General features: G+C 69.1%; 102 protein-coding genes and 3 pseudogenes (2 of these 105 cut by a window edge). 55 read left to right on the forward strand and 50 right to left on the reverse strand.

What is annotated here, in order from left to right; translation table 11 throughout:
- Together I4U41_RS10840 and I4U41_RS10845 are read left to right on the forward strand one after the other, a co-directional pair.
- Nucleotides 1-871, forward strand: the 3' portion of a protein-coding gene (locus I4U41_RS10840; protein ID WP_206861126.1) for a glycosyltransferase family 4 protein. It extends 302 nt beyond the left edge of the window; only the last 871 of its 1,173 coding nucleotides appear in the window; the start codon falls outside the window, past its left edge; its stop codon occupies nt 869-871.
- Nucleotides 868-1,416, forward strand: coding sequence for a phosphatase PAP2 family protein (locus I4U41_RS10845; RefSeq protein ID WP_206861127.1), 549 nt, complete (start codon nt 868-870; stop codon nt 1,414-1,416). The genes I4U41_RS10840 and I4U41_RS10845 overlap by 4 nt, the downstream gene beginning before the upstream one ends.
- A 111-nt stretch (nt 1,417-1,527) precedes the next feature.
- Here the strand turns inward: I4U41_RS10845 and I4U41_RS10850 are convergent, their stop codons facing one another.
- The 5 genes from I4U41_RS10850 to creB all read right to left on the reverse strand — a co-directional run bounded on the left by I4U41_RS10850 (nt 1,528) and on the right by creB (nt 6,862).
- Nucleotides 1,528-2,415 carry a carbon-nitrogen hydrolase family protein gene (locus I4U41_RS10850; protein WP_206861626.1) on the reverse strand — a complete coding sequence of 296 codons (888 nt, stop codon included), beginning with the start codon at nt 2,413-2,415 and terminating at the stop codon, nt 1,528-1,530.
- Between the two features lie 26 nt (nt 2,416-2,441).
- Complete coding sequence (locus I4U41_RS10855) at nt 2,442-3,071, reverse strand: GNAT family N-acetyltransferase (protein ID WP_206861128.1); 630 nt, start codon at nt 3,069-3,071, stop codon at nt 2,442-2,444.
- Between the two features lie 96 nt (nt 3,072-3,167).
- Nucleotides 3,168-4,490, reverse strand: a complete 1,323-nt coding sequence (creD, locus tag I4U41_RS10860; protein WP_206861129.1) for a cell envelope integrity protein CreD — start codon at nt 4,488-4,490, stop codon at nt 3,168-3,170.
- A 279-nt stretch (nt 4,491-4,769) separates the two neighbouring features.
- On the reverse strand, nt 4,770-6,197 hold the full coding sequence (creC, locus tag I4U41_RS10865) for a two-component system sensor histidine kinase CreC (protein WP_206861130.1): 1,428 nt from the start codon (nt 6,195-6,197) through the stop codon (nt 4,770-4,772).
- On the reverse strand, nt 6,194-6,862 hold the full coding sequence (gene creB / locus I4U41_RS10870; RefSeq protein ID WP_206861131.1) for a two-component system response regulator CreB: 669 nt from the start codon (nt 6,860-6,862) through the stop codon (nt 6,194-6,196). The genes creC and creB overlap by 4 nt, the downstream gene beginning before the upstream one ends.
- 90 nt (nt 6,863-6,952) lie before the next feature.
- Here creB and I4U41_RS10875 point away from each other — a divergent pair, with 90 nt between their 5' ends.
- On the forward strand, nt 6,953-7,813 hold the full coding sequence (locus I4U41_RS10875; RefSeq protein ID WP_206861132.1) for a 23S rRNA (adenine(2030)-N(6))-methyltransferase RlmJ: 861 nt from the start codon (nt 6,953-6,955) through the stop codon (nt 7,811-7,813).
- A 161-nt stretch (nt 7,814-7,974) separates the two neighbouring features.
- Here the strand turns inward: I4U41_RS10875 and I4U41_RS10880 are convergent, their stop codons facing one another.
- Together I4U41_RS10880 and I4U41_RS10885 are read right to left on the reverse strand one after the other, a co-directional pair.
- A complete protein-coding gene (locus I4U41_RS10880; RefSeq protein WP_206861133.1) occupies nt 7,975-8,886 on the reverse strand; it encodes a cation diffusion facilitator family transporter in 912 nt (303 codons plus the stop codon).
- A gap of 179 nt (nt 8,887-9,065) precedes the next feature.
- Nucleotides 9,066-9,410 (reverse strand): MmcQ/YjbR family DNA-binding protein, encoded by a 345-nt coding sequence (locus I4U41_RS10885; protein WP_206861134.1) that lies wholly within the window; start codon nt 9,408-9,410, stop codon nt 9,066-9,068.
- A gap of 54 nt (nt 9,411-9,464) precedes the next feature.
- Between I4U41_RS10885 and I4U41_RS10890 the strand changes: the two genes are divergently transcribed.
- The 4 genes from I4U41_RS10890 to I4U41_RS10905 all read left to right on the forward strand — a co-directional run bounded on the left by I4U41_RS10890 (nt 9,465) and on the right by I4U41_RS10905 (nt 15,508).
- Complete coding sequence (locus I4U41_RS10890) at nt 9,465-10,031, forward strand: GNAT family N-acetyltransferase (protein ID WP_206861135.1); 567 nt, start codon at nt 9,465-9,467, stop codon at nt 10,029-10,031.
- Nucleotides 10,032-10,147: 116 nt separating this feature from the next.
- Nucleotides 10,148-11,197: a class I SAM-dependent methyltransferase gene (locus tag I4U41_RS10895; RefSeq protein WP_206861136.1), complete on the forward strand. Its 1,050-nt coding sequence runs from the start codon at nt 10,148-10,150 to the stop codon at nt 11,195-11,197.
- A gap of 271 nt (nt 11,198-11,468) precedes the next feature.
- Complete coding sequence (gene mfd / locus I4U41_RS10900) at nt 11,469-14,939, forward strand: transcription-repair coupling factor (RefSeq protein WP_206861137.1); 3,471 nt, start codon at nt 11,469-11,471, stop codon at nt 14,937-14,939.
- 20 nt (nt 14,940-14,959) lie between these two features.
- A complete protein-coding gene (locus I4U41_RS10905; RefSeq protein WP_206861138.1) occupies nt 14,960-15,508 on the forward strand; it encodes a phosphoglycerate mutase family protein in 549 nt (182 codons plus the stop codon).
- Between the two features lie 271 nt (nt 15,509-15,779).
- On the opposite strand, the gene I4U41_RS10910 is transcribed toward I4U41_RS10905, so the two are convergent.
- Nucleotides 15,780-17,351, reverse strand: a complete 1,572-nt coding sequence (locus I4U41_RS10910; RefSeq protein WP_206861139.1) for a phospholipase D family protein — start codon at nt 17,349-17,351, stop codon at nt 15,780-15,782.
- A 134-nt stretch (nt 17,352-17,485) separates the two neighbouring features.
- On the opposite strand from I4U41_RS10910, the gene I4U41_RS10915 reads away from it, so the two are divergent.
- The 4 genes from I4U41_RS10915 to aqpZ all read left to right on the forward strand — a co-directional run bounded on the left by I4U41_RS10915 (nt 17,486) and on the right by aqpZ (nt 20,532).
- The gene (locus I4U41_RS10915) at nt 17,486-17,872 is read left to right on the forward strand and encodes a hypothetical protein (protein WP_206861140.1); all 387 of its coding nucleotides are present in this window, start codon (nt 17,486-17,488) and stop codon (nt 17,870-17,872) included.
- 84 nt (nt 17,873-17,956) lie between these two features.
- Nucleotides 17,957-18,817, forward strand: coding sequence for a pirin family protein (locus I4U41_RS10920; protein WP_206861141.1), 861 nt, complete (start codon nt 17,957-17,959; stop codon nt 18,815-18,817).
- Nucleotides 18,818-19,121: 304 nt separating this feature from the next.
- The gene (locus I4U41_RS10925; RefSeq protein ID WP_206861142.1) at nt 19,122-19,562 is read left to right on the forward strand and encodes a hypothetical protein; all 441 of its coding nucleotides are present in this window, start codon (nt 19,122-19,124) and stop codon (nt 19,560-19,562) included.
- A 232-nt stretch (nt 19,563-19,794) separates the two neighbouring features.
- Nucleotides 19,795-20,532 carry an aquaporin Z gene (gene aqpZ / locus I4U41_RS10930; protein WP_206861143.1) on the forward strand — a complete coding sequence of 246 codons (738 nt, stop codon included), beginning with the start codon at nt 19,795-19,797 and terminating at the stop codon, nt 20,530-20,532.
- A 177-nt stretch (nt 20,533-20,709) separates the two neighbouring features.
- Here the strand turns inward: aqpZ and I4U41_RS10935 are convergent, their stop codons facing one another.
- From I4U41_RS10935 to I4U41_RS10960, 6 genes are all read right to left on the reverse strand, one after another.
- The gene (locus tag I4U41_RS10935; protein WP_206861144.1) at nt 20,710-21,030 is read right to left on the reverse strand and encodes a DUF3861 domain-containing protein; all 321 of its coding nucleotides are present in this window, start codon (nt 21,028-21,030) and stop codon (nt 20,710-20,712) included.
- 42 nt (nt 21,031-21,072) lie between these two features.
- Complete coding sequence (locus tag I4U41_RS10940) at nt 21,073-21,924, reverse strand: pirin family protein (RefSeq protein WP_206861145.1); 852 nt, start codon at nt 21,922-21,924, stop codon at nt 21,073-21,075.
- Nucleotides 21,925-22,359: 435 nt separating this feature from the next.
- Nucleotides 22,360-23,907, reverse strand: a complete 1,548-nt coding sequence (locus I4U41_RS18485) for a YadA-like family protein (protein ID WP_206861146.1) — start codon at nt 23,905-23,907, stop codon at nt 22,360-22,362.
- A 332-nt stretch (nt 23,908-24,239) separates the two neighbouring features.
- Nucleotides 24,240-26,411 carry a bifunctional 23S rRNA (guanine(2069)-N(7))-methyltransferase RlmK/23S rRNA (guanine(2445)-N(2))-methyltransferase RlmL gene (rlmKL, locus tag I4U41_RS10950; protein WP_206861147.1) on the reverse strand — a complete coding sequence of 724 codons (2,172 nt, stop codon included), beginning with the start codon at nt 26,409-26,411 and terminating at the stop codon, nt 24,240-24,242.
- 11 nt (nt 26,412-26,422) lie between these two features.
- The gene (locus I4U41_RS10955; protein WP_206861148.1) at nt 26,423-26,953 is read right to left on the reverse strand and encodes a hypothetical protein; all 531 of its coding nucleotides are present in this window, start codon (nt 26,951-26,953) and stop codon (nt 26,423-26,425) included.
- Complete coding sequence (locus tag I4U41_RS10960; protein WP_206861149.1) at nt 26,950-27,465, reverse strand: MOSC domain-containing protein; 516 nt, start codon at nt 27,463-27,465, stop codon at nt 26,950-26,952. Before I4U41_RS10960 ends, I4U41_RS10955 begins: the two co-directional genes overlap by 4 nt.
- Before the next feature lie 111 nt (nt 27,466-27,576).
- On the opposite strand from I4U41_RS10960, the gene I4U41_RS10965 reads away from it, so the two are divergent.
- The 3 genes from I4U41_RS10965 (at nt 27,577) to I4U41_RS10975 (ending at nt 30,370) form a co-directional block, all read left to right on the forward strand.
- The gene (locus tag I4U41_RS10965) at nt 27,577-28,149 is read left to right on the forward strand and encodes an N-acetylmuramoyl-L-alanine amidase (RefSeq protein WP_206861150.1); all 573 of its coding nucleotides are present in this window, start codon (nt 27,577-27,579) and stop codon (nt 28,147-28,149) included.
- Between the two features lie 341 nt (nt 28,150-28,490).
- A complete protein-coding gene (gene tesB, locus I4U41_RS10970; RefSeq protein ID WP_206861151.1) occupies nt 28,491-29,402 on the forward strand; it encodes an acyl-CoA thioesterase II in 912 nt (303 codons plus the stop codon).
- Nucleotides 29,403-29,518: 116 nt separating this feature from the next.
- Complete coding sequence (locus I4U41_RS10975) at nt 29,519-30,370, forward strand: hypothetical protein (RefSeq protein WP_206861152.1); 852 nt, start codon at nt 29,519-29,521, stop codon at nt 30,368-30,370.
- 101 nt (nt 30,371-30,471) lie between these two features.
- Here I4U41_RS10975 and I4U41_RS10980 read toward each other — a convergent pair whose 3' ends face one another.
- A complete protein-coding gene (locus I4U41_RS10980; protein WP_206861153.1) occupies nt 30,472-31,095 on the reverse strand; it encodes an EF-hand domain-containing protein in 624 nt (207 codons plus the stop codon).
- 138 nt (nt 31,096-31,233) lie between these two features.
- On the opposite strand from I4U41_RS10980, the gene I4U41_RS10985 reads away from it, so the two are divergent.
- Together I4U41_RS10985 and I4U41_RS10990 are read left to right on the forward strand one after the other, a co-directional pair.
- Nucleotides 31,234-31,968, forward strand: a complete 735-nt coding sequence (locus I4U41_RS10985) for an arginyltransferase (RefSeq protein WP_242525122.1) — start codon at nt 31,234-31,236, stop codon at nt 31,966-31,968.
- Between the two features lie 79 nt (nt 31,969-32,047).
- Nucleotides 32,048-33,289 (forward strand): endonuclease/exonuclease/phosphatase family protein, encoded by a 1,242-nt coding sequence (locus I4U41_RS10990; protein WP_206861155.1) that lies wholly within the window; start codon nt 32,048-32,050, stop codon nt 33,287-33,289.
- 236 nt (nt 33,290-33,525) lie between these two features.
- Here I4U41_RS10990 and I4U41_RS10995 read toward each other — a convergent pair whose 3' ends face one another.
- Together I4U41_RS10995 and purT are read right to left on the reverse strand one after the other, a co-directional pair.
- Complete coding sequence (locus I4U41_RS10995) at nt 33,526-33,963, reverse strand: hypothetical protein (RefSeq protein ID WP_206861156.1); 438 nt, start codon at nt 33,961-33,963, stop codon at nt 33,526-33,528.
- Between the two features lie 7 nt (nt 33,964-33,970).
- The gene (gene purT, locus I4U41_RS11000; protein WP_206861157.1) at nt 33,971-35,170 is read right to left on the reverse strand and encodes a formate-dependent phosphoribosylglycinamide formyltransferase; all 1,200 of its coding nucleotides are present in this window, start codon (nt 35,168-35,170) and stop codon (nt 33,971-33,973) included.
- 141 nt (nt 35,171-35,311) lie between these two features.
- Between purT and I4U41_RS11005 the strand changes: the two genes are divergently transcribed.
- From I4U41_RS11005 to I4U41_RS11030, 6 genes are all read left to right on the forward strand, one after another.
- Entirely contained in the window at nt 35,312-36,241 is a 930-nt protein-coding gene (locus I4U41_RS11005; protein ID WP_206861158.1) for an SdiA-regulated/phytase-like domain-containing protein, read from the forward strand.
- A 225-nt stretch (nt 36,242-36,466) separates the two neighbouring features.
- On the forward strand, nt 36,467-37,342 hold the full coding sequence (locus I4U41_RS11010) for an SPFH domain-containing protein (protein ID WP_206861159.1): 876 nt from the start codon (nt 36,467-36,469) through the stop codon (nt 37,340-37,342).
- Nucleotides 37,343-37,349: 7 nt separating this feature from the next.
- The gene (locus tag I4U41_RS11015; protein ID WP_206861160.1) at nt 37,350-37,637 is read left to right on the forward strand and encodes a hypothetical protein; all 288 of its coding nucleotides are present in this window, start codon (nt 37,350-37,352) and stop codon (nt 37,635-37,637) included.
- A 10-nt stretch (nt 37,638-37,647) separates the two neighbouring features.
- Nucleotides 37,648-37,836 (forward strand): Arc family DNA binding domain-containing protein, encoded by a 189-nt coding sequence (locus I4U41_RS11020; protein ID WP_206861161.1) that lies wholly within the window; start codon nt 37,648-37,650, stop codon nt 37,834-37,836.
- Nucleotides 37,833-38,009 carry a DUF4177 domain-containing protein gene (locus tag I4U41_RS11025; protein WP_320415179.1) on the forward strand — a complete coding sequence of 59 codons (177 nt, stop codon included), beginning with the start codon at nt 37,833-37,835 and terminating at the stop codon, nt 38,007-38,009. The genes I4U41_RS11020 and I4U41_RS11025 overlap by 4 nt, the downstream gene beginning before the upstream one ends.
- A 45-nt stretch (nt 38,010-38,054) precedes the next feature.
- Nucleotides 38,055-38,864, forward strand: coding sequence for a M15 family metallopeptidase (locus I4U41_RS11030; RefSeq protein WP_206861162.1), 810 nt, complete (start codon nt 38,055-38,057; stop codon nt 38,862-38,864).
- 33 nt (nt 38,865-38,897) lie between these two features.
- On the opposite strand, the gene I4U41_RS11035 is transcribed toward I4U41_RS11030, so the two are convergent.
- The 6 genes from I4U41_RS11035 to I4U41_RS11060 all read right to left on the reverse strand — a co-directional run bounded on the left by I4U41_RS11035 (nt 38,898) and on the right by I4U41_RS11060 (nt 43,942).
- A complete protein-coding gene (locus I4U41_RS11035; protein ID WP_206861163.1) occupies nt 38,898-39,293 on the reverse strand; it encodes a hypothetical protein in 396 nt (131 codons plus the stop codon).
- Between the two features lie 92 nt (nt 39,294-39,385).
- Nucleotides 39,386-40,060: a DNA glycosylase family protein gene (locus I4U41_RS11040; protein WP_206861164.1), complete on the reverse strand. Its 675-nt coding sequence runs from the start codon at nt 40,058-40,060 to the stop codon at nt 39,386-39,388.
- A 1-nt stretch (nt 40,061) separates the two neighbouring features.
- The gene (locus I4U41_RS11045; protein WP_206861165.1) at nt 40,062-40,439 is read right to left on the reverse strand and encodes a DUF423 domain-containing protein; all 378 of its coding nucleotides are present in this window, start codon (nt 40,437-40,439) and stop codon (nt 40,062-40,064) included.
- A 285-nt stretch (nt 40,440-40,724) separates the two neighbouring features.
- A complete protein-coding gene (locus tag I4U41_RS11050) occupies nt 40,725-41,801 on the reverse strand; it encodes a polyketide cyclase (RefSeq protein ID WP_206861166.1) in 1,077 nt (358 codons plus the stop codon).
- 309 nt (nt 41,802-42,110) lie between these two features.
- Nucleotides 42,111-42,752, reverse strand: coding sequence for a response regulator (locus tag I4U41_RS11055; protein WP_206861167.1), 642 nt, complete (start codon nt 42,750-42,752; stop codon nt 42,111-42,113).
- Nucleotides 42,749-43,942 (reverse strand): sensor histidine kinase, encoded by a 1,194-nt coding sequence (locus tag I4U41_RS11060; protein WP_206861168.1) that lies wholly within the window; start codon nt 43,940-43,942, stop codon nt 42,749-42,751. The genes I4U41_RS11055 and I4U41_RS11060 overlap by 4 nt, the downstream gene beginning before the upstream one ends.
- A 186-nt stretch (nt 43,943-44,128) precedes the next feature.
- On the opposite strand from I4U41_RS11060, the gene I4U41_RS11065 reads away from it, so the two are divergent.
- From I4U41_RS11065 to I4U41_RS11100, 8 genes are all read left to right on the forward strand, one after another.
- On the forward strand, nt 44,129-44,728 hold the full coding sequence (locus I4U41_RS11065; RefSeq protein ID WP_206861169.1) for a GNAT family N-acetyltransferase: 600 nt from the start codon (nt 44,129-44,131) through the stop codon (nt 44,726-44,728).
- Between the two features lie 8 nt (nt 44,729-44,736).
- Entirely contained in the window at nt 44,737-45,516 is a 780-nt protein-coding gene (gene minC, locus I4U41_RS11070) for a septum site-determining protein MinC (RefSeq protein ID WP_206861628.1), read from the forward strand.
- 25 nt (nt 45,517-45,541) lie between these two features.
- Complete coding sequence (gene minD, locus I4U41_RS11075; RefSeq protein WP_206861170.1) at nt 45,542-46,351, forward strand: septum site-determining protein MinD; 810 nt, start codon at nt 45,542-45,544, stop codon at nt 46,349-46,351.
- Nucleotides 46,352-46,354: 3 nt separating this feature from the next.
- Entirely contained in the window at nt 46,355-46,621 is a 267-nt protein-coding gene (gene minE / locus I4U41_RS11080) for a cell division topological specificity factor MinE (RefSeq protein ID WP_206861171.1), read from the forward strand.
- A gap of 105 nt (nt 46,622-46,726) precedes the next feature.
- A complete protein-coding gene (locus I4U41_RS11085) occupies nt 46,727-47,221 on the forward strand; it encodes a hypothetical protein (RefSeq protein ID WP_206861172.1) in 495 nt (164 codons plus the stop codon).
- Between the two features lie 205 nt (nt 47,222-47,426).
- Complete coding sequence (locus tag I4U41_RS11090) at nt 47,427-49,442, forward strand: M2 family metallopeptidase (protein WP_206861173.1); 2,016 nt, start codon at nt 47,427-47,429, stop codon at nt 49,440-49,442.
- Between the two features lie 298 nt (nt 49,443-49,740).
- Complete coding sequence (locus tag I4U41_RS11095) at nt 49,741-50,835, forward strand: aromatic ring-hydroxylating oxygenase subunit alpha (RefSeq protein WP_206861174.1); 1,095 nt, start codon at nt 49,741-49,743, stop codon at nt 50,833-50,835.
- A gap of 159 nt (nt 50,836-50,994) precedes the next feature.
- Complete coding sequence (locus tag I4U41_RS11100; RefSeq protein WP_206861175.1) at nt 50,995-52,278, forward strand: amino acid permease; 1,284 nt, start codon at nt 50,995-50,997, stop codon at nt 52,276-52,278.
- On the opposite strand, the gene I4U41_RS11105 is transcribed toward I4U41_RS11100, so the two are convergent.
- The 4 genes and pseudogenes from I4U41_RS11105 to I4U41_RS11115 form a co-directional block, all read right to left on the reverse strand.
- Nucleotides 52,279-53,532 carry a multidrug effflux MFS transporter gene (locus I4U41_RS11105; protein ID WP_206861176.1) on the reverse strand — a complete coding sequence of 418 codons (1,254 nt, stop codon included), beginning with the start codon at nt 53,530-53,532 and terminating at the stop codon, nt 52,279-52,281.
- A 61-nt stretch (nt 53,533-53,593) separates the two neighbouring features.
- The gene (locus tag I4U41_RS11110; RefSeq protein WP_206861177.1) at nt 53,594-54,013 is read right to left on the reverse strand and encodes a VOC family protein; all 420 of its coding nucleotides are present in this window, start codon (nt 54,011-54,013) and stop codon (nt 53,594-53,596) included.
- 115 nt (nt 54,014-54,128) lie between these two features.
- Nucleotides 54,129-54,329: pseudogene (locus I4U41_RS18655) on the reverse strand (hypothetical protein); the annotation flags it as partial.
- Nucleotides 54,330-54,382: 53 nt separating this feature from the next.
- On the reverse strand, nt 54,383-55,507 hold the full coding sequence (locus tag I4U41_RS11115; RefSeq protein WP_206861629.1) for a YadA family autotransporter adhesin: 1,125 nt from the start codon (nt 55,505-55,507) through the stop codon (nt 54,383-54,385).
- Between I4U41_RS11115 and I4U41_RS11120 the strand changes: the two genes are divergently transcribed.
- Both I4U41_RS11120 and I4U41_RS11125 read left to right on the forward strand, forming a co-directional pair.
- A complete protein-coding gene (locus tag I4U41_RS11120) occupies nt 55,506-55,832 on the forward strand; it encodes a hypothetical protein (RefSeq protein WP_206861670.1) in 327 nt (108 codons plus the stop codon). The two genes, I4U41_RS11115 and I4U41_RS11120, sit on opposite strands and share 2 nt — an antisense overlap.
- A gap of 19 nt (nt 55,833-55,851) precedes the next feature.
- Complete coding sequence (locus I4U41_RS11125; protein WP_206861671.1) at nt 55,852-56,043, forward strand: hypothetical protein; 192 nt, start codon at nt 55,852-55,854, stop codon at nt 56,041-56,043.
- Here I4U41_RS11125 and I4U41_RS18660 read toward each other — a convergent pair.
- The 6 genes and pseudogenes from I4U41_RS18660 to I4U41_RS11150 all read right to left on the reverse strand — a co-directional run.
- Nucleotides 56,016-56,156: pseudogene (locus tag I4U41_RS18660) on the reverse strand (hypothetical protein); the annotation flags it as partial. The gene I4U41_RS11125 and the pseudogene I4U41_RS18660 sit on opposite strands and share 28 nt — an antisense overlap.
- A gap of 454 nt (nt 56,157-56,610) precedes the next feature.
- Nucleotides 56,611-59,064, reverse strand: a complete 2,454-nt coding sequence (locus I4U41_RS11130; protein WP_206861178.1) for a two-partner secretion domain-containing protein — start codon at nt 59,062-59,064, stop codon at nt 56,611-56,613.
- 288 nt (nt 59,065-59,352) lie between these two features.
- Complete coding sequence (locus I4U41_RS11135; RefSeq protein ID WP_206861179.1) at nt 59,353-59,886, reverse strand: hypothetical protein; 534 nt, start codon at nt 59,884-59,886, stop codon at nt 59,353-59,355.
- An 82-nt stretch (nt 59,887-59,968) separates the two neighbouring features.
- Nucleotides 59,969-60,946: a hypothetical protein gene (locus I4U41_RS11140; RefSeq protein ID WP_206861180.1), complete on the reverse strand. Its 978-nt coding sequence runs from the start codon at nt 60,944-60,946 to the stop codon at nt 59,969-59,971.
- A 30-nt stretch (nt 60,947-60,976) separates the two neighbouring features.
- The gene (locus tag I4U41_RS11145) at nt 60,977-61,255 is read right to left on the reverse strand and encodes a DUF4242 domain-containing protein (protein ID WP_206861181.1); all 279 of its coding nucleotides are present in this window, start codon (nt 61,253-61,255) and stop codon (nt 60,977-60,979) included.
- Between the two features lie 65 nt (nt 61,256-61,320).
- Nucleotides 61,321-62,106, reverse strand: coding sequence for a methyltransferase domain-containing protein (locus I4U41_RS11150; protein ID WP_206861182.1), 786 nt, complete (start codon nt 62,104-62,106; stop codon nt 61,321-61,323).
- Nucleotides 62,107-62,285: 179 nt separating this feature from the next.
- Between I4U41_RS11150 and I4U41_RS11155 the strand changes: the two genes are divergently transcribed.
- The 3 genes from I4U41_RS11155 (at nt 62,286) to I4U41_RS11165 (ending at nt 66,170) form a co-directional block, all read left to right on the forward strand.
- Nucleotides 62,286-62,996: a response regulator gene (locus I4U41_RS11155; RefSeq protein ID WP_206861183.1), complete on the forward strand. Its 711-nt coding sequence runs from the start codon at nt 62,286-62,288 to the stop codon at nt 62,994-62,996.
- 169 nt (nt 62,997-63,165) lie between these two features.
- On the forward strand, nt 63,166-65,655 hold the full coding sequence (locus I4U41_RS11160; protein ID WP_206861184.1) for a PAS domain S-box protein: 2,490 nt from the start codon (nt 63,166-63,168) through the stop codon (nt 65,653-65,655).
- A 155-nt stretch (nt 65,656-65,810) separates the two neighbouring features.
- On the forward strand, nt 65,811-66,170 hold the full coding sequence (locus I4U41_RS11165; RefSeq protein WP_206861185.1) for a response regulator: 360 nt from the start codon (nt 65,811-65,813) through the stop codon (nt 66,168-66,170).
- 591 nt (nt 66,171-66,761) lie between these two features.
- On the opposite strand, the gene I4U41_RS11170 is transcribed toward I4U41_RS11165, so the two are convergent.
- On the reverse strand, nt 66,762-69,407 hold the full coding sequence (locus I4U41_RS11170) for a M1 family metallopeptidase (RefSeq protein ID WP_206861186.1): 2,646 nt from the start codon (nt 69,405-69,407) through the stop codon (nt 66,762-66,764).
- Nucleotides 69,408-69,823: 416 nt separating this feature from the next.
- Between I4U41_RS11170 and I4U41_RS11175 the strand changes: the two genes are divergently transcribed.
- Complete coding sequence (locus tag I4U41_RS11175; protein ID WP_206861630.1) at nt 69,824-70,261, forward strand: EF-hand domain-containing protein; 438 nt, start codon at nt 69,824-69,826, stop codon at nt 70,259-70,261.
- Nucleotides 70,262-70,332: 71 nt separating this feature from the next.
- On the opposite strand, the gene I4U41_RS11180 is transcribed toward I4U41_RS11175, so the two are convergent.
- Nucleotides 70,333-72,048, reverse strand: a complete 1,716-nt coding sequence (locus I4U41_RS11180; protein WP_206861187.1) for a sensor domain-containing diguanylate cyclase — start codon at nt 72,046-72,048, stop codon at nt 70,333-70,335.
- A gap of 281 nt (nt 72,049-72,329) precedes the next feature.
- On the opposite strand from I4U41_RS11180, the gene I4U41_RS11185 reads away from it, so the two are divergent.
- Nucleotides 72,330-72,965, forward strand: a complete 636-nt coding sequence (locus tag I4U41_RS11185; protein ID WP_206861188.1) for a 2'-5' RNA ligase family protein — start codon at nt 72,330-72,332, stop codon at nt 72,963-72,965.
- A 360-nt stretch (nt 72,966-73,325) separates the two neighbouring features.
- Here I4U41_RS11185 and I4U41_RS11190 read toward each other — a convergent pair whose 3' ends face one another.
- Nucleotides 73,326-74,282: an MBL fold metallo-hydrolase gene (locus tag I4U41_RS11190; RefSeq protein WP_206861189.1), complete on the reverse strand. Its 957-nt coding sequence runs from the start codon at nt 74,280-74,282 to the stop codon at nt 73,326-73,328.
- A gap of 341 nt (nt 74,283-74,623) precedes the next feature.
- Here I4U41_RS11190 and I4U41_RS11195 point away from each other — a divergent pair, with 341 nt between their 5' ends.
- A complete protein-coding gene (locus I4U41_RS11195) occupies nt 74,624-77,047 on the forward strand; it encodes a DEAD/DEAH box helicase (RefSeq protein WP_206861190.1) in 2,424 nt (807 codons plus the stop codon).
- Nucleotides 77,044-77,895 (forward strand): ribonuclease H-like domain-containing protein, encoded by an 852-nt coding sequence (locus I4U41_RS11200; protein ID WP_206861191.1) that lies wholly within the window; start codon nt 77,044-77,046, stop codon nt 77,893-77,895. Before I4U41_RS11195 ends, I4U41_RS11200 begins: the two co-directional genes overlap by 4 nt.
- A 240-nt stretch (nt 77,896-78,135) precedes the next feature.
- Here the strand turns inward: I4U41_RS11200 and I4U41_RS11205 are convergent, their stop codons facing one another.
- The gene (locus I4U41_RS11205; RefSeq protein WP_206861192.1) at nt 78,136-79,011 is read right to left on the reverse strand and encodes an alpha/beta hydrolase family protein; all 876 of its coding nucleotides are present in this window, start codon (nt 79,009-79,011) and stop codon (nt 78,136-78,138) included.
- 186 nt (nt 79,012-79,197) lie between these two features.
- Between I4U41_RS11205 and I4U41_RS11210 the strand changes: the two genes are divergently transcribed.
- Together I4U41_RS11210 and I4U41_RS11215 are read left to right on the forward strand one after the other, a co-directional pair.
- Complete coding sequence (locus tag I4U41_RS11210; protein WP_206861193.1) at nt 79,198-80,256, forward strand: glycosyltransferase family 4 protein; 1,059 nt, start codon at nt 79,198-79,200, stop codon at nt 80,254-80,256.
- Nucleotides 80,257-80,282: 26 nt separating this feature from the next.
- Nucleotides 80,283-82,400, forward strand: a complete 2,118-nt coding sequence (locus tag I4U41_RS11215) for an amylo-alpha-1,6-glucosidase (protein ID WP_206861194.1) — start codon at nt 80,283-80,285, stop codon at nt 82,398-82,400.
- Between the two features lie 254 nt (nt 82,401-82,654).
- Here the strand turns inward: I4U41_RS11215 and I4U41_RS11220 are convergent, their stop codons facing one another.
- The gene (locus I4U41_RS11220) at nt 82,655-84,178 is read right to left on the reverse strand and encodes a response regulator (protein WP_242525123.1); all 1,524 of its coding nucleotides are present in this window, start codon (nt 84,176-84,178) and stop codon (nt 82,655-82,657) included.
- A gap of 329 nt (nt 84,179-84,507) precedes the next feature.
- On the opposite strand from I4U41_RS11220, the gene I4U41_RS11225 reads away from it, so the two are divergent.
- The 4 genes from I4U41_RS11225 (at nt 84,508) to I4U41_RS11240 (ending at nt 89,497) form a co-directional block, all read left to right on the forward strand.
- Nucleotides 84,508-84,687, forward strand: a complete 180-nt coding sequence (locus I4U41_RS11225) for a hypothetical protein (protein WP_206861195.1) — start codon at nt 84,508-84,510, stop codon at nt 84,685-84,687.
- 116 nt (nt 84,688-84,803) lie between these two features.
- Nucleotides 84,804-85,988 (forward strand): two-component system sensor histidine kinase NtrB, encoded by a 1,185-nt coding sequence (locus tag I4U41_RS11230; RefSeq protein WP_206861196.1) that lies wholly within the window; start codon nt 84,804-84,806, stop codon nt 85,986-85,988.
- Nucleotides 85,981-86,367, forward strand: coding sequence for a response regulator (locus I4U41_RS11235; protein ID WP_206861197.1), 387 nt, complete (start codon nt 85,981-85,983; stop codon nt 86,365-86,367). The genes I4U41_RS11230 and I4U41_RS11235 overlap by 8 nt, the downstream gene beginning before the upstream one ends.
- Before the next feature lie 124 nt (nt 86,368-86,491).
- On the forward strand, nt 86,492-89,497 hold the full coding sequence (locus I4U41_RS11240; protein WP_206861198.1) for a bifunctional diguanylate cyclase/phosphodiesterase: 3,006 nt from the start codon (nt 86,492-86,494) through the stop codon (nt 89,495-89,497).
- A gap of 143 nt (nt 89,498-89,640) precedes the next feature.
- On the opposite strand, the gene I4U41_RS11245 is transcribed toward I4U41_RS11240, so the two are convergent.
- The 5 genes from I4U41_RS11245 to I4U41_RS11265 all read right to left on the reverse strand — a co-directional run bounded on the left by I4U41_RS11245 (nt 89,641) and on the right by I4U41_RS11265 (nt 97,516).
- Nucleotides 89,641-90,768 carry an efflux RND transporter periplasmic adaptor subunit gene (locus I4U41_RS11245; RefSeq protein WP_206861199.1) on the reverse strand — a complete coding sequence of 376 codons (1,128 nt, stop codon included), beginning with the start codon at nt 90,766-90,768 and terminating at the stop codon, nt 89,641-89,643.
- 59 nt (nt 90,769-90,827) lie between these two features.
- Nucleotides 90,828-93,950, reverse strand: coding sequence for an efflux RND transporter permease subunit (locus I4U41_RS11250; protein ID WP_206861200.1), 3,123 nt, complete (start codon nt 93,948-93,950; stop codon nt 90,828-90,830).
- Nucleotides 93,951-94,353: 403 nt separating this feature from the next.
- Nucleotides 94,354-95,262: a LytR/AlgR family response regulator transcription factor gene (locus I4U41_RS11255; protein ID WP_206861201.1), complete on the reverse strand. Its 909-nt coding sequence runs from the start codon at nt 95,260-95,262 to the stop codon at nt 94,354-94,356.
- 2 nt (nt 95,263-95,264) lie between these two features.
- Nucleotides 95,265-96,350 carry a sensor histidine kinase gene (locus tag I4U41_RS11260; RefSeq protein ID WP_206861202.1) on the reverse strand — a complete coding sequence of 362 codons (1,086 nt, stop codon included), beginning with the start codon at nt 96,348-96,350 and terminating at the stop codon, nt 95,265-95,267.
- A 188-nt stretch (nt 96,351-96,538) separates the two neighbouring features.
- Nucleotides 96,539-97,516: a YihY/virulence factor BrkB family protein gene (locus tag I4U41_RS11265; RefSeq protein WP_425492541.1), complete on the reverse strand. Its 978-nt coding sequence runs from the start codon at nt 97,514-97,516 to the stop codon at nt 96,539-96,541.
- Nucleotides 97,517-97,718: 202 nt separating this feature from the next.
- Between I4U41_RS11265 and I4U41_RS11270 the strand changes: the two genes are divergently transcribed.
- Nucleotides 97,719-98,324, forward strand: a complete 606-nt coding sequence (locus tag I4U41_RS11270; RefSeq protein ID WP_206861203.1) for a DNA-3-methyladenine glycosylase — start codon at nt 97,719-97,721, stop codon at nt 98,322-98,324.
- Between the two features lie 75 nt (nt 98,325-98,399).
- On the opposite strand, the gene I4U41_RS11275 is transcribed toward I4U41_RS11270, so the two are convergent.
- From I4U41_RS11275 to I4U41_RS11285, 3 genes are all read right to left on the reverse strand, one after another.
- On the reverse strand, nt 98,400-98,609 hold the full coding sequence (locus I4U41_RS11275; protein WP_206861204.1) for a DUF6289 family protein: 210 nt from the start codon (nt 98,607-98,609) through the stop codon (nt 98,400-98,402).
- A 120-nt stretch (nt 98,610-98,729) separates the two neighbouring features.
- Entirely contained in the window at nt 98,730-99,668 is a 939-nt protein-coding gene (locus I4U41_RS11280) for a sensor domain-containing protein (protein ID WP_206861205.1), read from the reverse strand.
- Complete coding sequence (locus I4U41_RS11285) at nt 99,665-100,030, reverse strand: PadR family transcriptional regulator (RefSeq protein ID WP_206861206.1); 366 nt, start codon at nt 100,028-100,030, stop codon at nt 99,665-99,667. The genes I4U41_RS11280 and I4U41_RS11285 overlap by 4 nt, the downstream gene beginning before the upstream one ends.
- A 150-nt stretch (nt 100,031-100,180) precedes the next feature.
- Here I4U41_RS11285 and I4U41_RS11290 point away from each other — a divergent pair, with 150 nt between their 5' ends.
- Nucleotides 100,181-100,699, forward strand: coding sequence for a hypothetical protein (locus tag I4U41_RS11290; RefSeq protein ID WP_206861207.1), 519 nt, complete (start codon nt 100,181-100,183; stop codon nt 100,697-100,699).
- 174 nt (nt 100,700-100,873) lie between these two features.
- Nucleotides 100,874-101,833, forward strand: a pseudogene (locus I4U41_RS11295) (peptidylprolyl isomerase); the annotation flags it as partial.
- A gap of 568 nt (nt 101,834-102,401) precedes the next feature.
- On the opposite strand, the gene speG reads toward I4U41_RS11295, so the two are convergent.
- A complete protein-coding gene (gene speG, locus I4U41_RS11300; protein ID WP_242525124.1) occupies nt 102,402-102,986 on the reverse strand; it encodes a spermidine N1-acetyltransferase in 585 nt (194 codons plus the stop codon).
- A gap of 113 nt (nt 102,987-103,099) precedes the next feature.
- Here speG and I4U41_RS11305 point away from each other — a divergent pair, with 113 nt between their 5' ends.
- Nucleotides 103,100-103,393, forward strand: coding sequence for a hypothetical protein (locus tag I4U41_RS11305; protein ID WP_206861209.1), 294 nt, complete (start codon nt 103,100-103,102; stop codon nt 103,391-103,393).
- Nucleotides 103,394-103,444: 51 nt separating this feature from the next.
- Here I4U41_RS11305 and I4U41_RS11310 read toward each other — a convergent pair whose 3' ends face one another.
- Nucleotides 103,445-103,903 (reverse strand): hypothetical protein, encoded by a 459-nt coding sequence (locus I4U41_RS11310; RefSeq protein ID WP_206861210.1) that lies wholly within the window; start codon nt 103,901-103,903, stop codon nt 103,445-103,447.
- Nucleotides 103,904-104,007: 104 nt separating this feature from the next.
- Entirely contained in the window at nt 104,008-104,910 is a 903-nt protein-coding gene (locus I4U41_RS11315) for a DUF2785 domain-containing protein (protein ID WP_206861211.1), read from the reverse strand.
- Nucleotides 104,911-105,078: 168 nt separating this feature from the next.
- Between I4U41_RS11315 and I4U41_RS11320 the strand changes: the two genes are divergently transcribed.
- The 4 genes from I4U41_RS11320 (at nt 105,079) to I4U41_RS11335 (ending at nt 110,290) form a co-directional block, all read left to right on the forward strand.
- Nucleotides 105,079-107,325 (forward strand): FdhF/YdeP family oxidoreductase, encoded by a 2,247-nt coding sequence (locus I4U41_RS11320; protein WP_206861212.1) that lies wholly within the window; start codon nt 105,079-105,081, stop codon nt 107,323-107,325.
- Nucleotides 107,322-107,555: a hypothetical protein gene (locus I4U41_RS11325; RefSeq protein ID WP_206861213.1), complete on the forward strand. Its 234-nt coding sequence runs from the start codon at nt 107,322-107,324 to the stop codon at nt 107,553-107,555. Before I4U41_RS11320 ends, I4U41_RS11325 begins: the two co-directional genes overlap by 4 nt.
- Complete coding sequence (fdhD, locus tag I4U41_RS11330; RefSeq protein ID WP_206861214.1) at nt 107,552-108,349, forward strand: formate dehydrogenase accessory sulfurtransferase FdhD; 798 nt, start codon at nt 107,552-107,554, stop codon at nt 108,347-108,349. The genes I4U41_RS11325 and fdhD overlap by 4 nt, the downstream gene beginning before the upstream one ends.
- A gap of 132 nt (nt 108,350-108,481) precedes the next feature.
- On the forward strand, nt 108,482-110,290 hold the full coding sequence (locus I4U41_RS11335; RefSeq protein WP_206861634.1) for a DUF885 domain-containing protein: 1,809 nt from the start codon (nt 108,482-108,484) through the stop codon (nt 110,288-110,290).
- A gap of 320 nt (nt 110,291-110,610) precedes the next feature.
- Here I4U41_RS11335 and I4U41_RS11340 read toward each other — a convergent pair whose 3' ends face one another.
- Nucleotides 110,611-110,961 (reverse strand): GFA family protein, encoded by a 351-nt coding sequence (locus I4U41_RS11340; protein ID WP_206861215.1) that lies wholly within the window; start codon nt 110,959-110,961, stop codon nt 110,611-110,613.
- A 124-nt stretch (nt 110,962-111,085) separates the two neighbouring features.
- On the opposite strand from I4U41_RS11340, the gene I4U41_RS11345 reads away from it, so the two are divergent.
- Nucleotides 111,086-111,901, forward strand: a complete 816-nt coding sequence (locus I4U41_RS11345) for a DUF72 domain-containing protein (protein WP_206861216.1) — start codon at nt 111,086-111,088, stop codon at nt 111,899-111,901.
- Nucleotides 111,902-112,085: 184 nt separating this feature from the next.
- Nucleotides 112,086-112,596 carry the 5' portion of an aldo/keto reductase gene (locus tag I4U41_RS11350; RefSeq protein WP_206861217.1) on the forward strand. It continues 452 nt past the right edge of the window, so only the first 511 of its 963 coding nucleotides appear in the window; it begins with the start codon at nt 112,086-112,088; its stop codon lies beyond the right edge, outside the window.

A 112,596-nucleotide genomic window follows, 5' to 3' on the forward strand; every position in this document is an offset into this window, starting at 1 on the left:
GCGCGCGGCCCGACGGCTGGGCATTCCCGCGGCGAGCGGCTTCCACACCCGTTTCGACGAATACATGCGCGACTACGGCCTGCCCTTCCTCACCGGGACCGCGCTGGCGTGGATGCGACGCTTCCACAACCATGCCGATGCCACGCTGGTGCCCACGCGCGAGCTGGCGGATTTCCTGCAGTCGCGGCGATTCGCGAATGTCGTGCGCCTGCCGCGCGCGGTCGACACCGCGCTGTTCGATCCGGCGCGCCGCGACGACGCGTTGCGCGCGCAATGGGGCGTCGGACCGAAGACGCTGGTGGCGATCTACGTCGGCCGCATCGCTGCCGAGAAAAACCTCGATCTCGCGGTGCGCGCGTTCCGGCAGATCCGGCATGTGCGTCCGGACGCGCGCTTCGTCTGGGTCGGCGATGGTCCGGCGCGCGCGAAACTCGAGCACGACAACCCCGACTTCATCTTCTGCGGCGTGCAGCGCGGGGAGGCGCTGGCGCGTCACTTCGCCAGCGGCGACCTGTTCGTCTTCCCGAGCCTGAGCGAAACCTTCGGCAACGTGACCCTGGAAGCGCTCGCCAGCGGCGTGCCGACCGTCGCGTTCGATTACGGCGCCGCGCGCGAATACCTTCGCGACGGCGTGCACGGCGCGGCGATCGCGCCGAACGAGGAAGGGGGATTCATCACGCAATGCGTGCGCATCGCCGCGGACGACACGATCCGCGAATCGATGCGCGATGCCTCTCGGCAGGCAGTGAGCCTGCTGCGCCCGGAACAGGTGAGCGCCGACTTCGACGCGCTGCTCCAGCTACTGTCCGAAGCGCGCCGCAGCGGTGCGACCGACACGATGACCACGACGGCCGAACGGGAGGCGTCATGAACCGTCAGTCCCTGCAGAAGCGTTTCGCTGCCGGCGATTCCGGCTGGTGCCTGCGCGCGAACCGCTGGGGCGAACGCGGCCGTTCGCGTTCGTACTTCGCGGCGGTGAGCCGCCTGGGCGACGGCGTGTTCTGGTACGTGCTGATGGGCGTGCTGATCGTCGTGGACGGCCTGGACGGTCTGGCGGCGTCGGCGCACCTGGCGGCCACGGGCGTGATCGCGCTGACGCTCTACAAGCTGCTCAAGCGCTGGACCCGCCGGCCGCGCCCGTTCGCGTCCGACCGCCGCATCCACGCGTGGGTCGCGCCGCTGGACGAGTTCTCCTTCCCTTCGGGTCACACGCTGCATGCGGTGGCCTTCAGCCTCGTCGGCATGGCGCATTACCCGGTGCTGGCGTGGGTGCTGGTGCCGTTCACCGCGAGCGTGGCGGCCTCGCGCGTGGTGCTCGGCCTGCATTACCCCAGCGACGTGCTGGCCGCGACGGCGATCGGCACGACGCTGGCGGGCTTCTCGCTGTGGCTGGTGCCGGGCGTTTCGCTGTTCTGATGCGCGGGCGTTCGTAGCCCGGGTGAGCGAAGCGCACCCGGGTTGGAGAGGCGACCGTGCCCCGGGTGCGCTTCGCTTACCCGGGCTGCAAAAGCTACCAAGAGCGAGCCCCTAAGCCGCCGCGCGCACCACCTTCGCCCGCGCCACGCTCGGGAAATACTGCGCCGCCCAGTCGCGATCGTTGGACACCTGCGCGTGCGCGCGACTGGCTTCCAGCGCGCCGAAATCCAGCGTCGCCACCGCCCAATGCTGTTCGCCGCGCGTCTGCACGACCATCCCGTCGTGCGGCAGGCCCACGTCCATCGGTGCGATCAGCGCCGCCTCGCCCGTGTTGACGTCCAGCGCCGGATTCCACGGCGCCTCGCCGGCGGTCACCGACTGCGCGACGAAACACCGGTTCTCCAGCGCCCGCGCCAGGCAGCCCACGCGCACGCGCGTCGCGCCCGCGTCGGTGTCCGTGCAACTGGGCACGATCAGCAACCGCGCGCCCGCCTCGCATTGCGCGCGCACCGGCAGCGGGAATTCGCTGTCGTAGCAGACCGCGATGGCGCCGCGCACGCCGTCGGTCTCGAACACCTTCAGCTCGTCGCCCGATTCGATCACGCCCGTATGCTTCTCGAAGCCGGTCAGGCGCAGCTTGTCCTGCCACACGTGCGCGCCGTCGGGCGCGAAGGCGTAACTGCGGTTGCGATACCGCCCGCGCCCGGTGTCGAGCAGGAAGGTGCCCGCGACCACGTGCATCGCACGCTCACGTGCCAGGCGCGAGAACAGCTCGACGAACGCGCCGTGATACCGCTGCGTCGCCGCGAGCGAGGCGTGCAGGTCGGCGCGGATCGCATCGTCGAAGGTCGCCGCAAGCTCCAGCGACAGATATTCGGGCAGCACCGCGATGCGCGCGCCGAGCGCCTGCGCCTCGTCCAGCCACTGCGCCTGCTTGCGCGCGAAGGCGTCGAAATCCGCCGGCGCGTCGATCGTGTACTTCGCCACCGCCACCTTCAGCGCGGCCGGGCGTTCGTGCGATTGGGTCATCGGGTGCGCTCCAGGGGTCGCAGCCAGAACGTGAGGGTGTGGTCGATCTCGTCGCGCTGCCCGACTTCGCGCCACGGCAGGTGCGCACGCAGCTCCGGGCGCGGGCGATAGCCGCGTTTTTGCCAGAAGGCCTCGTTGCCGCGATGGAAGGCCGGCCTGCGCGGATGCGTCGCTTCGCGGTCCACCGAACAGAACGCCGTCCAGCCGTACTCGCCGTAGCTGCGCGCGTGCGCCTCGCGCTCGTCGAAGAAACGGTGGCCGATGCCGCGCCCGCGATACTGCGGCAGCAGCACCGATTCGCCGCAATAGAACACGTCCGTCGGCGGGATCGAAATGTTCGCGAAGGCCGCGGTGAAGGCCTCAGATTCGTCCGCCAGCGGAAGCCCGGTGGAGGCGCCGACGACGAGATCGCCGTCGAACGCGAGCACCGCCACGCTGCGCGGCGAGCGCAGGTAGGTGTGCAGGTACTCCGCTTCGTAGTCCTCGTCGCCGTCGTAGAGGTACGGCCAGTCGCGGAACACCGCGATGCGCAGCGCGGCCAGGTGGCCCAGCCATGGCTCGATCGCCAGGCCGTTGTAGCAGCGGACCTGCAGCGGGCGCTGCGTTTCGACAGGTTTTGCGTCCATGACGTACATGTTAGGCGACCCCGGTGGTTGGGCGAAGGACGGAAGCAGGCGCGACGAAAGCGACCGCGGAGCTGCCCGCTCCACGGTCGCGTTCACTCATGCCTGACGCACCGCCGGGCGCGCACCGGCCAGCTGGTACCAGTCGACCTTGCGCGTCACCACCATCACCGTCGCCAGCACGAGGAACAGCAGGCCGGCGCCGAGCACGAGCGCGTTGTCCTCCGACACCAGCAATCCGTACAGCGCGGCGTACAGCGTGGCGAGCATCGCGGCGAAGCCCATGCCGCGCGCGGTGCTGCGCAGCACGGCGCTCAGGTAGAAGCCGAGCAGCCCGATGCAGGCCACGCTGGCGACGAGGTAGGCGATCGGGAAGCGGATGTGTTCGCTCAGGCTCACCAGCAGCAGGAAGAAGATCGCCAGCGCGAGGCCCACCAGGCCGTACTGGATCGGGTGGATCGGCAGCTGCTTGATGAGTTCGAACAGGAAGAACCCGACGAAGGTGAGCACGACGAACAGCAATCCGTACTTCGTCGCGCGATCGGCCTGGGTGTAGATGTCGACCGGGTCGATCAGCGACACGCTCACGCCTTCCTCCCGCGCGAGTTCGCCCAGCGCCGCGCCACCCAGGAACCGGCCCTGCGCGTTGCTGGCGACGGACGCGATGTCCCAGTCGGCGCGGAAGCCGGACGCGTCGGTCTCCTGGCGCGGCGAGGTGCCGGCGAAGCTCGGATGCGGCCACTTGGAATCCAGCGCGAAGCGGTTCTTGCGTCCCAGCGGCACCAGCGAGAGCGTTTCGGTACCGCCCAGCACCAGGTCCAGTTCGGTGGACAGCGCGAGCGTCTCGCCCGGTCGCGGCACGTCGAGCCGCGCGTGCAGGCCGGAACCGTCGCGCGCGCCCTGCCCTTCCAGCAGCGGCACGTCGCGGCCGTCCACGCGTAGCACCGGCGTCGAACGCAGGCCGCGCACGTCGGCGATGCCGTAGCTCAGCCACGGCCGGCCGATGCGGCGCGCGGCCGGATCGCCGTCGCTGGGGATCACCGCGTTGAAGCTCGCCGTCGCCTTGCCCTTCCACTCGTACACGCGCACCTCGTGCAGCCCCCGCTTGCGCGTGTCCGGCGCGAGCGTCCCGCGCACGTCGAGCGCGGTCGGGAAGAAGATCCACTGCGAGGTCTTGGCGCGGCGCACCTTGCGGATGACGTTGAAGCGGTCGGGCTCCTCGACTTCGACCTCTTCGGTATACGGCACCACCAGCACCGGCCCGGCGAACGACTGCGCCCCGGCGTAACTGCGCGCGATGTCGGACACCGCCTGCGCGCGGTACATCTGCCGGTCCTGGATGACACCGCGGATCATCAGCAGGGGAATGAGGATCGCGAGGGTCATCGCGACGACGAAACCGATCTTCAGGAACAACCGCATGGTCCAGCTCCGTGGAATGTGACGCAGGGAGCTTGGGCGCGATGCGTGGGGCAACGATGGCGGGACGGTGAAGCGGGGGTGAAGTCCTGCGTGGCCGGGGTTTGAGCCCCTCTCCCACCCGGGAGAGGGATTGGGGTGAGAGTCGGGACATGCGGTCACGCCGCAAGGCTCTTGCAGTCCTTGTAGCCCGGGTAAGCGAAGCGCACCCGGGGCGCGGTCGCCTCTCCAACCGGGTGCGCTTCGCTTACCCGGGCTACAAAAGCCACAAGGCTGTTGGCTTCAACCCCGCACCACCAGCACCGCCACCGCCCCACCCCCGTCGCGATTGACCAGCGACGCCTCGCCTCCATGCAGCGCGGCCACTTCCGCCACGAAGGGCAACCCGAGCCCGCTGCTGCGGCTTCCATTCCCCGGTCGCGGCAACGAATAGAACCGCTCGAACACGCGGCCCAGCGCGTACTCCGGAACGCCCGGCCCGCGATCGCGCACTTCCACGCGCTGGCGGCCGTCCTGCGCGTGCAGCACGACTTCGATCGCCTCGCCGGGCGGCGAGAAATCCATCGCGTTCCCGATCAGGTTGACCACCGCCTGCCGCAACAGGAAGCGATCGCCGTGCACCGGCGGCAATCCCGGCGCCAGATCAAGCGACAGGCGCAATCCCGCCTGCGACAGGCGCGTATCGCACTGCGCCGCCGCATCGGCGACGACCTCCGCGAGCGACAACGCTTCGGGATGCTCGAGCCGGCGCCGATGCTCCACCGCCGCCAGCGCCAGCATCTTGTCGATCATCTGCGCCAGCCGCTCGCTCTGCGCGCGGATCGTCGCGGCGAAACGCGTGCGATCGGCCTCGTCCAGCGGACCTTCCAGCAGCTCCGCGCTGCCGCGGATCGCCGCCAGCGGGCTCTTCATCTCGTGCGTGAGCGTGTGCACGTACTGCTCGACGTACTGCTTGCCTTCCAGCTGCGTGCGCATGGTTTCGAGCGCGTGGCCGAGCTCGCCGAACTCGCCGGTCGTGCGCGGCAATGGCGCGCGTTCGCCCGCGGTCACCGCGTTCGCATAGCGACGCAGCGCGCCGAGCTGGCGCGACAGCCACCACGCCGCGAGCAACCCGGTCGCCAGCGACACGCCCAGCAGCAGCGCGCCCCAGCGCCACACGGCGCGCTGGCTGCGTTCGATGAACGGCGCGATGGCGCGGTTCGGCTTGGCAACGGTCAGCACGCCGGCGATGCGTCCGCCCGCGTCGCGGATCGGCGCCGCCACGTGCATGACGGTCGAATTCGGATCGGCGTATTCGCTGCGCGTGGAGCGCGCACCGTAACGGCCGCGCAGCGTCAGGTACACGTCGTTCCAGCGCGAATAGTCGCGCCCGACGTCGCGCCCGGCGCTGTCGAACACGACGATGCCGCGCGCGTCGGTGACGTAGATGCGATATTGCGAGGTGCGCTTCCCGAAGCCCCAGATCTGCGCGCCGTAATCGCGCCCGGCCATCGCGCGCACGCGCCGGGCGAAGGCGCCGTCGTCGATGCGGCCGGCGAGAAAGTCGTCGGTGGCCAGTTCGGCGAGCACGTTCGCCGTATCGACCAGCGTGTCCTCCATCGCCTGGCGCACGCCGGGCTTCACCTGCGCGACGAACACCTGCGCCAGCAGGAATCCGGTGATCGCGACGATCAGGAAATAGCCCAGGAAGATGCGCAGCCCGATCTTCATGCGCCACCGTCCAGCGAATAGCCCAGGCCGCGATGCGTGCGGATCGGATCGGCGTCGGGCGCGACCTCGCGCAGCTTCGCGCGCAGGGTCTTGATGTGCGTGTCCACGGTGCGGTCGCCGCTCTCCAGCGCATCGCCCCACACGCGGTCCATCAACTGCGCACGCGACAGCACCGCGCCCGGGCGTTGCAGCAGCGCGGCGAGCAGGCCGTATTCGTAGCGCGTGAGGTCGAGCGTGCGGCCCCGGTAGCGGATGCGATGACCGTCCGCGTCGTGCACGAAGCCGCCATCCTCACGCGCCGCTGGCGCATGCAACCGGCGCAGCACGACGCGCACGCGCGCGACCAGCTCGCGCGGCGAGAACGGCTTGGTCACGTAGTCGTCCGCGCCGATTTCCAGGCCGAGGATGCGGTCGGCCTCGGCGTCCTGCGCGGTGAGGAAGATCACGGGCAGGTCGCGCTCGCGGCGCAATTCGCGGCACAGCGCGAAGCCGCCGATGTCCGGCAGCCCCACGTCGAGCACCGCCAGGTCGAACGCCTGCCCGCGCGCCGCGGCCAGCGCCTCGCCGCCGGTCAGGCAGTGCACCGCCTCGAAGCCGTCCGCGCGCAACGCGTGCAGCACGACCTGGGCGATGGCGGGTTCGTCTTCCACCAGGAGGATGCGCATGGGCCGGGATTGGGGATTCGGTATCGGGGATTCGTAAAATCGAAGGCAAGAGCATACTGGCTCTTTTCGAATCCCGAATCCCGATCCCCGATGAACTACCGCCACGCCTTCCATGCCGGCAACCACGCCGACGTGCTCAAGCACATCGCCGTGCTCGCGCTGTGCGACGCCCTGACCGCCAAGCCCGCGGCGGCGTTCGCACTGGACACGCACGCCGGGCGCGGGCTTTACGCGCTGGACAGCAATTCGGCCCAGCGCACCGGCGAGGCCGAGGGTGGAATCGGGCGGCTGGTGGCCGAGGCGCCGAAGCACCCGGCCATCGCGCGCTACCTCGCCGCGGTGCGCGCGTGCCGTCACGAGCACGGGCCGACGGCCTACCCCGGTTCCCCCTGGCTGCTCACGCACGCGCTGCGCGAGCAGGACCGTATCGCCGCCTGCGAACTCCATCCGGAGGAAGCGGGACAGCTTCGGCATGTGTTCGAGCGCGACCCGCGCGTCGCCGTGCACGAACGCGACGGCTACGCGGCGATGAAGGCGCTGCTGCCGCCGCGCATCGGTGCCACGCGCTACAACCGTGGGCTGGTGCTGATCGATCCGCCGTTCGAGGCGCAGCTGGAGGAGTTCGACACCGCACTGGCCGCGCTGCGCGACGCGCTGACGCGCTGGCCGCAGGGCATCTACGCGCTGTGGTATCCGATCAAGCTGCGGCGCTCGCTGCAGCCGTTCTACCGCCGTGCGGCGACGCTGCCGGCGAAGTCCTCGTTCGTCGCCGAACTGCTGGTGCGCGCCGACGACTCCCCGCTGCGCATGAACGGCAGCGGGCTGTTGATCCTCAACCCGCCGTGGCAGCTCGACCAGACGCTCGCCGGCGTGCTGCCGCTGCTGGCGAAGGTGCTGGGCGAAGGGGCGCACGCGGAAAGCCGGCTGGAGTGGCTGGTGCGCGCGGCGTAGGTTGCGTTCATGTCGGTTTTGTAACCCGGGTAAGCGAAGCGCACCCGGGTTGGAGAGGCGACCGCGTCCCCGGGCGCGCTTCGCTTACCCGGGGGACGAAGAACTCCGTCATGCGGCGAATGCCTGGGGGCGACGACTCCAATCGCCCCCGCCTCGAACCCTCAAACCGCCTTGCAATCCGGTTCGAAGAAACTCCAGCGCACTTCCGGGAAACTCTGCTTCAGCGCGCGCTCGATCACGTTGATCTGGTCCACCAGCGTCTCCACGTCGCGCCGCTCGTGCAGTTGCGCCTGCACCGACACCAGCACCTCGTTGCCCAGCTGCAGCGTGATCAGGCTGATCACGCGCTGCACTTCCGGGCGCGCCTCCAGGAATTCGCGCATCTGCTTCTGCCGCGCCGGATCCACGCTCTGGCCGATCAGCATCGCCTTCACTTCGATCGCGACGAACACCGCCACCACGATCAGCAGCGCGCCGATGGCGATGGTGCCCACCGCATCCCACAGCGGATTGCCGGTGACCACCGCCATGACCACCGCGATCAGCGCGAACACCAGGCCCAGCAGCGCGGCGAGGTCCTCGCCGAAGATGACGACCAGCTCGGCCTGGCGGCTTTCGCGGAACCACTGCCACAGGTTGCGGTCGCCGCGCGCCTTGTTGACCTCCTGCAGGCATGCGCGCATCGATACCGATTCGGCCGCGATGGCGAACACCAGCACGCCGACCGCCCACCACCAGTCCTGCAACTGCTCGGGATGCTGGAGTTTGTGGATGCCTTCGTACAGCGAGAACATGCCGCCGACGGTGAACAGCATCACCGCCACCAGGAACGACCAGAAGTAGATCGCCTTGCCGTATCCCAGCGGATATTCCGGCGACGGCGGTGCCTTGGCCTGGCGCATGCCCAGCAGCAACAGCAACTGGTTGCCGCAGTCGGCCAGCGAGTGCACGGTCTCGGCCAGCATCGCGCTGGAGCCGGTGAAGAACGCGGCCAGGCCCTTGGCCACCGCGATCGCGAAATTGGCACCGAGCGCGAACAAGATCGCGCGGGTCGAATCACCACCACCAGCCATGCGTCGTCCTTAAAGAGTTGGGTGAGACCAGGGCTGAACCAGCCAGCCTTGCCGCGCCGGGAGTGGCGCCGTGGTATTTGCGAAAGCGGCGCGAGTCTAGCATCGCCCCATGTAGCGCCGATGCGGGCGTCGCGTGTGGGTTGCGTCAAACCGGCACGCGCGGGCGGCTTCCGGTGGCGTCAATCGGCGAGTTCTCGCTGCGTCTTCTTCGGCAGTTTCGCGCGGACCAGCTCGTAGCTGCGGCGCAGCAGCGCCTGCAGTTCCTTCGCCGGCACGCGCCCGGGATCGGCCACCATCACCCAGTGCGCACGCGCCAGGTACGGGGCCGGTTCGAAGCCGGGGCGGCCGGTCAGTTCCAGGAAGCGCTCGTCCTCGACCTTGAAGCTCAGGCTGCCGGTGCCGTGCACGCGGGTGACGCAGAACATCTTCCCGGCGACCGAGAACACCAGGTCCTCGCCCCACTTGATCGAGGACTCCACGCCCGGCCAGCCGCCCACCCATTCCCGCAACTTCGCGCCGTCCATCGCCTGCCCGCCCCGTGAAGAATGTGAATACGGGCAGTGTGCCAATATCCGCCCATGGCCGCGCGCGAACGACTCCCGCCCTGGCACGAACGGATGCGTCTTCCCAACGGACGCGAAGTATTGATTCGTCCGATCCGCCCCGAAGACGCAGAACCGATCCGCGCCAGCTTTTCCCTGCTCCAGCCGGAGGAGGTGCGACAGCGCTTTTCTTCCGACATCCAGCGCGACGCGTTGTCGGAGATGACGCCCGAAGCCGCCGAGCGGATGACCCGCATCAACCCCAAGAACGAATTCGCGCTGGTCGCGGCCGAGCCGCTGCCGCCGGGCGAGGCGCTGGTCGGCGCGGTCGCGCGCATCGCGGTGGACGACAACGGCCGCGACGCCGAATTCGCCATCCTGGTCAGCCACTACGTCGCCAACATGGGCCTGGGCCGGTACCTGATGACCCGGCTGGTGAAATGGGCGCGCGGCAAGAAGCTGGACTGCGTCTACGGCGACGTGTTCGAGCACAACCAGGCGATGCTGTCGCTGGCCGAGTCGCTGGGTTTCGAGCGCAGCAACCGGCAGGACGCCACCGGGCTGGTGCGCGTGCGGCTCGATCTGAAGCCCAGGGCCGCCTGAGCGACCCCGGGTGGCCGGCCGCGTAGGGCCGCCGCGTTGGAACGGGATGACAGGGGGCCTCGCGGCAGGCACAGCCGCGCGCGTCCACGAACGGACAGCTTCCGGACATCCCCGCCATGAACATCAACGAAGAGCGCCTCAACCAGTTCCTCGGCCATGCCGTGGGCGACCTCGGCGCGGCGATCAGCGCCACCCTCATGCTGGTGGGCGACCAGCTCGGCTTGTACCGCGCGCTCGCCGACGAGCCGATGGGCGCGGCCGACCTGGCCCGCCGTACCGGCACCAACGAGCGCTACATCCGCGAATGGCTGGGCAACCAGGCCGCCGGCGGCTACGTCGAGTACGACCGCGCCAGCGACACCTACTCGCTCAGCGCCGAACAGGCGCTGTGCCTGGCCGATCCCGGCGGGCCGGTCGACCTGCCCGGCGCGTATTCGATCGTCGAGGCGACCTTCCACGCGCTGGAAAAGACCAAGGACAACTTCCGCACCGGCCAGGGCATGGAATGGGGCGAGCACCATCCCTGCCTGTTCCATGGCACCGAACGCTTCTTCCGCGCCGGCTACAACGCGCACCTGGTGACCGAGTGGCTGCCCGCGCTGGAGGGCGTGGTCGACAAGCTGCGCGCGGGCGCCAAGGCCGCCGACGTCGGCTGCGGCCACGGCGCGAGCACCTCGCTGATGGCGCGTGCGTTTCCGCAATCGACGTTCTACGGCTTCGACTACCACGGCCCGTCGATCGACGTCGCCCGCGAGCGCGCGCGGCAGGCCGGCGTGGAGAACGCGCGGTTCGAAGCGGCCGACGCGACCGGCTACATGGAGAAGGACTTCGACCTGATCTGCTTCTTCGATTGCCTGCACGACATGGCCGACCCCGTCGGCGCGGCGCGGCACGCGTTGCAGGCGCTCAAGCCCGATGGCACGTGCATGCTGGTCGAACCCTTCGCCGGCGACAGCGTGGCGGAGAACCTCAATCCGGTCGGTCGCGTGTATTACGGTGCGTCCTCGCAGATCTGCGTGCCGGTGTCGCTCGCGCGCAACGGCCCGGCCCTCGGTGCGCAGGCCGGCGAGGCGCGGCTGCGGCAGGTGATGCTGGACGCGGGCTTCACGCGGTTCCGGCGGGCGACGCAGACGCCGTTCAACCTGGTGTTCGAGGCCAGGCCTTGAGGGAAGAGGAACGGGAAACGAGTGGCTACGCCTGCTCGTTTCCCGTTCCCGATCACTCGTTTTTCCAGTAGCGAGGGGGCACGCGCGCCGCGGGCGGAATGTCAGCGGCGCGCTTCTACTTCGCGCCTGCTCGCGGGAGCTGGGCCACAACCGCCTCCAGCGGCGCGGCCTTCATCGGGGGATTCCGTAAAATGCGGGCTCTTTGCGCTGGGAGCGACGGCTTCCGGCGCTGCCCTTGTTTTCACCGCCCCACGCGCCCCACATCCTTCCGATGCCGAAGTCCGCACTCCCGACGCCCCCCCTGCCCCGCGCCGGCCAGCAGCGCGCCTGGTGGCGCGCCCCGGCCTCGCCGTCCGCGCTGGCCTTCCACATCGCCGCCGCCGCTGCCGCGCACGACGCCCCGCTGCTGGTGGTCGCGCGCGACAACCACGGCGCGCACCAGCTCGAATCCGACCTGCACACGCTGCTCGGCGCGCAGCAGTCGGACCTGCCGGTGATCGGTTTCCCCGACTGGGAAACCCTGCCCTACGACGTCTTCAGCCCGCATCCGGACATCGTCAGCCAGCGACTGGCCGCGCTGCACCGCCTGCCCACGCTCAAGCGCGGCATCGTGATCGTGCCCGTGCAGACGCTGCTGCAGCGCCTGGCACCGCTCAAGCACGTGGTCGGCGGCAGTTTCGACGTGAAGACCGGCCAGCGGCTGGACCTCGACGCGGAAAAACGCCGTCTGGAATCCGCCGGCTACCGCCACGTGCCGCAGGTGCTCGATCCGGGCGATTTCGCCGTGCGCGGCGGGTTGCTCGATGTGTATCCGATGGGCGCCGACCAGCCGTTCCGAGTCGAGCTGCTGGACGACGAGATCGAGACGATCCGCGCGTTCGATCCAGAATCGCAGCGTTCCCTGGAGAAAATCGACGCGGTGCACCTGCTGCCCGGCCGCGAAGTGCCGCTGAGCGATGTCGCGCTCAAGCGCGCGCTCGATGCGTTGCGCGACCGGTTCGACCTCGATACGCGCCGTAGTGCGCTCTACCAGGACCTGAAGGCCGGCCTGGCGCCTCCGGGCATCGAGTACTACCTGCCGCTGTTCTTCGATACAACGTCAACGCTGTTCGATTACCTCGACGCGAACACGCTCCCGGTGATCGCCGATGGCGCGATGGAGGCGGCCGGCCAGTTCTGGACGCACACCGGCGAGCGCTACGAACAGCGTCGTCACGATCTGGAACGCCCGCTGCTCCCGCCCGACGCGCTGTACCTGCCGCCGGACACGCTGCGCGAGCGCCTCAACGCCGGCGCACGCGTGGAGGTCTGCGGCGAAGGCCATGCGCAGCGCGAACGCGCGAGCGCGCTCGGCGACCAGCCCGCACCGGCATTGCCCGTCGCCGCGCGCGATCACGCGCCGGCCGATGCGCTCAAATCGTTCCTGTCGAGCTATCCCGGCCGCGTGCTGATCGCGGCGGATTCGCCGGGCCGGCGCGAGGCGCTGCTGGAAATACTGCAGTCGGGCGCATTGAAGCCGGACGTCGTCGCCGATTTCGCGGCATTCCAGCGTGAGGACGGCGCCAAGTTCGCCATCGCCGTCGCGCCGCTCGAGGACGGCTTCGCGATCACCGATCCCGCCTTCGTCGTCCTCACCGAACGCCAGCTGTTCCCCGAACGCGCGAGCCAGCCGCGTCGCCGACGTCGCGTCGGCCGCGAGCCGGAAGCGATCATCAAGGACCTGGGTGAACTCACCGAAGGCGCGCCGATCGTCCACGAAGACCACGGCGTCGGCCGTTATCGCGGCCTGGTGACGCTGGAAGCCGGCGGCATGCCGGCCGAATACCTGGAAATCGAATACGCGAAGGGCGACCGGTTGTACGTGCCGGTCGCGCAGCTCCACCTGATCAACCGCTATTCCGGCGCGTCGGAAGAAACCGCGCCGCTGCATTCGCTCGGCGGCGAGCAGTGGACGAAGGCCAAGCGCAAGGCTGCCGAAAAGGTGCGCGACGTCGCCGCCGAACTGCTGGAAATCCAGGCCAAGCGGCAGGCGCGCGCGGGACTGGCGATCGACGTGGACCGCGCGGTGTACGAGCCGTTCGCGGCGGCGTTCCCGTTCGAGGAAACGCCCGACCAGCACGCGGCCATCGAAGCGGTGCTGCGCGATCTTTCATCGAGCCAGCCGATGGACCGCGTGGTCTGCGGCGACGTCGGTTTCGGCAAGACCGAGGTCGCCGTGCGCGCCGCGTTCGCCACCGCCATGGGCGGCAAGCAGGTCGCGGTGCTGGTGCCGACGACGCTGCTGGCCGAACAGCACTACCGTAATTTCCGCGACCGTTTCGCCGATTGGCCGATCAGGGTCGAAGTGCTGTCGCGCTTCAAGACCAAGAAGGAGATCGAGACGGAACTGGCCAAGGTCGCCGAAGGCACCATCGACGTGATCGTCGGCACGCATCGCCTGCTGCAGAAGGACGTGCGCTTCAAGGATCTGGGCGCGGTGATCGTCGACGAGGAACAGCGTTTCGGCGTGCGCCAGAAGGAAGCGCTGAAGGCGCTGCGCGCGAACGTGCACCTGCTCACGCTGACGGCCACGCCGATTCCGCGCACGCTCAACATGGCGATGGCGGGCCTGCGCGATCTGTCGATCATCGCGACTCCGCCGGCGCATCGCCTCGCCGTGCAGACCTTCGTCGTGCCGTGGGACGACATGCAGCTGCGCGAGGCGTTCCAGCGCGAGCTGTCGCGCGGCGGCCAGGTGTATTTCCTGCACAACGACGTGGAGAGCATCGGGCGCATGCAGCGCCAGCTGGTCGAACTGGTGCCCGAGGCGCGCATTGGCGTCGCGCACGGCCAGATGCCGGAGCGCGAGCTGGAGCGCGTGATGCTCGACTTCCACAAGCAGCGCTACAACGTGCTGCTGTCGACGACGATCATCGAGTCGGGCATCGACATTCCCAACGCGAACACCATCATCATCCACCGCGCCGACCGCTTCGGCCTGGCGCAGCTGCACCAGCTGCGCGGGCGCGTCGGTCGTTCGCATCACCGCGCCTACGCCTATCTCGTCGTGCCCGATCGCAAGGCAATGACCGAGGACGCGCGCAAGCGCCTCGATGCGATCGCGGCGATGGACGAACTCGGCGCAGGCTTCACCCTGGCCACGCACGACCTGGAAATCCGCGGCGCGGGCGAACTGCTCGGCGAGGAACAGAGCGGCCAGATGGCGGAAGTCGGTTTCAGCCTGTACACCGAACTGCTGGAGCGCGCGGTGCGTTCGATCCGCCAGGGCAAGCTGCCGGACGTGGACGCGGTGGAAGCGCGCGGCGCGGAAGTGGAGCTGCGCGTGCCGGCGCTCATCCCCGACGATTACCTGCCCGACGTGCACACGCGCCTGACGCTCTACAAGCGCATCAGCGGCGCGCGCGATGCGGACGAACTGCGCGAGTTGCAGGTGGAGATGATCGACCGCTTCGGCCTGTTGCCGGACGCGGCGAAGTTCATGTTCGCGGTCGCCGACCTGAAGCTGCGCGCAACCGGACTGGGCATCCGCAAGCTCGACCTGGGCGAGGCCGGTGGTCGCGTGCATTTCGTCGAGAAGCCCAACGTCGATCCGATGGCGATCATCCGCCTGATCCAGGGCCAGCCGAAGCTCTACAAGATGGAAGGGCCGGACAAGCTGCGCATGACGCTCGACCTGCCGGACGGTTCGTCGCGCGTGCTCGCGGCCAAGGGCATCCTGACGGCACTTCAGCCGGCCGCGTGAGGTCGGCTATGGTGGGCGGCATGAAGATGCCGCTCACCGCCCTGGTTCTTTCCTCGTGCCTGTCGCTGCTGTCCGGCTGTGCGTCCGCGCCGGATGCGAGCGCGCATCGCGATGGGCCCGCGACGCCCAACGATGCGTCGATGACGTTCGTGATCGTGCGCCACGCGGAGAAGGTCGCGGACGGTTCGAAGGATCCGCCGCTGACCGAAGCGGGACGCGCACGCGCGCAGGCCCTGGCGCAGCGGTTGTCATCGGTGCCGGTGATCGCGGTGTACACCACGCCGCTGCAGCGCACCCGCCAGACCGCGACGCCGACCGCGCAGGAACATGGACTGCCCCTGATCACCTACGACGCGAAGCTGCCGGCCGCCGATTTCGCCACGCGGTTGCGGCAACGGCACGCGGGACAGACGGTGCTGGTCGTGGGTCATAGCAACACCGTGCCGGATATCGCGTCGGCGCTGTGTTCGTGCGAAGTCGCGCCGATGAGCGAGGCGGAGTACGACCGGCTCATGACGGTGCGGGTCGATGGGTCGGGGCGTGCTTCGTTTGAAGTTGGGCGGCAGTAGCCTTGCGGCGGCGATAGGCCGGGCGGCGGTGCCGCTCCCTTCCCCCTTTCGGGAGAAGGCGCCCGCAGGGCGGATGAGGGGCAACGGAGCAACCAGGCGGGGCCGGCCCCTTCCCTCCGCGCCGACCCAAACCGCGCCGCACTGACGCTTTTACTCACTGCTCACTCCTCTCCCCTCGCTCTACCGTCACCCCTCACCCCACCCCCTCGCCGGGAGGGAGAGGGGCTCAAGCGCTGGCGCCATGCGGCCGTGTTTCAGCGAAGCGCCCACCTCACAGCTGCGACTCCACCGGCAACCACCGCACCACCGCCGCCATCGCGCGGCGCTTCCAGTCGGCGTCCGGCTCGCGCGTCCACATGCGCGGGGGATCGGCGCCCGCGTCTTCCCAGCGCAGTTCGCCGTTTTCCAGCCACAGCCGGTAACTGTTCTCGTGGCCGACCTTCCATTCGTACAGGCGCAGCAGATCGCGTGTGAGCTGCGTGTCGGTGAACAGGATGCCCATCTCGGTGTTGAGATTGATCGAGCGCGGATCGAAGTTCACCGAACCGACGAACCCCACGTCGCCGTCGGACATGAACGCCTTGGTGTGCAGGCTCGCCTCGCTCGACGAGGAACCGAGCAGCCCGCTGCCGCCTCCGCTCGGCGACCCACGCGCCTTCAGTTCGTACAGTTCGATGCCGCCCCGCAGCAGCGGCACGCGATACGGCGCATAACCGCCATGCACCGCCGCGACGTCCGTGGCGGCCAGCGAATTGGTCAGGATGCCGATGCGCACGCCTCGATCGCGCATGCGCAGCAGCGACGCCACGCCGTCGTCGCCCGGCACGAAGTACGGCGAACTGATGAACATCTCGCGTCGGGTGTCGACGAACGCCGGCGTGATCGCATCGATCAGCCAGTCGCCGCGACGCGGTGCACCTTCGGCCTTCTGCGGCGGATCGGACACCACGTGCGCGTCCGGCGTCCAGCGCAGCCCGCGGCTGCCGCGCAGCAGCGCCTGCACGCTGGGCGAACGGCGCAGCTGTTCGACGTAGGGTCTGGCGTCTTCCGAGCGGTATTCCAGCGCACCCACGCGCCGCAGACGCGGCAGCGAGAGCTCGTCCGCGTCGACCAGCTGGTCCAGCGGAATCGCCGCCGGGCTGTTCCAGTACGCGTCGAAGATGCGCGCGGTTTCGCGCACCGGTTCGCCGATAACGGCGAGATCGGCGTCGAGGAAGTTCGACGCCTCCGCCGCGCCGAAATACTCGTCGCCGATGTTGCGTCCGCCGACCACCGCGATGCGGCCGTCGGCGATCCACGCCTTGTTGTGCATGCGCCGGTTGAGGCTGAACACCCGCAGCAGCAGTTCCACGCCGCGCAGGAAATACGATTGCCGCGCGCGCGAGGGATTGAACAGGCGCACCTCGATGTTCGGATGACGCGCCAGCGCGGCGAGCACGGAATCTTTCGCGTGCGAGTTCAGGTCGTCCAGCAGCAAGCGCACGCGCACGCCGCGATCGGCCGCGCGCACCACCTCGTGCACGATCAGGCTGCCGGTGAGGTCGGGCTTCCAGATGTAGTACTGCAGGTCGAGGCTGCGCCCGGCCTCGCGTGCGGTCAGCGCGCGCACGGTGAAGGCGTCGAGGTTGTCGGCGATCAGCGACAGCCCGGCCTGGCCGGGATGCGCCTGCTCCATCGGTGCGATGGAGCGGTCCAGCGGCGTCTCCACCACGGCGGCGGGAATCGCCTGCGACGGCGCGCCGCGCGCACGCTGGGCGAAACGCCCGTAGCTGTAGACCGACAGCAGCGACGCCGTCGCCAGCAGCAGCACGGCCAGGCCAATCCACCGCAGCTTCCGGGTCATGTGGATCCCGCGTTGTGCATTGCATCGATTCTAGCGACGGGCGCCGCAACGACTCATTCACGCCCGGCGATCACCGCATCGATGCACGCAGCGGCTAGACTCGCGCCGGTCCCGTCGCCGACGAATCCGATTCGATGCCGTTCCGCCCCGCGCCCGTCCTGTCCGTCCCGCTCCTTTCGGTGCTGATCCTCGCCGGCTGCGCCAGCGCGCCGAAGGTGGCGCTGCCAGTCGAAGCGCGCCTGCATCCGGGCCAGCGCATGTCGCTGCCCGAGGGCGCGCGGCTGGTCTACGTCGAAACCGCCAACGATTCGCGCTGCCCGCCGGAGGTTACGTGCGTCCACGCCGGCGATGCCGACGTGCGGCTGCGCTTCCACAAGCCCGGCGCGATGCTCGACGTGGTGCTCAAGGCGTCCGAACAGGGCACGCCGCGCCCGATCGGCGCCTGGCACGTCACGCTGCTGGGTCTGGGCCCCGGACCGCGCCCGCCGGCGACACTGCGCGTGGACGGCGCCGACCGCTGAGCCGAACGGACCGTGCCACGGCCGGACGTGCCGTCGCCCGGCGGATGTGACACGCTCGGTGGACGCCCTTTCCGGAGCCCGGCCATGACCCTCCTCGTTTCCCCGCGCGTGCACGACCTCGGCGGTTTCCAGGTGCGCCGCGCCGTGCCGAGTCTCCAGGCGCGCTCGGTCGGCCCGTTCGTGTTCGTCGACCACATGGGGCCGGCGGTGTTCGAGATCGGCCGCGGCATCGACGTGCGCCCGCATCCGCACATCGGCCTGGCGACGGTGACCTTCCTGTGGTCGGGCACGATCACGCATCGCGACACGCTCGGCAGCCTGCAGGACATCAACCCGGGCGACGTGAACTGGATGACCGCCGGCCGCGGCATCGCGCATTCCGAGCGCACGCCGACGACGCTGCGCGAGCACGAGCATCCGCTGCACGGCATGCAGACCTGGGTCGCGCTGCCGCGCAGCGCCGAGGAAGCCGAACCGGGCTTCTTCCACCATCCCGCCGCGAGCCTGCCGCAGCAGCAGCGCGACGGCAGCTGGCTGCGCGTGGTCGCCGGCCGCGGCTACGGCGAGGAATCGCCGGTGCGCGTGTACGCCGACACGCTGTACGTCGCGATCGACCTCGACGCCGACGCGGAGCTCGCGATCGACGACAGCCATCCGCAACGAGCGCTCTACATTCTGGAAGGCGACGCGCAGTTGGATGGCGCGGACATTCCGGCGATGCACCTGGTGGTGCTGGATCCCGGCACCCGCCCGAAGCTCCGCGCGCGCACGCCGGTGAAGGCGATGCTGCTGGGTGGCGAACCGCTCGACGGCCCGCGACACCTGTGGTGGAACTTCGTGTCCAGTTCGAAGGAGCGCATCGAACAGGCGAAGCAGGACTGGCTGGAAGGACGCTTCGGCCGCGTGCCGGGGGACGACGAGTTCATTCCGTTGCCGGAGCGGTGAGCGTCCGGGCTTCGCAAGCCGTTGCTCGCTCGCGGCACGATCGATTGGTTTCGCGCGAAACCACCATGCGTGCATCGATGCGTTGGATGAGGCCCCCAACCGTCCCCGACGCCGACCCATAAGCCGGACGCACCGCCTATTAAGTCTGGTTATTTGTCAAGTGCCGCTTTCTGGACTATGTTCGACCCGGTTCGGCCGAACCGGTCACGGTTCGACGATCGCCTGCAGCCCGGGGGTGATGGGCTGTTTCGTTGCTAGGGGTTACGACCACAGGGGGTTAGTCGTGAATACGACGGCATGGCGTATGTCGGCCCTGCTCGTGCTCGCCGGGTTCGGCATGGCGAACGCGCACGCGCAGGATTCTCAGGACGGGGGCAACTGCCCGCAGCTGCCCACGGGCTCGGAGCTGACGTGGGAGTACAAGGCCACCGGCGGTTCCGACTTCTGCCGCGCACTGCGCGCGGACGGTTCGGAAGCGTTCGGCCTGTACATCTCGCGCAAGGCGAATTTCGAGCCCAAGCGCGGCAACCGCGCCGAGGAAGGCGTGATCGATGGGCAGAACGTCTACTGGTACAAGGGCGAGCTGGCGACGAAGCCGGACGTGGAAGTCCGCGAGACACTGGTCGAACTGCCGGACGGACGCGTCGCCCACATCTGGCTCCAGGCGCAGGCGCCGCAACTCGCGCCGATGCTCGGCCAGGTGCAGTCGATCCGCTTCCCCGCCACGCGCCTGAGCAGCAACTGATCCCGCACGCGGCACGTCCGAATCCGCCCGCAAGTCCGGGCGGATCGCCGTGGCACGCCCATCCCGCGCTTTGATCCCGATCGGCCGCCGGCCGGCCTTTGATCGGCTTGCGCGTGCAATCAGCTTCTTTCGCAGTTACCGTCGCTCCTGCCGCACCTAAGATCCGTGCCCGTTTTGCCTGCGGAAGTCGCCGGGCAAACGGTATCCCTCAATCCCTGGGCAGGAGAACAACATGATCAGGAAGCTTGCGGCCGAGTTCATCGGCACGTTCTGGTTGGTCCTCGGCGGCTGCGGCAGTGCGGTGCTGGCGGCCAACTTCGGCGGCGACGGCAATCCACTCGGCATCGGTCTGCTCGGCGTCTCGCTGGCGTTCGGCCTGACGGTGCTCACCGGCGCGTACGCGCTGGGCCACATTTCCGGCGGCCACTTCAATCCGGCGGTGAGCTTCGGCCTGTGGGCCGGCGGCCGTTTCCCGGCGCGCGAGCTGGTGCCGTACATCGTCGCGCAGGTGCTCGGCGGCATCTTCGCCGGCTTCATCCTGTCCATGATCGCCCACGGCGCGCCGGGCTTCGCGATCGATCCCAATGCGGCGGGCGCGTTCGCCAGCAACGGCTACGGCGCGCATTCGCCGGGTGGGTACGGGGTCAACGCGGCGTTCCTGACGGAAATCGTGATGACCGCGATGTTCCTGATCGTGATCCTCGGCGCCACGCACGCACGCGCACCGGTCGGCTTCGCGCCGATCGCGATCGGCCTGGCGCTCACCCTGATCCACCTCATCAGCATCCCGGTGACGAACACCTCGGTGAACCCGGCGCGTTCCACCGGCGTGGGCCTGTTCGCGGGCCAGGTGGCGATGTCGCAGCTGTGGCTGTTCTGGGTCGCGCCGATCGCCGGCGGCCTGCTCGGTGGCGTGATCTACCGCTGGCTCGGCCAGTACGGCCCGGATGTGACGGGCACGCCGCGCTGATCGTCGCGTTCGCCGCAACGAGAAAAGGCCACGCAATGCGTGGCCTTTTCATTGGTCGTTCCACTGTCCGGCGTTTGTAGCCCGGGTAAGGCCGCAGGCCGCACCCGGGTTCACCGTCCACGTCACGCGTTCCCGGGTGCGCTTCGCTTACCCGGGCTACAAACGCGAAGGCCGATGTCAGGGCTCCGGATTCGAACGCGCCGCGTTCTCCGCCTTCAACTGCCTGATGAAATCGCCGATCGGCCGCTTCAACTGCTGCAGCAGCGCGTCGTCGCGATTGCGCAGCACCGCTTCGCCCAGCAGCTTCAGGCCGATGGCGAACGCCGCCGCCTCGTCGTCGCTGCCGAAACGGCCGCTGGCGCGCTGCAGCTCGACGATGCGGAACAGGTCGTCGTGGTTGCCGTCCTCGAACGTCAGCGTGCCGCGCAGCGGCTGGTCCTCGCGCGGCGTGGCGAGGTGCTCGACGGTGATGCGGTAACGGTGTTCGCGTACTGCCATCGGTCATGTACTCCCAACTGCGTGCTATTGAACGGGCTCTGCCTAGAAGCGGCCTTCCTGGAAATCGACGAAGGCCTGCATGATCTGCTCCTTCGTGTTCATCACGAACGGACCGTAACGCGCGACCGGTTCGCGCAGCGGACGCCCGGCGACGAGGATCGCGCGAAGTCCGCCCTCGCCCGCACGAAAGCGCACCGTGCGCCCACCGACGAGCACGGCGATCTCCTGCGACACGATCGCCCGCGTCGCATCGCCCTCGCCGATGGAACCGGCGCCTTCGAAGGCATACGCGAAGGCGTTGTGGCCTTCGGGCAGGTCGACGTCCCACTCCACGCCGGGTGCGAGTTCGATGTCGAGGTACACCGGATCGGTCGCCGGCTGGCGGATCGGCCCGGCCACGTCGCCGACGCGCCCGGCGATCACCTTCACGCGCACGCCGTCGGCTGGCTGCAGCTGCGGGATGCGGTCGGGCGCGAATTCCTGGTACTGCGGCTGGCTCATCTTCTCCGCCGCGGGCAGGTTCACCCACAGCTGGAAACCGCGCATGCGGCCTTCCTGCTGTTCGGGCATTTCCGAATGCACCAGGCCACGGCCGGCGGTCATCCACTGCACGCTGCCGGGCACGAGCACGCCTTCGTTGCCGTGGTTGTCCTTGTGGCGCATGCGGCCGTCGAGCATGTAGGTGACGGTCTCGAAGCCGCGATGCGGATGGTCCGGGAAGCCGGCGAGGTAATCCTCGGGCTGGTCGGTGCCGAACTCGTCCAGCATCAGGAACGGATCGAGCATCTCCAACTGCGGCGTGCCGATCACGCGCGTCAGGCGCACGCCGGCGCCGTCGGAGGCGGGCATGCCGCGCAGGGTGCGGCCGATGTGGGCGAAGTCGGGGCTATTCATGGGGAACCTCCGGTAACTGCTCACCACAATGTCGTGCCGCAGGCGCCCCGCGGCCAGTGCCGTGGGTGGAACGGTCCATGTTCCAAGCGCCGTGCCCGACAGGCGGAGCTCGGAGCTCGGGGCCCGAGGTTTCTTGCTCAACACGCCGAGCCCGGAGCTCGGGCCGCGAGGCTTTTTGCTCGACGCGCCGAGCCAAGAGCTCGGGACGTGGAGCTTTTTGCTCGAAACGCCGAGCTCGCAGCTCGGGACGCGGAGCTTTTTGCCCGGCACGCCGAGCCCGGAGCTCGGAACGCGGAGCTTTTTGATCGAAGCGCCGAACTCGGAGCTCGGGACGCGAGGCTTTTTGCTCGACGCGCCGAGCTCGCTGCTTCGCAGCTTCACCCTCCCCAACCCTCCCCTGCGCGCAGGGGAAGGAGAAGGAAGCGACGTCATCCATCACCACCCGATGCCGATGCCCGCGCCGGCCGACTGCTCGCTCCCGCTGAACGCCGCGCCCAGCGAGACCGACACGTTTGGCTTCAGCTGGCGCTGGTAGCCGACCGCGAGCGCCTCCTGCCCCTCCGCATAGCCGGCGCCCACGGACACGCGGTTCGTCGTCTGGATGTTCGCCGCGCTGGACGCCATGTGGACCATCGCGGCGTTCATCGCGCCGTGGCGGTTGATGCGACGGTCGGTCTGGCGGAACTGGTCGTCCACCTGGCCGCGCAGGTCCTCGATGGCCTGCATCGGCACCGCGACGATTTCGGTGACGCGCTGGTCGGTGTAGGCGTTTGCCTGGTTGAGCGTCGTCACGGACTGCGCCTGCATCTGCCGCACGTTCACCGCGTCGGTGCCGGACGCGCCATCGGCGACGTTCGCCACCTGGCGCTCCGCACCGGCCGCGCCGACGGACACCGTGTTCGCGCGATCGGCCACCGAGTTGGCACCGAGCGCGACGCTGTTGGGCGCATTCGCCTGCGCGTTGCTGCCGGCGGCTACCGAATTGCTGCCGCTCGCGCTCGCCGGCGCGGCGTCCTGCGCGGTGAAGCGCGCATCACTGGCGCCACCCTGCGCGTCGAGGAACTGCAGGGCCGATGCGACGTCGTTGAACACGTTGCCGCCGAGCACGAACTGAGGCGCCAGCAGCACGCCGCCGTTCACCAGCGAACTGTCGCCGACGAGCGCGCCGCTCACGCTGGAAAGTGCGCCGTACAGCTGGCCGCCGTTGATCGCCTCGGTGCTGCCCGCGGCGACAAGCCCGGCGCCCAGGTTCACGATGCGGTTTGGTCCCGCGCCCAGATGGTTCGCACTGAACGCTCCGGCGCCCGCGTCCCACAGCAACGCATCGCCCGCGGACACCTGGACCGCACGAAGTTGCGCGACGTTGACCGCATCGGTGTCCGCACTGCCGGCGGCGACGTGCGTCAGCTTGCGACTGCCCGACGGATTGCCGATCGACACTTCGCCGACGGAGGTCTGCGGCGCGGCCAGCGCGAACGCGGCGTATCCGGTCTGCGCGCCGACGCTGGTCATCGACGCCAGTCCGAGCGCGACCGATCCGTCGTGCACGACCTGCGCGCTCGCGCCGAGCGCCAGGCTGCCGATGCCCAACGCCTGCGCGGCAGACCCCAGCGCGATCGCCGATTCCTGGTCCGCGAAGGCATCGCGCCCGATCGCCACGCCAGCGAAGGCGTCCAGGCCGACGCGCGAACGCAGGCCGACGGCGATGCCCTGGTCCGCCACGGCGATCGCCTCGTGCCCCATGGCGACGCTGTCGTCGCCGTTGGCGATCGCCACGTGCCCCACTGCGACGGAACTGGCGCCGGAGGCCAGCGTGTTCGCCCCAAGCGCGCTCGCGCCGCCCGCGTTGGCGATGGCGTTGAAACCCGCGGCAAGCGAGAGCGTCGCCAGCGCCTGCGCCTGCGTGCCGAGCGCCACGGCGTTGTCCGCGCCGGCGGTCGCGCCGGTGCCGCAGACGAACGCGCCGGTGCCGACGGCAATCACCGTCTGTCCGGTAGGACCGTTGCACGCTTCCTGCGCCCGGACGCGGTCCGGGAGGCAGGTTCCGGCGCAGGCCGCAAGCAGGACGAGGCACTTCACGGCCGGTCGCAGTGGACGCGGCGATGCGGTTCGAAGGCGGATCATGGCGCGCTCCCGAGGCAATCGGCGCCGACGGATGGCGGCGTCGCCGAACCCCTGCGCGCGCGCATCACCACGCGATCACGCGCCTGACGTTCGAGCGGGCTGAGCTTTACGCCTGCGCCCGTTCAATGCCGATGAAGGACGCTCGCCCAGCTCGTGTCATCGCCGCGACGCGAGCCCGTTCGTGGGTCAGCTTATCTACGGGTAATGCGCCAGCAACGATGAATGCGCGCGTCGCGTTCGAAATCCGGCGGGATCGTGCGGGCGCTGACGTCCTCGACCTTCGCAAAGGTTTCAACGCTCGCCTCGTCGAGGCGGAACCGGCGGAAGTTGTTCGAGAAATACAGCACGCCGCCGTCGGCCAGGCGCTCCACCGCCGCGCGCAGCAGGCGCACGTGCTGCCCCTGCACGTCGAAGTCCTGCGCGCGCTTGGAGTTGGAGAACGTCGGCGGGTCGCAGAAGATCAGGTCGTACTGGTGCGTGTCCGCTTCCAGCCACGTCAGCGCGTCGGCCTGCACGAGCCGATGGCGCGTGCCGCCGATGTCGTTCTCGCGCAGGTTGTCGGCGCACCATTCCAGGTACGTGGCCGACAGGTCGACCGTCGTGGTCAGTCGCGCGCCGCCGACGGCCGCGTGCACGGTCGCCGCGCCCGTGTAACCGAACAGGTTGAGGAAACGCGTGTCGTGCGCTTCCTCAGCGATGCGCAGGCGCATCGGGCGATGGTCGAGGAACAGGCCGGTGTCGAGGTAATCGAACAGGTTCACGCGCAGCAGGACGTCGCCTTCGCGCACGGTGACGAATTCGCCGCGCGAATCCATCGCGCCGTACTTGCTGCCGCCCTTGCCGCGTGCCCGCGTCTTCAGCGCCACGTTCTCGCGCGGCACGTTGAATACGTTGCGCGCGGCGGCCAGCAGTTCGTTGAGGCGACGACGCTGGACGTTCTCCGGAATCTCCTGCGGCGCGGCGTATTCCTGCACGTGCAGGAAGGTGCGCGGGGTCTGCTCGTGGGTCGTGTAGACGTCGATCGCCGCAGCGTATTCGGGAATGTCGGCATCGTACGCGCGATAGCACGTGACGCCTTCGCGTTCGCGCCAGCGCTTGAGCTTGTGCAGGTTCTTGCGCAGGCGGTTGGCGACCATCTGTGCGCCTTCCGACAGCGTGGGCGCCACTTCCGCGCCGGTGTCGTCGGTACGACGACGCTGCGCCGGCGCGATGGGATCGCACACGATCAGCGTGCATTCGATCGCGCCGTTGAACACCTGGTACTTCTTCTGCGCGCGCAGCCCGGTGGCGAACGCGAGTTCCGCATCGCCGCACAACAGGCTCGCGCGCCACTGCGGCGTCGCGCGCTTCAGCGCATCGCCGAGCGCCCGATACAGCGCGGGATCGGCGGCGAGGCGCGCGTCGTAAGGCGGATTGCAGACGACCAGGCCGTTGCGTGCGTCTTCGCCTTGCGCGCCCGGCGCATGGTCCAGCGAACGGATGTCGCCGACGTGGAAATCGATGAGCCCGGCCAGACCGGCCAGCACCGCGTTGTCCTGTGCCGCGCGGATCGCGTGCGGGTCGGTGTCGCGGCCGAAGAACGCCCCGCGCAGCGAATTCATGCCGGCCGCTTCGCGCTTGCGCGCGTCGTCCAGCATCGTGCTCCACGCAGCGGTGTCGAAACCTGGCCAGCGCGTCGGCACATCGTGGCCGTGTCGCTGCAATCCCGGTGCGACGTCGGCGGCCATCAGCGCGCCTTCGATCAGCAGCGTGCCGCTGCCGCACATCGGATCCAGCAGCGATCCACCTTCTGCGTACACCTTCGTCCACTGCCCGCGCATCAGCACGGCGGCGGCGAGGTTCTCCTTCAGCGGTGCCTCGCCCTGCTTCGTGCGCCAGCCACGACGGTGCATCGGACCGCCGGACAGGTCGATCGACACGATCGCGCGACCCTTGCGCAGCACGAGGTTCACGCGCAGGCCGGGCGATTCGACGTCGACGTCCGGACGCGTGCCGGTCTTGCCGCGCATCACGTCGACGATGGCGTCCTTGACGCGCTGCGCGGCGTAGCGTGCGTGCGTGATCGCCTCGCCCGAGACGTGCGCGTCCACCGCGACCGTGTCGCCCTGCGCGAGGTGCCGCGTCCAGTCGATCGCGGCGACGCCGGCGTAGAGCGCGTGTTCGTCGGGGCAGTCGAACTCGCCGATGGGCCACAGCACGCGGCTGGCCAGGCGCGACCACAGCACGGCGCGCTGCGCGTCGGCGAGCGTGCCCTCGGCGTTGACGCCGGCGATGGCCGCGGTGGCGCGCGCGCAGCCGAGCGCGGCCAGCTCGTCGGCGAGCAGGTATTCCAGGCCTTTGCCGCAGCTGGCGAAGAACTTCATGTGCATGTTGCTCAGAGCGAGGCGAGCAGCGCGGCGAAGGCCTCGGCGCTCGCTTCGACATGGTTGGAAAGGCGGTGACTGTCGTCCACCAGCAGCAGCCGTGCACTGCGCGCGTACGCCCAGGCGACGACTTCGGCCGGCGCGATGAGTTCGTCGTTCCACCCGTGGATGATCGAGGTCGGCACGTTCGCGGCGGTCAGGCGCGGCGCCTCGCCCATGCGTACCGGCGGTGCCATCAGGAACAGGCCGAGCGTGGGCACCTTCAGCGACACGAGGCCGGAGATGTACGCGCCCAGGCTCGAACCGGCCAGCACCACCGGCCCACGCGTCGCGGCGGCCTGCGCCAGGCGGAGGAGGCGTTCGACGCGCGCGGGCACGTCGCCGAGTTCGCTCACTTCGCGCTTCGCATCCAGGTCGGTGTAGTCGGGGCGCTCGTGGGTCCAGCCCAGCCGCTGCGCCGCGTCGGCGAGCGCGGCGACCTTGGTGGCGTCCGGGCCGCTCTCGAAGCCGTGGGAAAGGATGCAGTGTCCGGGTGCGTTCATTCGTTGGAGTCTGGTTCGTGGATCGCGACGACCGCGTCGCCGCGGCGGATCGTGCCGCCCTGCAGGATGCGCGCGCACAGGCCACCGTGCCCACGCATCGCATTGAAACCGCCGGGGCCGAGCGCGGCTTCCATGCGCGAGCATGGATCGCATGGGTCGGTGCCTTCCAGCACGACCTCGCCGACGCGGAACCGCCGGCCCTTCAACGCCACCAGCGGGATGCCGGAGACGACGAGGTTCCGGCGCAGCATCGCCGGCGGCACGGACGTGTGGCCCGACAACGCGGCGATCACCGGCAGGTGTTCGGCCTGGATCAGCGTGATGCCGCGCTTGCCGCTGCCGCCGGCGTAGCGGTCGCCGACGAGGCCGGCGCCGGTTTCAGCCACCACTTCCGTCACTTCGTCCATCGCGACGTCGCGTTTCGGTCGCAGGCCGATCCATTCCACCGCGCCGGTTTGCGGCAGCGTGGCCATCAGCTTGCCCAGCTCGGAGTCGGGCGGCGGGAGTTTCATGGGCGGTTCCGTCCGGGGGTCGGACCGCGACGGGCGCGGGCGGGAAGTTGCCCAGCGGAGGCTGGGGCGCCGCGCATGGCGCGCGGGAGGCGAATGGTAGCATCCGGCCCCATGTCGCCCGCCCCTTCTGCCCCGCCCATCGCCTTCGATCCGCTGCCCTACCAGGAACGGCTGGAGGCGCGATCGCTGGACCAGATCGACCTCGTCGTCATCCACTGCACGGAACTTCCCGACCTCGCGATGGCGCGGCGCTTCGGCGAGGAAGAGCTGTACGAAGGTTCGCGCACCGGCAACAGCGGCCACTACTACATCGATCGCGACGGCAGCGTGCACCAGTACGTCGCGCTCGACCGCATCGCCCATCACGTGCGCGGGCACAACACGCGGGCGGTCGGCATCGAGCTGGTGAACCGCGGGCGGTATCCGGACTGGCTGGCGGCATCGCGCCAGGCGATGGACGAGGCGTATACGGCCGCGCAGATCGAAGCACTGATCGCGCTGCTGCGTTGGCTGGAAGGCGAGCTGCCGTCGCTGCGCTCGATCGCGGGGCACGAGGACTTGGATACGACGCAGGTGCGCGCGACCGACGATCCGGATGTGCTGGTGCATCGCAAGCGCGATCCGGGGCCGATGTTTCCGTGGGAGCGGGTGATGGGGGCGGTGGGGTTGCGACGGGTGCCGTAGCGATCCTTCGCTGCGAATGACGGAGCCTTTGTCGCCCGGGTAAGCAGCCTTTGTAGCCCGGGTAAGCGAAGCGCACCCGGGGAACCGCAGCGCCTCCCGGGCGTGCTTCGCTTACCCCGGCGACAACCCGCTGGCGTTGCCCGTCATTGCAGCGGGGGCTCGAACCCGTTTTGACTTTCCCCCTGCGCGCGAGTCGTCAAGCCACCGCGGGTGCGCGCGTGATCGCACGCCCCGGCCCTCACCCCAACCCCTCTCGCGGCGGAGAGGGGCCCAGGCACCCGCAAAAAAGCCGACCAACCCCCCCGGGTATACTTCCGTCCCGCCTCCGACAAAGCCTGCGCATGACCTCGCCCGCCAACGAGCAAGTCGTTCACGAACTGGTCGAACTGCTCTCGCTGGAGCGGCTGGAGGACAACCTCTTCCGCGGGCAGAGCCGCGACATCGGCACCAAGTACGTGTTCGGCGGGCAGGTGCTCGGGCAGGCGCTCTCGGCCGCGCAGGCGACGATGCAGGTCCCGCGCGCGGCGCATTCGCTGCACGCCTATTTCCTGCGCGCCGGCGACATCGCCGCGCCGATCGTCTACCAGATCGACCGCACCCGCGACGGCGGCAGCTTCTCGGTGCGGCGCATCACCGCGATCCAGCACGGCGAGGTGATCTTCTTCATGGCCGCCTCGTTCCAGCAGGACGAGGACGGCGGCGAGCACCAGCTCTCCATGCCCGAGGTGCCCAAGCCCGAGGACATCGATCCCGCGCCGGCCGTGCCGGAGCACGTGATGGCGACGCTGCCGATCAAGATCCAGCGCTGGCTTTCGCGCAGGGGGCCGTTCGAGTTCCGCCACGTCTACCCGCGCGACGAACTCAACCCGCCCAAGCGCCCGCCGTACCAGCAGTTCTGGTTCCGCCTGACCGAACGCGTCGGCGATGCACCGGAACTGCACCGTGCCCTGCTCGCCTACGCGTCGGATTTCCACCTGCTGGGCACGGCGACCTTCCCGCACGGCATCAGCTATTACCAGCCGAACGTGCAGATGGCTTCGCTGGACCATGCGCTGTGGTTCCATCGTCCCTTCCGCGCCGACGACTGGCTGCTCTACTCCATCGACAGCCCCAGCGTGCAGGGCAGCCGCGGCCTGGCGCGCGGGCAGATCTTCGACCGCGCCGGGCACCTGGTCGCCAGCACCGCGCAGGAAGGCCTGATCCGCGTGGTGAAGGACGCGGCCGCGGCGGGGCACGTGCCGGCGAAGGAGTGATCGGCGCCGGGATTCGTGAACGCCACGACGCCTCGCTTCCGCACCGGCGACAACGCACGTAGGACCCACGCCATGCTCTTGCGAATCCCCCATCCCGAATCCCGAATCCCGCGCCCATGAGACAGGTCTTCTCCAGCCAGCGCCTCGAAAACGTCGAATCCGTCGCGCAGATGCTGCGCGATGCGGACATCGAGGTGCGCATCACCAACGGGCGTTCGTACAAGGGCGGACGCCGCGGCACCTTCAGCTACAGCGACGAAGGCGGTCCGAAGCCGGCGGTGTGGGTGGTGCGCTCGGACGACACGGTCAAGGCGCGCGAGATCCTGCGCGAGGCCGGGCTGCTGGAAACCACGCGCGAGAGTTTCGCCGGGCCGAGTTTCCGCCTGAATTCCGACGAGACGCCGGCACGCAGGAAGGCCCAGTCGCGCGCGCTGCGCATCAAGCTGGTGCTGATGGCGGGCATCGTGGTCGTCGGCGGGCTGGCGATCATGAACGCGCTGAAGACCGACATTCCGACCGAAGCGCTGAAGACGCATCCGCTCGACGGCACGCCCGCGCAGATCCCGCAGCCGCTGGCGGCGGCGGTGTTCGCGCAGGAACTGCCGAAGACGCGCATCGGCGTGGTGTGCCTGTCGATCGACGGCCAGGATGCGTCGCCGGAACTGATCCAGGCGATGCAGCCGCTGGTGCTGGAACCGCGGCGGCGCGAACTGGTGCCGGCTTCGCAATGCGTGCGCAATCCGGATGACGAGGTCGGCAGCCGCCACCGTGCGAGCGGCAAGCCCGCGCTGCTCGCGGACGTGCACGCGTTCCGCCCGCAGTCGCGCGACGACCAGGGCCGCGTGACCGGCGTGCTGGAATTCACCGCGTACCACCACCGGCTGTCGGGGTCGTACAAGACGCTGGAAGTGAAGCAGGCGGAAAGCGGGTGGCAGGTGGCGCGGACGTTGAAGCACGTGGCCATGTGATGCTTCGGCGAACGCGGGAGTTGGGCTGTTCTCGGCGTTTGAAGGCATAAGCGCATTGCGGACGCGAGCGTGGTCGCTCGCGCCGCCTGCAACAGAACGACTCAGCGCTTGCGCGGCGCCAGATCCGCACGGGTGAGGAAGCCGTCGCGATCTTCGTCCATGAAGGCGAACGCCTTCTCCAGGCGCGGCATCTTCTCGCTGACTTCCACGCGGCTGAGCTTGCCGTCCTTGTTGAGGTCGGCGCTCGCGAAACGCTCTTCCGCGCGCTTGGCGCGTTCGGCTTCGTGCTGCGGACGCATGCGCTCGTGGTACTTCGTCAGCTCGCTGCGGACGATGTAGCCGTCGCGGTTCGCGTCGATGTCGGCGAACTTCTCGTTGATGAAGCGCAGCGAGCCCGCTTCGGTGCGGCTGATGCGGCCGTCGCCATCGGCGTCGGCCTTCACGATGTGGCCGTAACCGCCGCCGTGGCCGCCATGACGGCCGCCATGGCCCTTGCGATGCGGGCGTTCGGATTGGTCGAGCTTGCCGTCGCGGTTCTTGTCGAGCTGGTCGAAGGACGACGCCAGGCGCGGATGCGCGGCGGCTTCGGTGCGGTCGATGACGCCATCGTTGTTGGCGTCGATCTTCACGCGCGTGGCGCCGCCCTGCGGTGCGGCGATGGCAGCGCCGGCGACGGTCGCGGCGACGGCGGTGGCGAGCAGGACGGACAGGGTGGTGCGAGTCATGGAATGGCTCCTGGGAGCGGCACCGGGCGGCGCCGATGTCCAGTCAACGCGCACCGCATCGCCCGGTTGACGTCGTGCCGGCCGCGTTCAGTCGGGCGACAGCGTTGCCCTCACGTGCGGCAGCGCTATGCTGCGTGCATGGGCACCGAACCGCAGGACAGCGACGACCTGCGCCTGTTCCACACGGGCGAACACGCATGCGGCTACTGGCCGGAGCGTGCCGCGCGCGACCTGGTGCTCGACCCGCGCGATCCGCGCCTGCGCCACTGGTATCCGCACGCGCTGAGCTGGGGCTTCCGCCGCTCCGGCGACATCGTCTACCGCCCGCATTGCGCCGGCTGCCGCGCCTGCGTGGCGGTGCGCATCCCGGTGGACCGCTTCGTGCCCGACCGCAGCCAGCGCCGCTGCCTGGCGCGCAACGCATCGGTCGAAATGCGCGTGCTGCCGGCGCATCGCACCGGCGAACAGCTCGCGCTGTACCGGCGTTACCTCGCCTCGCGCCACGCCGGCGGCGGCATGGACGGCCACGGCGCGGCGGAGTTCGACCAGTTCCTGATCGGCAGCTGGAGCGAAGGCCGTTTCCTCGAACTGCGCGATCCCTCGCAGCAGGGCCCCGGCAAGCTGCTCGCGGTCGCGGTCACCGATTGCACCGATGTGTCGCTGTCGGCCGTCTACACCTTCTACGATCCCGACGAAGCCGGGCGCGGGCTGGGCACGCTGGCGATCCTCCGGCAGATCGAATGGGCGCGCCGCGAACGCCGCCGCCACGTGTACCTGGGCTACTGGATCGACGGCCACCCGAAGATGGACTACAAGCGGCGCTTCCGTCCGCTGGAAGCCTTCGACGGCCGCCAATGGCACGACCTGCCCTGAGCGCCACGCACCCGATCGCCCGCATCGCGTCGCCACGCGCTGTCATCCGGCTGGCGCGCACGCGTGACAGAATCGCGCGATGTCCAGACTCCCCCTCTTCCTCGCCGCGCCGCTGGCGCTTCTCCTCACCGCCTGCGTGCAGGTCAACGTCAAGGGCGATCCCGATGCGTGGGCGCGTGCGATGAGCGACGACGCGACGCTGCGCGTGGCGACGTACAACACCTCGCTCTACGACGACGACACCGGCGGACTCGTCCGCCGCCTCGAATCGGGCGACGGCGGCGCGCGCAAGATCGCCGCCGTGCTGCAGCGCGTGCGTCCGGACCTGGTGCTGCTCAACGAATTCGATTTCGATCCCGACGGCCGCGCGGCCGATCTGTTCCAGCGGCATTACCTGGAAATCGCGCAGCCCGGCGGCGGCGATCCGCTGCGCTATCCGTATCGCTACTTCGCGCCGGTGAACACCGGGGTGCCGAGCGGCCTGGACCTCGACCGCAACGGCACGGCCGGCGGCGACGGCCGCGATCGCGGCAACGACGCGTGGGGTTATGGCCTGCATCCCGGCCAGTACGGGATGCTGGTGCTGTCGAAGTTCCCGATCGACGCCGGGCAGGTGCGCACGTTCCAACTGCTCAAGTGGAGCGCCCTGCCCGGCGCGCGCCAGCCGATCGATCCGCGGACGAACGCGCCGTGGTATCCGGCGGAGATCTGGTCGCAGTTGCGGCTCTCGTCGAAATCGCACTGGGACGTGCCGGTGCGCACGCCGGCGGGCGTGGTGCACTTCCTCGTCTCGCATCCGACGCCGCCGGTGTTCGACGGCCCCGAGGATCGCAACGGTGCGCGCAATGCGGACGAAATCCGGTTGTGGTCGGAATACCTTTCGCCCGGCGACAAGCCCTGGCTGTGCGACGACCGCGGCCGTTGCGGCGGTCTCGCCGGGGATGCGCGCTTCGTGATCGCGGGCGATCTGAACAACGACCCGGTCGACGGCGACGGTCGTCATGAAGCGATCGTCGAACTGCTCGAGCACCCGCGCGTGCTGCGCCATCCGACGCCGCGCAGCGACGGCGCGGTGGAGACGACGGCGAAGTACACCGCATCCGGCCTCGCGCATCGCGGCGCGCCCGCGCACGCGACCGGCGACTTCGGCCCGAAGGCGGGCACGATGCGGCTGGATTACGTGCTGCCGTCGGTGGGCTTCGCGTGGAAGGACAGCGGCGTGTTCTGGCCGGCATCTTCGTCGGCGGACGCGGCGATCGCCGATGGCAGCGACCATCACCTGGTGTGGGTGGATCTGGCGGCGTCGCGGGCGGCGGAGTAATCACGCGATCTGTTCGTTGGTTCGCGCGGGTGTTGCTGGCCCGGCTGTTGTAGCCCGGGTAAGCGAAGCGCACCGCGCCCCGGTGCAATCGGCGTCCGATTACGATGAACGCGCCGCAGCGCGCTGCATCCTCAAACTGCAACCTTCCTTTTGGCTTGGTCGCGTCGGAACCCGGCTGCGCTTCGCTTACCCGGGCTACAAGAGCATCGCCATCGTCGCGATGACGAGCAACAACCTCACCCTTCCGGCGTCCCCGGCAGCTTCCCGGTCACCGGCGGCACCGCATCCGCCACCGGCCTGGCGAACTCCACCGGCATCGACACCGGCTGCGCCGATGCCAGCGGCGCGGGTGGCAGCGCGGACGTGCCCGGCTCCGGTGCGTACACGCGCGGACCGAAACCGAACACCGCATCGCTGCGCGCCGACACGATCATGCGGACCATGCCTGTCGGAATCATCAGCTCGATCTCGACATCCTGGCCCTCCGCGGTGCGGCCCTGCAGCGTCATCTCGATCAGCGCGCCGCCGGTGTCGATCGCGCCGCACAACACGTGCGGGCCGTGCGGGCCGTCGTGCAGGTAGGGGCGAATGGCTTCGCCCAGGATCTCCAGCGCCTGCGGGTACAGGAACACCGCGTAACCCAGGAAACGATCGTGCTTGGCGTCCTCGACCATGGCGACCTCAGCGCAGTTCGATGGTGAGCGCGGCGGCGGCATCGCGGGCGCGTTCGCGCGCCGCGTCGATGTCCCCGCCCAGCGCGAGCGTCACGGCGACCCGGCGATGTCCTTCCACGCGCGGCTTGCCGAACAGGCGAAGCTGCGTGTCGGCCTGCGCCAGCGCGGCATCCACGCCGGAGAACACCGGCACGCCATGCCCCTGCGCGAGCACCGCGCACGACGCGGCCGGCCCGTACTGCCGGACCGACGGGATCGGCAGGCCGAGGATCGCGCGCGCGTGCAGCGCGAATTCGCTCAGGTCCTGCGAGATCAGCGTGACCAGCCCGGTGTCGTGCGGTCGCGGCGAGACTTCGCTGAACCACACCTCGTCGCCCTTCACGAACAGTTCGACGCCGAACACGCCCCAGCCGCCGAGGTCCTCGGTGATCGCACGCGCGATCTCCTGCGAACGCTCCAGCGCGCGCGGCGACATCGCCTGCGGCTGCCAGCTTTCGCGATAGTCGCCGTCGCGCTGCAGGTGGCCGATCGGCGCGCAGAACGTGGTGCCGCCGGCGTGGCGCACGGTCAGCAGGGTGATTTCGTAATCGAAGTCGATGAAACCTTCCACGATCACGCGCCCCGCGCCGGCGCGACCGCCGGTCTGCGCGTAGTTCCATGCAGCATCGATGTCGGCCTCCGAACGCACCAGGCTCTGGCCCTTGCCGGAGGACGACATCACCGGCTTCACCACGCAGGGAATGCCGACGTCGGCCACGGCGGCGCGGTAGTCCTCCAGCGTGTCGACGAAGCGGTACTTCGACGTCGGCAGGCCCAGCGTTTCGGCGGCGAGGCGGCGGATGCCCTCGCGGTCCATCGTGAGGCGCGCCGCGCGGGCGGTCGGAATCACGCGCACGTCGCTGCCGCGCGCTTCGAATTCGCGTTCCAGCTCGACCAGCGTCTGCGTGTGGATCGCCTCGATCTCCGGCACGATCAGGTGCGGGCGTTCCAGCGCGACCAGCGCGCGCACGGCGGCGCCGTCGAGCATGTCCAGCACGTGGCTGCGATGCGCGACCTGCATCGCCGGCGCGTCGGCGTAACGGTCGGCGGCGATGACCTCGGCGCCGAAGCGCTGCAGCTCGATCGCCACTTCCTTGCCCAGTTCGCCCGAGCCGAGCAGGAGCACGCGGAAACCGTGCGGGGACAAGGGCGTGCCGAGCGTGACCATGCGCGATCCTGGAACGTGGGGAAGAAGACCGCCAGTGTACCGGCGGCGGCTCGTCGCCGGCCTGCGGGCCGCACATCGTGCGGGCCGATGCGACCGATGCGGGCTGTCGGCGCGCGGTATCGGCATGCGATCCTTGCCCCGATGCCCGGCCCCCACCCGCGCCTGCTGATCCAATGGATGGTCGTCGCGCTCGCGATGGCCGTTTCGGCGTGTTCGCGCGAAGCGCAGCCGCCGCCCGCACCCGAACACGGCACGCGCCTGGCCGGTGTGCTCCTCGACCCGCAGATGGACGAGATCAGCGGCCTGGCCGCCTCGCGCCGCCATCGTGACGTGCTGTGGATGCACGACGACGGCGGCAACCCCGAACGCCTGTTCGCGGTCAGCACCAACGGCACGCGCCTGGCGACGTTGCGCGTGGAAGGCGTCACCAAGACCGACTGGGAAGACATCGCCGCCTTCGAACTGGACGGCAAGGCGTACCTGCTGATCGCCGACACCGGCGACAACGGCGGTCTGCGGCGCAGCCTGCAACTGCACGTGATCGAGGAGCCGGAGAAGCTCGAGAACGCGCGCCTGCGCCCGGCGTGGTCGATCGCCTTCCGCTGGCCCGACGGCCCGCGCGACTGCGAGGCCGTCGCCGTCGATGCCGAACGCGGGCAGGTGCTGCTGGTGTCGAAGAAGCGCCAGCCGCCGGAGCTGTTCTCGCTGCCGCTGCAACCGTCCGGCACCGCGTTGCAGACGGCGCAGCGGCTCGGCGCGCTGGCCGGCGTGCCGCGCGCATCGCCCGAAGCACTGCGCCGCAATCCGCAGCGCGCGCGGCTGGACAGCCAGGTCACGGCGGCCGACATCTCGCCCGACCATCGCACGATGGCCGTCATGACCTACCGCTGGCTGCTGCTCTACCCGCGCCTGGGCGAGGAAGGCTGGGGCGACGCCGTGTCGCGCGCGCCGCGCTTCGCCCCCCTGCCCTGGTTGCCGCAGGCCGAGGCGCTCGGCTGGAGCGCCGACGGCACCGCGCTGTACGCCACGGGCGAATTCATTCCGGCGCCGCTTTACCGGATCGTGCCCTGAAGCGAGGAACGCGTCGGGCGGAACGGGAAACGAGCGGGAGCAACCCTCTTCCCTGTCGCCGCCCCTCCGGCAGCGCCTGGAGGCCGGATTCCGCGGACTGGTTTCCCGTTCCTCTCTCCAAGTTCCTCTTCTTTCAGGCCGCTCATCGGCCGGCTCCGCGTCCCGATTGCGCAACCTGATATCTTTCTGATATCAAACCTCCACCGACGAATGGAGGTCGCCGCGATGAAAGAGAATCCGCTCCACTCCCTGCCCGGGATCCCGATCCTGCTGGTGCTGCTCGCACTGATCCTGGTCGCCGGCTGGTTGCTGCTGTCCGGCCTGGGCGTCGCCAGCGGCGACGGTTCGGGCGCGCGCGTTGCCGGCGCGCTCGCGCTGGGACTGGCGAGCTTCGTCGCGCTGTTCGGCCTGTACATGGTCGAGCCGAACAAGGCCGCGGTGCTGAGCCTGTTCGGCAAGTACGTCGGCACGGTCAAGGAGAACGGCCTGCGCTGGAACAACCCCTTTCTCGCCAAGAAGAAGGTGAGCCAGCGCGTGCGCAACTTCGAAAGCGGCAAGCTGAAGGTCAACGAGCTCGACGGCAGCCCGATCGAAATCGCCGCGGTCATCGTCTGGCAGGTCGTGGACAGCGCCGAGGCCGTCTACAACGTCGACGATTACGAAAGCTTCGTGCACATCCAGTCCGAATCGGCGCTGCGGGCGATGGCCACCAGCTATCCGTACGACCAGCACGAGGAAGGCCAGCTCGCGCTGCGCAGCCATGCGGCGGAAATCAGCCAGCACCTGCAGGACGAACTGGCCGAACGCCTCGCCGACGCCGGCGTGCGCGTGATCGACGCGCGCATCAGCCATCTCGCCTACGCACCGGAAATCGCCCAGGCGATGCTGCAGCGCCAGCAGGCGAATGCGATCATCGCCGCGCGCACGCGGATCGTCGCCGGTGCGGTCGGCATGGTCGAGATGGCGTTGGCGGAACTGCAGAAGAACGGCGTGGTGAACCTGGACGAGGAGCGCAAGGCGCACATGGTCAGCAACCTGCTGGTGGTGCTGTGCGGCGAGCGCTCGACCCAGCCGATCGTCAACGCCGGCACGCTGTACTGAGGCGACGATGGGCGATTACGTCATTGCGGTGATCCTCGCGATCAGCAGCCTGCCCGCGTTCGTCGCCGCCGCACTCATGTCGCGCGGCCGTCCGCGCGGCGCGCCGGCGCCGCCGCTGGCGCGGGTGATGCGCCTGGTCGGCGTGGCGATCCTCGCCGGCGCGCTCGGCCTGGTGTGGGCGGGCGACAACGAAACGCGGCGACTGGCGGTGATCGTGGCGATGGTGGTGGCCGTCAACGGGCTCGGGCTGGTGCTGCTGTTCAAGCTCGGCCGCGGTCGCCCCGGGCCGCGCTGACGGAGGCCGGGTGAGCGAGAAGAAAGGCTATCCGCTGCGCATCAACGCCGAGGTGCTGTCCGCCGCGCAGCGCTGGGCCGACGACGAACTGCGCAGCCTCAACGCGCAGATCGAATACGTGCTGCGCGACGCGCTGCGCAAGGCCGGGCGGTTGCCGGGGCATACTCCACATCCCGCATCCGACGAGGAATCGACGTGACCCAGTGGACGTACCAGGTGTTGGAAATCGTGCCGCGCATGATCGGCCCGGCCGTCAGCGAACGGCTGCAGGAGGAACTCAACCGCCTCGGCGAGGAGGGCTGGGAGCTGGTCAGCGTGATGCCGATAACGCCGTTCGACCATCTGCGCGCGGTGCTGAAGCGGCCGGCGTGATCGGCGCGGCTGCATCGCCGCCGCCTCCCGGCTAACCTGTCCCGCATGCGCGGCCTCGTCCCCCACAAAACGGCGTTGATCAACACCTCCCGGATCGAGATCTGGCCGGGCGGCCTGCTGCGCGCACGCAGCAACTTCGACGCACGCGCGCTCGCGCGCGCCCGCCACGTGCTGCGGCGCAAGCGCGACGGCCAATACCTCGCCGCGGATCTGCCCGAAGGCCTGCTCGCGCTGGTGCCCAGGCTGCGCGGCGAGCCGGGCCTGGACGACGCCCTCGACCGTCTCGACGCCGCGCCGGCGCATCGCCGCGCCGGGCTCGAACACGTCCACGAACTCCCGCTCGACCGGCTCGAGGAACGGCTCGAGCAGCTCGGCCTCGACCACGCCTACGCCAAGCGCACCGGCCTGTCGCTCGTCGCCGAGCCCGACTGGCTCGCCTTCGCCGGCTTCGATCGCTACGGCCGTCCGCTGTGGCTGCACGTGGATGCGGCGCGCGCGTGGTCGCACCTGCGCGAAGGCGCGCTGCGCGACGGCGTGGTGCTGGAGGCGATCTCCGGTTATCGCAGCCACGATTACCAGCTCGGCATTTTCGAACGCAAGCGCGCGCGCGGACTGGGGGTGGAGGAGATCCTCACCGTCAACGCCGCCCCTGGCTACAGCGAGCACCATTCCGGCCTCGCGCTCGACATCGGCGCGCCGGACGAACCGCCCGCCGAGGAGTCCTTCGAACGCACGCACGCCTTCGCCTGGCTGCGCGACAACGCCGCCGGCTACGGCTTCGTCATGAGCTATCCGCGCGACAACCCGCACGGCATCGTGTACGAGCCGTGGCATTGGGCGTATCGCGGACGCTGATCGTTTTCCGGCGCCTGCGCGCGGCCCACACCGCTATTCGCGATCCAGCGTGATGCGCACGCCCGCGGCGGTCTTCTGCGTGATCGTCAGGTCGAAGTCGGCGCCACCGTAGTGCTTCTTCAGCAGCACGTCCTCGCCGTCGTCGATCTCGATCCTGTATCTGTCGCCGAGGCGCGCGCGCAGGGTGTCGCGGATCAGGCGGGCGATGTGGTTCTCGCGGGCGTCCTTGGGCACCTGCACGGCGATGTCGACCGGCGCGGCGTCGGTCGGTGCGACGCGGAAGACCACGACGCCGTCGCTGTCGGCGTCGCTGCTGACCTGGATGCGCCACTTGTTCGACGGTGCCGCCAGCGCGAGCGCGGGGCACGCCAGGATCAACACGGCGAGCGACAGGGCGCGGATGAAGCCGGAGCGTTGGAGCGATCGCATGACGAACCTCCTCGGAGCGACGGCGCGGCGGCCGTCCACGTCGCGAATCTAGGCACGGGGCGCGTCACGCCGGCGTCGCGGCCGGCCGGACATCAGTCCTGGGAACGCTTCGTCGACTCCTTCGCCGCCGCCGCGAAGTCCGCGATCCGCCACAGGTACAGGCTGGCGTAGGTCCGGTACGGGCCCCAGCGCTCGCCGGCTTCGGCCAGCGCCCTGGGGGTGGGCATGTCCTCCAGGGCGTCCACGCGCTGGGCGCCCTTGCGGATGCCGAGGTCGTCGGTGGGCAGCACGTCGGGCCGGCCGAGGCGGAACATCAGCATCATCTCGACCGTCCAGCGGCCGATGCCCCGCACCGGCACCAGCGCCTGCACGATGGCGTCGTTGTCCATGACGCTCATGCGGCGAAGGTCGGGGATCTCGCCCCTCGCCTCGCGCGCGGCGAGGTCGCGCAGCGCGAGCGTCTTGTTGCCGGACACACCACACGCGCGCAGGCCCGCGTCGTCGATGCGCGCGAGCGTGTCGGCGTGGAAACGCGTGGCGCCGATCGCCGTTTCGACGCGGCCGACGATCGTCGCCGCCGCCTTGCCGCTGAGCTGCTGGTAGAGGATCGCGCGCGCGAGCGCATCGACCGGATCGAATGGCTTGCGCCAACGCGGATCGGGCTCGATCGGGCCGATCTTCTTCATCCAGCGCGCGAGCCTGCGGTCGCGTCTGACCAGGTGCGCGTGCGCGGCGCCGGTGTCGAATCCTCGCGAGAAACGCGGCACGTCAGCGCCTCAGTGCATCGACGGCGTAGAGCACCCACGCCAGGATCATCATGCTGCCGCCGATGGGCGCGAACCGCGTCGGCAGGCCGGCGAGCACGGCGCCGGCGAGACTGCCGGAAAACACCAGCGTGCCCAGCAGCAACAGCACGAGCGCGACGGTGCGAAACGCACGCGGCCGGCGCGGCACCAGCGCGGCGAGCGCGATGCCGTGGCCGAAGGCGAACAGCGCGGCGCTGTGCAGCCGTTGCACGTCTTCCGCCTGCGCGGCATGCGAGGCATACGCCGACAACGCGACAGCCGCCGCAGCGAGCAGCGCGCCGGCCGCGGCGATCAGCCGCGCCGACAGCGGCAGGTGGTGCGTGCTCGGGTAGAGGCCCATGCGGATCGTCCCTTTGCGTCGATGGCGCTGCGCGAAGGGAGCACGATAGCGCCTGATCGTGGCATCGCCAAACGGTCGTGCCCGCGAACGACACGGTGCTGCGGATGAACAACGCGGATCGACACGCGCAAGGCGGGCGTATTCGAACCGCCGCTTCGTCGTGGCGTCATCCGTGTTTCGGCGGCCTCGACGCTTTTCGCAGGAGCGATGCATCGGCCCAAACACAAACGCGCCGCGGAGTCCGCGGCGCGTTCGGTGAAACGTCTTCGGCGTGGGCCGGGCGTCTTACTTGACGGCCCAGAACACGTCGTAGGTTCCTTCCTCGGTGAAGCCCGCCGGGATGCCGCCGGTCCAGGCTTCGTACGGACGGTCGACCGTCTCGTAGCCGTGGGTCAGCGCCCAGCCGCGCAGTGCATCGCGCACCTTCGGCAGGTTGGCCATGTGGCCCTTGAAGCCCGGCACCATCGCCACGCGCGCCGGCTCGACGAACACGGCCTGCACCGGGCCCTCGACCTTGATGTCCAGCTTCTGCGCGCCGTCGGCGGCGCCCGTCTTCTTGACCGGCTGGGCGACGTCGAACGAATACATTTCCGAACCGAACTCGTTGGTCACGATGCGGACCGGACCGGCCGGCTCCAGGCCGTTGGCGGCCATGACCTTCTTGATCCACTCCATGTTGGAGTTGATCTGGCCCATGACCTTGTCGTTGGTGCGCTCCACCGCGGCGGTGACGACCAGCAGGTTCTCGGCCGGACGCTCGACGATCTTCGGCGCCTTGGCCGGATCGTCCTTGCTCAGCTCCGCGTAGTCGTAGTTCGGCACGGCGGCCAGCATGTTGCTCAGGCGCGACAGACCGAGCTTCATGTCCTCGCCCACGTTGCTGCTGACGTACAGGCCGGCGTAGCGGCCGATCAGGTTCCAGCCGTAGTCGACGTCGTAGGTCTGGGTGATCTCGACGTTACGACCACCGCGGCCGGTCGGCTTCAGGGTGAATTCGGTGCGCTTGTTGCGACCCGGCTCGATGTCGGTCAGCGCATAGGCGACGCGCTTGCCCGGTTCGCTGGCGGTGATTTCCCAGCTGCCCTGGCGCAGGCCCTTTTCCTGGGAGTCGTAATCCAGGCGGGCGCCGACGCCGGATTCCGGACCGGAGAGCTTCAGCTGGATGCGCGGATCGCGCAGGACGAGCGGGTTCCAGTCCTTGAAGCGCTTGAGGCTGTTGAGGCTGTCGAACACGATGGTGAGCTTGCGGTTGGTTTCAACCGAGTGCTCGAGGTGACGGCTCGACGGCAGCGCGATGCCTACGATGAGGAAAAGCGCGGCCACGATGGCCAGGGAAATCAAAATCTCGATCAGGCGGGTCATTCAGGTTTCTCCGAGGGCCGGGACCCGGTCGGACCGGGACACAGACCGGCAATCGTATCAAGGAAGCCGCGGCCGGGGCAGCTGTCCTGGGCAAGAAAAGTGGGGTCGCGAGACATGGGAGAGCAGGATCGGCACAGGGTTCGTGCCGGCCTGTCGGACCACATCGACCCGGTATTCGTTCCCGTTCCCGTGGGCCGGTGCCCGACGCTTGAGCCGGGAGCCGGTTTCCCTGCGGCAATGCCCGCTCACCTGCGAAGGCGCCTTCTCCCATCGCGGGAGAAGGCGCCTCGTGGATGCATCGGGGCGAGGTCAGACCAGTTGCAATTCGAACGCCTTCAGCACCGCGCGGGTGCGATCGCGCACGCCCAGCTTGGACAGGATGTTCGACACGTGGTTCTTGATCGTGCCCTCGGCCACGCCCAGCGAATTGGCGATTTCCTTGTTGGAAAAGCCGCCGGCCATCAGGCGCAGGATCTCGGTTTCGCGCTCGGTCAGCGGGTCGGGGCGATCGAGGCTGACGAACTCGTTGCGCACGTTTTCCAGGCCCGAGAGCAGGCGCTGGGTCACCGCCGGCTGCACCAGCGAGCCGCCTTCGGCGACGGCCTGGATCGCGCTGACCAGCTTCTCCAGCGTGACGTCCTTGAGCAGGTAGCCCTTCGCGCCCGCCTTCAGGCCGGCCAGCACCAGCTGGTCGTCGTCGAAGGTGGTCAGGATGATCGTCGGCGGCAACGTGTTGTTGCGCGCCATCGTCTGCAGCGCTTCCAGCCCCGACATCACCGGCATGCGCATGTCCATCAGCACCACGTCGGGATTGAGCTGCGGGACCAGTTCCACCGCCTGGCGGCCGTCGCCGGCTTCGCCGATTACCTCGATGCCTTCGGCCAGCGCCAGCAGGGAGCGGACACCCTGCCGGACCAGCGTCTGGTCGTCGACTATCAACACACGGATCATGCGATGGCTCCTTCGCAGGCAGCGGCAGCAGCCGCCGAGGCCGGCAGCGTCAGATGCAGGCAGAAGCCCGCACCCAGCCGGGTTTCGATCTTGAGGTCCCCGCCGTGGGCCTGCAGGCGCTCGCGCATGCCGCGCAGGCCGTTGCCGGCGACGAGATTGTCGCTTCCGTGGCCGTCGTCGCGCGCGCTCATGACGATGCAGTCCGAACGCCTTCCGGCGTTGATCCACAGGTTGCGCGCGCCGGCGTGGCGCACGGCGTTGGTGATGATTTCCTGCGTGCAGCGCAGCAGCACGTGCGCGCGCTCGGGGTCGTCCAGGGTCAGCGGCGCCTGGATGTCCATGTGGATCTCCAGCGCCGGCACGTTCTCGGCCAGCGGCAGCAGCGCGGCGGAGAGGTCGATCGCCCCACCCTCGCGCAGCTGGCTGACCGCTTCGCGCACGTCGGTCAGCAGCAGGCGCGCGAGCGTGTGCGCCTGCTGGACGTGCTCCTTCACCCGGCCCTCGGACAGATGCCCGGCGACTTCCAGGTTGAGGCTCAGCGCGGTGAGGTGGTGGCCGAGCAGGTCGTGCAGTTCGCGCGAGATGCGCGTGCGTTCGTTCACGCGCACGCTCTCGCCCAGCAGCGCGCGCGTGGCGCGCAGTTCGGCGTTGAGGCGGCGCTGCTCCTCGCGGGCTTCGGCCTGCTGGCGCGCCACCAGCGCGGTGACGAAGACCAGGCTGGAGAAGCCCATGTAGGTCACCGACTGCAGCACCGCCACCATCGGCGGGAAATCCAGCGCTTCGACGAACAGCGGGATGATCGCCACGTTGCCGCCGACCAGCAGCGCCAGGCCCCAGCGCACCGGCATGAGCCACGGCAGCAGGCCGGCGACCACCATCAGCAGGATCGAGCCCAGGCCGGTGCGCGAGAAGTAGCCCACGCCGATCGCGCAGCCGGTGAGCACCAGCAACAGGACCTTGTCGAGCGCCCCGCTGGTGCGGCCGAGCTGGCGGCTGATCCACCAGTAGATCAGCCCGAACGCGAGGTAAACCACCAGCCAGCGCAGGATCTGCAGCGCCGGCGGGCCCTCGGTGTCGGGACTCAGGATGGTCGGGTCGAACCAGACGCTGAGCAGCCACAGGCCCACCGCGCCCCAGGTGAACAGGCCCGTGTAGCGCAGCAGTCGGGTGTGATTGAGGCGGGCCAACATGCCGGCATGCTAAACGCATCAAGGGCCTGGGGAGCCGTCCGAAAGTCATGTCTGAGCGGCTACGCGCATCCTCGCACGCCTTCGGAATCGCTGCCGTGACGGGTCGCCCGGGGGAGGCAGCCATGCGATAATCGCCCGGCCCGCCGTGCCCTCGCGCCCGGCCCGATGCATCAGCTGGAGCCTGGAATGTCGATCGTCGTCCGCGACGTGCGTGAGCACGAGCTGGATTCCGTCCTTGCCCTCAACAACGCCGCCGGCCCTGCGATCCTGCCGCTGGATGCGGCCAGACTGCGTCACTTCTTCGATACCGCCGAGTACTTCCGCGTCGCCGAGCGCGACGGGGCCATCGCCGGCTTCCTGATCGGCGTGAGCAGCCATGCGGACCACGACAGCAGCAATTTCCGCTGGTTCCGCGAGCGTTACCCGGATTTCTTCTACATCGACCGCATCGTGGTGGCCAGCCGCCGTCGCGGCGGCGGCGTCGGCCGCGCCTTCTACGCCGATGCGCAGAGCTATGCCGAACTGCGCTACCCGCAGATGGCGTGCGAGGTGTTCCTGGAAGGTTCCAACGACCCCGCCCTGCTCTTCCACGGCAGTTTCGGTTTCCACGAAGTCGGCCAGCACGTGATGGACGAAGCCGACGTACGCGCGGCGATGCTCATGAAGCCGCTGTGCAGCTTCGGCTGGGTTCGCGAGACCTACGGCGACGCGCTGCCGCAGGTGCCGTGGATCACCCGTCCGCGCACGCCGGTGGCCAAGCACCGCCCGACGGGTACCGCCCTGTGAGCGCCGCGATGGACTTCGAACTGGCCGGCGAGCTCAAGATCGGCCAGGTCGGCATCGCGAACCTGCGCATCCGCACCCTCGACGTGGCCAAGCTCGTCGAAGAGATGCGCGGCCGGGTGCAGCGCGCGCCGAAGCTGTTCGCCCGCGCGGCGGTGGTGATCGATTTCGGCGGCCTCACGCGCACGCCCGACGAAGCCACCGCGCGTGCGCTGATCGACGGCCTGCGCGCGGCCGGCGTGCTGCCGGTGGCGCTCGCGTACGGCACCAGCGAGATCGAGCGCCTGTCCGAAGCGCTGGGCCTGCCGCTGCTGGCGAAGTTCCGCGCCTCGTACGAGCGCGACGAGCAGGCGCCGCAGCCGGACGCGCCGGCCCCGGCGCGCCGCGAGCCGGAGCCCGCACCGAAGGCCGCGAAGAGCGCGCCCGCGCCGGCGCCTTCGCCGACGCCCGCCGCGAACGTCGCGCCAGGCATGATCCAGTCCGCCCCCGTGCGTTCGGGCCAGCAGATCTACGCCGAGAACCGCGACCTGACCGTTCTTACAACGGTGGGCGCCGGCGCGGAGGTGATCTCCGACGGCTCGGTGCATATTTACGGGCCGTTGCGTGGTCGCGCGCTCGCAGGCGCGAAGGGCAACGAACAGGCCCGCATCTTCTGCCGCGAGTTCCATGCCGAACTCGTCGCCGTCGCGGGCCACTACAAAGTGATGGAAGAAATTCCGAAGGAACTGCGCGGCAAGGCCGTGCAGATCTGGCTCGAAGACCAACAACTAAAGATCGCGGCTCTGGATTGAGACCGCATTACCGGAGGATTCGTTAGTGGCCGAAATCATCGTAGTCACCTCGGGCAAGGGCGGCGTCGGCAAGACCACGACCAGCGCCAGCCTCGCGTGCGGCCTCGCGCGCCGCGGCCACAAGGTGGCGGTCATCGACTTCGACGTGGGCCTGCGCAACCTCGACCTGATCATGGGCTGCGAGCGTCGCGTGGTGTACGACTTCGTCAACGTCGTCAACGGCGAGGCGAACCTGAAGCAGGCGCTGATCAAGGACAAGCGTTTCGAGAACCTGTACGTGCTCGCCGCCTCGCAGACGCGCGACAAGGACGCGCTGACCAAGGAAGGCGTGCAGAAGGTGCTCGACGACCTCGTCGCCGACGGCTTCGACTACATCGTGTGCGACTCGCCGGCCGGCATCGAGAAGGGCGCCTACCTGGCCATGTACTTCGCCGACCAGGCGCTGGTCGTGGTGAACCCGGAGGTGTCTTCGGTGCGCGACTCCGACCGCATCCTCGGCCTGCTGTCGTCCAAGACGCGCCGCGCCGAGAACGGCGAGCGCATCAAGGAACACCTGCTGCTCACCCGCTACAGCCCGAACCGCGTGGAAACGGGCGAGATGCTGTCGGTCGGCGACGTCGAGGAGATCCTCGGCCTCAAGACCATCGGCGTGATCCCCGAATCGCCCGACGTGCTCAATGCGTCGAACAAGGGCGAACCGGTCATCCTGGAAACCGAGTCCAACGCGGCCCAGGCCTATGACGACGCCGTCGCGCGCCTGCTGGGCGATACCCGGCCGATGCGTTTCATCACCGCAGAGAAGAAGGGATTCTTCAGCAAGATCTTCGGAGGTTGAGGAATGGGCCTGTTCGATTTCCTGCTCGCCAAGAAGCAGACCGCCACGATCGCCAAGGACCGCCTGCGCATCATCGTCGCGCACGAGCGCGCCGGCCGCGGCGGCAGCAGCCCGGACTACCTGCCGATGCTGCAGCGCGAACTGCTCGAGGTGATCCGCAAGTACATCAATGTCGACGCCGAAGCGGTCAAGGTCGACCTGATCGGCGAAGGCGACAGCAAGGTGCTGGATATTTCGGTCGCGTTGCCGGAGAACCCGGCGCAGGCGTGAAGACGAGGAACGAGGGGCGAGGCGCGAGAAACGAGTCGTCGTTTCTCGCTTCCGCTTTCTCCAGGTTGTCGTTCCTGCTTCCATTCGTTCCTCGTTCCCAGCTCCATGCTCACGCTCGCCGACATCGACTTCGCCACCACCGCCGCACTCCTCGCCCGCTACGGCCTGGCACTGCATCGCGTGGCGGACGGCGAGCCGATCCCAGGCAGCTACTGGGGCGAATGCGAAGCGGGACTGATCGGCACCAACGTCTACGCGCGTGGCGACACGCCGGTGCATTCGCTGCTGCACGAGGCCGCGCACCTGATCGTCCTGCCGCCGGAACGTCGCGAGCAGGTGCACACCGACGCGACCGATTCCATCGAGGAAGAAGACGCCGTCTGCGTGCTGCAGGCGCTGCTCGGCGATGCCCTGCCGGGCGTCGGACGCGAACGCGTGCTCGCGGACATGGACGGCTGGGGCTACACGTTCCGGCTGGGCTCGGCGAAGGCGTATTTCGAGCGGGATTCGGACAGCGCGTGGGAATGGCTCGACGTACGCGGTCTGGCCGATTCGGCAACGCGTTCACTGGTGATGCCTGATCCCGCCCCGGTGTTGTAGCCCGGGTAAGCGAAGCGCACCCGGGATCTGTCACGCTCGACCCGGGTGCGCTTCGCTTACCCGGGCTACAAGAGCACGGTGACGCCGCGAAACAGCGCCGCGCTGCACCGCACCAAACTTCCTTCCCTTGCGCGCATCCTGCGTGGCCTCTAGCCTTCCGGAGCCGCCATCCATGGCGGGCAGTTCAATCCCGGAGAGAGCCATCATGAAACACGTACGCGCGCTGCTCGCGCTCAGCATCACCGCGGCCGTGCTCGGCCTGGGCGGTTGCAAGAAGGAACCGACCCCCGCCACCACGAGCACCGGAGCGCCTGCCGCGCCGGCCGGCGAGACCGCCGACCAGTTCATCGCCCGGGTGAACGAGGAATACCGCAGGATGTATCCGGAGATGACCGCCGCGCAGTGGCTGTCGTCCACCTACATCAACGACGACAGCCAGCTGCTGTCGGCCAAGGCCAACGAGCGCTACCTCGCCCAGCTCAACGCCTGGATCGAACAGGCCAAGCGCTTCGAAGGCCAGCAGATGTCGCCCGAGACCGCGCGCGCGATCCAGCTGCTCAAGCTCGGCACCGCGATGCCGCCGCCGAAGGATCCGGCCAAGCTCGAGGAACTCACCAAGATCGCCACGCGCATGGAAGGCATGTACGGCGCCGGCACGTACTGCACCGGCGAAGGCGACGCGAAGCAGTGCCGCCAGCTGGGCGACCTGGAAGACGTGCTGCGCAACAGCCGCGACTACGACGAACAGCTGCAGGCCTGGCAGGGCTGGCACACGATTTCCAAGCCGATGCGCCAGGACTACACGCGCTTCGTCGAACTGGTGAACCAGGGCGCGCGCGACATGGGCTTCGCCGACACCGGCGAGATGTGGCGTTCCGGCTACGACATGACGCCGGCCGAAATGGCCACCGAAACCGACCGCCTGTGGGGCCAGGTCAAGCCGCTGTACGAACAGTTGCACTGCTACGCGCGCACGCGCCTCGAGGCGAAGTACGGCGCCGATCGCGGCCACGTCGCCGGCAACATGCTGCCCGCGCACCTGATGGGCAACATGTGGCAGCAGGACTGGGGCAACCTGTGGGACATCCTGGCGCCGTATCCGAACGCCAGCGTTCCGGAAATCACCAGCGCGCTGGAATCGCAGTACCGCGCCACCCAGGAAGCGCAACTGGCGAAGAACCCGGGCAAGCGTTCGACCGCCGAACTGGCGCAGATCGAACAGGACGCCCGCCTCGCCTCGGCCAAGCTGATGACCGAGCGCGCGCAGGACTTCTACACCTCGCTGGGCATGCAGAAGCTGCCGGAGAGCTACTGGGGCCGCACGCAGTTCATCAAGCCGCGCGATCGCGACGTGGTCTGCCACGCCAGTGCGTGGGACATGAACATGTCCGGCGACGTGCGCACGAAGATGTGCATCAAGCCGAACGAGGAAGATTTCACCACGATCTACCACGAGCTCGGCCACGTCTATTACTACCTGGCCTACAACAAGCTGCCGCCGCTGTTCCAGCAGGGCGCGCACGACGGCTTCCACGAGGCCATCGGCGACACGATCGTGCTGGCGATGACGCCCAAGTACCTGCAGTCGATCGGCCTGGCCGGCGAGCAGCAGGTCAGCGAGGAAGCGCTGGTGAACGCGCAGATGCGCATGGCGCTGGCGAAGGTGGCGTTCCTGCCGTTCGGCCTGATGATCGACCGCTGGCGCTGGGGCGTGTTCGACGGCTCGATCAAGCCGGCCGACTACAACAAGGCGTGGTGGGAACTGAAGGCGAAGTACCAGGGCGTCGCGCCGTCCACCGCGCGCGGCGAGGAGTTCTTCGATCCGGGCGCGAAGTACCACGTGCCGGGCAACACGCCGTACACGCGTTACTTCCTCTCGCACGTGCTGCAGTTCCAGTTCTACAAGGCGCTGTGCGACGCGTCGGGCCACCAGGGTCCGCTGTACGAGTGCAGCTTCTACGGCAGCAAGGAAGCCGGCGCGCGCTTCCAGGCGATGCTGAGCAAGGGTGCGAGCCAGCCGTGGCAGAAGACGCTGAAGGAACTCACCGGCGGCGAGAAGATGGACGCCTCGGCGGTGCTGGAATACTTCGGCCCGCTGCAGACGTGGTTGAAGCAGCAGAACGAAGGCAAGACCTGCGGCTGGCAGGCCGACGCCACGCCGGCGCCCGCCGCTCCGGCGACGCCGGCGGCGGAAACGCCAAAGCCGGCGACGCAGGGCTGATACGCGCTCGCCTGGTTCGTGGATGAAGGAAAGGCCGGCGAATGCCGGCCTTTCTTTTTGCTGCGCGACACGCCGATCGACGCGCCGCGCGACACGCCCGATCAGAGCGTGATGGGATGTTGCCTTCCCTGTTCTCCGTGTTCGCCGGAACGACGATTTCCGGAACCGCCAGCCCGGCAAGGCTAATGTTACAAATGAAACCATTCGCGGGAACAGGTCGTGCCAGGCGGGTTCGTCGGAACATCTGGCAACCCACCCGAACCGCGACTTTGCCCTGCACGCGCGGTAGGCTGCCCTGATGAATCGTCCGGACCTGCTCGACCCCGCCGCGCTTTCCAGCCAACCGCTCGATCGCGCCACCGCCCTGCCCGCCCGCTTCTACGCGGATGCGGCGATGGCGGCGCTGGATCGGCGGGCGATCTTCGACGCGGGCTGGCAGCTGCTCGCGCACGTGTGCCAGTTGAAGGACGCAGGCGATCACGTGGTCGGCGACTTCGCCGGCCTGCCGGTGATCGCCGTGCGCGGTGCGGATGGCGCGATCCGCGTGTTCCACAACGTCTGCCGCCATCGCGCCGGTCCGATCGCCAGCTGCGACGGCCTCGCCGCCAGATCGCTGCGTTGCCGCTATCACGGCTGGACGTACACGCTCGACGGCGTGCTGCGCTCCGCACCCGAGATGGGCACCGCGCCCGATTTCGTGCCCGGCGACATCCGCCTTCCGCAGCTCGCCGTGCGCGTGTGGCAGGGGATGGTGTTCGCGGCCGTCGACGAAGCGCGCGCGCCGGACTTCGATGCGTTCGTCGAGGGCATCGACGCGCGCCTCGGCGCGAACCGCCACCTGGAACGCTACGGCCACCATCGCCGCGTGGGCTACGACGTCGCGTGCAACTGGAAGGTCTACGTCGACAACTACCTCGAGGGCTACCACGTCCCGCACATCCATCCGGGATTGAACAAGCTGCTCGATTACCGCAGCTACATCACCGAGACCGCGCAGTGGTATTCGTACCAGTTCAGTCCGCTGGAGAGCGGCGAAGGCCTCTACGGCGACGGCGACGCGCTGTACTACTGGCTGTGGCCGAACACGATGCTCAACATCCTGCCCGGCCGCCTGCAGACCAACCGCGTCGTGCCCAAGGGCGTGGACCGTTGCCGCGTGGAGTTCGACTTCTATTACGCGGTGGACGAAAGCGACGAAGCACACCAGCGCCGCGAAGCCGATCGCGATTTCAGCGACGAAGTGCAGTTGGAAGACCTGACGATCTGCGAGGACGTGCAGCGCGGGCTCGCGTCGGGCTCGTACGAACCGGGGCGGCTGAATCCGCTGCGCGAGAACGCGGTGCATCATTTCCATGAGCTGCTGCGGGCGGTGTATCGGGCCGATGCTTCCTAGCCGTCATTCCCGCGAAGGCGGAATCCAGCCGTGAGTGCATCACGCTCTCCGGAAGGCAGGATCATCCCGGACAGATGGATCCCCGCCTTCGCGGCGATGGCGGCTCAAGAGCGACGCCCGCACCGGTAATCTCCGCACCCTCGACAACGATCCCACCCAATGACGCCCAACCGCCCCCTTGGCTTCTGGTCCGCCACCGCGCTCGTGGTCGGCAGCATGATCGGCTCCGGCGCGTTCCTGTTGCCGGCGGCGCTGGCGCCGTTCGGTGCGGCGAGCCTGCTTGGCTGGGGCATCACGCTGGCCGGCGCGATGCTGCTGGCGATCACCTTCGCGCGACTGGCGACGCGCTGGCCCCAGACCGGCGGGCCGTACGTGTTCGCGCGCAATGCGTTCGGCGACGTGCCGGGGTTCGTGATCGCGTGGAGCTACTGGATCTCGATCTGGTGCGCCACGGCGGCGATCGCGGTCGCCTTCGCCGGCAGCGTCGGCGCGATCTTCCCTGCGCTCACCGCCACGCCGCTGCGCGCGGCGGCGTGCGCGCTGGGCGCGTTGTGGCTGTGCAGCGGCGTGAACCTGATCGGCCTGCGCGAAGCGGGCCGGCTGCAGCTGGTCACCACTGCGCTGAAGCTGCTGCCGCTGCTGCTGTTCGGGCTGGTCGCGCTGTGGTTCGTCGATGCGAAGCACTACACGCCGTTCAACCCGACCGCCGATTCGCTGCCGAAGGTCGCCAACGCGGCCGTGGCGCTCACATTGTGGGCGATGCTCGGGCTGGAAGCAGCGACCGTGCCCGCCGGCTCCACCGAGAACGCGCAATCCACGGTGCCGCGCGCGACGGTGCTGGGCACATTGCTGGCCGGCGTGGCGACGATCCTCGCCTGCACCGCCGTGCTCGGGCTGCTGCCGCGCGACGTGCTGGCGCAGTCGCAGGCGCCGATGGCCGAAGCCGCGCGTGCGCTGTGGGGCCCGGCGGCGGGCGTGACGCTCGCGGTGGTCATGGCGATCTCCTGCTTCGGCGCGCTCAACGGCTGGATCCTGCTGTCGGCGCAGCTGCCGCTCGCCGCGGCTCGCGACGGCATGTTCCCGGCGCCGTTCACCAAACTCGACAAGGGCGGCACGCCGGTGGTCGGCGTGATCGTCAGCAGCCTGCTCGCCAGCGCGCTGGTCGCGGCGAACTACAGCCGCTCGCTGGTGCAGGTGTTCACCTTCTCGATCCTGCTCTCCACCGCCGCCACGCTGTTGCCGTACGTGGTGAGCAGCGCCGCGTGGCTGGTGCGCGGCACCGGTGCGGTGAGCCGCGCCATCGCCGCGCTCGCGCTGGCGTACAGCCTCTACGCGCTGTCCGGCATCGGCACCGAAGCGCTCGCGTGGGGCGCGGTGCTGATCCTTTCGGGCCTGCCGCTGTATGCGTGGATGCGGCGTCGCCGCGTCGCGACGCAGCCCTGACTAGAGCGTTTCCCCGGGCACGGCCGACGCCGCGCCGCGGCCGTCGCGCATCCGCGACACACGCGCTTCCCAGCGCCAGAAGCCGTACGCGACGGCCAGGAACGCGATGGAGGTCGCGACCAGCCACAGCGTGTGGTCGCTGATCCACGGCGATAGCACGCCGGCGATCACCGCGTTGAGCACCAGGCTCGTGAACGCCTGCAACGACGACGCCGAGCCGCGCTGGCGCGGGTACATGTCGAGGATCGCGAGCGTGACGATCGGGAACACCAGCGCGATGCCGAACGCGTTGAGCATCATCGGCAGCACCGCCCACGGCACGACGGGCACGTCGGTCCACAGGTTGTAGCCGAGGTTCAGCGCCATCGCGATGGCCGAGCACGCGAAGCCGATCGACACCAGCTTCGCGCCGCTGATCTTCCCCGCGCTGCGTCCGGACACGAACGCGCCCAGGATCATGCCGCTGATCATCGGCACGAAGAACCAGCCGAACTGGCGTTCGTTGAGCTTGAGGATGTCCAGCACGAACGCCGGCGCCGAGGCGATGTACACCCACAACGCGGCGAAGTTGAACGCGCTGGCCGCGGCCAGGCGCTGGAAGCGCGGGTTGATCACGATGGCCGCGTAATCGCGCAGCAGGCGGCGCGGGCCGAGCGGCAGGCGCGCGTCGGCCGGATGCGTTTCCGGCAGCATGCGCCAGGTCGCCACCAGCAGCACGACCGAGAACGCCACCAGGAACCAGAAGATCGCCGGCCAGTGCGCGACGCCGAGGATCCAGCCGCCGATCACCGGCGCCAGCGCGGGGGCGACACCGAAGATCATCGACACCTGGCTCATCAGGCGTTGCGCGTCGTCGCCGTGCAGCACGTCGCGGATCACCGCGCGGCCGACGATCAGGCCGACGCCGGACGAGAGCCCCTGCAACGCGCGGAACGCCAGCAGTGTCGGCAGATCCTTCGACAGCGCGCAGCCGACCGAAGCGATGGCGAACACGATCAATCCGCCGAGGATCACGCGCCGGCGACCGATCGCGTCCGACAGCGGTCCGTGCACGATGCTCATCACCGCGTAGGCGATGAGGTAGACGCTGATCGTCTGCTGCATCGCCAGCTTGTCGGCGCCGAACTGCGCGCCGATGGCCGGAAACGCAGGAAAGATCGTGTCGATCGAGAACGGCCCGAACATCGCCAGCCCACCGAGCAGCAGGGCGAGGCGGCGGACGGGGATGGACAGCGTGGCGGGTTGTGCGGGCATCGGCTCGGGTTGGTTTCGATTCTGCGAACACGGACGCGCCTGCGCCCGGCGCGATTGATCGTCAGGCGTCGGGCGGACCTTTCAGCTCCACGAGGTTGCCTTCGGGGTCGTACAGGTATTGCGACGGGCCCTCGCCTTGCGCGCCGTAGCGCGAGCCGAACTCCGCGACGCGCACGCCGTGCGCGGTGAGGTGCGCGACGATCGCATCCACGTCGAACGGTTCGGCACGCAGGCAGAGGTGGTCCATGTTGTGGCCTTCGCGTCCCGGCGCGGCACCGCCCTTGCGGCCCAGCGTGCCGTCCACGTCGACCAGGTCGATCAGGCTGGCGCCGGCGCGGAGCTGGATCAGGCCGATGGCCTCCTGCCGGCGTTCGACCGTGCAGCCCAGCACGTCGCAGTAGAACGCCACCATCCCGGCGACGTCGCGGACCCGCAGCACGACGTGGTCGATCTGCTGCAACTGGAAGGGCGGTGTCGGCATCGGCGGCATCCTGCGAACGGGCGCACAGGATACCAATGGCGATGGCGCTGGCGCCGAACGCCTGCACCTGCGAGCCGATGGCCACGGCCTGCACGCCGTTGGAGACCACGTTCTGGCCGATGGCCACGCTGTCCACTTCCGCCGCGTTGGCGACGTTGCCGATCGCGGTCGCGCGGTCCTTCATGGCCCGGGCTTCCAGGCCGGCAGCCAGCGAATCCGCACCCGAAGCCGTCGCACCGCCCTTGATGGTCTCGCCAGACTTGATCAGGTCGGTAGAAGGCAAGCCGGCGCCAAGCATGGCGGAGGACTTCAGCATGCCGCCGCTCTGGACCGTCGAAGCCGCGTTGACCGCCTCGGCGAACTTCGCCTTCAACTGGCCAACCGTGGCGGCGTCGCTGTCGTCCACGCCGTCCGCAACGTGGACGATGCGACGATGTTGCCGAACTTCGGCGCATCGGCCATCTGGATCTTGATTTCACCGGTCGTCGCATCGGCAACGGTCTTGATGTTGTTGCCCGAGAACGTGCCGGCCGTCGAAGCCAGGCCCGAGATCTTCAGCGTGTCGCCGAGCTTGCGCGACACGTCCGTGCCGCTGTTGCCGGAGAACTTCAGCGGGTTGGCGGCAACGCCATCGATGCGGTCGTCCAGCGCGTTGATCGCGCCGCCCACGGTCGCGATGCCCGTGGTGCTGCCCACGTCGTAGCTCGGAGCCTTGATCGTGCCGTCGGTGTTGACCGCAGCGCCGCCGCCCATCGCGGTGGTGATGCCCTTGAGCTGGCTGACGTTCACCGCATCGGTGTCGGCCGTGCCCTTGGCCAGGTTGATGATCTGGCGCTCGCCGCCGACCTTGCCCACCGACACGCTGTTGGCGCGGTCGGCCACGGAGTTGTGGCCCAGGGCGACGCTCTCCGACGCGCTCGCCGTGGCATGGCTGCCCAGCGCAACGCCGTACGCGCCGCTGGCGAGCGAGTTCTCGCCCAGCGCCGTGCCGGCCGTACCGGTCACCTTCGACGAGATACCCATTGCCGTGGCGTAGGTGACGGTCGAGGTATCGGCACCGTTACCGATGGCCACCGACTTGTCGGACGACTTCGAGTCGCCGCCGATGGCGATGGAGTTGTTCGAACCGGTGACGTTCTGCGCGTTGTTGCCCATCGCGATGCTGGCGGCGCCCACGGCCTTCGCACCACCGCCGATGGCGACGGACTCGCTGCCGCTCGCCGACGAATCGGCGGCAGTGGAGTTGGTGTGGAAGTACTTGATGCCACCACCGTTGGTGATGTTGGTGACGGTGCTGTTCACGCCGTCGATGCGGTCGTCCAGCGCGTTGATCGCGCCGCCCACCGTCGCGATGCCGGTGGTGCTGCCCACGTCGTAGCTCGGGGCCTTGATGGTGCCGTCGGTGTTGACCGCAGCGCCGCCGCCCAGCGCCGTCGTCACGCCCTTGAGCTGGCTGACGTTCACCGCGTCGGTGTCGGCCGTGCCCTTGGCCATGTTGATGATCTGGCGTTCGCCGCCCGACTTGCCCACCGAAACCGTGTTGTTGCGGTTGGCCGCCGTCGGACGCATGCGTCTGCAATGCCGTGGGCGTGACGTAGACCATCGCCTCGAGACGATCGCCGCGACCGAACGGGTTGTTGATGCCGCCGACCAGCCCGATGCGGCGCTCGCCCGCTTCGACCGACCCGGCGTTGTCGCCGGTGACCATGCCGTAGAGCGACGGTCCGCCCGCGACGGTCACGGTGACGAGCGTGCCGCCGGGATACTTGCCCGGCGCGAGCGTCGCATCGACGCGACCGACGCCCGGCAGCTCGCGTAGCAGGCGAATGCGCGCGTCGATGTCGCGCAGCCTGGGATCGGCCACGCCCGTGCCGCGCAGGATCGCCTCGATGCGCGCGGTATCCACCTGCGAAGCGTTCTCGACGACGACGCGTTCCACGCGGCCGCGCACGATCTGGAATCGCACGACGCCGTTCTTCTCGATCGTCTGTTGCGGAAGCAGCACGCGTACCAGCGATTCGCCGTCGTGATACAGCAGTTCGGTCAACTCGGCGCGCATGACCTGCAGCGCGCTCATGGTCGTCTCGCGACCGCGCAGCGGCGCGATGTACGCGTCCACGCGCGCGCGTTCCTCTGGCGTCATCCCGCCGTCGAACGCGAAGTCGCGCACCGGGAAACGGAGTTCACCCTCATCGTCCGCCTGCCCGGCTTCGCTGTTCGTCGTGCTGGGCGGCGCGTTCTCCCCGGACGTTCCGAACGTGCGCGTGAGGCCGGGATTCTGGCGCAGCAGTCCGCCCGAGGTGACGCCATGCTCGGCAGCCTGCGCATGCGAGTGCAGCACGGCGAGGGTCAGCAACGACAGACAGGAAATGGCCGGACGCGGGAACGCGGAAGCGGAGGAACTATTCACGACTGGATCGAACCTTCAGCCCGGGCGCGATGCGCCGGGCCGCGAAAAAGTGGGGGAGTTGGCGCGGCACGAGGCCGGCCCATGACACGAAAAAAGGGAGGAAGGCGCGAACGCCCTCCTCCCATCCGCCCACGCACGAAGCGCGGGCGTCACGCAAACGCTGGCGATGAACCGCCGGCGATGCGCATTACTTCACGGCGACGAACATCATTTCGCCGTTGACCCACACGCTCGTGTACGGCACGCCCGGCACCATCTGCGCCAGCGTCACGTACTCGCCGGTCGGCTGCGGAGCCGGCTGCGGGGCCGGCTGCGGAGCGGGCTGCGGCTGCGGGTAGACCGGCTCCGGCTGCGTCATCACGATGTTGCCAGCCGTGTTCTTCGCATTGGCCGGAACGCTGACGCGACGCGCGGTCAGCTTGCCGTTCAGGGTGACGTCGCCGCCGTTGAGCACGATCTCGTTGCCGGCCGTGTTGGTGGCCGACTTGATCGTCGTGCCGGACATGCGCACGTCGCCCGCCGCCGTCGTGGTCGACGTGGTCTGGTCGATGGTCGCGGCGTTCAGCGTGACGCTTCCCTGCGTGCTGGACAGGTTGCCCTTCTGCGTCAGCGTGGTGGTGGCCTGCGCGTCGATGCTGCCGACCGAGGTCACCGGAGCGGCCAGCGCGACGGCACCGCCGTTGGCGTTCACGCGCACGGAGTGTGCGTCGATGGCGCCGTTGGCGGTGACGTTGGTCGCGTTGAGGTCGACCGTGCCGTACTTCGACTGCACCAGCTTCGACGTGGTCAGGTTGCCCTTGCCCACGTTGACCTGGACCAGGCCGTCGCCCGAGACCGCACCGTTGAGGTTCACGCTGCCCGCGGCGTTGTCGACGACGACCTGCGAGGCCTTGATGTCGCCCAGGTTGAACGCGAGCGGCACGCCCTGCGCCGGAGCGCGGAACTCGGCGCGCTGCGCGGCCGTCGTGCCGACGCCGGCGGCGTGGTAGATCGCGCCGCCGGTTTCCATCACGTTGCCCATCTGGCTGGCGACGTTGGCTTCCTGGCGGACGCCGGTCTTGCCACCGCCCAGCACGACGTCGTACTTGCCGGTGACCGGCGCGTAGACTTCGACCGCATCGGCGCTGAAGGTGACGCTGTTGCCGTTGACCGCACCGCGCGTGACGACCCTCGACGCGCCGGTGCTGCCGTAGGCAGCGCCGGTGGCGGTGAGGTTGACGGCGCCGGCTTCGGAAGCGACCGACTTGGCAGCGGTAATGGCGCCACCGCGACCGGTGGTCACGTCGACGCCGTACTTGCCCTTGACGTCGCCGTTCAGCGCGACGGTCTTGCCCACGATGCGGACCTGCTGGGCATCGATCGTCGAAGCGGCGACCGAACCGGTGTCCTGGTTCGCCGTCAGTTCGACCGCGCCACCGCTGGTGACCACGCCGGCGGCCTGCTGGATGCTGGCACCGTTGATGGACACGCGGCCGGTGCCGGACACGTTCGCGTTCTGCACGACGCTGCTGTTGCCGTACACGTTGACGTCGCGCGCGGCGACGACCGGCGCGTTCACCACGACCTTGTCGCCGGCCAGCGTGACCGTGTTGGCGGTGTAGGCGGCGTTGGAGGTGACGGTCTTGCCGACCGCGTTGAGCGCGACGTCCGAGGCCTGCAGCTGGGTCAGCGGCTCGACGACGATGTTGCCGCCCTTGCTGCCCGAGATGCGCGGCATGGTCTCGATGTTGATGCGGTTGTCGGCGGTCATCTTCCCGCCCAGGCTGACCTGGCCGTCGGCATCCGAACGCAGCTCGATCGAACCGCCGGCGCCCGTGGTGGCGCGACGCGCTTCGATGGTGCCGGTGCTGCGCACGGCGTTGCGCAGGACGTCGCCCGTCGCGGCGGCGGTCAGGCGGACGTCGCCGCCCCTGGAGACGATCACGCCGCCGTTGTCGATCAGCGCGTTCACTTCCGGTGCGCCCAGGGCGACCGAGAAGCCGGAGTTGGTCAGCGTGACGGTCGCGGTGTCGGCGGCGCCGAGCGTCACGTCGCCGGTGGCGTTGATCGTGCCCTTGTTCAGCACCTGGCTGCCCAGCAGGGCGACCTGGCGGGCGTTGATCTTGCCCTGGTTGACGACCGAGGCGTTCGCCGCGTTCGAGGTCAGGTCCAGCACGCGCTGCGTGCCGGCCAGACGACCGCCGGCCATGAACTGCTGCGCGTTGATGTCGAGCGTGGAGGCGACCAGGCTGTCGGCGTTGACGACGGCCGAGGAACCGAACATCACGCCCGCCGGGTTGACGACGTACACGCGGCCGTTGGCGTTCAGCGCGCCCTGGATGTCGGTGGCCTTGACCGGGCCGACGACGCGGTTGAGCACGGCCGACGAAGCGGTCGGCTGGTTGAAGGTGACCGACTGGCCCTGGGCGATGTCGAAGTTGTTCCAGTTCACGACCATCTTGTCGCTGGACTGGGTGACGGTGGTCGCGGCGCCGGAGGTGGCGATGCGGCCGGTGCCGTTGACGACGACGCCGCCGTCCGCGGCCCATGCGCTGCCGACGCAGCCCATCGCCACGGCGAGGACGGTCGGCTTGAGGACGCGCAGCGCCTGTTGCGACGCCGACAGGGTGCCGGCTTCGTATCGTGCTTCGAATTGGTTCATGCGAACTCTCTTTACTTTGTGGGGTGTTGCAACCCGGCATCGTTCGATGCCGGGCAGTTTCCGGGCGGATGATCCGCGGCCCGGCCGCGGTTCCCGGAAGCGCGCGACCGATGGTGCAACTCGGTTTTGCGGAGCCGGCGGGCGAATGTAGGTGCGCCCCTACCCACGAACCATGAGATTCTTCTGAATAAATAGGGCCGGTTAACGAAGTGGGCGTTCCACCGGCGCGTACGCATCAAAAAGCCGCGCGTTGCGCGGCTTTTCGACGAACCCACCGGAACGGTCGCGTCATCGTCGTCGTTCCACCAGCGACACCGGCAGCGATGCACCTGCGCCCGACATGGCACCGGCCCCTTGCGCGCCGTCGTTGCAGTGCTGCATCGGCCACACGCGCGCCAGGCGCATGCGGATCACGCAACCCAGCGCGATCCAGCGGTCGAACCGCGCTTCCGCGTGCGATGCCGCGCCGCGTTCCGGCGAGATGCCGCGCCGCGAGGAACCGCGCGGGATGGCCAGCGAGGCACGCCGCGCGGCCGGCGTGCGCATCGCGATCGCCGTCTCGCGGGCGTCGGCCACGTCGCGCTCGTCGCGAACCGCATGCACGCGCACCGGGGGGAGGTCGTGGATGCGCGGCGCCTGCATCGCGACGGCATCGCCGCCGTCGCGTTCGACCGTGGCGTACACGCGCACGGTGGGCAGGTCGAAGGTGCGGATCGCGGGTGCAGTCGTGATCGTCGCGTCGCTCGCAGCGGCGGTACGCGTGGCGATGGAATGGGTCGCCGCGACCATCGCCAGCGCGGCCATCAGGGTCATCGTTCTCATCTGGGCAAGTCCTGTAGTGCGGCGGGCCGCATGCGGTCGCCGTGTGGGGCATTCGGATCAATCGGGGAATGGGGCTATCGAATCAGTCGTCGGGCACGATCGACATCAGCGCGGCATCGAAGCGCATCCGTTGCGCCGGCGTCGCCAGTTCGGACAGCACCTGCACGAAGCGCGGATGCCGCGCGCCGGACGCGATGTACTGCCAGCGGTACGCGCGCCGCAGCACATCGAGCACGACCCGCTGCTGGCGCATCCCGAACGGACGTCCGCACGCGGCGACGAAGTACGCCGCGTCCGCATCGGCCTGCGCGCGCAGGATGTCGTCCACCGCGCCCAGCAGCGCGATCACGTCGTCCACCGCCGCGTCGCGTTCGCCGCCATCGACGCGTGCGTTCTCCGCGCGCCACTCCAGCTCGTCGACGACGGAGTGCTGGCACTCTTCGCGGAAGTGGAACAGGAACACGTCCTTCCACAACGGGCACAGCTCCTGGCTGGGCGCGATGCTTTCCTCGTAATGGCGCTGCACGAACAGCTCGATCATGAAGATCAGCGCCAGCACCGCCCAGCTGCGGCGTTCCAGCACGAACATCGCCACCGCGTTCGCCTCGGCCATCTTCGCGTGGCCGGCGGGCATGCGCGCGTCGAGCATCGCTTCCAGCCGACGGAACAGTTCCTGGTGCTTGATCTCCTCGTCCGAGAAGCGCACCAGCGCTTCCAGCGCGTTCTGGTCGCCGAGCCAGTGCTGCCCCGAGGTCTGCAGCATCTTCGCGCCGATGAAGCGCTCGCACAGGCCGAACATCCACGCATACGTGCGTCCCTGCACCTGGCTGAAGAGCCGGCGTTCGGCCTCGTCGAGGAAGTCGATGCGTTCCACGAGCGACAGCCCGGCCGGCAGGAACGTGCGGTCGAAATCGAACTCGCGACCGCGGATCACGTCGGCGTCGATCTCCCAGCGCACGCGCCTGGACACTTCGACGCAGCGCGCGTATCGGGCGCTTTCGCCGGACGCGACGTTGGCATTCCATTGCGGGGCTCGGCTCGGGGCAGTTGCGAGGTTCATGCAGGACTCCGGTGATGCGTCATGGCGGCGTCACGCCGGCGCCATGGTGGGATCGAGGACCGACTTCACTTCGGCGACGCGGTTGGCGGGGAAGCCGGAACGCTTCGCGTGTTCATGGATGAGCGATTCGTCGCGCGCCAGGTACACGCAGTAGGTCTTGTCGGCGGTGACGTAGGAATGCAGCCACTGGATGTCGGTGCCGAGTTCGTCGAGCACGCCGTTGGATTGCAGCGCCACGCCGCACAGCGCCTCCACCGGTTGCGCACCGATGCCCTGGATCTCGCGTTCGATCACGTATTTCTTGAACATGACGATTCCCTCCGTTGCGTGCGCCCGTTCGCGGGCGCGGGATGCCGGCGCGATGCCGGCGAAACTCAGGGCCTCGACGCGAGCACGTTCGCGCCGTAGGCATGCAGCTGGCCGTGGAACTTGCGGGCCAGGTCGGTACCCGCGAAGCACTCGAAGCGTTCGGTGATCCGCGCGTCGTGCAGGCCACAACCGGTGAGCAGGTCGACCAGCGCGCCTTCGGTCAGCGCACCGCCGATGCACGAGGCCCACAGGTCGGCGCTCGCGCGCGCGGCCTGCGCCAGTTCGCGATCGAGCACCACGTCGGCCAGGAACAGGCGGCCGCCGGGCCGCAGCACGCGGACGATCTCGCCGATCACGCGCGGCTTGTCGGGCGCGAGGTTCAGCACGCCGTTGGAGATCACCACGTCGACGCTGGCGTCATCCGCCGGCAGGTCCTCGAACGTGCCTTCGTGCAGGCGCACGCGATCGAGCAGGCCCGCCTGCGCGGCGGCACGCAGCGCGCTGGCGCGCATGCCCGGCGTGAGGTCGACGCCGGTCGCCCGGCCCTGCGGACCGGCGGCCTTCGCCGCCAGCAGCAGGTCCATGCCGGCGCCGCAGGCGTGGTCGAGGATCACCGCCCCGGCAGGAATCGTGCCGATGCGCAGCGGATTGCCCACGCCCGAGAAACGCTCGGTGCACGCGGCGGGCAGCGCCGCGAGTTCAGCCGCGTCGTAACGGAGCTGTTCGACCGCGTAGGCCGCGCCGGTGCGGAAGTGGAAACCGCTCGCAGGCGCCCTCGCGACGCGCTCGTACGTCGCACGCACCTGCCGGTTCAGGTGGATCGTGTCCAGCACGAGCGGGCAACGGCTCATCTTGGCCTCTCTTCGCCGGCGCACCGCCGGCATGGGGCCAATCTAATGACGGCCGGTAACGGCCCGATGTCGCGTGATGATGGATTTGTATCGGTTGGTAACAGCGCGGGAAACTACCGGAGGGGAGCCATGGCCGCGTCGCGCGCCCACGCTCCCCCCTCGTTTCCGGAGGTGAAGCCATGGCCCACACGCCCTGTGTCCTGGTGGTCGACGACGACCGTTCCACGCGGGAGATGCTGCTGGAGGCGCTCGCCACCCACGGCTTCCGCGCGCTTGAGGCCGCCGACGGCGAGGACATGCGTCGCGAACTCCAGCGCGAGGCGCCGGACCTGGTGCTGCTCGACCTGCGCCTTCCCGGCGAGGACGGCCTCACCCTGGCGCGTTACCTGCGCGAACGCTACGACGTCGGCATCATCATGGTGACCGGCTCGGGCGATGTGATCGACCGCATCGTCGGCCTGGAGATCGGCGCCGACGATTACGTCGCCAAACCGTTCGATCCACGCGAACTGCTGGCACGCGTGAAAAGCGTGCTGCGCCGCATCCAGGCGCGTCCAGACGCCGCGCCGACGGGCGAGCGCAATGCGCGACGGGTTCCGTTCGGACGCTGCACGCTCGACCTCGACGCGCACCAGCTGTTCGACGCCGACGGCACCGAAGTGATGGTCACGCACATGGAATTCGACCTGCTGCGCGTGCTGCACGAACACGCGGGGAAGGCGCTCTCGCGCGACCAGATCCTCACGTTGACGAAGAACCGTGAGTGGGAGCCGTTCGACCGCTCGATCGACATCCGCATCGCGCGGTTGCGGCGGAAGGTGGAAGCGGACCCGGACAATCCGCGGGCGATCAGGACGGTGCGGGGCGTGGGATACATGTTCGTGCCTTGAAGGCAGCGAAGCATTCAAGCCCCTCTCCTTCCGGAGAGGGGCGCAAAGCGCAGGAAGAGGAGCACAAGTTCCGACGTTCCCGACCTTTTTGTTTCAACCCTGTAACACCGCCTCCCCACCGGGAAACGCCCACCTATACTCGCCCCACCCGCCCCCACGGGATTCGCCGATGAACACCGGCAACGCCACGCCGCAGGTCGACCCCTCCCCCGTCGACGACCGCGAGCGCGCACTGCGCGAAAGCGAACTTCGCCTGCAACAGGTGCTCGACAACACCTCTGCGGCGGTGTTCGCGAAGGACCGGGCCGGGCGCTACCTGTTCGTCAACCGCGAGTTCGAACGCCTCACCGGCCGCGACGCCGACGCGCTCATCGGCCGCAACGACCGCGACATCTTCCCGCCCGACATGGCCGCCGCGCTGCGCCGCAACGACATGCGCGTGCTGCTGGAGGCGCGCGCGATGGAGTTCGAGGAGAGCGGCGTCTTCGCCGGCGAACAACGCACGTTCCTGTCGGCGAAGTTCCCGCTGCTCGACATCGACCAGGTGCCCTACGCGGTGTGCGGCATCGCCACCGACATCACGCTGCGCAAGCAGGTGGAAACCGCGCTGAGCAGCTCCGCGCTCGCCGTGTCGCGCGCGTACGGCCGCGATCTGTTCGTCGAACTGTCGCGTTACCTGGCGGCCATCCTCGACGTGGACGTCGCGTTCATCGCGCAGATCCGCGAGGACCAGCCGACGATGATGCACATCCTCGCCTTCGTCGCCGACGACAAACCGCGCGAGCATTTCGATTACGCGATCGCCAACACCGCCTGCGACACCGTGGTGGGACATGGCTTTCGCCTGTATCCCGCCGGCCTGAGCTCGCTGTTCCCGCTGGACGACGACTTCATCGAGATGGGCGCCGAAAGCTATGCCGGCTTTCCGCTCAACGATGCGCAGGGCCGTCCGCTGGGGATCATCTCGATCGTCTCGCGCCGTCCGCTGGAGCAGCCGGAATTCATCGAGTCGGTGATGAAGATCTTCGCCGTGCGCGCCGCCGCCGAGATCGAACGCCAGCGCGCCGAGGACGCCGCGCATCGCAACGCCGAGCACCTGCGCGCGACCGTGAACGCGGCGCTGGACTGCATCATCGCGATGGACGAACACGGCACCATCGTGAAGTTCAACCCGGCCGCGGAAGCCTGCTTCGGCATTCGCGAAGGCGATGCGCTCGGACGATCGCTCGCCGACACGATCATCCCCGAACGTTTCCGCGAGCGGCATCAGTTCGGGTTGAAGCTGTACCTCGAAGGCGGCCCGGGGCCCGTGCTGAAGAAGCGGCTCGAAGTCACCGCGCAGCGCGCCGACGGCACCGAATTCCCGGCCGAGCTCGCCGTCGGCGTGGACGACAGTCCGTCCGGCAAGGTCTTCATCGGCTACCTGCGCGACATCACCGAGCGCACCGAAGCCGAGCAGCGCCGCCGGCGCCTGGAAGCGCAACTGCTGCAGGCGAAGAAGATGGAGGCGCTGGGCCATCTGACCGGCGGCATCGCGCACGACTTCAACAACCTGCTGGCGAGCATCATGGGCTACGTCGCGCTCGCGCATGAGCGCAGCGACGACCGTGGCGACGAGCGTCTGTCCGGCTATCTCGACCAGGCACTGCAATCGTGCGAGCGCGCGCGCGATCTCATCCAGCAGATGCTGATGTTCAGCCGGGGCCAGAAGGGCCAGGCGCAGGCGATCGACGTGGCCGCCTGCATCGAGCAGAACCTCGCGGTGCTGCGCCCGACGCTCGCCGACGGCGTCGCCATCGAACAGGAGGTTCAGTCCGGCACGTGCGCGGTGCAGTTCGATCCGGTGCAACTCGGACAGGTGCTGCTGAACCTGTGCGTGAATGCGTGCGACGCGATGCAGGGCGAAGGTCGTCTTCGTCTTGCGCTGCGCGAGACGCGCATCGACGCGGCTGAATGCGCCGCCTGCCGGCAGCCGGTGGACGGCGCGTTCGTGGAACTGCGCATCGCCGACACCGGGCCGGGGATCGAGCCGGCGGTGCTCGAACGCATGTTCGACCCGTTCTTCTCCACGAAACCGCCCGGAAAAGGCGCCGGCATGGGCCTGGCGACGGTGCACGGCATCGTGCACGAGCACGGTGGCCATCTGCTGGTGGACACGGCGCCCGGACGCGGCACGTCGTTCCGCGTGCTGTTGCCCGCCTGCGCGGAAGCGGCGCGGCCGACGCCGTCGCGGCGGCGTTCCGACCGCCCCGGCGCGACGCGACGCGAAGGACGCGTGCTGGTGGTCGACGACGAGCACAGCGTCGGCGAGTTCATGTGCGAACTGCTGTCGAACTGGGGCCTGGAAGCGGACTTCGTATCAACGCCCGAACTCGCGCTAGCCCGCGTACGCGAATCGCCGCAGCACTACCGCCTGCTCATCACCGATCATTCGATGCCGTCGATGACGGGCGTGCAGCTCGCGCAGGCGCTGGAGCCGGTCGCGCCGCGTCTTCCCGTGCTGCTGTACACGGGGCTGGCCGATCGCATCCGCGAAACCTCGCTGCCCGCGAACATGCTGCGCACCGTGCTGCGCAAGCCGATCGACCACGGGCAGCTGTCGCGCATCGTGAACGACGTGCTCGTGGAACATCGCGCTGCGGATCGCGCGGCGCCATAGAGCGGCTTGATCGTTTTCCGCGTGCGGCGCCGCGCGCCGGGTGACCTTGCGATGAACCGTGGCGCCTTCCAACGCGCAGCGACATCAAAAAATGACACTGCCGTTACGCCGTCGTGCGGCACGATGCGCGCTGGTCCGGCTCGGCGCCCGCGTTCATGAAACCCAGTGTGTTGATGGTCGAGGACGAGGCGTACCTGGCGATGGCGCTGGAGGACCTGCTCACCGACGCCGGCTACCGCGTCCTCGGTGCCGCGCGGCTGTCCGATGCGCTGGAGATCGCCGACCACGAACGCGTCGACGTCGCGCTGCTCGATGTGAACCTGCATGGCGAGGCGGTGTATCCGCTGGCGAACCGCCTGCGCGAGTGCGGCGTTCCGTTTGCGTTCGCCACCGCGTATTCGAAGGACAAGCTCCCGCAGGATTTCCACGACTGCGAACTCGTGCGCAAGCCGTATACCTCGGAGCGCATCATCGAGGCGGTGGAGTCGATGGTGGAGCGGGCGCGACCGCATTGAGGCGGAGCGATGCTGGCAACGCACGCCTCCTCGTCGGTGGACCACTCTCACCGTCATTGCAGCCTTTGTAGGCTCGTAGCCTTGTGGCCTTTGTAGCCCGGGTAAGCGAAGCGCACCCGGGGCGGGCCGGCCGCCTCTCCTCCCCGGGTGCGCTTACCCGGGCTACAGAAGCCATCGTCGTCCGGGAACACCGTGATCCCGAGAGGATCGTCACCCCGGCGAAGGCCGGAATCCAGGCCTGCAATGTGCGGACACTCCGTTAGCGGCGAACCGATATCACCGCCATTCCAGCGAAAGCTGGAACCCATTTGCTGTTGCTTCTGACGCGCATCCCGGGTGCGCTTCGCTTACCCGGGCTACAAAAGCAGTTGCTGTTGCTTTGGTTATTTTTCTTGTGCGAGCAAAGAGAAGTGCCTCCGGGCGCCGCGGGCGATCGGAAGCTTGTCCGGTGAGTCCTTGCTTCTCGAAGGAGTGCCCGAACGCCAATGGCCCGGAGCCCGGCGTTCGCTGGGATGACGGGAATGGGACGGGCGGGCGGACGAGAGGGGATTGCCGCCCTGACTCACTCGCCCAGACTCAATCGCACCAAGCTCACCCACCCCACCCAGTCAACCACGCATCGATCGCCGGCAAACGATCCTTCTTCACCCCCACGCGATACTTGATGTTCGCGATCGCATTCTCCGACGCGCGACGCGAACCCGGTGCGACGTACGCCTGCGCGTACGCGTGCACCTTGCCGGCCATCGCCGGGTCCAGTGAATTGTTCGCCAGGCGCGGGTAGTAGCGCGAGCGCGAGGTGGAATCGACCTTCGTGTCGATCTGCTCGCGATGCGCGACGGCGAAGTCGAACGCGAGGTCCGGATGCAGGCCGGCGACGGTGCGGATCATGCCCGCGCTGTTGGTCGCGCCCGGCTCGTCGGTGAGCGCGAGGTCCAGCGCACGCTGCGCGAGCGCCGCGTCCTGCGTGGACGACAGCAGCATGTACAGCTCGTCCTTCACCAGCGGCGTCTTCTCGGCCTTCGCGGCGGCGTGCAGGCGCTCCCACGTTTCCGCGTCGGCGTGGCGCGCGATCACGGCGAGCACGCTGCGACGCAGCTCGCCCGGCAGTTCACCGGCGGCGTAGCGATGGCGCGCTTCCTCCACCACCATGCGATCGCCCAGCGCGCCCAGCGCTTCGATCAGGTCCGTGCGCAGCACCTTCACCGGATCGGCCTCGTCCGGCTTCGCGTCCCAGCCCACGCGCGCGAACACCGGCGCCAGCTGCGCGACGGCGAACGCGCGGAACTTCGCCTGGCGCGCGGCGTCGCCGCGGTAGTACGCATCCAGCGCGCGCAGCGTGCCGGCGATGTCGCCCCAGATCTGCGGATCGGCGTCGCGCGGCGTCGCCGTCACCAGGTCCAGGTAATCCGACGGCGATTGCAGGCCCGCCATGCCCAGTGCCCACACATCGTTCATCACGCCGAGCTGGTCGATCGCCTCGAGCTTCGCGAAGCCCTCGCGCACGCCCGCGAACTGTGCCGGCGCGTACAACGTGCGGTAGTAGCCGGTCTGCCCGGCATTGACGATCACCGGGCCGCAACCGGGCACGTCGAGCCGCGCGTGCCCGCCTTCGACCACCGTGCGCACGGGCTCGCCGCCGGCCGACTTGGCGATCACCGGCACGCGCCAGCGCAACGGCGCCTTGCCGGGGCGATCGCGCGTGAACTCGTCCTGCGCGAGGGTCAGCGTCGTCTTGCCGCCTTCGCACGCACCGGCCGCCACGCGCAGCATCGGGATGCCCGGTTGCAACGTGAAGTCATGCGCGATGTCGAGCACCGGCTTGCCCGCGGCGGCCTGGATCTCGCGCCACAGATCGTCGGACACCGTGTTCGCGTACGCATGCTTCTTCATGTAGCGGCGCACGCCTTCGCGCCACGCGTCACCGCCGACGTAGCCTTCGAGCATGCGGATCACCGCGCTGCCCTTCTCGTACGTGATGGAATCGAACGCCTGGCTCGCCTGTTCGACGGTCTCCACGTGCTGCACCACCGGATGCGTCGACGCGACCGCATCCAGCGCCATCGCCGATTCGCGCGAGCCGACCGCTTCCAGCTGCGTGTTCCATTCCGGATGCAGCTTCTGCGTGGTGCGCGACGCCATCCACGTCGCGAAGCCTTCGTTGAGCCACAGGTCGTCCCACCAGCTCATCGTCACCAGGTCGCCGAACCACTGGTGCGCGATTTCGTGCGCGGCCACGGCGAACACGCGCTGCTTGTCGGACTGCGTGGAAATGCTCGGGTCCAGCAGCAGCGTGTGCTCGAAGGTGAAGATCGCGCCCCAGTTCTCCATCGCGCTGAAGAACTGGCTCGCGCCGGGCGAGGCCACGTTGTCGAGCTTGGGCAGCGGATACTTCGTTCCGAAGTACTGGTTGTATTCGCGCAGCACGTCGGCCGAGGAATCCAGCGCGAACCGCGCCTGGTCGAGCGAGCCGCGCTGCGTGACCACGCCGATCTCCACACCTTCGGCCTGCGTGGTGGCGCGTTCGAAATCGCCGACCGACAGGAACAGCAGGTACGTCGACATCTTCGGCGACGGCGCGAATTCCACGCGCGTGGTGCCGTTGCCGAGGTCCTTCGTGGACGTGGCCGGCATGTTGCTCACCGCCATCTGCCCGGTCGGCACGGTCGCGGTCAGGGTGAAGGTCGCCTTGTGCGCGGGCTCGTCCCACGACGGGATCATGCGGCGCGCATCGGAGTTCTCGAACTGCGTGAACAGTGCGCGCTTGCGGCCGTCCTTCGTGTCGTAGTCGATGGCGAACAGGCCATTGGCCTGCGTGCCGATCTTCCCGGTGTATTCCAGCGCAAGACGATACGCGCCCGGCGCGAGCGGCCGGTCGAAGGTGAAGGTCGCGGTCTGCGCGGCGTTGTCGACGGCGATCTTCGGGGTGAGCGCGCGCCCCTTGCCGTCGGCGGGCGTGAGCGTCGCCGAAGTGAAGGTCATGTCGAGCGCGTTGAGCGTGATGCCGGGCGTGGACTGCGTCACCTGCAGCGCGATCGTCGCCGTGCCGGCGAGGGTCAGGTCCCCAGCGTTCGGCGTGATCGACACGTCGTAGTGCGTCGGGAGCACGTTGCGCGGAAGCTGCGTCGTGGTCTGGCTTCGGGCCATGGGAGCGTCCGGTGCGGCGGGCGCCGCGTTCGCGGCGGCACACGCGGTGGTCAGGGCCAGCGCGACGGCGGTTACCAGGGTACGGCGCATCGTTCGACAACCTCGTGATCGTGGAGAAAGGCACAGTGCCAGAGGCGCAGTGTGCCGGTCCTGCCCGCTGCGGATGCGGCGGGGATCACAGGTCGCGAATGGGTGGGGAAGGAAGGAGGCCGCCTCACCGGGCCGGGAACGCATCGCTGCGCCCCCGCGACAAGGCGCCCGGCGGCGGCCTCCATGGAAGGAGTGCCGCAAGAGACGTGCCACCCGTGCGGGCGGCGGTCCACCGCGCGGCGGGCTCGACGCGTCGTGCGAGGCGCGCAGGGTTTTCCGCCGGCAGTAAAGACTTGCCGCCGGCCTTCGCGTTCACGTAGTTCAACGTCGCCGGAAGATTTCGCGCCGCGTTGACGGGCACGGAACGGCGCCGCGCGCACCCTCGCGCTACCTGACAACAACCCTGGGAGGGCGCGATGAAATCAGGTACCTCTAGGGCCTTGTGGCTGGGCATCCTGCTCGCCGCGCCGGCGGCCGTCATGGCCGGCGACGACAAGGCCAAAATGATGGACACCAACAACGACGGCATGGTCAGCTCGGCCGAACATGCGGCGGGCGCCAAGCAGATGTTCACGAAGATGGACACCGACAGCGACGGCAACGTCACCGCCACCGAGATGGACGCCCATCGTGCCGCGAAGGCCGACAAGGGCGGCAAGATGAAGATGTCGTCGGCCGACAAGATCCGGAAGATCGACACCAACGGCGACGGCGTGGTCTCGGCCGCCGAGCACGACGCCGGTTCGGCGCAGATGTTCACCAAGATGGACACCAACCGCGATGGCAACCTCAGCGCTGCCGAGATGAAGGCGGGGCACGAGAAGGAGATGCGTACGGCGGATCGCGGGGAGTGACTCCCCCGACATGGCCTGAAAGACCGAACCCCTCTTCCATCGGGAGAGGGGTTCTGCTTTGCGGGCGATGGTTACCCTCGCGCCATCTCCATCGCTTCCTCCACGCGCCCGTCCGCCACCGCCACCCGGTCGCGCCCTTCGTGCTTGGCGCGATACAGCGCGCGATCGCCCGCCCGCATCAGCTCCAGGCCGACGTCGCCGTGCTCCGGCATCAGCGCCACGCCGATCGACACGGTGATGCGCAGCATCGCCCCGCCCGGCTCGCCGATGCGCAGCAGCGCGGCGCCGGCGCGGATGTCCTCGGCGCGTTCCAGCGCGGTCGGCAGGTCGGTTTCGGGCAGGATCAGGGTGAATTCCTCGCCGCCGTACCGGCAGGCGATGTCCTCCGGGCGGCAGCGTGTCTTGAGCATGCGCGCGAACGCCGACAGCGCCGCATCGCCCATCGCGTGGCCGTGGCGGTCGTTGAAGCTCTTGAAGTGGTCGATGTCCAGCATCAGCACCGCCAGCGGCTGCGCGCGGCGCTGGCAGTGGGCGATCTCGCGCGCCAGCGATTCCTCCAGGTAGCGGCGGTTGAACAAGCCGGTGAGCGGATCGCGCACCGCCTGGTGGCGCAGGCTTTCGCGCAGGCGGATGTTGGCGAGGGCGAGCGACAGCTGTTCGCACAGGCGGATCGCCAGCGATTCGTCCGGGATGCGGCCGCGTCCTTCGCCCTGCAACGACAGCCAGCCGACCACTTCGCCGTGCGCGCTCAGCGGCACGCACAGGCCATGCACGTCCTCCGCGCCGTGCGGCCGGCCGATGTGCGAGCAGCGCAGCCCGTGGCGCAGATCCTCCATCGCGAACGGCGCATAGCGGCGCACCGACCAGCACGCCTGCGACGCCGGCGCGTGATCGTTCGGCGCGACCGCTCCGCCCCATTGCGCGACGAGTTCGGCGTGATCGCGCGACGCGCGGATCACGTACAGCAGCCCCGCCAGCCCCGGCAGCAGGCGGCGGAAGGTCGCCGCGGTGATCTCGTAGAGCTCCTGCGCATCGGACGCGCCCTGCAGCATGCCCGAGTACTGGCTGAGCGCGGCCATGCTGTCGGACAGGCGCGCGAGCTGCTGGACGGTCGCGTTGAGTTCGGCGTTCGAGGCCGACGCCGCCGCTTCGGCCTGCTCGCGCACGCGGTTCTCGCGCGAAAGCAGCCGCTGCGCGTGGCCGATCAGCAGCAGGCTCAGCGGAATGCCGATGCCGGCGGCGAGCAGCGTCATCCACGCCGAACGTTCGGCGCGCCGCGCGTGCGTGGCCAGGTGCGTGGTCCCGGATGCGCGCAGTTCGCCGATGCGCCGCGTCACGTCGAGGTCGATGGCGCGCGTTCTGGCGAGCAGCGATGCATCCGCGCCGGCGCGCGCACCGGTTCGCGTGGACTGCATCGCTTCGGCACTCATGCGCAGGCGCGCCTCGAGCGCGCGGCCCAGTTCGGTCGCGCGCGCGCCCTGCGCCGCGTCCTCGCCGACCAGTTCGACCAGCACGTCGGCCTCGCGCTGGAGTTCGCCGCCGACGCGCCAGAAGCTGTCGCGGTTCTCTGCGCGCCCGCCGAGCAGGAAACCCCGGGCCTCGGCCACCGCCTGGTGGCGGAGCGATTCGATCCGGTCCACATGCCGCAGCACGGTGTAGGTGTGCGTCACCGCACGGTAGTCGGAGGCGAACTGGCTGGCGTTGGCGACCACGTACAGGCCCAGCGCGACCAGGATCGCCGTGGCCGCCAGGAACACACGCAGCGGCGAGAATCGGCGGGAAATCATCGGGTAGACAGACGTCCGGCGCGTCGCGACGCGCGTGTGGCTTCCCTGCCGTGATGGTGGCGGCACGGCGACGGGCCGCACCGGATTTGTCGCGCATTCTATCGGCGGAGGGTGGGGATTCCTGAGACGGCGTCCGTGGATTCGGGACTCGGGACTCGGGAGCGGGAGGCCTTCTCCGTCGTCCTGCTTTTCGCCCGGATGACGGCGATGGAGCGAAACTCCCCAGGCGCCTGCGACGGCTCCAGGGAATCCCGAATCTCCAGCCCCCAATCCCGAGTCCCATGATCGCCATCGACATCCTGCTCGAACCCGACGAAGCCACGCAGGAACGTGCGCGTCGCACCAACGCCGCGCTGCGTCGCGACCATCCGGCGGGATTCCCCTTCGACGACACCCACCTGCCCCACGTCACGCTGGTCCAGCGCTACCTCTACGAACACGATCTGCCTGCGCTGCTGGCCGCGATCGGCCGCGTCGCCGCCGCGCACAATCCGCTCGCGCTGTCGCTGGAGGTGACCGGCGTGCAGGTTCGCATCGACGGCGACACCGGCAGCGCGTCATGGCGCATCGCCGATTCGCCTGCGTTGCAGGCGCTGGCCGACGACTGCCTCGGCACGGCGCAGGCGCTGGCAGTGGCTGGCGGCACGGCGGTGGCCTTCGTTCCGGACGACGACGGCTCGCCGATCCGCGAATCCACGATCCGGTACGTCGAACGTTTCGTTCCCGATCACAGCGGCGCGAACTTCTCGCCGCACCTGACGCTGGGGCATGCGCGCGCGGGATTCCTGCGCGAGCTGGAAGCGGCTGCGTTCACCGCTTTTGCCTTCGCGCCGGTGGCGGTAGGCGTGTATCAGATCGGCAATCACGGGACGGCGCGGCGGTGTTTGTGGCGCTGGCCGGCGCGGAGCGACGGTTGACCTCCCTCCTGCTTACGGGAGCCCACGCGCATGGCGCCGTGGCGTCGACCAAAGCAGCGCACCATCGCCGCATCACTGCATCGCTCGTCCCGACCTTCACCCCCACCCCTCTCCCTGAGGAAGAGGGGCCTGAAAGCCCTCTCCTCTGAAAGCCTCTCCCTGCTTGCGGGGGTGAGGCGGGACGCTTGCGCGCCACTGTCGCGCGTCCCGACGAACGCCATCGGGCCATGCCCGATGGCTGCGCGGGTTGGGCAGGTGACCGTGCACAGCGCCGTAACGCTGACGAGCAAATCGCAGCATCACCGCGTCCGAAACCAGCCCGCGTTTGCTACGTCCCGCCAACGCAAACCGCCGCAGCCGTCACCCCTCCGGCACCCACACGTACGCATCTCCCTGTGCCTTCACGTGACCGAGCCCCGGGAACGGAAAGTGCACCGCATACACCCGCAGGTTTCCATCGGCCGCTCGCTTGAGCAGCGCGCGACGCGCCGCCTGCGCCCTGGGTGCATCCTGGTCGTACTCGACGGTCCAGTCGGGACGCTGCACCGACACGATGTAATGGTGCGCCGCATCGCCGATGTACAGCAGTCGCTCGTCGCCGGACGCGATCTCGTAGGCGCTGTGACCCGGCGTGTGACCTTCCAGCGCGACAGCGGTGACGCCCGGCAGCACCGGAGCACCCGGCTCGAAGGTCGCGACCTTCCGGCCGATCGCAGCCACCAGCTTCGCCGCATTCGGATTCTCCTGCATCGCCGCCCACTCCGGCGCGGACATGCGCACGGTGGCATTCGGGAACGCGAGCGTGCCGTCCTTCGCGAGCAGGCCGGCGACGTGGTCGGGATGCCCATGCGAAAGCAGCACGTCGGTGACCTGCGCGGGCTCCACGCCCGCCGCGCGCAGCGAAGCCTGCAGCTTTCCGGCCTTCGCCCACGTCTCGCCGCCCGCGCCCGTATCGAACAGCACCGTGCGGTCGCCATCGCGCAGCAGCAGCGGCTGGATGCTCAACTGCAGCGTGTCGGTCGGCTGCCCGTTGGCGGACAGCAGCGCGGCGACGTCTTCGGTCTTCTGGCCGACGCCGAAGGTCTTGCCGTCGTTGGGCGTGTCGATGGTGCCGTCGCGCAACGCGACCGCGTCGAGCGTGCCGATGCGGAAGCGGTGGATATCGGCCTGCTCCTGCGATGCGGGCGCGGGTGCCGCCGGGGCCGGAGCCGCCGGCGCTGCCGCCTGTTCTTCGGAAGCGGGCTTCTTCGCGCAACCGGCGAGCATCGTGCCGGCGAGCAGCAGGGAAACCGCAAGGGCGAGAGGACTGCGGGTCATGGCGTACTCCAGTGGAAGGACCGGCGACCACGCTGGCGCGCGAGAGCTTAGCGCGCGACGGATGACGCGCGGGAGGACAACGGTTGGGATGGTGTGTGGTGGCGGCTGTGGTTGCGACTGGTTTGGCATTGCCGTTCTCCTTCGCCTTTCTGCGCCTGCCCGTCACTCGCGCGAAGGCGTGTGGTTCGCCGGAACGAGTGCCCGTGCACTGCGGGCCTGGAGCCCGGCCTTCGCCGGGATGAAGGTTTTGCCTTTGCCGAATCCGCATCCCCCATCCCCAATCTCAAACCCTGAGACGCCCCTCCCCTACAACGCCCTGCCCTCCCGCCAAACGAACCCGCATGAGCCAGCCGGCGCGCAGTCCGACCGACCTCTCCGTCTTTCCCGAGGTCGCACGACCGCGGCCCGCCGCCGATGGCCGCGCGCTCGCGCAGCGGCTGGAGAACAAGTACCTCTCGCGCATCACCGGCGTGCACACCGTGCCCGGGCGCCCCGAGCGCAGCGTGCCGATGCCCGACGACGTCCCTGCCGGCGTCGTGCATGCGCTCGCCGCGCGCGGCATCGACCGCCTGTATTCGCACCAGGCCGAGGCGTGGCACGCGGTGCGGCGCGGCGAGGACGTGGTGATCGCCACCGCCACCGCGTCGGGCAAGAGCCTGTGCTATCTGCTGCCGGTGCTGGCCGCCGCGTCGACGCAGCGTTCGAAGGCGTTGTTCCTGTTCCCGACCAAAGCCCTCGCGCAGGACCAGGTCGCCGAACTGCTCGAACTCAACGCCGCCGGCAATCTCGGCGTGCGCACCTTCACCTTCGACGGCGACACGCCCGGCGATGCGCGACAGGCGATCCGCCTGCACGGCGACATCGTGGTGAGCAATCCCGACATGCTCCACCAGGGCATCCTGCCGCACCACACCAAATGGGCGCAGTTCTTCGAGAACCTGCGCTATGTGGTGATCGACGAAGTACACAGCTACCGCGGCGTGTTCGGTTCGCACGTGGCGAATGTGATCCGCCGCCTGCAGCGCATCTGCGCGTTCTACGGTTCGAAGCCGCAGTTCATTTTGTGCTCGGCGACGATAGGCAATCCGAAGGCACACGCCGAAGCGCTGACCGAGCGCGACGTCACCGCCGTCACCGAATCCGGCGCGCCCAGCGGCGACAAGCACGTGCTGCTGTGGAACCCGCCGGTGGTCAATCCCGACCTCGGCCTGCGCGCCTCTGCGCGGTCGCAGAGCAACCTCATCGCGCGCCTGACCATCAAGGCCGGGTTGAAGACGCTGGTGTTCGCGCAGTCGCGATTGATGGTGGAAGTGCTGACCAAGTACCTCAAGGATGTCTTCGACAACGATCCGCGCAAGCCGGCGCGCATCCGCAGCTACCGCGGCGGCTATCTGCCGACCGAACGCCGCGAGACCGAACGCGCCATGCGGGCCGGCACCATCGACGGCATCGTCTCGACGTCCGCGCTGGAGCTCGGCGTGGACATCGGCGCGCTCGACGCGGTGGTGCTCAACGGCTATCCCGGATCGATCGCCGCGACGTGGCAGCGCTTCGGCCGCGCGGGCCGGCGAAAGCAGGCGTCGGTCGGCGTGCTGGTCGCCAGTTCCGATCCGCTGGACCAGTACGTCATCCGGCATCCGGAGTTCTTCGCCAACGCTTCGCCGGAGCACGCGCGCATCCACGCCGACCAGCCGGTGATCCTGCTCGACCACATCCGCTGCGCGGCGTTCGAACTGCCGTTCCAGGCGCGCGAGCTGTTCGGCCCGGTCGATCCGCAGGTCTACCTGCAACTGCTTTCCGAAGATGGCGTGGTGCACAACGAGAACGACCGCTGGGAGTGGATCGCCGACAGCTATCCTGCCAATGCCGTAAGCCTGCGTTCGGTGGCCGACGGTAACTTCGTCGTGGTCGATCGCACCGAAGGCCGGCAGACGATCATCGCCGAAGTCGATTTCTCCTCCGCGCCGCTCACGCTGTACGAAGGCGCGATCTACATGGTGCAGGCCACGCCCTACCAGGTGGAGAAACTCGACTGGGACGGCCGCAAGGCGTTCGTCACGCGCACGCACGTGGATTACTACACCGACGCGATCGACTACACCAAGCTGAAGGTGCTCGAACGTTTCGACGGTTCGCCCGCCGGCCGCGGCACCTGCCACCACGGCGAAGTGCACGTGGTGCGGCGCGTCGCCGGCTACAAGAAGATCCGCTACTACACGCACGAGAACATCGGCTACGGCCCGGTAACCTTGCCCGACCAGGAACTGCATACGACGAGCGTGTGGTGGCAGCTTCCGCCGGCGGTGCTGGAGTCGGAATTCGCATCGCGGCAGGAAGCGCTCGACGGCTTCCTCGGTGCCGGTTACGCGCTGCATGTCGTCGCCAAGCTCGCGGTGATGGCCGAAGGCGTCGATCTGCAGAAGGCCGTCGGCGATGGCAACGGCGCATGGTTCGCCAGCGCGGACGGGCGCGGGCGCGGGCAGTTGCGCGGCGCGGGCGACGACGCCGTGTCGCTGGAAGACGGCGAACGTTTCGTACCAACCGTCTACCTCTACGACAACTATCCCGGCGGCGTCGGCCTGAGCGAGCCGCTGCATTTCCGCCAGCGCGAACTCGTGCAGCGCGCGGTGGAACTGGTCGAACGTTGCGACTGCAAGGCCGGTTGCCCGGCGTGCGTGGGGCCGGTGCTGGCGATCGATGAAGATGCCAGCATCGCGCCACGCGCGCTCGCGTTGCGCGTGCTCAAGGCGTTGGCGCCCGCATGAGCCTGACCCTCGCGCGTCTGCAACAGCTCAAGCGCCAGGCCGGCGCGGCGGTGCCTTCCAAACCGGTCGAGGTTGCGCGCACGCCGAGCATCGACGACCTGCGACGTCATCTGCGGCGGCGTGCGCCGGATCCGGTATTGCGCATCGCATCCGACGATCGCCACGTGCCGGGCGTGGAGATCGCACGCGGTCTGCGCCTGGTCGAAGCACGATTGCCGTTCGCGCCGCCGCAGGCATGGATCGATGGGCGTTTCGATCGCCGCGATGCGCTGGATGCGCAACGGCTGATGTTCTTCGATACGGAAACCACGGGCCTGGCCGGCGGCAGCGGCACGCGCGCCTTCATGATCGGCGCCGCCGACTGGTTCGAGGGTGCGCTGCGCGTGCGGCAGTTGCTGATCACCACGATGTCGGGCGAAGCGGCGATGCTCGACGTGTTCCGCCAGTGGCTGCGCCCGGACACGGTGCTGGTCAGCTACAACGGCAAGTGCTACGACGCGCCGCTGCTCGCGACACGCTACCGCCTCAACCGCATGGGCACGCCGCTGGCGGACCTGGTGCACGTGGACCTGCTGTATCCCACGCGGCGGCGTTATCGCGGGCGTTGGGAGAACTGCCGGCTGGCGACGATCGAGCGCCGCGCGTTGAACGTCGTGCGCGAGGACGACCTGCCAGGTTCGGAAGCGCCGGCGGCATGGTTGTCGTACCTGCGCGGCGGATCGGCGTTCAACCTGCGCCGCGTGCTCGCGCACAACGATCGCGACGTGGCCACGCTGGCGGAACTGCTGCTGCATCTGTCCCGGTTGAGTGCGATGGAGATGGATGCGGTGGGGTTTGAGATGCCGTGATGCGGGTGGGCGCGTCGGATTTTTGGGATGTTCCGGCGTTTTTGTAGCCCGGGTAAGCGAAGCGCACCCGGGGCGCGGTCGCTTCTCCGACCCGGGTGCGCTTCGCTTACCCGGGCTACAAGAGCAGCATGGCTTCCGAAAGGATCGTCATCTCACCAGGAAGGCCGGCATCCCGGCGAAGGCCGGATGACGGATGACGGTGAAATGGTCCCAGGAAGCGCACTAGGAGCCCACGCCCCGTCAAGCCCGCTCATGCGGATCCCCCGCGCCATCCACCTCCTCATGCCGCGCCTCCAGCGCCGACACCACCGCCTGCCGGCGCGCGCCGCCGATCATCGCGGCGAGCCAGTCCTGCAGCAGGTCGGCCCACGCGCGCTTCGCGTCGGGATGCGACAGTTCATGGTCCGCGCCTGAAATCGTGCGCGTCGTGATCGACGACGCACGCACCAGCGCGCCGCGGAAGCTTTCGGCGACCGCAGCGGGCAGGACCTGGTCGTCCTGCGAGCACACCAGCAGCACGTCGCCGCGGAATTCCGCCAGCGCGGTCAGCGCGCGATTGCCACCGGGCGCCTGCACGTGGCGGCGGTATTCGGCCAGTTCGACCCGTTCTTCGAGCGCGTGCTTGGAAACGTCCCAGCCCTCGTCCGGATACAGCGCCGGCGAACGCAGCGCGAGCCACTGCACGCGACGCCGCTCCGTCAGCAGCGTCGCCAGGTACGCGCCATAACTGAAGCCGACCACCGCGATCGCGCGCTCGTCCACGTCGTCGCGGGCGACCAGCCAGTCGTACGCGGCGAGCAGGTCGCGCAGGTTGTCTTCACGACTGACGTGGTCATGGCGCGGGTCGTCGCGATCATGGCCGCGCAGGTCCACCGTGAGCACCGCGCAGCCCACCGCCACTGCATCGCGCAGATGGCCCAGGTCGAATTCCTGCGTCCCGTTCCATCCGTGCACGAAGATGACCGCGGGCAATGCCGGCAAGGGCGTGGCGAACGTCGCGCAGAAATGGTCGTCCGCGACCGGCAGGCGCAGCGATTCCACGCGCGCTTCCACCGGCGAAACGCCGCTGGCGAACGCCGCCCCGCCACGCCTGTCCGTGCCCGCTGCTTCCTTCATGCGCCGATCCTCGCCAGCCGCGCGTGATCGCCTCGTCGGCGCGCCGCGCCGTGCCCGCGCACGCATCACGCCGCCTTGAAGAACCCTGCCATAAGGTCGATCCATCGCCAGCTGGAGCCGGTGGCCGGAGCGCCCGTTCATGCGCGCCCCGCCCGCTCGAGGCGTCCCCGAAGAAAACCCGCACGCATGAAAATCGCCCAGATTTCCCCGCTGTATGAAGCGGTTCCGCCGAAGCTGTACGGGGGAACCGAACGCGTCGTCGCGCACCTGTGCGATGCGCTGGTGCAGGCCGGCCACGACGTCACGCTGTTCGCCAGCGGCGACGCGCAGACCACCGCCACGCTCGCGCCGATGCGCGACCAGGCCATCCGCCTGGATCCGGCGCCGCTGAAGAGCGACCTCGCCGCGCACCTGGCGATGCTCGACGAAGTGCGCCAGCGCGCGGACGAGTTCGACATCATCCACTTCCACATCGACCTGCTGCATTTCCCGTTCTTCCAGGACATGCCGTGGCGCACGCTGACCACGCTGCACGGACGGCTCGACCTGAAGGACCTGCCGCAGGCCTACGCGTGCTGGCCGCAGTTCCCGCTGGCGTCGATCTCCGACCACCAGCGCCGGCCGCTGCCGTCGGCGAACTGGGCCGGCACGGTCCATCACGGGCTGCCGTCGGACCTGTACCAGTTCAGCCCGACGCCACGTGGCGGGTACCTCGCTTTCCTGGGGCGGATATCGCCCGAAAAACGCGTGGATCGCGCCATCGAGATCGCGCGCCGCGCCGGCCTGCCGCTGCGCATCGCGGCGAAGATCGACACGGTCGACCGTGCGTATTTCCACGACGAGATCGAACCGCTCCTGCAAGGCCCCGGCGTGGAATACATCGGCGAGATCAACGACGAACAGAAGAGCGAGTTCCTCGGCGGCGCGGTCGCGCTGCTGTTCCCGATCGACTGGCCCGAGCCGTTCGGGCTGGTGATGATCGAGGCGATGGCCTGCGGCACGCCGGTGATCGCATGGAACTGCGGCTCGGTGCCGGAAGTGCTCGACCATGGCGCGACGGGCCTCATCGTCGACGGCATGGACGAGGCGGTGCAGGCCGTGCAGTCGGTGGCGCGCTACGACCGTGGCCGCATCCGCGCGCGCTTCGAGCAGCGTTTCTCCGCCAGCGCCATGGCGCGCCGTTACGTCGAGTTGTACTGGCGCGTGCTGGAACAGGGAGGCACGCGCATCCGCCTCACCGCTTGAAGCCTTCCACCACCGGGCGTTGACACATGGATCCGGCTGCTGCCGCGACGCTGTTCTCCAGCTACGTCCTCAAGGACGGCGACACTTTCCTCATCGCCAACGGTTCCGGCGACATCGTCGGCGAGGGCGATGGCCAGTTCCACAACGACACGCGGATCCTCTCGCGTTACCGCATGACGCTGGGCGATTCCACGCCCGCGCTGCTCAGTTCGATGGTCTCGCGCGACAACGTGTTCTTCGTCGCGCACCTGACCAACCGCGCGCTCCCGCCGCTCGGTGGCGACGCCACGCCGCACGGGCTGGTGCATGTGAAGCGCACGCGCTTCCTGTGCGCGGACCGGCTGTTCGAGCGCGTGGCGCTGACCAACTACGGCACCGAAGCGGTCCGCCTGACGCTGGTGTTCGATTGCGACGCCGACTTCCGCGACATGTTCGAAGTGCGCGGAACGCATCGCGCGGCGCGCGGGCAGCAGTTGCCGCCGCATCCGCGCGAGGACGGCCTCACCTTCGGCTACGTCGGCCTGGATGGCGCGCCGTGCCGCGCATCGATCGTGTTCTCGCGCGCGCCGCGCAGGATGGACGACGGACGCCTCGCATTCGACATCGCACTGGAACCGCGTGCGCGCGAAGAGATGCACCTGGAAGTCAGCGCCGACGACGATCCGCCGCCGGCCACGCGCTCGCGTTATCGCGCCGCGGCGAGCGTCGCGCGCACACGCATGCGCCGCCGGCAGCGGCGGCTTTCGCGCGTGCGCAGCGAGGCGCCGCTGTTCAATTCGTGGATGGAACGCTCGCGCGCGGACCTCGCGCTGCTGACCAGCGAACTCGACACGGGGCCGTATCCGTACGCGGGCATTCCGTGGTTCTCCACGCCGTTCGGTCGCGATGCGGTGATCACCGCGTTGCAGACGCTGTGGCTCGATCCGGCGCTCGCGCGCGGCGTGCTCGCCTTCCTCGCGCGCAACCAGGCGAAGGAAGAATCGTCCTTCATGGACGCATCGCCGGGCAAGATCATGCACGAGACGCGCAAGGGCGAGATGGCGCGCCTGCGCGAGCTTCCGTTCGGCCTGTATTACGGCGGCGTGGACACGACGCCGCTGTTCCTGGTGCTCGCCGCCGAGTACGCGCGGCGCACCGGCGATGTCGAATTCATCCGCCGCATCTGGCCCGAGCTGAAGGCCGCGGCGGCGTGGATCGAACGCGTGTGCGACGCCAATCCGCTCGGCCTGCTCGACTACGCGCGCGGCGAAGCGACGGGGCTAGCGAACCAGGGCTGGAAGGACAGCTTCGATTCGGTGTTCCATGCCGACGGACGTTCGCCGCAGGGACCGATCGCGCTGGTCGAAGTGCAGGGTTATGTGTTCGCCGCGATGCGCGGCATGGCGCGGCTCGCGCTGGCGCTGGGCGAGGACGATTCCTCGCGGCAATGGCTGTTGCGTTCGGAGCGCATCGCCGAAGCGGTGGAGACGCACTTCTGGATGGAGTCGGGCTTCTACGGAATCGCCGTGGATGGCGAGAACGCGTTGTGCGCGGTGCGCGCGAGCAATCCCGGCCACCTGCTCTACATGGGCTTGCCGAAGCATCCGCGCGCGCAGGCCGTCGCCGAACAGCTGATGTCGCAGGATTTCTTCAGCGGCTGGGGCATCCGCACGCTCGCCGTCGGCGAGGCGCGCTACAACCCGATGTCGTACCACAACGGGTCGGTGTGGCCGCACGACAGCGCGCTGTGCGCGGCCGGGTTGGCGCGCTACGGCCATCGCCAGGCATCGATGCGCCTGCTGCGCAGCGCCTTCGAAGCGGCGGTCGCGTTCGACATGCGCCTGCCGGAGCTGTTCTGCGGCTTCCCGCGCGTGCCCGGCGGCGCACCGGTGGCGTATCCGGTCGCGTGCCTGCCGCAGGCGTGGGCGGCGGGTTCGGCGTTCATGTCGCTGCAGGCGTGCCTGGGCATCGACATCGACGGCCCGGCGGCGGAGATCGTGCTGGACCATCCGCGCCTGCCGATCGGCGTGGAGGAGCTGTCGATCCGCAACCTCACCCTTGGCGAGCGACGCGCGCACCTGGTGCTCAAGCGGCTGGGCGAGCGGGTGGCGGTGTTCGTGGAGGGGCCGGATTCGGAAGGGGTGGTGGCCAGGGTCAGGGGGTGAGGCAGCCTGCTCCCGCGACACTGTCGCGTAGGCTGCGCCGTGGAGGGCGGCGGTATCGCGTCGGAAGCAGGCTGTCGCTTCTCGCGAACGGCAGATCCGCCGCTTCTGTAGCCCGGGTAAGCGCAGCGCACCCGGGGGTTGCGCTGGAGTGCTCCGCAGCGTTCGTGGGCCCAGCGGCGTCACCCGTGCGCTGCGCTTACCCGGGCTACAACGGCCACAAGAGCTGCAACCGCTGCGACTCACCGCACGCGCGACTATCCCCCAATCCCCAACGCCCCCTCCACCGCCCGGAACACCGCACTCATCTGCAACGGCTTGCGCAACACCGCCGCCACCGCGTCGGGCGGCAGGGCGTCGTGGCGCAGCGGGTCGGTCGGGTCGCCCAGGGTGATCACCGGCCCATCGAAGCCCGCATCGCGCAGCGCCAGCAACAGGCTCACCGCCGACAGCATCAGGATCTCGCTGTCGATGATCGCGAGCTTCGGCAGCCCCTCGCGCGCGATCAGGCGCAGCGCGGCGGCACCGTCCACGGCGACGCGCGGATCGAAGCCCTGGCTGTCGAGCGCGTTCGCCAGCAGCGACAAGCGCGTGCCATCGCCGTCCACCAGCAGGATGCGCTGCCCATTGCCCACCGCGAAACGCTCGCCAGGCGCATCGCCTGGCTCGACCGCGGTGCTCAGCGGCAGGTGCAGTTCGAACGTGGTGCCCTGCCCCGGCTCGCTTTCCACCACGATGTGCCCGTGCAGGCCGTCGACGAAGCGCCTGCACGACAGCAGGCCCAGCCCGGTGCCTTCCGGCTTGGTGGTGAAGAACGGCGTGAACAGCTGCGCGCGCGTGTGCTCGTCCATGCCGCAGCCGTCGTCGGACACGCGCACGCACACCCGGTCGCCGTCGTCGTGCGCGATGCGGCGCGCGGACAGGCGCAGCTCGCCGCCGCGCTCGTCCATCGCCTGCACGCCGTTGAGCGCGAGGTTGACCAGGCACTGCTGGAACTCGATGTGGTTGCAGTGGACGACGAGTTCCTCCTCCAGCTGCTCGCACACCAGCACGACGTTGCGCGGCAGGGTGCCCTGCAACAGCAGCGCGACCGCCTGGAACAGCTGCGCCACCGGCACGTCCTCGCTCGCGCGATGCGTGCCGCGCACGAAGGCGAGCATCGATTCGGCCATCTCGTGCCCGCGCCGGCCGCTCTCGGCGATGAGCGACGACAGCCGGCGGACGTTCGGATCGTCGCTGTAGGCGTTGAGCAGGTCCGGCACGATCAGCAGCGGCTGCAGCACGTTGCGCAGGTCGTGGCTGAGTCCGGCGGCGAGCATCGCCAGGCAGTCGAGCCGCTGCGAGCGCATCAGTTCCTGCTCGGCGCGTTCGCGCTCGCGCGCGTTGCGGGCCTCGCGCACGGCGCGCACCACCGCGTTGGGCAGGCGCGCGGGGTTCTGCTTGAGGACGCAGTCGTTCGCGCCGCGATGCAGCGCATCCACCGCGGTTTCCTCGCCGATCGTGCCGGACACGAGGATGAAGGGGAGCTCCGCGTCGCGCTCGCGCAGGATGCGCAGCGCCTCCATGCCCGAGAACCCCGGCAGCGACAGGTCGGAGAGCACCAGGTCGAAGCGCTCGCGTTCGAGCGCCTCGAGCAGGCCGTGCTCGCTGTCGACGCGCTGGAACCGCGCTTCCAGCCCGGACGCCAGCAGGTGCTCGCGGAGCAGCTCCGCATCGTCGGGGGAGTCCTCGACCATGAGCACGTTCAAGGGCCCCAGCGAGGCCGCGCCGTTGGGCTGCATGTCAGGCGATCTCCCCGACAGCGGCGACGGACCGCGGTCCCGCCGCGTCCACGGGCCCGTGACCGGATGGGCCGGACGCCACCGGCGCCAGCCCCCATCGTCCCCACCTGAAGCGAGTCGTGTCTGGTTCCATTCGTCCCCGGTGCCGGCGGTGCGGGCCGGCGGCAGCGGCCGATGCTACCCGATGGGTTTGCGTGCGCCGGGTGAAGGCGACGGGATCTTGCGGAACCGGCGCGATCAGGCCGATCGCAGGTCGGGACGCCGGTGCTTCACTTTTCGTGGCCGCGACGTGTGGTCCCCTTCCTCCCTGCACACCGTGGACGCACGCCATGAGCAAACTCCATCGCGACCACCCCGGCCTGGACGAGGCCGACACCCGCAAGGGCGAGCTGCGCAAGCCCGACGACCGCGACGACCAGCCCGGCCAGGGCGCGGACCTGACGCCGCCGCTGCGCGACACCGCACGCGATGCGGGCCATGAATCGCCCGATACGCAGGCGCCGCGCTGAATCCCACGGCGCCGCGTTGCACGCTAACTTAACGGCGGGCCCACTAGGCTCGTCGGCCGAAAGAGGGAGTGACATTGGTTGACGCAATTCCCGCGCGCCCGCCGCGGCAAGGCGGCATGGGTGGTCCGGCGGACGATCCGACCGTGCGCAGGCTCGATGACGAGGCCCGCCAGCTGGCGCTGCTCATCGGCAGCGTCACCGACTACGCGATCTACATGCTCGATGCCAACGGCTTCATCCGCAGCTGGAATCCCGGCGGCGAGCGGATCAAGGGCTACACGGACCTGGAGATCGTCGGCCAGCATTTCTCGCGCTTCTACACGCCCGAGGACGTGGTCCGCGGCGAACCGCAGCGCGGCCTGCAATGCGCGCGCACGCAGGGCAAGTTCGAAGCCGAGGGCTGGCGGCTGCGCAAGGACGGCACGCGTTTCCGCGCCAGCGTGGTGATCGATCCGATCTGGCAGGACGGCGAACTGATCGGCTACGCCAAGATCACGCGCGACGTGACCGAGCGCTACGAGGCGCAGGTGCGCCTGCAGGCCGCGCAGAAGGCGCTGGCGCAGTCGCAGAAGCTGGAGGCGATCGGCAAGCTGACCCTCGGCCTGGCCCACGACTTCAACAACCTGCTCACCGTGATCGTCAACAGCCTGGACCTGATCGGCCTGACCAGCGCGCAGGACACGCGCACGCTGGAATGGATCGAGGCCGCGCAGCGCGCCGCCGATCGCGGCACGCTGCTCACCCGCCAGCTGCTGACCTTCGCGCGCGGGCAGCACGTCGTGCCGGAACCGCACGACATCAATACGCTGCTGGGGCGCTCGGCGGAGATCTACCGCCGCGCGTGCGGCGCGACGATCCAGGTGGAATTCGAATTCGGCGACGACGCGCCGATGCTGGACGTGGACGCCACCCAATTCGAGGCGGCGGTGCTGAACCTCGTCGCCAACAGCCGCGACGCCATGCCCGCCGGCGGTACGATCACCGTGCGCACGCGCCGGGCGCGCTGTCCGGTGCCGGAAGCGCTGGACGAGGGCGAGCATGATTACGTGGTGGTGGAAGTGGTCGACCAGGGATCGGGGATGAGCGCGGAGGTCGTCGAGCGCGCCGCCGAGCCGTTCTTCACCACCAAGGAAGTCGGCAAGGGCAGCGGCCTCGGCCTGAGCCAGGTGTTCGGTTTCGCCGCGCAGTCGGGCGGCTTCGTGCAGTTGCACAGCGAGCCCGGCGTGGGCACGAAGGTGGCCATCCACCTGCCCGCCCGCCTGGCACGCAACGCCGATGGCGGAGATCGCGGCGATGTGTGACGTGCGCGTCCTGCTGGTGGACGACGAGGCCGACCTGCGCCTGCTCGTCGGCGAGGCGCTGCGCATCACCGGCTACAGCGTGAGCACCGCGGCCGACGGGCCGGAAGCGGTCGAGGCGATGGAGCGCGAGCGCTTCGACGTGGTGGTCAGCGACGTGAGCATGCCCAGGGGCATGTCGGGGATCGAACTGTCCGGCCATGCCGCGCGCCTGCAGCCGCACGCGCGGGTGATCCTCGCGTCCGGTTTCGCCCGCGCGCAGTTGCCGGTGCTGCCCTCGAACGTGATCTTCCTGCCCAAGCCCTACCGCATCCCGCAACTGCTGGCGCTGCTTCCGCAGCGGGCCGCATCGGGCGACGAGGCGGCATTGGCCGGAAGCTGAAGGTCGGGCCGTCGCGGCCGATACCGGAACAGGGCGCGGACGTCGCCTGCGCCGTGCGCTCACAACGTTGTCACCGGGGGGCGCACTGAATAGGATCGATTCCGGACACGCCGACCGCGACGCGATGCCCACAAGCGAACGTTCCCGTCCCGCCCGTCGCCGCACGCAGTCCGCCGCGGCCGTGCTGGCCTTCGGACTCGGCCTGGCCGTGGTGCTCGCCGCGACGCTGTTCGCGGTGGTCGTGGCCGATCGCGGCCACCGGCTCGAAGCCGCGCAGCGGCAGAACGTCGCCCTCGCCTCCGGCGCCGAACGGCTGGTATGGCTGCAACTGCGCAACCTCGAACGCGCCATGCGCGGCATCGCCGGCGACGTTGCACGCGTGAGCGAGGCGGCGCCGGAGCACGTGCCGGAACTGATCGGCCCGTTCTTCGAAGGCGTCGCGCAGCGCCAGCGGGAACTGGAAAGCCTGGAGCTCACCGACGCGCAGGGCCGTCCGCTCAGCGGCGGACGCGGCGAGCCCGGCCTGCCGCGGTGGCCCGATCGCCGCAACGCGCAGCCCCATCCGCAGACGATGTTCGTCGGTCCCCTGGAACGACGCGGCGGGCAGTGGCTGCTGCCGCTGGCCGTGCCGATGGACCAGGACCGCTGGATCGTCGCGCGCCTGCGCACCAGCGAGCTGCAGCGGATGATCCTGCTGCTGGACACCGACCGCACGCGCCTGATCCAGGTCGCCGGCAACGATGGCCGGCTGGTCGCCGACAGCCGCGGCGATCGTTACATCGGCGAGCCCGACGACACCGCCGTGCCGACGCAGGTCGAGCCGATGCCGATGGAAGTCGACGACGACGACCGTCGCGACGGCATCGAACGCATCACCGTCGCCGGCGCGGTGCCGGACTATCCGCTGCACGTGGACGTGGCGATCGCGCGCGCCCGCGTGCTCGCGCCGTGGTGGTGGCTGGTCGCGACGGGCGTCGTGCTGTACGCGCTGTACCTGGTCGGGCTCGTCTACCTGGTCCGCATGGTCCGGCGGAACGCGCGCGCCAACGCGCAGATGGTGCAGCGCCTGACCGAAGCCGCCGAGGGCCTGCGTCGCGCGCAGCAGCTCGGCCGCACCGGCACGTGGATCGCCGATCGCAGCGGCACGGTGTGCTGGTCCGAAGCCATCGCCGACCTGCTCGGCCTGCCGGCGGGGCAATCGGCGGCGACGGTCGAGGAGTTCTACCGGATCGTGCATCCCGACGACCGCGAGCACGTGCGCGAGCAGTTCAACCGGGCCTGGCGCGACGGCCAGCCGTATTCGCTGGATTACCGCATCATCCGCGCCGACGACGGCCGGGTGCGCTGGATGTCGGCGCGCGGCGCGGCCACCCTCGATGCCGACGGCACGTTGGAGATGGCCGGCACCGTTGCCGACGTCACCGACCGCATCGAGGCGCAGGCGGCGCTGGCCGAGACCGAACGCCAGTTCCGCATGCTGTTCCAGCGCAACCCGCTGCCATTCTGGGTGTTCGACGTGCAGACGCTGCGCTTCGTCGAGGTGAACCAGGCGGCGATCGAGCAGTACGGCTACACGCGCGAGGAATTCCTCGCCATGACCATCTTCGACATCCGTCCCGAGGAGCATCGCCAGGAAGTCGTCGCCGACCTCGCCCGCCACCACGCCGGCGAGCGCGACGAAGTGCGGCTGTGGGTGCACCGGCGCAAGGACGGCCGGCTGCTGGAAGTGCGCGTGCACGCCAGCGACATCGATTTCCGCGGGCGGCCCTGCCGCCTGGTGCTGTCGGAGGACGTCACCGACCGCATGGCGCAGCAGCGCGAACTGGCCTACCGCGCCAGCCACGACATGACCAGCGGCCTGCTCAATGCCGAGGCGCTGGCCGGTCGCGTCGGCGCCATGCCCGCCGGCCCCTGCCGCATCGCGTGCGTGCAGTTGCGCGGGCTGGAGCTGATCGAGGACAGCCTCGGCCGCGAAGCCGGCCACGACACGCTGCGCGTGATGGCCACGCGCATCGCGCGGCTGGGCGAACGCTTCGGCGCCGCCGGCCACGTGCGCGGCGACGAGTTCGCGCTCGTCGTATGCCCGGCGTCGTCATGGGACGAAGCGCTGGAATGCCTGCTGCAGGAACTGGTGCGCCCGATCCCCGGCGAGGACACGCTGCACCGGCTGGAATCGTGGATCGGCGTGGCCGACCTGCGCATCGGCGAAGGCGACGCCTCGCAGGCCATCGCCAACGCCGGACTCGCCGCGCACGTGGCGCGCACCGAGCATCGTCCGCTGGTGGTGTTCGAACCGGGCATGGCGCGCCACGCGAGCGACCGCCTGCGCCTGGCCGGACGCATCCATCGCGCGATCGACGCGGGCGAATTCGAGCTGCACTTCCAGATCCTGTGGGACGTGGCGTATTCGCGTCCGGCCGGGCTGGAAACGCTGATCCGCTGGCCGCAGGGCGCCGGCGACTACCTGCCGCCGTCGCAATTCATCGGTCTTTGCGAGGACACCGGCCTGATCGTGCCGCTGGGCCGCTGGGCCCTGCGCGAGGCCGCCGCCGCGCAGCGCCTGCTCGAACGCGCGGGCTTCGCCGGCCTGCCGGTGGCGGTGAACGTGTCGCTGATGCAGTTCCTCGACGGCGACATCGCGCACGACATCGAGGACGTGCTGCGCGAATACGCACTGCCGCGCGGTGCGCTGCACATCGAGCTGACCGAAAGCGTGCTGATGACGCGCCCGGAGCAGGCGCTGGACACGCTGCGGCGGCTGCGATCGTTCGGCGTGTGCCTGTCGCTGGACGACTTCGGCACGGGGTATTCGAGCATGTCGTACCTCAAGCAGCTGCCGCTGGACGCGATCAAGATCGACCAGTCCTTCGTGCACGACGTGCATCGCGACGAACGCAGCGCGTCGATCTGCCAGGCGCTGCTGGCGCTGGGTCACGGCCTGGGCCTGAAGGTCGTGGGCGAAGGCGTGGAAACCCAGGCGCAATACGAATGGCTCGCCATGCACGGCTGCAACCAGGTGCAGGGTTTCGGCATCCACCGTCCGGCGCCGCTGGTGCAGACGATCGAGCAGTTGCGCCAGATGCGCGAATGGCTGGACGGACCCTGGGTGGCGTCGGCAACGGAGCGGTAATCCCCCTGCCGTTGTAGCCCGGGTAAGCGCAGCGCACCCGGGGATGAGCGCAGCGAATCCTTGCATCGACCCTTCGCGAATGCGAGCACAGGCAACCCGGGTGCGCTGCGCTTACCCGGGCTACAAGAGCCGTGCGTGCAGACTCATCGCAACGCCGTCGCCCGCGACAGATCCTGCTGCACCGTCACCGCCTGTCCCGCCTCGATCCGCTCGCCGCCGCGCACGATCAGCCGGTCGCCCGGCTTCACCGCGCCGGCCACTTCGACCAGGCCATCGACTTCGGTCCCGGTGGACACCGGCAGACGTTCGGCCTTGTTGTCGGCCGCCACGCGCAGCACGTAATCGCCTTCGCGACGCAGGATCACCGCATCGCGCGGCACCGCGACGACCGAGCGCTTGCGCGCGCCCGGCATGCCGACGTCCACCGCGCTGCCGACGGGAAGCTCGCCGACGTCCATCGCGATGCGCAGTTCCAGCTGGCGCGAAGCCTCGTCGCCGACCGGCACCAGCGCGCTCACCGGATGCGTGCGGACGTCGGCGTCGCGCGTCTTCGCACCGGCGCGCACCTGCACCGGCGTGCCAACGGCGAGGTGCTCGGCCAGATCGACCGGCGCACGCACGCGCACCTCCTGCGCGCCGGTGTCGACGAGGCGCGCGACGGCGGCGCCGGTCTCGACGTATTCGCCCAGCTGCACCGAACGCTCGGCGACCACGCCGTCGAACGGCGCGCGCACCACCATCTGCGTGCGCTTGTGGCGCGTCTGCGCGAGCAGCGCCTGCGCACGCGCGCGTTCCTGCGCCAGCATGTCGCGGTCGGCGCGGAGTTGTTCGTACTGCGCACGCGCGATGTTCTGCTGCGCGGCGAGCTGCGCGTAACGCTGCTCCTGCCGCGCAGCCAGGTCCAGCTGCGCCTGGATGCGCGCCAGGTCCGCCTCGCCCTGCTGCTCCTGCAGGCGCAGCGCGGTGTCGTCGAGCACCGCCAGCGGCTCGCCCGCACGCACCTTCTGCCCGACTTCGACCACGCGCACGACGCGGCCGTCCTGTTCGCTGGCGACCTTCGCGTCGCGCCGGCTGATCACGCTGCCTGGCGCCCAGTGCACCGGCGCGAGCTCGGTGGTCACCGCGTTCGCCACGCCGACCACGGCGGGCGGTTCGTCGGGCTTTTCCGGCGGCGTCGCGTCGGCGTCCCACCGGATCAGCGGCACGAGCAGCACGGGAACCAGCGCGAGCAGCAGGATGATCCTGCCGGGCAGTCGGGACGGGGTCTTCATTGCATGCCTCCGGGGGAAGGACGAGGAACGAGTGGAGAGGAAGGAGAAGAAGCGGGGCGTCAGGAGCGGGTAAGCGGAGGCGCGGACCGGGACGCCGCAGCGTCACCCGTTTCCGGTTCCTCTGCGCTCGTTCCTCGCACCGCGCCTTCGAGCAACCGCAGCAGCGCCGGCACCAGCACGACGATGAACACCAGGCTCAACGCGACGCCGCCGACCGACACCGCCGCGAGGCCGCGATAGATCACCGCGCCGGGGCCGGGGTTGATCGCCATCGGCAGCGCGCCGAGCACGCCGGTGAGCGCGCCGATGAGGATCGGCCGAAGCCGCTGGTCGAGCGCCTGCTTCAGCGCATCCTCGAGCGTCGCGCCCGCCGCCTGTCCTTCGCGCGCCTGCGCGACCAGCAGGATCGCGTTGTTGATCACCATGCCCAGCAGCATGATGAAACCGATCATCGACAACAGGTCGAGCGTCTGTCCCGCGAACAGGTCCAGCACGCGCAGGCCGATCACGCCGCCGAGCACCGCCATCGGCAACGTCGCCATCACGTAGGCCGAATCGCGCAGCGACTTGAACATCGCCGCCATCAGCAGGAACAGCACCACCAGCGCCATCGCGAAGTTGGTGCCCATGCTGCGCACGACTTCGCCGAGGCGGTCGGCGCTGCCCGACACGCGGATCGCCGCATCGTCCGGCAATGCATCGCGCAGCACCGGCACGACGTCGTCCTCGACGATGCCGAGCGCTTCCTCCAGCGACATCGCCGGCGGCGGATCGACGGTGAGCGTCACCGTGCGGCGGCGATCGACACGCCGCACCTGGTTCGGCGCGAGCACGGTGTCGACCTGCGCGAGTTCGGCGAGGCTGAGCACGCCGCCGTTCGGCGTGGCCAGCGGCGCGGCGCCGAGGCGCTCCACGTCGTCCTCGCGATCGCTGCGAAGGATGATCGCAAGACGACGATCGCCATCGAAGTATTCGCCCAGCCATTGGCCATCGCCGAGCGCGCGCACGACGGTGGCGAGATCCGGCCGGCGCCAGCCCACCTCGGCGAGGCGGCGATCGTCGGGATTGATGCGCAGCTCCGGCGTGCCGGCGTCGGCGTTCGGCCACGCCTGCACGTTCGCGCCGGCGAACTTTTCGGTCAGAAGCTTGCGTCCGGTTTCGGCCGCGCGCGTGAGCGCGTCGCCATCGGCGTGCTGCAGGTGGATCGCGATCGCGCGCGCCGAACCGCCGAAGCTGCCGAACAGCTCGCCTTCGCTGGCGAACGCGCGCGTGTCGGGAAAGCCGACGGACACTTCGTCGCGCACGATGCGTTCGAGTTCGCCGATGTCGTCCGGATCGACCACGCGCGCGCCGAGCGTGCCGCCGCCGGGCCACAGGTTGAGGTACCAGTTGCTCAGTTGCGGGCCCTTCTCGCCGTCCATGTACGGCCGCATGCGCGCGAGCAGCGTCGGCGCGATCTCGGCGTTGACGCGCTCGGGACTCATGCCGGGCGGGAAATTGAAGAACGCGTCCACCGCCGCGCGCTTCACCGGCGGCAGGTAGTCGATCTTCGGCATCAACACGAGGGTGAGCACGATGGGCGCGACGACCAGCGCGCCGATCCACGCCAGCTGGTTGCGGCGCCCGCTCGTCACGCGCATCGCCCAGTCGCTGACGCCGACCCAGAAACGGTGCTGCTGTTGCTCGTGCGCGTCCTCGCGCTTGCGCAGCCACGAGCTCGCGGCGGCCGGCAGCACGGTGATCGCGATGAGCAGCGAGATGCCGACCGCGATCGAGATCGTCAGCGCCAGGTCGGCGAACAGCTGGCCTTCGACGTCGTCCATGAAGATCACCGGCAGGAACACGGCGATGGTGGTGAGCGTGGAGGCGACCAGCGCACCGCCGACCTGGCGCGTGCCTTCCAGCGCCGCCTGCGTGGCGGACATGCCCTCCTCGCGCAATCGCACGATGTTCTCGGCGACGACAACGGCCGCGTCCATCACCATGCCCACCGCGAACGCGAGGCCCGCGAGCGAGATCACGTTGAGGCTGCGGCCGGTGAGCTGCAGCACGATGAACGTGGCGAGCAGCGAGATGGGAATGGCGCACGCGATCAGCGCGGTGGCGCGCACGTCGCGCAGGAACCACCACAGGCAGCCCACCGCGAGCATCACGCCGGCACCGAGGCTGCCCGACAACAGGCCGATCGCGCGATTGATGAACACCGACGCATCGAAGCTCTGGCGGATGTCCAGGCCCTGCGGCGCGAGTTCCTTCACGCGGATTTCCTCGACCACGGCCTTCACGCGATCGAGCGTGTCGAGCACGTTCGCGCCGCTCTCGCGCAGGATGCGCAGGCCGATCGCGGGATTGCCGTTCTGGTAGGCGAAGAAACGCTGCTCGGGGCGTTTCACTTCGACGGTGGCGACATCGCCCAGCCGCACCGGCCGGCCGTCGCGCCAGGCGAGGATGAGGTTGCCGAGCGCTTCGGGGGAATAGCGCCCGGCGAACCTCAGAACGTATTCGCGACGGCCGGCCTCGACGACGCCGCCGGAGACGTCGGTCGCGCGCGCGGCGACGTCGGCGACCTGCGGCACCTGGATGCCCAGCGCGGCGGCGCGTTCCAGGTTCATGGTGATGGTGAGTTCTTCCGGCGCGCCGCCGTTGATCTCCACGCCGGCGACGCCTTCCACCGCGGACAGGCGCGGCACGATGCGGTCTTCGATCATCTGCCGTCGATCGAGGATGTCGCCGGGCGTGTCCGGCAGTTTCTGCACGAAGAAATAGGTGAGCGAGTTGTTCGCGTTGTCTGCGCCGGCCTGCACGACCGGCGGCGTGGCGTCGCGCGGCAGCGGCTGCAGGCGGTTCATGCGCGAGAGCACTTCCACCAGCATCGCGTCCATGTCGCTGCCGACGGCGAAGGTCAGGTTGATGAAACTGTTGCCGGCGTTGATGTTCGACTCGATTTCCTCCAGCCCCGGCAGGCCCTGCATCACCGCTTCGATGGGCTCGACGATTTCCGATTCCATCTCCTGCGGCGACGCGGCGCGCCAGCCGGTCTGGATCGACATCTGCGGGCGTTCGATGTCGGGAAACAGTTGCAACGGCAGCTTGAGCAGGCTCATGAGCCCGAACGCGCAGACCATCGCGACCGCCACCGCGACGGCGGCGGGATTGCGCAGCGAGGCTTGCGTGAGGTTCATGGCGCGGCTCCAGTCGAATGCCGCCGCACGATGCGCCCGCCGGACTTTGCCGGGATGGTCCGGAAGTCACGCGTGCGGGAGGTTTGCGATCAGTGGTTGAGTGGTCGCGGTGAAGCGTTGGGCGTGCGGTGGGGCGTTTCGTTGGTGCAACGTGCGTGCGTTGGGGGGAACCCAACCAATGGCACGGTGCGCTGCGCGTGGGTAGTCCATGGCGGCACCCCACGCTCGTCGTCATCCCGGCGGAGGCCCGGATGACGATCTTCTCGCGACGATGGCGATTGTTCCGTAGCCCGGGTAAGCGCAGCGCACCCGGGGCGGAGAAGCAACCGCGTTCCCGGGTGCGCTGCGCTTACCCGGGCTACAACATCAGGCGAACAACGCGAGCCGGAAACACAAGCCCCGCTCAGATCAACAACGCCAGCTTGTCCCGGTGCGTCCGCGACAGCTTCAGCTCCTGTCCGCAATCCAGCCGCAGGAAGCCCTCGCCGTTCGTATGCGGTCGCAGCTCGACCACGCGGCGTGCGTTCACGATGGTCGAACGATGGATGCGCGGGAACCGCTGCGGGTCCAGCTGTTTCTCCAGCTCGCGCATCGTCGCGCGCAGCACCAGCGTTTCGCCCTGTTGTGCGTTGCGGTCCGCCGGGGCGTCGGTGTGGATGCACATGTAATCCCCGGCCGCGTCGATCCAGCGGATGCTCGCCAGGTCCACGCGCACCGTGCGACCGCCGTCGCGCACGGCGAGCTTGTCGTCGCGACGCAGCTGTTCCAGCGCATCGGGCTTCAGCGCTTCGTCCAGGTCGAGCAGCGGCCGGCCGCTCAACTCGCCCAGCAATCCCAGCAGGTGCGCGCAATGACCGCTCGCCTCGCGTTGCGAACGCGCCTGCTGCACGCGCGCCAGCGCCTGCGCCAGGCGCGTTTCCTCGACGGGCTTGAGCAGGTAGTCGGTCGCCGAGGCCTCGAACGCCCGGATCGCGTAGTGGTCGTACGCGGTGACGAACACCACCAGCGGCATCTCGTGCGCCGGGATGCTGCGCAGCGTCTCGAAGCCGTCCATGCCCGGCATCTGCACGTCGAGGAAGACGAGGTCGGGACGATGCTCGCGCAGGCCGGCGATCGCGGCGTGGCCGTCGCCGTACTGGCCGACGATCTCCACTTCCGGATGCGCCTGCAGGCGGATTTCCAGCCCGCGTCGCGCCAGCGGTTCGTCGTCGACGATCAAGGCGCGCAGCGGCGTGCGCTGCGCGGGATCGAGCGGGTGTTCGCGTTCGGCGACACGACCGCCTGCGGCACGACCATGAACGGCCCGGTCCATATTCATTCTCCGCCCAGTTCGCGGGTGTCGAACGGCAGCCGCAGTTCGACTTCGATGCCGCGTTCGCGATTGCGCACGGCGAAGCTGCTGGCGTCGCCGTACAGCACGTTCAGACGCTCGCGCGTGTTGCGCAGGCCGACGCCCTTGCCGGGCGGCAGCTGGTTGCCTTCCAGGCTGGAGCACCCGGGGCCATCGTCGATCACGCGCAGCACCAGCTGGTCGCCATCGCGTTCGGCCTCGATGCGAAGCAGCCCGCCGGCGACCTGCTTGGCGACGGCGTACTTGATCGCGTTCTCCACCAGCGGCTGCATCAGCAGACTGGGAAGCAGCGCGCGCCAGCAGTCCTCGTCGATGTCGGTCTCGATGCGCAGGCGCTCGGCGAAGCGGATCTTCTCGATGTCCAGGTAGAGCGTGAGCGCGTCCAGTTCCTGTCGCAGGGTGACGCGCTGCATGGGATCGTTGTCGAGCGAATGCCGCAGGAACGCCGAAAGTCCCTGCACCATCCGGTTCGCGGTGGCGTTGTCGCGATCGAGCACCAGCGTGGAGATCGCGTTGAGCGTGTTGAACAGGAAATGCGGATTGAGCTGGTAACGCAGCATCTTCAGCTGCGCCTGGTGCGCCATCGTGCGTGCGGCGAGCGCGCGTTGCGTTTCGTCCTGCAGCTGGCGGTAGTACTTGATGCCCAGGTACAGCCCGACCCACGCCAGCACCACGTAGATGTAGGTCAGCGAATAGGCGATGTAGGCGACGCGGCTGGTCGGCGCGCAGGTGTCGCAGAAGCGCACCAGCATCGCGCGCGTGGTCAGGTCCATCACCGCCGAGCAGGCGAGGATCGGCACGATCATCGTCATCAGCAGCTTGCTCGGCGACAGCCCCCAGCACGCGCGCAGCAGGTAGCGCAGGCCGAGCGTGACGACGAAGCCGGTGCAGGCGGCGGTGAAGGGGACGATCCAGTAGCCGGACGGTTTCCCGTAGGCGATCGCCGCCAGCCAGCTCTGGCCGAAATAACCGAGCCAGCCGGCGCCGTGGAAGATCCAGAACAGGTGCTGGCGGGGCAGGTCCAGCGGATGGGTCGCGGTGATGGCCATGGGTGCCGCAGGAACTTGGGACGCGTCAGGCGATCCTAGCCGGTCGGCGGGCGCGCGAGGGAACGGCTCGTCGGCGGTGGGGCACGGTTCGCCGCGGCGGGGCGTTGAGCCCCTCTCCCTCCGGCGACCGGAGGGAGTGCAGAGCTGAGAGGGGACGTCCGATCACGTTCGCGCTCACGATACCGCTTCTACAAGGGCGACGAAGGCTGGTTGAGCGGCTTCGGCTTCACCCTCCCCTTCCGCCGTTCATCGATCACCGCGGTGATCAGCGCCCCCACGAACACGATCAGCGCCGCGTAGTACACCCACACCAGCGCCAGCACCAGCGCGCCCATAGAGCCGTAGGCCGAACCGGGGTTCGACCGTTCCAGGTACCAGCCGATCAGCCAGCGTCCCAACACGAACAGCAGCGCGGTGATCGCGCCGCCGCCGAACGCGCGCTTCCAGCCGACCGAGCGGTCCGGCAGGTAGTGGTACATCAATGCGAAGCTGAGCGCGTAGACGCACCACGTCGCCGCATTCATCACGATCGGCAGCGCCCACTCCACCCGCGAGAACGCCAGCTGCACCAGCGTCGAAACCGTCATCGACACCAGCAGCAGGAAGCCCATCGCCAGCACCAGGCCCATCGAGAACACGCGCTTGCGCAGCCACGCCATCGCACCGGCGAGCCGCGTCGCATCGGTGCGGAAGATCTTGTTGAGCACGTCCTGCAACTGCGCGAACACCGCGGTCGCGCCGATGAACAGCAACGCGACGCTCCACCAGCCGGCGATCGAACCGGTGTCGGGGCGATCGCGCGCATTGTCGACGACGGTGCGCGCCACCCGCTCCGCCTCGCCGCCGGCGAGCAGGCCGATCTGCTGCATCAGCGATTCCTGCGCCCCCGGCAGCAGCGCGCTGGTGAGCCACACCAGGATCAGCAGCAGCGGCGCCAGCGACAGCATCGCGTACAACGCGAGCGCGGCGGCCTGCGCCATCAGTTCGGTGTCGACGAATCGGCGGATGAGGTCGGCCGGCAGGCTGCCCTGCGCGCGCCGCACCAGCGCCTGCATCGCGGGCCGGCGGAAGGACTGCCCGCGGTCGGGCTCGGTGCGTCGCGGCGCGGTGGGGTCGAGCTTTTCGGCGGTGGTCTCGACCGGGGTCTTCTCGGTGTTTTCTGCCATCACGGGAGGAATAGCGCGGCGGGCGTGAAGTCCGTATGCCGACCGGTGTGTTTACCGTAAGGACGCTCCGGCCGTTGTAGCCCGGGTAAGCGAAGCGCACCCGGGGGATCTCGCGTGTCCCCGGGGGCGGCCTTCGCCCTTGCCCGGGCGACAAGAACGCGCCGCGATCAGGCAGCGACGCGACCGCCGCTACGATGCCCTCATGCCCATCGAACCCCTGCCCCGCCGCTTCTACGCCCACGACTCCCGCGATGTCGCCCCGCAACTGCTCAACAAGGTGATCGTCACCGCCGACGGCCGCATCGGACGCATCGTCGAAGTCGAGGCCTACCGCGGCGGCGAGGACCCGGCCGCGCATTCGTTCCGTGGCCCGACGAAGCGCACGCAGGTGATGTTCGGCCCGCCCGGGCATCTGTACGTGTATTTCATCTACGGCATGCATTGGGCGATCAACGCCGTCTGCGGCGGCCCGGCCGGGCATGCGGTGCTGATCCGTGCGTTGTCGCCGCTGGAAGGCGTCGACCGCATGCGTCGCGCGCGCGGGATGGACGACGTCCGCCTGCTCGCCAGCGGCCCCGGCCGCCTCGCGCAGGCGATGGGCCTGAGCGGCGTGCATAACGGCGTGGACATCACCGACGTTTCCTCGCCGGTGTGGTTCGGCGACGACGGCACGCCGCCGCCGCGCGAGCCGGTGGCGTCGCCGCGCATCGGGATCAGCAAGGCGGTGGACGAGCCTTGGCGATGGCACGTGGCGGCCGATCCGCATGTGTCGAAGGGCGGCAGGCCGAGGGCGCGGAAGAAGGCGTGACGCGCGCAAGAAGAAGCCCCGCATCGCGGGGCTTCTTCGTGTTCCGATCGAACCGGCAGGTCGCTCGTCTTCGACTCAACTCGAAACGCGGCAGCCCTGCACGAACACCTTGTTGTCCGTCTCGATGCCCCAGCGGCCGTCCATCTCGCGGCAGCCGGCGGTCCATGAGCCGACGAGGACGCCCTCGTCGTCGTAATACAGCCATGTGCCCTGCCAGTTCGCGCTGGCGCCGAACGAGGTGAGGCCCACCAGCGCAGCCAACGCGAGGATCCTGAAACGACGCATGCTCATCTCCTTTGATGTCGCGGCAAGGTTCCGCCCGCGCACCGTAGGCGATGACGCGGGCCGGTTTTGTTAACCAGCCCGCAGTCCGCGCGTGAATGCTTCTTCACATGGCAAGCGCTTTCAGTCGTACTGCGCCGTCTTCACCAGCATGTGCTTGGCGAGCAGCGCGTGCAGGTAGCCCACGCCGCGCGCGACGTGCAGCGTGACGAACAGCAGCAGCACGCCGGCCAGCATTACGAAGGGCCACATCCACGGTTCGCCGTCGACGGCGAGATACCAGTTGTCGACCACCAGGTCGCTGCCCAGGCCGAGCATCAGCCCCACCGGCGCGGCGATCAGCGACAGCGACACGGCCAGGCAGGTCACCGCGATGGTGAAGTACGCCACGCCCAGCGGCAGCATGAACAGGAAATACAGCTGCGTCGCCCAGATGCGCGGATCGGTGAACAGCTCGCCGATGCGCTTGAGCAACGGCTGTCCGCGGCTGCTGTAGAGCGGACGTCGCGGCATGCGTTCGCCGAGCATCGCCTCGACGATGCGGCCTTCCACCAGCGACAGCACGCGGATCGAACCGAAGTACAGGATCACGAACGGCACGCCGATGATCAGCACCGCCAGGCCCGCCGACAGCGACAGCCCGGTCACCACCCAGGTGAAGTAAAAGATGCCGATCGCCAGCGAGAGCAGCATGTAGAACAGCGCGCCGTACGTGCGCGGTTCGGCGATCACGCCGAAGAAATGGCCCATCCACGAGCGGCGCGGCTTCGGCGCCGGCGGACGCAGCGCGGTCTGCACCTTCACTTCGGTATCGCGGTAGATGTCGGCCACTTCGTCCGGCGCGCCGTAGCTGCCGGCGACGGCGACGATCACGTCCGCCTCGCTTTTCCCGGGGTTTTCCGCAAGTTCCGAACGCAGGTATTCCTCGGCGTCGTACAGCGCGTCCTGCACCAGCGCGGGATCGGCGCCGGCGAGCGAGCGGCGCAGGTGTTCGAGGTATTCGGGGATCGTCGTCGGCAGTCCGCCGGGACGGGCATCGATGCTCGGATTGAAGGCGTTCATGGCTCAAGTCCCCCCAGGACGGAATCGACACTGTCGCGGGTCGCGCGCCAGGCGGCGGCCCATTCGTGCAGCACCGTGCGGCCGGCATCGGTGATGCGGTAATAACGCCGCGGCGGGCCGGTCATCGACGGCTCGACATGGCTGTCCAGCAACCCCGCCCCTTCGAGGTTGCGCAGCACCGGATACAGCGCGCTCTGCTTGCCGGCGAGCACGCCGCCGCCGATGCGTTCGAGCTGCTTGGCGATCTGGTATCCGTACAGCGGCTCGCCCGCCGAAGCGAGCACCGCCAGCAGCGCCAGCGACACGGTGCCGGCGCTGAGCTCCTTCTGGAATTTCCGCAGCTGGACGTCGGGGTCGGTCATGTCGGTCGGGCCGGTAGGCTGGACTCAACACTACTGTGAAGTTCCATATACCGAACCTGCCATTAGTCACGCGCCTTGCCGGCATCTCCACCGTGCGGCTGCTATCACGGGCCTCGACGCCGCACGGGTCCCGCGGCGAGGAGTGCAGCGATGCCCAGAGGCGACAAATCCGCGTACACCGACAAGCAGCAGCGCCAGGCCGAACACATCGAGGAAAGCGAGCGCGATCAGGGCCGTTCCGAGGAGGCCGCCGAGCGCATCGCCTGGGCCACGGTGAACAAGCACAGTGGCGGCGGCAAGCGCAGCGGTTCGGGCCGCAAGAGCGCGAAGAAGACCGCGAGGAAATCGGCGAAGAAGGCCACGAAGAAGGCGGCGAAGAAGGGCGGCCGCAAGAGCGCGGCGAAGAAGGCCACGAAGAAGACGACCGGTCGCAAGACGACGAAGAAGGCCACGAAGAAAGCCACGAAGAAGACCGCTGGCCGCAAGACCGCGAAGAAGACCGCAAGGAAGGCCACGAAGAAGGCGACGAAGACATCCACCGGCGGACGCAAGACCGCGAAGAAGGCCGCGAAGAAGTCGGGTCGCACCTCGGCCTCGCGCAGCGCCGCGGCGAAGAAGGCCGCACGCACGCGCGCCCGCAAGCGCGCGGGCAATGGCGCCTCGCCGTGAGCGCCTCGCGCTGAGCGCGTCGTCCTGACAGGGCGCCGCGGCCCGCCTTCGGGCGGATCGCGGTGTCCGGTCGCGCAACCGCCATCACGTTCCCACGGCATGGGGCTGGCCGCGCCCGCGCGCGGTGGGCCAGAATCTGCGCCTCAAGCGATCCGGATCAATGGGGAGTCCGTCGTGCCGAAGTCCGTCCTGTCGAAGCCCGCGTTCGAATCCGGCGCGAATCGCCTGCGCCGCACGTTGCTGTGCGCCCTGCTCGCCGCCCTGCCCCTCGCGCAGGCCGCCGCCGAGGATGCGACACCGGCGAAGCCGCGCTCGATGCAGGAGATCCTCGACGCCTCGCGGCCGTCCGACTGGCGCACGCCCGAGAACAAGAACCTGCTGTACCTGGAACTCGAATCCGGCCGCGTCCTGATCGAACTCGCTCCCGGCTTCGCGCCCGCGCACGTGGCGAACATCCGCGCGCTCGCGAAGAACGGCTACTGGAGCGGCATGAGCATCAACCGCTCGCAGGACAACTTCGTCGTGCAGTGGGGCGATCCGGCGCAGGAGGAGAAGGACCGCAAGCCGCTCGGCCGCGGCGCGAAGGCGAAGCTGCCGGCGGAATTCGCGCGCAAGGCCAAGGGCCTGCCGTTCGACCGCCTGCCCGACGTGGATGGTTGGGCGCCGGAAGTCGGCTTTTCCGGCGGCTTCCCGGCCGGCCGCGATCAGACCGCGGACACCGCATGGATGGCGCACTGCTACGGCACCGTCGGCGCCGGCCGCGACATGGCCGCCGATTCCAGCAACGGCACCGAACTGTACGTCGTGATCGGCCAGTCGCCGCGCCAGCTCGACCGCAACATCACCGTCGTCGGCCGCGTGCTGCAGGGCATGGAACTGCTCTCGGTGCTGCCGCGCGGCACCGGTCCGCTCGGTTTCTACGAACAGCCGTCGCAGCGCACGCCGATCAAGGCGATCCGCCTGGCGTCGGACGTGCCGAAGAAGGAACGCGTCGGCATCGAAGTCCTGCGCACCGACACGCCGCTGTTCGCCGAACTCGTCGAAGCGCGCCGCAACCGCCGCGACGAGTGGTACAAGCACATGGCCGGCCACATCGACCTGTGCAACGTCCCCTTGCCCACCCGCGCGCCGCCGCCGAAGCCGGTGGCGGAGAAGAAGGCGAAGTCGAAGGCGAAGAAGAGGACGCGGACTTCGGCTGCGCGTGGGGGCGGGAAGGCGTAGGGCCTCGCGGTGTCGTTCGCCATTGCGGTGGTCGTGCGATTGCGGTCGGCGTTGTAAGAACCGAGGTGGTAGTTGTTGCGGTTGACGTTGACATCGACCTGCGGTTGACGTCGCGATCGAGGTTGCGGCTGAAGTTGCGTCGGCGTTGTAGCCCGGGCAAGCGAAGCGCACCCTGGGACGCGACCGCTTCTCCAACCCGGGTGAGCTTCGCTTACCCGGGCTACAAAGGCTGTTGCTGCTGCTTTCGAACAGCCCAACAGCCACCAGCGCCAAAGCACGCCGCACAGAATGTGCGGGCGGTGGCACTGAACCATGGATGGCGAAGGCGCGCGCCTTCGCGTGAATGACGGGTGGTTCACCGATGAAGGAGTGCCCATGAGTCACGAGCTTGCATCTCGACCTCGCCGGGCCACGATGAATCGGCTCGCCGACAACTCCACATCCCCACTCACCCACACCGCTCACTCATCCACACCACCGCTCAAGGCGGCGCCGTCCGCTCCACCACATCCTCCCCGCTCCCGACGCGCTCCCCACCCTCCCGCAGCGCATCGCGCTGGAACAGGCACATCCGCACCACGTCGTGGTAGCGGCCATCGCTGAAGAACTCCTCCGCCAGCACGCCTTCGCGGCGGAAGCCCGCGTCCTCGTAGATGCGGATCGCCCGCGTGTTGTCCACGTCCACCAGCAGGTACAGCTTGTAGAGATTGAGCACGCGGAACGCGTAGTTGATCGCCAGCCGCGTCGCCGCGCGCGCATAACCGCGACCCTGCTGGTCGGGCGAGATCATGATCAGGAATTCCGCGCGCCGGTGCAGGTGGTCGATCTCCACCAGCTCCACCAGCCCCACCCGTTCGTGCGCCGCGTCCTCGACGATGAAACGGCGCTCGGACTGGTCGTGGATGTGCTTGCGGTACAGCTCCTCCAGTTCGACGAACGACTCGTACGGTTCCTCGAACCAGTAGCCCATCACGCTGCGGTTGTTGTTCAGCACGTGGACGAAATGCAGGTCGCCGCGCTCGAGCGGGCGAAGGGTGACGCCGGGCACCGGGAGCTTCGCATTCATGACCGCCACCCTACTCCACGCACATGACGGCCGCACGCCGCGCCATCACACGGCCTTGCCCGGCCGCTCAATAGCCTGCCTGCAACCGGTCCAGTGATAGAAGGTTCCATGCCATGCCCCTGCTGCGCCTGCGCGTGACCGGCAGCGACGACGACGTCCGCGCCATCAGCAACCTGCTCACCAGCCTCGACGGCGTGGAGCACATCGAGGAAGTCGACGACCTGATGCCGCACATGGACGACGACGATTCCAGCTCCGCGGGCCTGCCCGACGACCAGGGCCCGGGGCAACACGCGCTGGAGATCGAAGCGCCGAACCAGTCCACCGCCAACCGCATCCGCGATGCGGTCGAAGCGCTCGCGTTCGACCTGGACGTGCTGGTGGAATTCGACAACGACGAAGCTTGAAGCCGCGGCTTCCTGAACCGGCGCATCCGCCACGTCCCAACCGCACGCGCGTCAGGCCAGGGGCACCGGCCGCAGCCGCCGCAGGTTGAAGCACACCCGCCACTGCCCCTGGTCGATCGCCACGAAATACGACGAGAACCGCCGCGCTTCCCGGACCAGCCACCGGTGCGTCGGCCAGGCGAACGCGCGCGAGGTCGATTGCGGCGCGCCATGCTCGGCGACCAGTTCGGCGATGGTGCGCGAGGTGAGTTCGACGCCGCCGATCATCGTGCCGCCGCCGAGCAGCAGCAGCACCAGCGCTTCCATCGGCTCGATGTCGTCCTCCGGCAACGCGTCCAGGCCGGCGAGGCCGTCGAATTCCCCGTTCTCGTCGTAGCCCTCGGGCACGTTCTCGTAGCGATAGCCGCAGCCGGTGCACTGGTGATGGCGCACCGGAGTGTCGGCAAGGCGCAGGCTGCGCACGGACGCGCCGCAGCGCGGACAGTACTCGCGATGTTGGGTGTACCGCATGCCGGCCGTCGTCCCTGTCGGAAAAGAAGGCATGGTCGGCAGAACGCGGGGGCGCTTGAATCGGACGGGTCCGAATTGTGCGGCGTCCGTGCCGATCGGCTCCGTCAGGGCATCGCCTCCAACGCGGCGACCACGCCCGGCAGGACCATGCGCATGCGTTTGTCGCTGGAGCGGTCGGCCTCGACGTACACCGCCTGCAGGAACGCGACCAGATCGTGCCGCCGCGCCAGCCACTGCGGATCCTTCCACGCCAGCGACGGATCGCCCAGTCGCGGCACGAGCGCGGTGAACCATTCCTTCCAGCCGGCCTCGTCGCGCACACCGCGCTGCGCGGCGTTGAGCACCGGCGCGGCCAGCCGCTGCGGCTCGCCGAACACGTAGGCCACGCCCGCGACCGGCACCGCCTGCGTCGCGATCGCATCCACGATGCGGTGCAGCTGCGGCGCATCCAGCGCCGGATTCAGCGTGAGCTGCATCAGCCAGTCCGCGCCGTTCGCGACGCCATGCCGCCAGCCTTCGCCGGGTTCGAAGCCGCGGTAGTCGCGCACCGATTCCAGATAGGTCAGCGCGCGCAGCACCATCGCCGTGCGCTCGGCGGGCGTCATCCAGGGCGATACGCGGTCGGTGCGCGCCACTTCCGCCAGCGCCAGCGCCGCGAACGGCCACGCATAGCCTTGCGGATCCGGCTCGCCGAGCATGGCGTACAGGCGATCGCGCACCGCGCGCAGCGTGGCCGGTGCGAGCTCGCCCTTGCGCATCCAGTTCGCCAGCGCCTCGAAGGCCAGTTCGTCGCGCAGGTGCGGATCGGCCGCGGCGAGGCAGTTGCCCAGCGCATACGCCAGCGTCGCGCGCTCGCCTGCATCGGGCACGACGAAACCGCCCTGGCGCAATGCATCCAGGCGTTCGACCGGCCAGCCGTCCGGCGGGCACGCGGGCGCCGCGAACGCGGGCGCGGTGGTTGCAAGGGCGAAAAGCAGCGTCAGGCAACGCAGCGACGAAAGGCGCATGGCTTGGGTTCCGTGGCGGGGTGCATCCGCGCGGACGGTGCGACCGTCCGGGGCCTGCGACTATGCCATCGCACCGCGCCCGCCCGCACCCGCCGAACGTCATCGCCGTCGCACCCGCGCGGGCCTATGATGCGCTCACGCGGCCGTCGGCCGACCTGCAATTCCCCGATGTCCGAAAAGAAATCCATCGAACTCTACGTGAAGCCCGCCGGCGGCTGGGACGCGCTGCGCAGTTCCTGGCAGGCGCTTCGCGAGCAGCAGGTCGTGATGAAGGGCGCCGGCACGCTGCTGCGCGCCAACCAGCCGCACGGCTTCGACTGCCCCGGCTGCGCGTGGCCCGACCGCAATCCGCATTCGACCTTCGAATTCTGCGAGAACGGCGTCAAGGCCGTCGCCAACGAGGCGACCTCGAAGCGCGTCACGCGCGGGTTCTTCGAACAGCACACCGTCGCGTGGCTGGACGAACAGGACGACCGTTTCCTCGAAGCGCAGGGCCGGCTGACCGAGCCGGTGGCCTACGACGCGACGAGCGACCGCTATCGCCCGATCGGCTGGAGCGAGGCGTTCGCGACGATCGCACGGGCGCTGAACGCGTTGGCCTCGCCGGACGAGGCGATTTTCTACACCTCCGGCCGCACGTCGAACGAAGCGGCGTTCCTGTACCAGCTGTTCGTGCGCGAGTACGGCACCAACAACCTGCCCGACTGCTCGAACATGTGCCACGAAGCCTCCGGCGTCGCGCTCACCGAGCAGCTCGGCAGCGGCAAGGGTTCGGTGACGCTGGCCGATTTCGAACACGCGCAGGCGATCTTCATCTTCGGCCAGAACCCCGGCACCAACCATCCGCGCATGCTCGGCGAACTGCGCACCGCGGCGAAGCGCGGCTGCCGCATCGTCGCGTTCAATCCGCTGCGCGAGCGCGGGCTCGAGCGTTTCGCGAACCCGCAATCGCCGACGGAGATGCTCGCCGGCGGCAGCACGCAGCTCGCCTCGGAGTACTACCAGCCGCGCATCGGCGGCGACCTCGCCGTCGCCACCGCACTGTGCAAGGTGGTCATCGAAAGCGGCGCGGTGGATCGGGATTTCATCGCCTCGCACACGCACGGCCACGACGACTTCGTGCGGAGCGTACTCGCGACGTCGTGGGATGCGCTGGAACGCGAATCGGGCCTGTCGCGCGCCGATCTCGAACACGCCGCGCGCACCTACATCGACAGCGACGCGACCATCGTCTGCTGGGGCATGGGCATCACCCAGCATCCGCGCAGCGTGGCGACGATCCAGATGCTGGCGAACCTGCTGCTGTTGCGCGGCAACATCGGCAAGCCCGGCGCGGGGCCGTGCCCGGTGCGCGGGCACTCCAACGTGCAGGGCGACCGCACGATGGGCATTTACGAACAACCTTCGCCCGCGTTCCTCGACCGGCTCGGCGCCGTGTTCGACTTCGCCCCGCCGCGCGCGCACGGCTACGACACGGTCGCCGCGATCGAGGCGATGTTCGAGCGTCGCGCGAAGGTGTTCTTCGCGATGGGCGGCAATTTCGCCGCGGCCACGCCCGACACCGCGCGCACGCACGAGGCGCTGCGGCGTTGCGAACTCACCGTGCACGTGAGCACCAAGCTCAACCGCTCGCACCTGGTCCACGGGCGCGATGCGCTGATCCTGCCGTGCCTGGGCCGCACCGAGATCGACCTGCAGGCCGCGGGCCCGCAGGCGGTGACGGTCGAGGATTCGATGAGCATGGTGCATCTGTCGTCGGGCATGAATCCGCCCGCGTCGGACCGCCTGATGTCGGAGCCGGCGATCGTCGCGCACCTCGCCGCCGCGACCCTGCCCGGCAGCCGCACGCCGTGGCCGTGGCTGGTGGAGGACTACGACCGCATCCGCGACCGCATCGCGAAGGTGATCGACGGCTTCGCCGATTTCAACGCGCGCGTGCGCACCGACGGCGGGTTCCACCTGCACCATCCCGGACGCGAGCGCGTGTTCCCGACGAGCAGCGGCAAGGCCGGCTTTTATCCGCACGCGCTGGACGAACGCGACGAACGCAGCGACGTGCTGCAGCTGATGACCGTGCGTTCGCACGATCAGTACAACACGACGGTATACGGCCTCGACGACCGCTATCGCGGCGTGCACGGGCTGCGCCGCGTGGTGTTCATCTCGCGCGCCGACCTCGAGCGCCTCGGGCTTCGCGACGGCGAACACGTCGACATCGGTACCGTCTGGCACGACGGCAGCCATCGCGTGGTGCGCGATTTCAGGCTGGTCGAGTACGACATTCCGGCCGGCTGCCTCGCCGCGTATTTTCCCGAGACCAACCCGCTCGTCCCGCTCGACCATCACGCCGAACGCGCGCGCACGCCGGCGTCGAAGTCGATCCCCGTGCGCCTGCACCGGAGCGCGCCCGCATGAGCGAGGACGCGGCGCTCGCGGTGCTGCGCCTGCTGCGCGAGGAAGACGGGCAGTCGATCCATCGCGTCGCCAAGCGGCTGCAGCTCGGATTGAGCGAGCTGCAGCGCGTCCTCGCCGCGCTGGGCGACGATCCGCGCTTCGGGCTCGATCTGGTCGAACGCCGGCAGGACGGCGAACGCACGTTGCTGTGGCTCACGCAGAAGGGCCGCCGGCTGGTGGACGCGGCATGAACGAACCGCTGCAACCGGTGCAGGCCCTGCGTTTGCGCGCCGATGATCGCGCGCCGCACGAGGATCGCGTGATCGTCGAAGCGCCCATCGCGCTGCTCTACAACGGCGAGCCGTTCGCCGTGATGATGGCGACGCCGGGATCGCTGGAGGATTTCGCGCTGGGGTTCGCGCTGGGCGAAGGCATCGTCGCGAACGCTTCGGAGTTCCGCCTCGTCGACGTGGTGCGGCACGCGCAGGGCATCGCGCTGCACGCGGCCATTCCGCAGGCGCGTTTCGATGCGCTCGGCGAACGGCGCCGCGCGCTCGAAGGCCGTAGCGGCTGCGGCCTGTGCGGCGTGGAAAGCCTGCAGGCGGCGCTGCGTCCCGTGCCGCGCGTGAGCTCGACGAAGCGCGTGGACGTGCAGACGATCCGCCTCGTCCTCGATGCGCTCGCCATGCAGCAGCCGCTGAACGCGCTCAGCGGCGGCGTGCATGCGGCCGGCTTCGCGCACGACGGCGGCCTGCTGGTGCGCGAGGACGTCGGCCGCCACAACGCGCTCGACAAGCTCATTGGCGCGATGGCACGCGAGGCGATCGCGCCCGATGCGGGATTCGTGGTCATCACCTCGCGCGCCTCGTACGAGATCGTGCACAAGGCGGCGACCGCCGGCATCGGCCTGGTCGTGGCGATCTCCGCACCGACGGACCTGGCCATCCGCACCGCCGACGCGGCGGGGATGACGCTGGCCGCGTTCGCGCGCGGGGATTCATTGAACGTGTACGCGCATCCGGAACGGATCGCGGCCTCGCGCTAGGCCGGCCACCAGCCAGATCCGGCAAGCCGCCGCCCACCCAAAGGCCCATGCGGAGCGGGCCGCGCAGGCGATATCCTCGGCCGACCGCGGTCCTGCCGCCTGATCCGAGCCGAAGAGAAGTCCATGCCCTCGTTGCGTCCCCATCTGCTTGCCGCCGCCATCCTGAGCGTCGGCCTCGCCGCCTGCCAGCCGCAGACCGCGCCCGCCGATTCGAAGACCACGGCCGCCGCACCGGCCTCCGATGCCGCGCTCGATGCGCGCTTCGCCGAAGTTTCCCAGCAATGGCTCGACGGCTGGCTGCGCCTGAACCCGGTGGCCGCCACGCAGATCGGCAAGCACGATTTCGACGGCGAGGTCGACGACCTGAGCGCCGCCGGCCGCCAGGCGCAGGTGGACTTCTCGAAGAAGATCCTGGCGCAGCTCGACGGCATCGATACCGCGAAGCTGTCGCGCGAGAACCAGATCGACGCGCTGATCCTGCGCAACCAGGTGCGCGGCGACATCTGGAACATCGAGACGCTGCAGAGCTGGGCGTGGGATCCGCAGGTGTACAGCGGCCTCGCCGGCGGCGCGATCTACAACCTGATGGCGCGCGAATTCGCGCCGATGCCGCAGCGCCTGAAGTCGGCGACCGCGCGCATGCAGAAGATCCCGGCGATCTACGCGCAGATGCGCGAGAACATCGATCCGGCGCGCGTGCCGAAGATCCACGCCGAAACCGTCGCCAAGCAGAACGCCGGCATCCTCAGCCTGATCGACACCTTCATCACCCCCAACGCCGACCAGCTGCAGGGCGAGGACCGCAAGGCGCTCGACGACGCCGTCGCGAACCTGCGCAAGGCCGTCGCCGAACAGCAGACCTGGCTCGACAGGACGCTGGTGCCGAACGCGAAGGGCGACTTCCGCATCGGCCAGAAGCTGTACGACGAGAAGCTGCAGTTCTCGCTGAATTCCTCGCTGTCGCGCGCGGAGATCAAGCAGCGCGCCGAAGCCGAACTCACCCGCGTGCGCGGCGAGATGTACGCCATCGCGCAGACGGTGCTGAAGGACAAGCCGAACGCGCCGGAGATGCCGGCCAATCCGTCGCCGGATCAGCAGCAGAAGGCGATCGAGGCGGCGCTGGAACTGGCCTACGCCGACAAGCCCGCGCGCGACCAGGTGGTGGATTTCGCGAAGAAGACGCTTGAGCAGGCGACCGATTTCACGCGCAAGCACGACCTGGTCACCGTGCCGAACGACCCGGTGAAGATCATCCTGATGCCGGAATTCCAGCGCGGGGTCGCGGTGGCGTACTGCGATTCGCCGGGCCCGCTCGACAAGGGCCTGGACACCTACTACGCGATCTCGCCGATCCCGGACGACTGGAGCGCCGAGCAGGTCGATTCGTTCCTGCGCGAATACAACAGCCGCATGATCCACCTGCTGTCGATCCACGAGGCGATGCCGGGCCATTACCTGGAAGGCGCGCATTCGGTGAAGTCGCATTCCACGCTGCGCTCGGTGCTGCGCTCGGGCCTGTTCGCCGAGGGCTGGGCGGTGTACACCGAGGACATGATCGCCGACGCCGGATATCTCGATAACGATCCGCTGTTCCGCCTGGTGCAGCTGAAGTTCTACCTGCGCACGATCGCCAACGCGATCCTCGACCAGGGCGTGCACGTGGACAACTGGACCCGCGAGCAGGCGATGGAGCTGATGACCACGCAGGCGTTCCAGCAGGAGCGCGAGGCGGCCGGCAAGTGGGTGCGCGCGCAGCTGACCAGCGCGCAGCTGCCGACGTACTTCGTCGGCGCGCAGGAACACTTCGACATGCGCAAGGCGGTGGAAGCCAGGCTCGGCGACACGTTCAACGCCAAGGCCTACCACGACCAGGTGCTGAGCTACGGCGCCCCGCCGGTGCGGTTCGTGCGCGAGATGATGCTGGACGAGCCGATCAAGTGACGTGCCGGCGCGTGGCCGCTCTTGCGGCCACGCCTTTGCCGGACCGTCATCCCCGCGAAGGCGGGGACCCAACCGTTCGACGTAATCGCGTTCAGGGCCGCGGCTGCTTGCAGTCGCGGCTCTTTATTGCGACATTGGCGAAAGCCGGCACCCAGGCCGTCGGTGCATCCGAGTCGATGCTGTCGTCCGCGTAATCCCGCATGCCGCTCTTGTAGCCCGGGCAAGGCGAAGCCGCACCCGGGGTCTTCAGCGATCAACGACGCGGCGACCGGATCGCGAGACAAACCCCGGATGCGCTTCGCTTATCGGGCTACAAAAGCTCAGCGCGACCGCCCATCGAAATGCACCACCTTCAGCGACGCCGGCTCCACGCCTTCCAGGCAACGCGCATTGATCGCCACCATCGGCGTGCCATCCGGCATCTGCCCTTCGGTGAACGGCGAGATCCCGCACTCCGGGCAGAAGTGGTGCTGAAGTTTGTGCGTGTTGAAGGTGTAGGTGCGGTAGTTCGACTCGGGCGTCTTCAGCTCGAACGCCGTGCGCGGCACGAACCACAGCAGGCCGCCGCGCTTGCCGCACAGCGAGCAGTTGCAGTCCAGGACCTGCTCGATCTCGCCTTCGACCTCGTAGTCGATCGCGCCGCAATGACAACCTCCGCTGTAACGGGCCATGCGCTGTCCTCCGTCGGAAAGCGCCGATTGTGCCCCACTCCCCGTCCGTCCGTCGTGCGCGGGGCGACATCGGCTTAACCCGTCGGCGCTATGCTTCGCCACCGCACCTGCACCTGGACGATCCATGGAACTGTTCGAAGAGCACCCGCGCCCCGTCGATGGCATCCGCGTCGGCATCGGCGGATGGACCTTCGCGCCGTGGCGCGACAACTTCTATCCCAAGGGCCTGGTGCAGCGCCGCGAGCTGGAATACGCCAGCCGCAGGCTCACCGCCATCGAGGTCAACGGCACCTACTACGGCGCGCAGAAGCCGGCGACGTACGCCAAATGGGCCGCCGAAACGCCGGAGGGATTCGTGTTCTCGGCAAAGGCGCCGATGCGGATCATGCAGTCGCGCGCGCTCGCGAAGACCGGCCCGCAGATCGAGGATTTCCTCGGCGGCATCGCCTCGCTCGGGGACCGGCTCGGGCCGATCGTGTGGCAGTTCGATGCCAACCAGAGGATCCAGCGCGAGAGCTTCACCGCGTTCCTCTCGCTGCTGCCGTCGAGCGTCGAGGGCCGCCCGCTGCGCCACGTGCTGGACGTACGCGATCCGGACTTCGTCGATGCCGATTACGTCGCGCTCGCGCGAAGGCACGGCATGGCGACGGTGTTCACCGATTCGGACGAACACCCGTCCTTCGCCGACGTCACCGCCGATTTCGTCTATGCGCGGCTGATGCGTTCGCGCAGCGACGTGCCGACCGGCTACACGGACAGCGAGCTGTCGATGTGGGCCAGGCGCGCGCACGAATGGGCCGAGGGCGGGCAACCCGATGCGCTGCCGACGCTGTCGAAGGAGGCCGCGCCGAAGCGCAGGCGCGACGTGTACGTGTTCTTCATCAGCGCGGCGAAGGAGCGCAACCCGGCGGCGGCGATGGAGCTGATCGGGCGGCTGTGACGATCCTGCGGCTCCTGTAACGCCCGGACGCGGATCGCCCCGCGCCACGCTTCGCCGCACAAACCCCGCGCTTCACCGCAAACCCCGACAGGGGACCATGTCGGATGGCACTCCCCTGCGCGCGCTCTCGACACTATCAACGTCAGAATCGTGCTTCCCCTTCGCCGTGAAGAGAGAGACCGCCATGACCAGCCGTCGCGAGTTCATCTCCACCGCCACCCTGGCCGCCGCCGGCGTCGCACTGGCGCCGCTCGCCGCGTGCAGCCAGGAGCGCGCCGCCCCGGCCGCCGCGAACACCGCGCCTGCGAAGCCGTTCAGCGGCACGCTGATCACGCGGCCGATTCCCTCCAGCGGCGAGAAGATCCCCGTCATCGGCATGGGCACGTCGGGAAGCTTCGAGGTCGGCGCCGACGCCGGCGAGCGCGCACCGCTGCGCGACGTGCTGGAAGCCTTCGTCGGCGCGGGCGGAAAACTCATCGACACCGCACCCACCTACTCCACCGCCGAGGACGTGCTGGGCGATCTCATCGCGCAGACGAACACGCGCGGGAAGCTGTTCATCGCGACCAAGCTTTCCGGCGTCACCGGGCGCGATGAAGGGCTCGCGCAGTTCAACGACACGCTGCGCCGCCTGCGCACCGACCAGGTCGAGCTGCTGCAGGTGCACAACCTGCGCGACACCGCGACGCAGATGG

This window comes from Lysobacter changpingensis (assembly GCF_017308985.1).
GTDB lineage: Bacteria > Pseudomonadota > Gammaproteobacteria > Xanthomonadales > Xanthomonadaceae > Lysobacter_J > Lysobacter_J changpingensis.

Bases quoted from the DNA above. Each gene is read 5' to 3' on its own strand.
- I4U41_RS11260 (WP_206861202.1), bottom strand. From the start codon at position 96,350: ATGGCCATCACCGCGACCCATCCGCTGGACCTGCCCCGCCAGCACCTG.
- I4U41_RS11230 (WP_206861196.1), top strand. From the start codon at position 84,804: ATGGGTGGTCCGGCGGACGATCCGACCGTGCGCAGGCTCGATGACGAG.
- I4U41_RS11030 (WP_206861162.1), top strand. From the start codon at position 38,055: ATGCGCGGCCTCGTCCCCCACAAAACGGCGTTGATCAACACCTCCCGG.
- mfd (WP_206861137.1), top strand. From the start codon at position 11,469: ATGCCGAAGTCCGCACTCCCGACGCCCCCCCTGCCCCGCGCCGGCCAG.
- tesB (WP_206861151.1), top strand. From the start codon at position 28,491: ATGACCTCGCCCGCCAACGAGCAAGTCGTTCACGAACTGGTCGAACTG.
- I4U41_RS11200 (WP_206861191.1), top strand. From the start codon at position 77,044: ATGAGCCTGACCCTCGCGCGTCTGCAACAGCTCAAGCGCCAGGCCGGC.
- I4U41_RS10880 (WP_206861133.1), bottom strand. From the start codon at position 8,886: ATGGCTGGTGGTGGTGATTCGACCCGCGCGATCTTGTTCGCGCTCGGT.
- I4U41_RS10975 (WP_206861152.1), top strand. From the start codon at position 29,519: ATGAGACAGGTCTTCTCCAGCCAGCGCCTCGAAAACGTCGAATCCGTC.
- aqpZ (WP_206861143.1), top strand. From the start codon at position 19,795: ATGATCAGGAAGCTTGCGGCCGAGTTCATCGGCACGTTCTGGTTGGTC.
- I4U41_RS11305 (WP_206861209.1), top strand. From the start codon at position 103,100: ATGCCCCTGCTGCGCCTGCGCGTGACCGGCAGCGACGACGACGTCCGC.
- minE (WP_206861171.1), top strand. From the start codon at position 46,355: ATGGGCCTGTTCGATTTCCTGCTCGCCAAGAAGCAGACCGCCACGATC.
- I4U41_RS11050 (WP_206861166.1), bottom strand. From the start codon at position 41,801: ATGACCCGCCTGATCGAGATTTTGATTTCCCTGGCCATCGTGGCCGCG.
- I4U41_RS11220 (WP_242525123.1), bottom strand. From the start codon at position 84,178: ATGCAGCCCAACGGCGCGGCCTCGCTGGGGCCCTTGAACGTGCTCATG.
- I4U41_RS10845 (WP_206861127.1), top strand. From the start codon at position 868: ATGAACCGTCAGTCCCTGCAGAAGCGTTTCGCTGCCGGCGATTCCGGC.
- I4U41_RS11085 (WP_206861172.1), top strand. From the start codon at position 46,727: ATGCTCACGCTCGCCGACATCGACTTCGCCACCACCGCCGCACTCCTC.
- I4U41_RS10955 (WP_206861148.1), bottom strand. From the start codon at position 26,953: ATGAACGCACCCGGACACTGCATCCTTTCCCACGGCTTCGAGAGCGGC.
- I4U41_RS10885 (WP_206861134.1), bottom strand. From the start codon at position 9,410: ATGGACGGCGCGAAGTTGCGGGAATGGGTGGGCGGCTGGCCGGGCGTG.
- I4U41_RS11275 (WP_206861204.1), bottom strand. From the start codon at position 98,609: ATGCGTCGTTTCAGGATCCTCGCGTTGGCTGCGCTGGTGGGCCTCACC.
- I4U41_RS10920 (WP_206861141.1), top strand. From the start codon at position 17,957: ATGACCCTCCTCGTTTCCCCGCGCGTGCACGACCTCGGCGGTTTCCAG.
- I4U41_RS11250 (WP_206861200.1), bottom strand. From the start codon at position 93,950: ATGAACCTCACGCAAGCCTCGCTGCGCAATCCCGCCGCCGTCGCGGTG.
- I4U41_RS11170 (WP_206861186.1), bottom strand. From the start codon at position 69,407: ATGCGCCGTACCCTGGTAACCGCCGTCGCGCTGGCCCTGACCACCGCG.
- fdhD (WP_206861214.1), top strand. From the start codon at position 107,552: ATGAACGAACCGCTGCAACCGGTGCAGGCCCTGCGTTTGCGCGCCGAT.
- I4U41_RS11190 (WP_206861189.1), bottom strand. From the start codon at position 74,282: ATGACCCGCAGTCCTCTCGCCCTTGCGGTTTCCCTGCTGCTCGCCGGC.
- creD (WP_206861129.1), bottom strand. From the start codon at position 4,490: ATGCGGTTGTTCCTGAAGATCGGTTTCGTCGTCGCGATGACCCTCGCG.
- I4U41_RS10940 (WP_206861145.1), bottom strand. From the start codon at position 21,924: ATGAATAGCCCCGACTTCGCCCACATCGGCCGCACCCTGCGCGGCATG.
- I4U41_RS11105 (WP_206861176.1), bottom strand. From the start codon at position 53,532: ATGCCCGCACAACCCGCCACGCTGTCCATCCCCGTCCGCCGCCTCGCC.
- I4U41_RS11035 (WP_206861163.1), bottom strand. From the start codon at position 39,293: ATGCGATCGCTCCAACGCTCCGGCTTCATCCGCGCCCTGTCGCTCGCC.
- I4U41_RS11185 (WP_206861188.1), top strand. From the start codon at position 72,330: ATGATCGCCATCGACATCCTGCTCGAACCCGACGAAGCCACGCAGGAA.
- I4U41_RS11055 (WP_206861167.1), bottom strand. From the start codon at position 42,752: ATGATCCGTGTGTTGATAGTCGACGACCAGACGCTGGTCCGGCAGGGT.
- I4U41_RS11135 (WP_206861179.1), bottom strand. From the start codon at position 59,886: ATGAGAACGATGACCCTGATGGCCGCGCTGGCGATGGTCGCGGCGACC.
- I4U41_RS10995 (WP_206861156.1), bottom strand. From the start codon at position 33,963: ATGGTCGAGGACGCCAAGCACGATCGTTTCCTGGGTTACGCGGTGTTC.
- I4U41_RS11045 (WP_206861165.1), bottom strand. From the start codon at position 40,439: ATGGGCCTCTACCCGAGCACGCACCACCTGCCGCTGTCGGCGCGGCTG.
- I4U41_RS11095 (WP_206861174.1), top strand. From the start codon at position 49,741: ATGAATCGTCCGGACCTGCTCGACCCCGCCGCGCTTTCCAGCCAACCG.
- I4U41_RS11090 (WP_206861173.1), top strand. From the start codon at position 47,427: ATGAAACACGTACGCGCGCTGCTCGCGCTCAGCATCACCGCGGCCGTG.
- I4U41_RS11290 (WP_206861207.1), top strand. From the start codon at position 100,181: ATGCCCAGAGGCGACAAATCCGCGTACACCGACAAGCAGCAGCGCCAG.
- I4U41_RS11165 (WP_206861185.1), top strand. From the start codon at position 65,811: ATGAAACCCAGTGTGTTGATGGTCGAGGACGAGGCGTACCTGGCGATG.
- I4U41_RS11110 (WP_206861177.1), bottom strand. From the start codon at position 54,013: ATGCCGACACCGCCCTTCCAGTTGCAGCAGATCGACCACGTCGTGCTG.
- purT (WP_206861157.1), bottom strand. From the start codon at position 35,170: ATGGTCACGCTCGGCACGCCCTTGTCCCCGCACGGTTTCCGCGTGCTC.
- I4U41_RS11060 (WP_206861168.1), bottom strand. From the start codon at position 43,942: ATGTTGGCCCGCCTCAATCACACCCGACTGCTGCGCTACACGGGCCTG.
- I4U41_RS11010 (WP_206861159.1), top strand. From the start codon at position 36,467: ATGAAAGAGAATCCGCTCCACTCCCTGCCCGGGATCCCGATCCTGCTG.
- I4U41_RS11320 (WP_206861212.1), top strand. From the start codon at position 105,079: ATGTCCGAAAAGAAATCCATCGAACTCTACGTGAAGCCCGCCGGCGGC.
- I4U41_RS11155 (WP_206861183.1), top strand. From the start codon at position 62,286: ATGGCCCACACGCCCTGTGTCCTGGTGGTCGACGACGACCGTTCCACG.
- I4U41_RS11215 (WP_206861194.1), top strand. From the start codon at position 80,283: ATGGATCCGGCTGCTGCCGCGACGCTGTTCTCCAGCTACGTCCTCAAG.
- I4U41_RS10935 (WP_206861144.1), bottom strand. From the start codon at position 21,030: ATGGCAGTACGCGAACACCGTTACCGCATCACCGTCGAGCACCTCGCC.
- I4U41_RS11265 (WP_425492541.1), bottom strand. From the start codon at position 97,516: ATGGCAGAAAACACCGAGAAGACCCCGGTCGAGACCACCGCCGAAAAG.
- I4U41_RS11100 (WP_206861175.1), top strand. From the start codon at position 50,995: ATGACGCCCAACCGCCCCCTTGGCTTCTGGTCCGCCACCGCGCTCGTG.
- I4U41_RS11115 (WP_206861629.1), bottom strand. From the start codon at position 55,507: ATGGCCAAGGGCACGGCCGACACCGACGCGGTGAACGTCAGCCAGCTC.
- I4U41_RS10855 (WP_206861128.1), bottom strand. From the start codon at position 3,071: ATGGACGCAAAACCTGTCGAAACGCAGCGCCCGCTGCAGGTCCGCTGC.
- I4U41_RS11285 (WP_206861206.1), bottom strand. From the start codon at position 100,030: ATGACCGACCCCGACGTCCAGCTGCGGAAATTCCAGAAGGAGCTCAGC.
- I4U41_RS11175 (WP_206861630.1), top strand. From the start codon at position 69,824: ATGAAATCAGGTACCTCTAGGGCCTTGTGGCTGGGCATCCTGCTCGCC.
- I4U41_RS10905 (WP_206861138.1), top strand. From the start codon at position 14,960: ATGAAGATGCCGCTCACCGCCCTGGTTCTTTCCTCGTGCCTGTCGCTG.
- I4U41_RS11255 (WP_206861201.1), bottom strand. From the start codon at position 95,262: ATGGACCGGGCCGTTCATGGTCGTGCCGCAGGCGGTCGTGTCGCCGAA.
- I4U41_RS11150 (WP_206861182.1), bottom strand. From the start codon at position 62,106: ATGAGCCGTTGCCCGCTCGTGCTGGACACGATCCACCTGAACCGGCAG.
- I4U41_RS11225 (WP_206861195.1), top strand. From the start codon at position 84,508: ATGAGCAAACTCCATCGCGACCACCCCGGCCTGGACGAGGCCGACACC.
- I4U41_RS10910 (WP_206861139.1), bottom strand. From the start codon at position 17,351: ATGACCCGGAAGCTGCGGTGGATTGGCCTGGCCGTGCTGCTGCTGGCG.
- I4U41_RS11120 (WP_206861670.1), top strand. From the start codon at position 55,506: ATGTTGATGATCTGGCGTTCGCCGCCCGACTTGCCCACCGAAACCGTG.
- I4U41_RS10890 (WP_206861135.1), top strand. From the start codon at position 9,465: ATGGCCGCGCGCGAACGACTCCCGCCCTGGCACGAACGGATGCGTCTT.
- I4U41_RS11340 (WP_206861215.1), bottom strand. From the start codon at position 110,961: ATGGCCCGTTACAGCGGAGGTTGTCATTGCGGCGCGATCGACTACGAG.
- I4U41_RS10990 (WP_206861155.1), top strand. From the start codon at position 32,048: ATGTCCAGACTCCCCCTCTTCCTCGCCGCGCCGCTGGCGCTTCTCCTC.
- rlmKL (WP_206861147.1), bottom strand. From the start codon at position 26,411: ATGAAGTTCTTCGCCAGCTGCGGCAAAGGCCTGGAATACCTGCTCGCC.
- I4U41_RS11005 (WP_206861158.1), top strand. From the start codon at position 35,312: ATGCCCGGCCCCCACCCGCGCCTGCTGATCCAATGGATGGTCGTCGCG.
- I4U41_RS11180 (WP_206861187.1), bottom strand. From the start codon at position 72,048: ATGATTTCCCGCCGATTCTCGCCGCTGCGTGTGTTCCTGGCGGCCACG.
- I4U41_RS10875 (WP_206861132.1), top strand. From the start codon at position 6,953: ATGAACTACCGCCACGCCTTCCATGCCGGCAACCACGCCGACGTGCTC.
- I4U41_RS11345 (WP_206861216.1), top strand. From the start codon at position 111,086: ATGGAACTGTTCGAAGAGCACCCGCGCCCCGTCGATGGCATCCGCGTC.
- I4U41_RS11130 (WP_206861178.1), bottom strand. From the start codon at position 59,064: ATGAACCAATTCGAAGCACGATACGAAGCCGGCACCCTGTCGGCGTCG.
- I4U41_RS11310 (WP_206861210.1), bottom strand. From the start codon at position 103,903: ATGCGGTACACCCAACATCGCGAGTACTGTCCGCGCTGCGGCGCGTCC.
- I4U41_RS10915 (WP_206861140.1), top strand. From the start codon at position 17,486: ATGCCGTTCCGCCCCGCGCCCGTCCTGTCCGTCCCGCTCCTTTCGGTG.
- I4U41_RS11210 (WP_206861193.1), top strand. From the start codon at position 79,198: ATGAAAATCGCCCAGATTTCCCCGCTGTATGAAGCGGTTCCGCCGAAG.
- I4U41_RS10965 (WP_206861150.1), top strand. From the start codon at position 27,577: ATGTCGCCCGCCCCTTCTGCCCCGCCCATCGCCTTCGATCCGCTGCCC.
- I4U41_RS11065 (WP_206861169.1), top strand. From the start codon at position 44,129: ATGTCGATCGTCGTCCGCGACGTGCGTGAGCACGAGCTGGATTCCGTC.
- I4U41_RS11245 (WP_206861199.1), bottom strand. From the start codon at position 90,768: ATGAAGACCCCGTCCCGACTGCCCGGCAGGATCATCCTGCTGCTCGCG.
- I4U41_RS11325 (WP_206861213.1), top strand. From the start codon at position 107,322: ATGAGCGAGGACGCGGCGCTCGCGGTGCTGCGCCTGCTGCGCGAGGAA.
- I4U41_RS11145 (WP_206861181.1), bottom strand. From the start codon at position 61,255: ATGTTCAAGAAATACGTGATCGAACGCGAGATCCAGGGCATCGGTGCG.
- I4U41_RS11160 (WP_206861184.1), top strand. From the start codon at position 63,166: ATGAACACCGGCAACGCCACGCCGCAGGTCGACCCCTCCCCCGTCGAC.
- I4U41_RS11125 (WP_206861671.1), top strand. From the start codon at position 55,852: ATGTCGCGCAGCCTGGGATCGGCCACGCCCGTGCCGCGCAGGATCGCC.
- I4U41_RS11140 (WP_206861180.1), bottom strand. From the start codon at position 60,946: ATGAACCTCGCAACTGCCCCGAGCCGAGCCCCGCAATGGAATGCCAAC.
- I4U41_RS10895 (WP_206861136.1), top strand. From the start codon at position 10,148: ATGAACATCAACGAAGAGCGCCTCAACCAGTTCCTCGGCCATGCCGTG.
- I4U41_RS11280 (WP_206861205.1), bottom strand. From the start codon at position 99,668: ATGAACGCCTTCAATCCGAGCATCGATGCCCGTCCCGGCGGACTGCCG.
- I4U41_RS11195 (WP_206861190.1), top strand. From the start codon at position 74,624: ATGAGCCAGCCGGCGCGCAGTCCGACCGACCTCTCCGTCTTTCCCGAG.
- I4U41_RS11315 (WP_206861211.1), bottom strand. From the start codon at position 104,910: ATGCGCCTTTCGTCGCTGCGTTGCCTGACGCTGCTTTTCGCCCTTGCA.
- I4U41_RS10960 (WP_206861149.1), bottom strand. From the start codon at position 27,465: ATGAAACTCCCGCCGCCCGACTCCGAGCTGGGCAAGCTGATGGCCACG.
- I4U41_RS10980 (WP_206861153.1), bottom strand. From the start codon at position 31,095: ATGACTCGCACCACCCTGTCCGTCCTGCTCGCCACCGCCGTCGCCGCG.
- I4U41_RS10925 (WP_206861142.1), top strand. From the start codon at position 19,122: ATGTCGGCCCTGCTCGTGCTCGCCGGGTTCGGCATGGCGAACGCGCAC.
- I4U41_RS11205 (WP_206861192.1), bottom strand. From the start codon at position 79,011: ATGAAGGAAGCAGCGGGCACGGACAGGCGTGGCGGGGCGGCGTTCGCC.
- minC (WP_206861628.1), top strand. From the start codon at position 44,737: ATGGACTTCGAACTGGCCGGCGAGCTCAAGATCGGCCAGGTCGGCATC.
- I4U41_RS11235 (WP_206861197.1), top strand. From the start codon at position 85,981: ATGTGTGACGTGCGCGTCCTGCTGGTGGACGACGAGGCCGACCTGCGC.
- creB (WP_206861131.1), bottom strand. From the start codon at position 6,862: ATGCGCATCCTCCTGGTGGAAGACGAACCCGCCATCGCCCAGGTCGTG.
- creC (WP_206861130.1), bottom strand. From the start codon at position 6,197: ATGAAGATCGGGCTGCGCATCTTCCTGGGCTATTTCCTGATCGTCGCG.
- I4U41_RS11015 (WP_206861160.1), top strand. From the start codon at position 37,350: ATGGGCGATTACGTCATTGCGGTGATCCTCGCGATCAGCAGCCTGCCC.
- I4U41_RS11270 (WP_206861203.1), top strand. From the start codon at position 97,719: ATGCCCATCGAACCCCTGCCCCGCCGCTTCTACGCCCACGACTCCCGC.
- speG (WP_242525124.1), bottom strand. From the start codon at position 102,986: ATGAATGCGAAGCTCCCGGTGCCCGGCGTCACCCTTCGCCCGCTCGAG.
- I4U41_RS10985 (WP_242525122.1), top strand. From the start codon at position 31,234: ATGGGCACCGAACCGCAGGACAGCGACGACCTGCGCCTGTTCCACACG.
- I4U41_RS11240 (WP_206861198.1), top strand. From the start codon at position 86,492: ATGCCCACAAGCGAACGTTCCCGTCCCGCCCGTCGCCGCACGCAGTCC.